The 114,607-nt window shown below is 71.2% G+C and carries 105 protein-coding genes and 1 pseudogene (2 of these 106 only partly in view); 69 read left to right on the forward strand and 37 right to left on the reverse strand.

Annotation, left to right across the window (positions count from 1 at the left end; all coding sequences use genetic code 11):
* Both OG408_RS34360 and OG408_RS34365 read right to left on the reverse strand, forming a co-directional pair.
* Nucleotides 1–113: the beginning of a hypothetical protein gene (locus tag OG408_RS34360; protein ID WP_266785355.1), read on the reverse strand. 334 nt of this gene lie to the left of the window's left edge; the window shows 113 of its 447 coding nt (coding positions 1–113); it begins with the start codon at nt 111–113; its stop codon lies beyond the left edge, outside the window.
* Nucleotides 107–565 (reverse strand): ATP-binding protein, encoded by a 459-nt coding sequence (locus OG408_RS34365; protein WP_266785357.1) that lies wholly within the window; start codon nt 563–565, stop codon nt 107–109. The genes OG408_RS34360 and OG408_RS34365 overlap by 7 nt, the downstream gene beginning before the upstream one ends.
* 205 nt (nt 566–770) lie before the next feature.
* On the opposite strand from OG408_RS34365, the gene OG408_RS34370 reads away from it, so the two are divergent.
* From OG408_RS34370 to OG408_RS34385, 4 genes are all read left to right on the forward strand, one after another.
* Nucleotides 771–1,631: a helix-turn-helix domain-containing protein gene (locus OG408_RS34370; RefSeq protein ID WP_266785359.1), complete on the forward strand. Its 861-nt coding sequence runs from the start codon at nt 771–773 to the stop codon at nt 1,629–1,631.
* Nucleotides 1,631–1,867, forward strand: a complete 237-nt coding sequence (locus OG408_RS34375) for a DUF397 domain-containing protein (protein WP_024490276.1) — start codon at nt 1,631–1,633, stop codon at nt 1,865–1,867. The genes OG408_RS34370 and OG408_RS34375 overlap by 1 nt, the downstream gene beginning before the upstream one ends.
* Before the next feature lie 101 nt (nt 1,868–1,968).
* A complete protein-coding gene (locus tag OG408_RS34380; RefSeq protein WP_266785362.1) occupies nt 1,969–2,775 on the forward strand; it encodes an SAM-dependent methyltransferase in 807 nt (268 codons plus the stop codon).
* Between the two features lie 62 nt (nt 2,776–2,837).
* Entirely contained in the window at nt 2,838–3,278 is a 441-nt protein-coding gene (locus tag OG408_RS34385; protein WP_266785364.1) for a YchJ family protein, read from the forward strand.
* 40 nt (nt 3,279–3,318) lie between these two features.
* On the opposite strand, the gene OG408_RS34390 is transcribed toward OG408_RS34385, so the two are convergent.
* A complete protein-coding gene (locus tag OG408_RS34390; protein ID WP_326673611.1) occupies nt 3,319–5,391 on the reverse strand; it encodes an MDR family MFS transporter in 2,073 nt (690 codons plus the stop codon).
* A gap of 55 nt (nt 5,392–5,446) precedes the next feature.
* A complete protein-coding gene (locus tag OG408_RS34395) occupies nt 5,447–6,274 on the reverse strand; it encodes a hypothetical protein (protein WP_326673612.1) in 828 nt (275 codons plus the stop codon).
* 78 nt (nt 6,275–6,352) lie between these two features.
* On the opposite strand from OG408_RS34395, the gene OG408_RS34400 reads away from it, so the two are divergent.
* Nucleotides 6,353–7,609, forward strand: a complete 1,257-nt coding sequence (locus tag OG408_RS34400; RefSeq protein WP_326673613.1) for a cytochrome P450 — start codon at nt 6,353–6,355, stop codon at nt 7,607–7,609.
* Nucleotides 7,610–7,615: 6 nt separating this feature from the next.
* On the opposite strand, the gene OG408_RS34405 is transcribed toward OG408_RS34400, so the two are convergent.
* From OG408_RS34405 to OG408_RS34420, 4 genes are all read right to left on the reverse strand, one after another.
* Nucleotides 7,616–8,830, reverse strand: a complete 1,215-nt coding sequence (locus OG408_RS34405) for an acyl-CoA dehydrogenase family protein (protein ID WP_326673614.1) — start codon at nt 8,828–8,830, stop codon at nt 7,616–7,618.
* Nucleotides 8,831–8,834: 4 nt separating this feature from the next.
* Entirely contained in the window at nt 8,835–9,308 is a 474-nt protein-coding gene (locus tag OG408_RS34410; RefSeq protein WP_266785374.1) for an SCP2 sterol-binding domain-containing protein, read from the reverse strand.
* 87 nt (nt 9,309–9,395) lie between these two features.
* Complete coding sequence (locus OG408_RS34415; protein WP_266785376.1) at nt 9,396–9,659, reverse strand: hypothetical protein; 264 nt, start codon at nt 9,657–9,659, stop codon at nt 9,396–9,398.
* 217 nt (nt 9,660–9,876) lie between these two features.
* The gene (locus OG408_RS34420) at nt 9,877–11,094 is read right to left on the reverse strand and encodes a helix-turn-helix domain-containing protein (protein WP_326673615.1); all 1,218 of its coding nucleotides are present in this window, start codon (nt 11,092–11,094) and stop codon (nt 9,877–9,879) included.
* Nucleotides 11,095–11,860: 766 nt separating this feature from the next.
* Here OG408_RS34420 and OG408_RS34425 point away from each other — a divergent pair.
* The 17 genes from OG408_RS34425 to OG408_RS34505 all read left to right on the forward strand — a co-directional run bounded on the left by OG408_RS34425 (nt 11,861) and on the right by OG408_RS34505 (nt 29,152).
* Nucleotides 11,861–12,469, forward strand: a complete 609-nt coding sequence (locus OG408_RS34425; protein ID WP_266785380.1) for a hypothetical protein — start codon at nt 11,861–11,863, stop codon at nt 12,467–12,469.
* A 90-nt stretch (nt 12,470–12,559) separates the two neighbouring features.
* Nucleotides 12,560–14,065, forward strand: a complete 1,506-nt coding sequence (locus OG408_RS34430; RefSeq protein ID WP_326673616.1) for a DUF6801 domain-containing protein — start codon at nt 12,560–12,562, stop codon at nt 14,063–14,065.
* Between the two features lie 67 nt (nt 14,066–14,132).
* Entirely contained in the window at nt 14,133–15,083 is a 951-nt protein-coding gene (locus OG408_RS34435; RefSeq protein ID WP_266785384.1) for a hypothetical protein, read from the forward strand.
* A 708-nt stretch (nt 15,084–15,791) separates the two neighbouring features.
* Nucleotides 15,792–16,790, forward strand: a complete 999-nt coding sequence (locus OG408_RS34440) for an ABC transporter ATP-binding protein (protein ID WP_266785386.1) — start codon at nt 15,792–15,794, stop codon at nt 16,788–16,790.
* Complete coding sequence (locus tag OG408_RS34445; RefSeq protein ID WP_266785388.1) at nt 16,787–17,647, forward strand: MlaE family ABC transporter permease; 861 nt, start codon at nt 16,787–16,789, stop codon at nt 17,645–17,647. Before OG408_RS34440 ends, OG408_RS34445 begins: the two co-directional genes overlap by 4 nt.
* 3 nt (nt 17,648–17,650) lie before the next feature.
* The gene (locus OG408_RS34450; protein WP_266785390.1) at nt 17,651–18,454 is read left to right on the forward strand and encodes an MlaE family ABC transporter permease; all 804 of its coding nucleotides are present in this window, start codon (nt 17,651–17,653) and stop codon (nt 18,452–18,454) included.
* Nucleotides 18,454–19,779: an MCE family protein gene (locus tag OG408_RS34455; RefSeq protein WP_326673617.1), complete on the forward strand. Its 1,326-nt coding sequence runs from the start codon at nt 18,454–18,456 to the stop codon at nt 19,777–19,779. The genes OG408_RS34450 and OG408_RS34455 overlap by 1 nt, the downstream gene beginning before the upstream one ends.
* Entirely contained in the window at nt 19,776–20,807 is a 1,032-nt protein-coding gene (locus OG408_RS34460) for an MCE family protein (RefSeq protein ID WP_285564254.1), read from the forward strand. The genes OG408_RS34455 and OG408_RS34460 overlap by 4 nt, the downstream gene beginning before the upstream one ends.
* Nucleotides 20,804–21,823 (forward strand): MCE family protein, encoded by a 1,020-nt coding sequence (locus tag OG408_RS34465; RefSeq protein WP_326673618.1) that lies wholly within the window; start codon nt 20,804–20,806, stop codon nt 21,821–21,823. The genes OG408_RS34460 and OG408_RS34465 overlap by 4 nt, the downstream gene beginning before the upstream one ends.
* 1 nt (nt 21,824) lies before the next feature.
* Nucleotides 21,825–22,946: an MCE family protein gene (locus OG408_RS34470; protein ID WP_326673619.1), complete on the forward strand. Its 1,122-nt coding sequence runs from the start codon at nt 21,825–21,827 to the stop codon at nt 22,944–22,946.
* Nucleotides 22,943–24,124: an MCE family protein gene (locus tag OG408_RS34475; protein ID WP_326673620.1), complete on the forward strand. Its 1,182-nt coding sequence runs from the start codon at nt 22,943–22,945 to the stop codon at nt 24,122–24,124. The genes OG408_RS34470 and OG408_RS34475 overlap by 4 nt, the downstream gene beginning before the upstream one ends.
* A complete protein-coding gene (locus OG408_RS34480; RefSeq protein ID WP_285564251.1) occupies nt 24,121–25,383 on the forward strand; it encodes an MCE family protein in 1,263 nt (420 codons plus the stop codon). The genes OG408_RS34475 and OG408_RS34480 overlap by 4 nt, the downstream gene beginning before the upstream one ends.
* On the forward strand, nt 25,380–25,901 hold the full coding sequence (locus OG408_RS34485; protein ID WP_266785404.1) for a hypothetical protein: 522 nt from the start codon (nt 25,380–25,382) through the stop codon (nt 25,899–25,901). Before OG408_RS34480 ends, OG408_RS34485 begins: the two co-directional genes overlap by 4 nt.
* A complete protein-coding gene (locus tag OG408_RS34490; RefSeq protein ID WP_285564250.1) occupies nt 25,898–26,509 on the forward strand; it encodes a hypothetical protein in 612 nt (203 codons plus the stop codon). Before OG408_RS34485 ends, OG408_RS34490 begins: the two co-directional genes overlap by 4 nt.
* 59 nt (nt 26,510–26,568) lie before the next feature.
* The gene (locus tag OG408_RS34495) at nt 26,569–27,099 is read left to right on the forward strand and encodes a nuclear transport factor 2 family protein (RefSeq protein WP_405406525.1); all 531 of its coding nucleotides are present in this window, start codon (nt 26,569–26,571) and stop codon (nt 27,097–27,099) included.
* A gap of 39 nt (nt 27,100–27,138) precedes the next feature.
* Nucleotides 27,139–27,885: a hypothetical protein gene (locus OG408_RS34500; protein WP_266785406.1), complete on the forward strand. Its 747-nt coding sequence runs from the start codon at nt 27,139–27,141 to the stop codon at nt 27,883–27,885.
* A gap of 22 nt (nt 27,886–27,907) precedes the next feature.
* Nucleotides 27,908–29,152, forward strand: a complete 1,245-nt coding sequence (locus OG408_RS34505; RefSeq protein ID WP_326673621.1) for a lytic transglycosylase domain-containing protein — start codon at nt 27,908–27,910, stop codon at nt 29,150–29,152.
* A gap of 20 nt (nt 29,153–29,172) precedes the next feature.
* On the opposite strand, the gene OG408_RS34510 is transcribed toward OG408_RS34505, so the two are convergent.
* Nucleotides 29,173–30,237: an ATP-dependent DNA ligase gene (locus OG408_RS34510; RefSeq protein WP_266785408.1), complete on the reverse strand. Its 1,065-nt coding sequence runs from the start codon at nt 30,235–30,237 to the stop codon at nt 29,173–29,175.
* A 97-nt stretch (nt 30,238–30,334) separates the two neighbouring features.
* Here OG408_RS34510 and ligD point away from each other — a divergent pair, with 97 nt between their 5' ends.
* Both ligD and OG408_RS34520 read left to right on the forward strand, forming a co-directional pair.
* Nucleotides 30,335–31,351 (forward strand): non-homologous end-joining DNA ligase, encoded by a 1,017-nt coding sequence (gene ligD / locus OG408_RS34515; protein WP_266786603.1) that lies wholly within the window; start codon nt 30,335–30,337, stop codon nt 31,349–31,351.
* Nucleotides 31,348–32,439 carry an ABC transporter permease gene (locus OG408_RS34520; RefSeq protein WP_266785410.1) on the forward strand — a complete coding sequence of 364 codons (1,092 nt, stop codon included), beginning with the start codon at nt 31,348–31,350 and terminating at the stop codon, nt 32,437–32,439. Before ligD ends, OG408_RS34520 begins: the two co-directional genes overlap by 4 nt.
* A 15-nt stretch (nt 32,440–32,454) precedes the next feature.
* Here the strand turns inward: OG408_RS34520 and OG408_RS34525 are convergent, their stop codons facing one another.
* Both OG408_RS34525 and OG408_RS34530 read right to left on the reverse strand, forming a co-directional pair.
* Nucleotides 32,455–34,692 carry an OmpL47-type beta-barrel domain-containing protein gene (locus tag OG408_RS34525; RefSeq protein ID WP_326673622.1) on the reverse strand — a complete coding sequence of 746 codons (2,238 nt, stop codon included), beginning with the start codon at nt 34,690–34,692 and terminating at the stop codon, nt 32,455–32,457.
* Nucleotides 34,689–37,181: a ThuA domain-containing protein gene (locus OG408_RS34530; RefSeq protein WP_405406530.1), complete on the reverse strand. Its 2,493-nt coding sequence runs from the start codon at nt 37,179–37,181 to the stop codon at nt 34,689–34,691. Before OG408_RS34530 ends, OG408_RS34525 begins: the two co-directional genes overlap by 4 nt.
* 199 nt (nt 37,182–37,380) lie before the next feature.
* Here OG408_RS34530 and OG408_RS34535 point away from each other — a divergent pair, with 199 nt between their 5' ends.
* The gene (locus OG408_RS34535; RefSeq protein ID WP_266785414.1) at nt 37,381–38,394 is read left to right on the forward strand and encodes a multicopper oxidase domain-containing protein; all 1,014 of its coding nucleotides are present in this window, start codon (nt 37,381–37,383) and stop codon (nt 38,392–38,394) included.
* Here the strand turns inward: OG408_RS34535 and OG408_RS34540 are convergent.
* Both OG408_RS34540 and OG408_RS34545 read right to left on the reverse strand, forming a co-directional pair.
* Nucleotides 38,388–40,619, reverse strand: a complete 2,232-nt coding sequence (locus tag OG408_RS34540; protein WP_326673623.1) for a DEAD/DEAH box helicase — start codon at nt 40,617–40,619, stop codon at nt 38,388–38,390. The genes OG408_RS34535 and OG408_RS34540 overlap by 7 nt on opposite strands.
* Nucleotides 40,620–40,734: 115 nt before the next feature.
* A complete protein-coding gene (locus OG408_RS34545; RefSeq protein WP_266785418.1) occupies nt 40,735–41,517 on the reverse strand; it encodes an IclR family transcriptional regulator in 783 nt (260 codons plus the stop codon).
* Nucleotides 41,518–41,710: 193 nt separating this feature from the next.
* Here OG408_RS34545 and OG408_RS34550 point away from each other — a divergent pair, with 193 nt between their 5' ends.
* From OG408_RS34550 to OG408_RS34605, 12 genes are all read left to right on the forward strand, one after another.
* Nucleotides 41,711–41,821 carry a putative leader peptide gene (locus OG408_RS34550; RefSeq protein ID WP_323178034.1) on the forward strand — a complete coding sequence of 37 codons (111 nt, stop codon included), beginning with the start codon at nt 41,711–41,713 and terminating at the stop codon, nt 41,819–41,821.
* A gap of 150 nt (nt 41,822–41,971) precedes the next feature.
* Nucleotides 41,972–43,000, forward strand: coding sequence for an ABC transporter substrate-binding protein (locus OG408_RS34555; RefSeq protein WP_326673624.1), 1,029 nt, complete (start codon nt 41,972–41,974; stop codon nt 42,998–43,000).
* Entirely contained in the window at nt 42,997–44,019 is a 1,023-nt protein-coding gene (locus OG408_RS34560) for an NrtA/SsuA/CpmA family ABC transporter substrate-binding protein (RefSeq protein ID WP_326673625.1), read from the forward strand. Before OG408_RS34555 ends, OG408_RS34560 begins: the two co-directional genes overlap by 4 nt.
* Nucleotides 44,016–44,900, forward strand: a complete 885-nt coding sequence (locus OG408_RS34565; RefSeq protein WP_266785424.1) for an ABC transporter permease — start codon at nt 44,016–44,018, stop codon at nt 44,898–44,900. The genes OG408_RS34560 and OG408_RS34565 overlap by 4 nt, the downstream gene beginning before the upstream one ends.
* Nucleotides 44,897–45,655 (forward strand): ABC transporter ATP-binding protein, encoded by a 759-nt coding sequence (locus tag OG408_RS34570; RefSeq protein ID WP_326673626.1) that lies wholly within the window; start codon nt 44,897–44,899, stop codon nt 45,653–45,655. Before OG408_RS34565 ends, OG408_RS34570 begins: the two co-directional genes overlap by 4 nt.
* Complete coding sequence (locus OG408_RS34575; protein ID WP_326673627.1) at nt 45,656–46,543, forward strand: ABC transporter substrate-binding protein; 888 nt, start codon at nt 45,656–45,658, stop codon at nt 46,541–46,543.
* Nucleotides 46,544–46,547: 4 nt separating this feature from the next.
* Nucleotides 46,548–47,621: an LLM class flavin-dependent oxidoreductase gene (locus tag OG408_RS34580; RefSeq protein ID WP_266785430.1), complete on the forward strand. Its 1,074-nt coding sequence runs from the start codon at nt 46,548–46,550 to the stop codon at nt 47,619–47,621.
* An 88-nt stretch (nt 47,622–47,709) separates the two neighbouring features.
* Entirely contained in the window at nt 47,710–48,168 is a 459-nt protein-coding gene (locus OG408_RS34585; protein ID WP_266785432.1) for a MarR family winged helix-turn-helix transcriptional regulator, read from the forward strand.
* Nucleotides 48,165–49,646, forward strand: a complete 1,482-nt coding sequence (locus tag OG408_RS34590) for an MFS transporter (RefSeq protein ID WP_326673628.1) — start codon at nt 48,165–48,167, stop codon at nt 49,644–49,646. Before OG408_RS34585 ends, OG408_RS34590 begins: the two co-directional genes overlap by 4 nt.
* Nucleotides 49,643–50,197: a cysteine hydrolase family protein gene (locus tag OG408_RS34595; protein ID WP_326673629.1), complete on the forward strand. Its 555-nt coding sequence runs from the start codon at nt 49,643–49,645 to the stop codon at nt 50,195–50,197. Before OG408_RS34590 ends, OG408_RS34595 begins: the two co-directional genes overlap by 4 nt.
* 117 nt (nt 50,198–50,314) lie before the next feature.
* A complete protein-coding gene (locus OG408_RS34600) occupies nt 50,315–51,115 on the forward strand; it encodes a VOC family protein (RefSeq protein WP_285564239.1) in 801 nt (266 codons plus the stop codon).
* A gap of 107 nt (nt 51,116–51,222) precedes the next feature.
* On the forward strand, nt 51,223–51,477 hold the full coding sequence (locus OG408_RS34605) for a WhiB family transcriptional regulator (protein WP_219568402.1): 255 nt from the start codon (nt 51,223–51,225) through the stop codon (nt 51,475–51,477).
* A gap of 70 nt (nt 51,478–51,547) precedes the next feature.
* Here OG408_RS34605 and OG408_RS34610 read toward each other — a convergent pair whose 3' ends face one another.
* A complete protein-coding gene (locus OG408_RS34610; RefSeq protein ID WP_326674636.1) occupies nt 51,548–52,459 on the reverse strand; it encodes a chitosanase in 912 nt (303 codons plus the stop codon).
* Between the two features lie 72 nt (nt 52,460–52,531).
* Between OG408_RS34610 and OG408_RS34615 the strand changes: the two genes are divergently transcribed.
* Nucleotides 52,532–55,888, forward strand: a complete 3,357-nt coding sequence (locus OG408_RS34615) for a hypothetical protein (RefSeq protein WP_326673630.1) — start codon at nt 52,532–52,534, stop codon at nt 55,886–55,888.
* Nucleotides 55,889–56,005: 117 nt separating this feature from the next.
* On the opposite strand, the gene OG408_RS34620 is transcribed toward OG408_RS34615, so the two are convergent.
* From OG408_RS34620 to OG408_RS34640, 5 genes are all read right to left on the reverse strand, one after another.
* On the reverse strand, nt 56,006–56,983 hold the full coding sequence (locus OG408_RS34620; protein ID WP_266785444.1) for an acyl-ACP desaturase: 978 nt from the start codon (nt 56,981–56,983) through the stop codon (nt 56,006–56,008).
* Nucleotides 56,984–57,272: 289 nt separating this feature from the next.
* Entirely contained in the window at nt 57,273–57,464 is a 192-nt protein-coding gene (locus tag OG408_RS34625; RefSeq protein WP_326673631.1) for a hypothetical protein, read from the reverse strand.
* Between the two features lie 11 nt (nt 57,465–57,475).
* Nucleotides 57,476–58,327 (reverse strand): Scr1 family TA system antitoxin-like transcriptional regulator, encoded by an 852-nt coding sequence (locus OG408_RS34630; RefSeq protein WP_326673632.1) that lies wholly within the window; start codon nt 58,325–58,327, stop codon nt 57,476–57,478.
* 452 nt (nt 58,328–58,779) lie between these two features.
* The gene (locus OG408_RS34635) at nt 58,780–60,621 is read right to left on the reverse strand and encodes an ABC-F family ATP-binding cassette domain-containing protein (protein WP_326673633.1); all 1,842 of its coding nucleotides are present in this window, start codon (nt 60,619–60,621) and stop codon (nt 58,780–58,782) included.
* 333 nt (nt 60,622–60,954) lie between these two features.
* On the reverse strand, nt 60,955–61,371 hold the full coding sequence (locus tag OG408_RS34640; protein WP_266785454.1) for an SsgA family sporulation/cell division regulator: 417 nt from the start codon (nt 61,369–61,371) through the stop codon (nt 60,955–60,957).
* A gap of 183 nt (nt 61,372–61,554) precedes the next feature.
* Here OG408_RS34640 and OG408_RS34645 point away from each other — a divergent pair, with 183 nt between their 5' ends.
* Nucleotides 61,555–62,658 carry a WD40/YVTN/BNR-like repeat-containing protein gene (locus tag OG408_RS34645; protein ID WP_326673634.1) on the forward strand — a complete coding sequence of 368 codons (1,104 nt, stop codon included), beginning with the start codon at nt 61,555–61,557 and terminating at the stop codon, nt 62,656–62,658.
* A gap of 7 nt (nt 62,659–62,665) precedes the next feature.
* On the opposite strand, the gene OG408_RS34650 is transcribed toward OG408_RS34645, so the two are convergent.
* Nucleotides 62,666–62,959, reverse strand: a complete 294-nt coding sequence (locus OG408_RS34650; RefSeq protein WP_326673635.1) for a YciI family protein — start codon at nt 62,957–62,959, stop codon at nt 62,666–62,668.
* A gap of 73 nt (nt 62,960–63,032) precedes the next feature.
* On the opposite strand from OG408_RS34650, the gene OG408_RS34655 reads away from it, so the two are divergent.
* Both OG408_RS34655 and mmpA read left to right on the forward strand, forming a co-directional pair.
* Nucleotides 63,033–63,710 (forward strand): endonuclease V, encoded by a 678-nt coding sequence (locus OG408_RS34655; protein WP_326673636.1) that lies wholly within the window; start codon nt 63,033–63,035, stop codon nt 63,708–63,710.
* A gap of 82 nt (nt 63,711–63,792) precedes the next feature.
* A complete protein-coding gene (gene mmpA / locus OG408_RS34660) occupies nt 63,793–63,936 on the forward strand; it encodes a morphogenic membrane protein MmpA (protein ID WP_266785462.1) in 144 nt (47 codons plus the stop codon).
* 7 nt (nt 63,937–63,943) lie between these two features.
* Here mmpA and OG408_RS34665 read toward each other — a convergent pair whose 3' ends face one another.
* On the reverse strand, nt 63,944–65,134 hold the full coding sequence (locus tag OG408_RS34665) for a saccharopine dehydrogenase family protein (protein ID WP_326673637.1): 1,191 nt from the start codon (nt 65,132–65,134) through the stop codon (nt 63,944–63,946).
* Between the two features lie 204 nt (nt 65,135–65,338).
* Between OG408_RS34665 and OG408_RS34670 the strand changes: the two genes are divergently transcribed.
* The 4 genes from OG408_RS34670 to OG408_RS34685 are packed head-to-tail and all read left to right on the forward strand — an operon-like array spanning nt 65,339 to nt 71,146.
* Nucleotides 65,339–66,499, forward strand: a complete 1,161-nt coding sequence (locus OG408_RS34670) for a CaiB/BaiF CoA transferase family protein (protein ID WP_266785466.1) — start codon at nt 65,339–65,341, stop codon at nt 66,497–66,499.
* Nucleotides 66,499–67,641, forward strand: a complete 1,143-nt coding sequence (locus tag OG408_RS34675) for an acyl-CoA dehydrogenase family protein (RefSeq protein WP_266785468.1) — start codon at nt 66,499–66,501, stop codon at nt 67,639–67,641. Before OG408_RS34670 ends, OG408_RS34675 begins: the two co-directional genes overlap by 1 nt.
* Nucleotides 67,642–67,692: 51 nt before the next feature.
* A complete protein-coding gene (locus OG408_RS34680; RefSeq protein ID WP_266785470.1) occupies nt 67,693–68,907 on the forward strand; it encodes an acetyl-CoA C-acetyltransferase in 1,215 nt (404 codons plus the stop codon).
* 31 nt (nt 68,908–68,938) lie between these two features.
* Nucleotides 68,939–71,146: a 3-hydroxyacyl-CoA dehydrogenase NAD-binding domain-containing protein gene (locus OG408_RS34685; protein ID WP_285564233.1), complete on the forward strand. Its 2,208-nt coding sequence runs from the start codon at nt 68,939–68,941 to the stop codon at nt 71,144–71,146.
* Between the two features lie 59 nt (nt 71,147–71,205).
* Here the strand turns inward: OG408_RS34685 and OG408_RS34690 are convergent, their stop codons facing one another.
* A complete protein-coding gene (locus OG408_RS34690; protein ID WP_266785474.1) occupies nt 71,206–71,937 on the reverse strand; it encodes a MerR family transcriptional regulator in 732 nt (243 codons plus the stop codon).
* Nucleotides 71,938–72,055: 118 nt separating this feature from the next.
* Here OG408_RS34690 and OG408_RS34695 point away from each other — a divergent pair, with 118 nt between their 5' ends.
* Entirely contained in the window at nt 72,056–72,532 is a 477-nt protein-coding gene (locus tag OG408_RS34695) for a macro domain-containing protein (RefSeq protein WP_266785475.1), read from the forward strand.
* A 118-nt stretch (nt 72,533–72,650) separates the two neighbouring features.
* The gene (locus OG408_RS34700) at nt 72,651–73,283 is read left to right on the forward strand and encodes a TetR/AcrR family transcriptional regulator (protein ID WP_266785476.1); all 633 of its coding nucleotides are present in this window, start codon (nt 72,651–72,653) and stop codon (nt 73,281–73,283) included.
* Here the strand turns inward: OG408_RS34700 and OG408_RS34705 are convergent.
* On the reverse strand, nt 73,201–74,175 hold the full coding sequence (locus OG408_RS34705; RefSeq protein WP_326673638.1) for an oxygenase MpaB family protein: 975 nt from the start codon (nt 74,173–74,175) through the stop codon (nt 73,201–73,203). The genes OG408_RS34700 and OG408_RS34705 overlap by 83 nt on opposite strands.
* Nucleotides 74,176–74,457: 282 nt before the next feature.
* Between OG408_RS34705 and OG408_RS34710 the strand changes: the two genes are divergently transcribed.
* Nucleotides 74,458–75,330, forward strand: coding sequence for an oxygenase MpaB family protein (locus tag OG408_RS34710; protein ID WP_326673639.1), 873 nt, complete (start codon nt 74,458–74,460; stop codon nt 75,328–75,330).
* 39 nt (nt 75,331–75,369) lie between these two features.
* Here the strand turns inward: OG408_RS34710 and OG408_RS34715 are convergent, their stop codons facing one another.
* Nucleotides 75,370–76,482 carry a LacI family DNA-binding transcriptional regulator gene (locus OG408_RS34715; protein ID WP_326673640.1) on the reverse strand — a complete coding sequence of 371 codons (1,113 nt, stop codon included), beginning with the start codon at nt 76,480–76,482 and terminating at the stop codon, nt 75,370–75,372.
* A 142-nt stretch (nt 76,483–76,624) separates the two neighbouring features.
* Here OG408_RS34715 and OG408_RS34720 point away from each other — a divergent pair, with 142 nt between their 5' ends.
* Entirely contained in the window at nt 76,625–77,956 is a 1,332-nt protein-coding gene (locus OG408_RS34720; protein WP_326673641.1) for a M14 family metallopeptidase, read from the forward strand.
* A gap of 74 nt (nt 77,957–78,030) precedes the next feature.
* The gene (locus tag OG408_RS34725; protein WP_266785486.1) at nt 78,031–79,776 is read left to right on the forward strand and encodes a BCCT family transporter; all 1,746 of its coding nucleotides are present in this window, start codon (nt 78,031–78,033) and stop codon (nt 79,774–79,776) included.
* An 85-nt stretch (nt 79,777–79,861) separates the two neighbouring features.
* On the opposite strand, the gene OG408_RS34730 is transcribed toward OG408_RS34725, so the two are convergent.
* Nucleotides 79,862–80,785 carry an FAD-dependent oxidoreductase gene (locus OG408_RS34730; protein ID WP_266785488.1) on the reverse strand — a complete coding sequence of 308 codons (924 nt, stop codon included), beginning with the start codon at nt 80,783–80,785 and terminating at the stop codon, nt 79,862–79,864.
* 106 nt (nt 80,786–80,891) lie between these two features.
* Here OG408_RS34730 and OG408_RS34735 point away from each other — a divergent pair, with 106 nt between their 5' ends.
* The 5 genes from OG408_RS34735 to OG408_RS34755 all read left to right on the forward strand — a co-directional run bounded on the left by OG408_RS34735 (nt 80,892) and on the right by OG408_RS34755 (nt 87,311).
* The gene (locus OG408_RS34735) at nt 80,892–81,938 is read left to right on the forward strand and encodes an oxidoreductase (RefSeq protein WP_326673642.1); all 1,047 of its coding nucleotides are present in this window, start codon (nt 80,892–80,894) and stop codon (nt 81,936–81,938) included.
* A 104-nt stretch (nt 81,939–82,042) separates the two neighbouring features.
* Nucleotides 82,043–83,680, forward strand: a complete 1,638-nt coding sequence (locus OG408_RS34740; protein ID WP_266785492.1) for an ABC-F family ATP-binding cassette domain-containing protein — start codon at nt 82,043–82,045, stop codon at nt 83,678–83,680.
* A gap of 220 nt (nt 83,681–83,900) precedes the next feature.
* A complete protein-coding gene (locus tag OG408_RS34745; protein WP_326673643.1) occupies nt 83,901–85,376 on the forward strand; it encodes a chlorohydrolase family protein in 1,476 nt (491 codons plus the stop codon).
* Nucleotides 85,373–86,041 carry a GntR family transcriptional regulator gene (locus OG408_RS34750; protein ID WP_266785496.1) on the forward strand — a complete coding sequence of 223 codons (669 nt, stop codon included), beginning with the start codon at nt 85,373–85,375 and terminating at the stop codon, nt 86,039–86,041. The genes OG408_RS34745 and OG408_RS34750 overlap by 4 nt, the downstream gene beginning before the upstream one ends.
* Nucleotides 86,042–86,102: 61 nt before the next feature.
* Nucleotides 86,103–87,311: an amidohydrolase gene (locus OG408_RS34755; protein ID WP_285564225.1), complete on the forward strand. Its 1,209-nt coding sequence runs from the start codon at nt 86,103–86,105 to the stop codon at nt 87,309–87,311.
* Between the two features lie 76 nt (nt 87,312–87,387).
* Here OG408_RS34755 and OG408_RS34760 read toward each other — a convergent pair whose 3' ends face one another.
* The 7 genes from OG408_RS34760 to OG408_RS34790 form a co-directional block, all read right to left on the reverse strand.
* Complete coding sequence (locus OG408_RS34760; protein WP_326673644.1) at nt 87,388–88,422, reverse strand: ABC transporter ATP-binding protein; 1,035 nt, start codon at nt 88,420–88,422, stop codon at nt 87,388–87,390.
* The gene (locus OG408_RS34765) at nt 88,419–89,495 is read right to left on the reverse strand and encodes an ABC transporter ATP-binding protein (RefSeq protein WP_326673645.1); all 1,077 of its coding nucleotides are present in this window, start codon (nt 89,493–89,495) and stop codon (nt 88,419–88,421) included. Before OG408_RS34765 ends, OG408_RS34760 begins: the two co-directional genes overlap by 4 nt.
* Nucleotides 89,492–90,400, reverse strand: a complete 909-nt coding sequence (locus tag OG408_RS34770) for an ABC transporter permease (protein WP_266785504.1) — start codon at nt 90,398–90,400, stop codon at nt 89,492–89,494. The genes OG408_RS34765 and OG408_RS34770 overlap by 4 nt, the downstream gene beginning before the upstream one ends.
* Nucleotides 90,397–91,371: an ABC transporter permease gene (locus OG408_RS34775; RefSeq protein WP_266785506.1), complete on the reverse strand. Its 975-nt coding sequence runs from the start codon at nt 91,369–91,371 to the stop codon at nt 90,397–90,399. The genes OG408_RS34770 and OG408_RS34775 overlap by 4 nt, the downstream gene beginning before the upstream one ends.
* A complete protein-coding gene (locus tag OG408_RS34780) occupies nt 91,368–92,978 on the reverse strand; it encodes an ABC transporter substrate-binding protein (RefSeq protein ID WP_285564222.1) in 1,611 nt (536 codons plus the stop codon). The genes OG408_RS34775 and OG408_RS34780 overlap by 4 nt, the downstream gene beginning before the upstream one ends.
* Nucleotides 92,979–93,349: 371 nt before the next feature.
* Nucleotides 93,350–95,776 carry a Tex family protein gene (locus OG408_RS34785; protein ID WP_326673646.1) on the reverse strand — a complete coding sequence of 809 codons (2,427 nt, stop codon included), beginning with the start codon at nt 95,774–95,776 and terminating at the stop codon, nt 93,350–93,352.
* A gap of 155 nt (nt 95,777–95,931) precedes the next feature.
* A complete protein-coding gene (locus OG408_RS34790) occupies nt 95,932–96,789 on the reverse strand; it encodes an SCO6745 family protein (protein WP_326673647.1) in 858 nt (285 codons plus the stop codon).
* Between the two features lie 133 nt (nt 96,790–96,922).
* Here OG408_RS34790 and OG408_RS34795 point away from each other — a divergent pair, with 133 nt between their 5' ends.
* On the forward strand, nt 96,923–97,924 hold the full coding sequence (locus OG408_RS34795) for a GlxA family transcriptional regulator (protein WP_266785514.1): 1,002 nt from the start codon (nt 96,923–96,925) through the stop codon (nt 97,922–97,924).
* A 24-nt stretch (nt 97,925–97,948) separates the two neighbouring features.
* A complete protein-coding gene (locus OG408_RS34800; protein WP_266785516.1) occupies nt 97,949–98,584 on the forward strand; it encodes a DJ-1/PfpI family protein in 636 nt (211 codons plus the stop codon).
* Here OG408_RS34800 and OG408_RS34805 read toward each other — a convergent pair.
* Nucleotides 98,571–99,368: an enoyl-CoA hydratase/isomerase family protein gene (locus tag OG408_RS34805; protein ID WP_266785518.1), complete on the reverse strand. Its 798-nt coding sequence runs from the start codon at nt 99,366–99,368 to the stop codon at nt 98,571–98,573. The genes OG408_RS34800 and OG408_RS34805 overlap by 14 nt on opposite strands.
* An 80-nt stretch (nt 99,369–99,448) precedes the next feature.
* Here OG408_RS34805 and OG408_RS34810 point away from each other — a divergent pair, with 80 nt between their 5' ends.
* On the forward strand, nt 99,449–100,072 hold the full coding sequence (locus tag OG408_RS34810) for an HdeD family acid-resistance protein (RefSeq protein WP_266785520.1): 624 nt from the start codon (nt 99,449–99,451) through the stop codon (nt 100,070–100,072).
* 135 nt (nt 100,073–100,207) lie between these two features.
* Complete coding sequence (locus OG408_RS34815; RefSeq protein WP_266785522.1) at nt 100,208–100,663, forward strand: ATP-binding protein; 456 nt, start codon at nt 100,208–100,210, stop codon at nt 100,661–100,663.
* A gap of 23 nt (nt 100,664–100,686) precedes the next feature.
* Here OG408_RS34815 and idi read toward each other — a convergent pair whose 3' ends face one another.
* From idi to galE, 4 genes and pseudogenes are all read right to left on the reverse strand, one after another.
* Nucleotides 100,687–101,280: an isopentenyl-diphosphate Delta-isomerase gene (gene idi, locus OG408_RS34820; protein WP_326673648.1), complete on the reverse strand. Its 594-nt coding sequence runs from the start codon at nt 101,278–101,280 to the stop codon at nt 100,687–100,689.
* Nucleotides 101,281–101,428: 148 nt separating this feature from the next.
* Nucleotides 101,429–101,929: pseudogene (locus OG408_RS34825) on the reverse strand (GNAT family N-acetyltransferase); the annotation flags it as partial.
* Nucleotides 101,930–102,032: 103 nt separating this feature from the next.
* Nucleotides 102,033–102,974, reverse strand: coding sequence for a cation diffusion facilitator family transporter (locus OG408_RS34830; protein ID WP_266785527.1), 942 nt, complete (start codon nt 102,972–102,974; stop codon nt 102,033–102,035).
* Nucleotides 102,975–103,141: 167 nt separating this feature from the next.
* Nucleotides 103,142–104,125 (reverse strand): UDP-glucose 4-epimerase GalE, encoded by a 984-nt coding sequence (gene galE, locus OG408_RS34835; RefSeq protein ID WP_326673649.1) that lies wholly within the window; start codon nt 104,123–104,125, stop codon nt 103,142–103,144.
* A gap of 285 nt (nt 104,126–104,410) precedes the next feature.
* On the opposite strand from galE, the gene OG408_RS34840 reads away from it, so the two are divergent.
* The 10 genes from OG408_RS34840 to hpnE form a co-directional block, all read left to right on the forward strand.
* The gene (locus tag OG408_RS34840) at nt 104,411–106,186 is read left to right on the forward strand and encodes a DUF5941 domain-containing protein (RefSeq protein WP_442806154.1); all 1,776 of its coding nucleotides are present in this window, start codon (nt 104,411–104,413) and stop codon (nt 106,184–106,186) included.
* The gene (locus tag OG408_RS34845) at nt 106,183–106,920 is read left to right on the forward strand and encodes a phosphocholine cytidylyltransferase family protein (RefSeq protein ID WP_266785530.1); all 738 of its coding nucleotides are present in this window, start codon (nt 106,183–106,185) and stop codon (nt 106,918–106,920) included. Before OG408_RS34840 ends, OG408_RS34845 begins: the two co-directional genes overlap by 4 nt.
* A complete protein-coding gene (locus OG408_RS34850; RefSeq protein WP_266785532.1) occupies nt 106,908–107,969 on the forward strand; it encodes an iron-containing alcohol dehydrogenase family protein in 1,062 nt (353 codons plus the stop codon). The genes OG408_RS34845 and OG408_RS34850 overlap by 13 nt, the downstream gene beginning before the upstream one ends.
* Nucleotides 107,947–108,726: a CDP-alcohol phosphatidyltransferase family protein gene (locus tag OG408_RS34855; protein WP_266785533.1), complete on the forward strand. Its 780-nt coding sequence runs from the start codon at nt 107,947–107,949 to the stop codon at nt 108,724–108,726. The genes OG408_RS34850 and OG408_RS34855 overlap by 23 nt, the downstream gene beginning before the upstream one ends.
* Before the next feature lie 8 nt (nt 108,727–108,734).
* Nucleotides 108,735–109,607 carry a glycosyltransferase family 2 protein gene (locus tag OG408_RS34860; protein ID WP_266786611.1) on the forward strand — a complete coding sequence of 291 codons (873 nt, stop codon included), beginning with the start codon at nt 108,735–108,737 and terminating at the stop codon, nt 109,605–109,607.
* A 108-nt stretch (nt 109,608–109,715) separates the two neighbouring features.
* Nucleotides 109,716–110,645, forward strand: a complete 930-nt coding sequence (locus tag OG408_RS34865) for an ABC transporter permease (protein ID WP_266785535.1) — start codon at nt 109,716–109,718, stop codon at nt 110,643–110,645.
* The gene (locus tag OG408_RS34870; protein ID WP_266785536.1) at nt 110,638–111,423 is read left to right on the forward strand and encodes an ABC transporter ATP-binding protein; all 786 of its coding nucleotides are present in this window, start codon (nt 110,638–110,640) and stop codon (nt 111,421–111,423) included. The genes OG408_RS34865 and OG408_RS34870 overlap by 8 nt, the downstream gene beginning before the upstream one ends.
* A 459-nt stretch (nt 111,424–111,882) precedes the next feature.
* Nucleotides 111,883–112,803, forward strand: a complete 921-nt coding sequence (gene hpnC, locus OG408_RS34875) for a squalene synthase HpnC (RefSeq protein ID WP_326673650.1) — start codon at nt 111,883–111,885, stop codon at nt 112,801–112,803.
* A 29-nt stretch (nt 112,804–112,832) separates the two neighbouring features.
* On the forward strand, nt 112,833–113,753 hold the full coding sequence (hpnD, locus tag OG408_RS34880; protein WP_266785540.1) for a presqualene diphosphate synthase HpnD: 921 nt from the start codon (nt 112,833–112,835) through the stop codon (nt 113,751–113,753).
* A 119-nt stretch (nt 113,754–113,872) separates the two neighbouring features.
* Nucleotides 113,873–114,607: the 5' portion of a hydroxysqualene dehydroxylase HpnE gene (gene hpnE, locus OG408_RS34885; protein WP_285564214.1), read on the forward strand. The gene runs 654 nt beyond the window's last position; the window shows 735 of its 1,389 coding nt (coding positions 1–735); it begins with the start codon at nt 113,873–113,875; its stop codon lies off the right edge, out of view.

The raw sequence follows: 114,607 nt of genomic DNA on the forward strand, positions 1-114,607 counted from the left end.
GCCGAGAGGGCGGCCGGCAGCGCGAGTTGCACCCGTCCGCCGCCGCCCGGGGGACAGCCGGGCTCGCGGGAGCGCCGGGCTCCGAGCAGATGGGACATTGCGTTCTTCAGCATGTGTGCTCCGAGCCGTGCGGCAGTTCTGCCCAGACGATGCGGCCCGAGCCGTTCCCGGCGTCGCGGGACCCCCAGGCGCTGCACATCGCGTCGACGAGCAGCAGACCGCGTCCGTGCTCGTCGTCGGCACCGGCGCACAACTGCGGCCCGCCGGGCTGGTGTCCTTGGTCCTGTACGGCTATCCGCAGCCGGTGATCGAGGCAGCGGAGCTCGCACACGACGCGGTCGCTCGCGGTGTGCACCACCGCGTTGGTGAACAGTTCGGACACGATGAGGACCGCGGCCTCGTGGGCGTCGTCGTCCAGCCGCCACTCGTCCAGCCGGGCCCGCGTCAGCCGCCGGGCGCCGGCGACCGACTCGGGGTGCGCGGGCAGCGCGAAGCAGTACCGGAGCGCTTCGGTCCCGGGGCTGAGGTCCATGAGCCGGGGGATGAGCGCACTGCCAGGTGCCACGACCGAATCCTCACAGTGGGGGCTGTGTCACGCTTCGCGATCTTCCTGGAAGTGCGCGGGCACGACGAGTGAACTGGTTCACTCACCAACTCTCCCCCTGTCGCGAACACTTGGCAAGGGGCACTCTGAAAAATTCAGAGTGGCTGTGTCTTTGACGGCACGCGCATGGCACACTGCTCGCAAACAGCGCATGGGGAGGTCTGAAGTGAGCGAACCGCGGTCCGCCCCGACCGTGGGTCAGGTCGTTCTCGGCAAGCGCCTGCAGGATCTGCGGGAGCGCGTCGGCCTGAGCCGGGACCAGGCTGCCAAGGTGCTGCGCGTCGCACCCGCGACGATACGCAGGATGGAGACGGCAGAGGTCTCTCTCAAGATCCCCTATGTGCAACTGCTGCTGAAGGCCTACGGAATCAGCGAGGAGGAGGCCGACGCCTTCGTCGACCTCGCCGAGGAGGCCAACAAGCCGGGCTGGTGGCAGCGGTTCCACGACGTGCTGCCCGACTGGTTCAGCATGTACGTCAGCCTGGAGGGCGCGGCGAGCCTCCTGCGCATGTACGAGCCGCACTTCGTCCCCGGGCTGCTGCAGACCGAGGACTACGCGCGCTCGGTGATGCGCACCGGAGCGGTCGGCCAGACCAGGCCCGAGGACATCGAGCGCCATGTCGCGCTGCGGATGGAGCGGCAGTCCCTGCTCACCCGGCCGGACGCCCCGCGGCTGTGGGTCGTGATGGACGAGACGGTGCTGCGCCGCCCGGTGGGCAGCCCGGACGCCATGCGCGCCCAGGTCGACCGGCTGCTGGAAGCCACCGCGCTGCCGAACGTGACCCTGCAGATCGCCGAGTTCTCGACCGGCCATCACCCGGGCACCTACGGGCCGTTCGTGCTCTTCCGGTTCGCCGTCCCCGAACTCCCCGACATGGTCTACAGCGAGTACCTCACCGGGGCCGTCTACTTCGACGCGCGCCCCGAGGTGGCCTCCTACCTCGAGGTCATGGACCGCATGGCGGCCCAGGCCGCGACTGCACAACGCACGAAGGAACTCCTCAGGGACTTCCGCAAGGAGCTGTGATGACACCCATATACAACGGCATGCCGGCCGCCGAACTCGGCTCCGAGGGCTGGTACAAGCCGTGGAGCGGTGGCAACGGGGGCAACTGTGTCGAGGCCATGAAGCTGTCCGACGGAAGAATCGCGATGCGTCAGTCCGCGGACCCCGACGGTCCGGCCCTCATCTACACCCACCGCGAGATCGCCGCTTTCATCCAGGGTGCCAAGGCCGGTCAGGCGGACTTCCTCCTGACCTGACCCTGCCTGACCTACCCTGTACCCCACCGCGTGGACGGTTCCCGGTCGCCGCGCACCCCTTCGTCCCCTGTTCGTCCGCCAACGGATCCAAGGAGCGCGCTATGACCGGGCACGAGCCCCCCGTCGAGATCGACACCAGCAAGCCGCATCCGGCGCGGATGTACGACTGGTTCCTCGGCGGCAAGGACAACTATCCGGTCGACGAGCAGATGGCCAAGCAGCTCATGGCGCTGGACTCGCGGGGCCGCGACATGGCGCGGGTCAACCGCGCGTTCATGCACCGTGCCACCCGCTGGCTCGCGGAGAACGGCATCCGGCAGTTCCTCGACATCGGCACCGGCATACCGACCGAGCCCAACCTCCACCAGATCGCCCAGCAGACGGCACCGGACGCGCGCATCGTCTACTGCGACAACGACCCGATCGTCCTCGCCCACGCGGCGGCCCTGCTGCGCTCGACTCCGGAGGGCGCCACCGAGTACATCCAGGCCGACGCCCGCAGGCCCGAAGCCATCCTGGAAGCGGCCGGCAAGGTCCTCGACTTCTCCAGGCCGATCGCCCTGTCGCTGCTGGCCCTGCTGCACTTCCTCGGTGACGAGGACGGCGCCGGCGAACTCGTGGACCGCCTGGTCGACCAGCTCGCGCCCGGCAGCTACCTCGTCCTCTCGCAGACCACCGGCGACTTCAACCCGGAGGGCGCGGCCCAGGCCGCCGCCATGTACAAGGCCCGCGGGATGACGCTGCGCCCCCGCACCCACGCCGAGTTCTCCGCCTTCTTCCACGGCCTGGAGCTCGTCGGCCCGGGCGTCTCGCTCTCCGCCGACTGGCACCCGGAGCTCGGCGAGGTCATCGACGTCCCGGGTGACGAGCCGATCCCGGGGTACGCGGGCGTGGCCCTCAAGGCCTGACCGGCACCCCGGCCCGGCGGCCCGTCGGAGGGGCGGGTGCCGCCGCAGGACACAATGGACCCATGTCCCGACGCACCTCCCGCCCCCGGCGGCCCGCCGCCGCTCCGCTCCCGCAGATCACGGACGCCTCGCCGTGCCCGTGCGGCCTGTCCGCCGCCTACGGCGCGTGCTGCGGCCGGTTCCATGCCGGGACCCCGGCGCCGACGTGCGAGGCGCTGATGCGTTCGCGGTACGCGGCCTTCGTCGTCGGGGACGCCGCCTATCTGCTGCGGACCTGGCACCCGGACCACCGGCCGGCCGTCCTCGACCTCGACCCGGGGCAGCAATGGCAGGGGCTGGAGATCCTGGAGACCACGGAGGGCAGCGCCTTCCACACCACCGGCACGGTCACCTTCCGGGCGCACTACACGGCCGGCGGACACCGCGACTCGCTCCACGAGAAGAGCCGCTTCGTCCGGCACGAGGGCGCCTGGGTCTACGAGTCGGCCGTCTTCGCGGACTGACGCCCCGCGGGTGACGGGGCCGGTCCGGGCCGGGGCGGCCTCAGACCGGTGCGCCGGCCGGGGTCACCGGGGCCAGTTCGTGCGCGAGGTCCTCCGCCAGCAGCCGCTTGGCGATCACATCGACCGCGGACCGCAGCCGGACGTCGTCCGGGCGGCCCCCGTCCTCGCCCAGCTGGTCGTTGAGCCAGGCCGCCCACGCGTCCGTGATCGTCGCCGCTTCCCGGCTGCCCGCCTCGGTGTGCGTGAAGAGGTGGCCGTCGCCGGTCAGATAGCCCTCCTCGATCATCCGGTCGAAGACGGGCACCAGGACCTCCGGCGGAATCCGGTGCCGGGTCGCGATGAGCCGGAGCCCCGCGTGGCCGACCATCCTGGTGAACAGCTCGACCTGCATCACCGCCCAGGCCCCCGCCATGTCGAGCCGGGTGTCGGACGAGGCCACGATCCGCCGGGCCGTGTCCGGGTCGACCCGCCGCAGGACCTTGGCCACCGAGAACTCCAGCAGCCGTGCCGAGTCCCCGGCGCTCGGCGAGGCGAAGCCCTCGCCCATGTCGGTCGAGCCTGCCCGCACCGTGTCCCGCAGTTTCACCTGCTTCAGGAACAGCGCCACGACGAACCCGAGCACCGCGACCGGCACCGTCCACAGGAACACCGTGTGCAGGGTGTCCGCATACGCCTGGGCCAGCGGCGCCGACTGTGCGTCGGGCAGCGCGTGCAGCCCCTCCGGGCTCTGCGAGGCCTTCACCAGCACCGCGGGATCACCGCCCGCCCGTGCTGCCTGCGCCACCCCTTCCTCGAGATTGGGGCCGAGCGCGTTGGCGTAGATCGTGCCGAAGACCGCGGTGCCGAAGGAACTGCCGAGCGTGCGGAAGAAGGTCACGCCCGAGGTCGCCGTGCCCAGGTCCGCGTAGTCGACGGTGTTCTGCACGGCGATCGTCAGCACCTGCATGGACAGCCCGATGCCGAGGCCGAGCACCAGCATGTACAGCGACTCCAGCCACACCCCGCTGTCCGGACCCATCCGGGAGAGCAGGAACAGGCCGACGGCCATGACCAGCGAGCCCACGATGGGGAAGACGCGGTAGCGGCCGGTCTTGCTGACCACGTTGCCGCTGAAGATCGAGGCGGCGAGCAGGCCGACGACCATCGGCAGCGTCCGGACACCCGAGAGCGTGGCCGAGTCCCCGTCCACGTACTGCAGATACGTCGGAAGGAAGATCATCGCGCCGAGCATCGCGAAGCCCACGATGAAGCTGAGGATCGAGCAGACCGTGAAGACCGGATTGCCGAACAGCCGCATCGGCAGCATCGGCTCCTTCGCCCGGAACTCGACGAGGCAGAAGGCGGCCAGTGCGGCCAGACCGAGGACGAACAGGCCGATGATGACCGAGGAGCCCCAGGCGTACTGGTTGCCGCCCCAGCTCGTCGCCAGGATCAGGGCGCTCGCCCCGACCGTGACCATCGCGATGCCCAGGTAGTCGATCACCGGGCGTCCCGCCGCCTTCACGGACGGAATGGTCCGGGCCGCCGCGATGACCACCACGATCGCGATCGGCACATTGACGTAGAACGCCCAGCGCCAGGTCAGATGGTCGGTGAACAGGCCGCCGAGCAGCGGCCCGATGACGGTCGAGACGCCGAAGACCGCGCCGATCGCGCCCTGGTACTTGCCGCGGTCGCGCAGCGGGATCACATCGGCGATCAGCGCCATCGACGTGACCATCAGACCGCCCGCGCCGATGCCCTGCAGACCGCGCCACACGATCAGCAGCGTCATGTTGGTCGCGAGACCGCAGAGGAACGAACCGGTGATGAAGATGATCGCCGAGAGCTGGAAGACGATCTTCCGGCCGAACAGGTCGCCGAACTTGCCGACCAGCACCGTCGCCACGGTCTCCGCCAGGAGATAGGCGGTCACCACCCACGACATATGGGCCGCGCCCCCGAGGTCGGAGACGATCGTCGGCAGCGCGGTCCCCACGATCGTCTGGTCCAGGGCGGCCAGCAGAATGCCCAGCACGATGGTGGCGAAGACGATGTTGCGGCGGCGCGGATCCAGCAGGGGCGGCGCGGCGGCACTCTGCGCGGCGGGGGCGGTCTCGCTGGCAGTGGTCACCTTTGCACCCTCACACCGGCCCCTGTCACCCGCATGCGGGGGGCCGCCGGACGTGTCAGCCCAGCAGATCCCTGAGCGACGCCTTCATCCGGGCCACGAACGCCTCCCGCACCGGCTCACCCACCCGGTCCAGCGAGAGGTACGGATTGAGGTCCTCCAGCTCGACGAGCAGCAGCTCGCCCCCGGCGGTCCGGCACGCGTCGACGCGCTGGATGCCGTGGTCGAGGGTGTTCCAGTCGATGAACGAGCGCGCGAACGCCAGATCCGCCGCACTCGCCGCGTACGGCTCCAGCACCCACCGCCGCTCCGGGTGCGGAGCGTTCAGCGCGTACTGGAAGTCGTGGTCGACGAAGTAGAAGGACACCTCGTAGCGGAAGTCGATCCGCGGCTGGACCAGCTGCGTGCCGTCCGCACCGGGCGGCAGGGACGGGGTGGGCACGAACCGCAGACCGGCCGAGTCCGCACCCAGCTTCGGCTTGATGACGTAGCCCTCCGCCTCGGGCAGCAGCCCCAGGTCCGCCGCCCGGTCCACGGTCGGGATCACCGGATATCCGGCCCGGCTCAGATCGACCAGGTACTGCTTGCCCGCCATGTCACCGCGACCGGTCAGCGGGTTGTAGACCCGGGTGCCCAGCTCCCGGGCCCGGGCGCGGAAGGTGTCGTACGCCTCCTGGTAGTGCAGCACCGGACCGCTGTTGCGCACGACGACCGCGTCGAAACGGTCCAGCAGCGCGGCGGCGTCGCGGGGGTGACAGAGAGCGATGTCGAAGTCCTCCCGCAGCCGTGACGTCAGGTGGATGTCCTCGTCGCAGTAGCGGCGCCCGCGGGCGTCGTAGGCGAGATCGGTGACGAAGAGAACGGACGGGCGCGTGGCGGCGGGCATGGTTCCCCCAGGGGGTTTCAGGTCGGACGGTCACTCAATAACCTTGGCGGCGTTGCCCGTCAACGACCCAGGAGCGTCATGACATCTGCCCCACAAGAGTCACTCGCCTCGCAAGCGCCGCCCGTTCCGGACATTCTCTCGCCCGCCTTCGCGGCCGATCCCTACGGGGCCTACCGGATCATGCGCGAGAGCCACCCGCTGATCCGGCACGAGGCCACGAACAGTTACGTCGTCTCCCGGTACGAGGACGTCGAGCGGGTCTTCAAGGACAAGGCCGGGGAGTTCACGACCGACAACTACGACTGGCAGATCGAGCCGGTCCACGGCAAGACCATCCTCCAGCTCAGCGGACGCGAGCACTCCGTACGACGGGCCCTGGTCGCGCCGGCCTTCCGGGGTGCGGACCTCCAGGAGAAGTTCCTCCCGGTCATCGAACGCAACGCGCGCGAGCTCATCGACACCTTCCGGCACACCGGCGAGGCCGATCTCGTCGAGGCGTTCGCGACCCGCTTCCCCGTCCTCGTCATCGCCGACATGCTCGGCCTGGACAAGGCGGACCACGACCGCTTCCACGGCTGGTACACCAGCGTCATCGCCTTCCTCGCCAATCTCGCGGGCGACCCGGAGGTGGCGGCGGCCGGTGAACGGACCCGGCAGGAATTCGCCGCGTACATGATCCCGATCATCCAGCAGCGGCGGAAGGCACCGGGCGACGACCTGCTCTCCGCGCTCTGCACCGCCGAGGTCGACGGCGTCCGGATGAGCGACGAGGACATCAAGGCGTTCTGCAGCCTGCTGCTCGCCGCCGGCGGCGAGACGACCGACAAGGCCATCGCCTCGATCTTCGCCAACCTGCTCACCCACCCCGAGCAGCTCGCCGCCGTGCGGGCGGACCGCGATCTCATCGACCTCGCGTTCGCCGAGACACTGCGGCTCACCCCGCCGGTCCACATGATCATGCGTCAGGCGGCCACCGACGTAGAGCTCGGCGGCGGCCGGGTGCCCGCGGGCTCGACCGTCACCTGTCTGATCGGCTCCGCCAACCGGGACGCGTCCCGGTACCGCGACCCGGACCGGTTCGATCTCTTCCGCACCGATCTGACCAGCACCACGGCGTTCTCCGCGGCCGCCGACCATCTGGCGTTCGCGCTGGGCCGGCACTTCTGCGTCGGCGCGCTGCTGGCCAGGGCGGAGGTGCGGACCGGGGTGAACATGCTGCTCGACGCGATGCCCGACGTACGGCTCGCGGACGGGTTCACGCCGTCCGAGCAGGGCGTCTTCACCCGGGGACCGCAGTCGCTGCCGGTGCGGTTCACCCCGGTCGCCGGGGCATGACCCACGTCAGCGGATGTGGCGTCCGGAGATCGCGCGGGCGATGACCAGCCGCTGGATCTCGCTGGTCCCCTCGAAGATCGTGTAGATCTTGGCGTCGCGGTACATCCGCTCCACCGGATGTTCCCGGCTGTACCCGGCGCCGCCGAGGATCTGGACGGCCTTCTCCGTCGCGGACACCGCGAGTTCGCCCGCGCGCAGCTTGGACATCGAGCCCTGGCCCGCGTCGAAGGGCCGGTCGTTGCGGGCCATCCACGCGGCCTGCCAGATGAGCAGCCGTACGGACTCGATCTCGGTACGGATGTCGGCCAGCGCGAACGCGATCGACTGGTTCTCGATGATGGGCCGGCCGAACGCCTCGCGCTGTCCGGCGTAGTCCAGCGCGTATTCGTACGCCGCGCGTGCGATGCCGAGCGCCTGGGCGCCGACGGTGGGGCGGCTGACCTCGAAGGTCGCCATCGCCGCCTGCCCCTTGGCGTTGGACCCCTCGCGGGCGCGGGCGAGCCGGGCGTCCAGCTTCTCCTTGCCGCCGAGCAGACAGTGCCCGGGCACGCGTACGTCGTCGAGGAAGACGTCCGCCGTGTGCGAGGCCCGCAGGCCCAGCTTCTTGATGGTGCGGCTCGCCTCCAGGCCCTTCGTCGCGGGCGGCACGATGAACGCGGCCTGCCCGCGCGCGCCGAGCGACGGGTCGACCGAGGCGACGACCACGTGGATCTCGGCGATGCCGCCGTTGGTGATCCACGCCTTCTGGCCGGAGAGCACCCACTCGTCCCTGGCCTCGTCGTAGCGGGCCTTCGTGGCCATCGCGGAGACGTCGGAGCCGGCCTGCGGTTCGGAGACGCAGAACGCCGCCACCTTCGGGTCGTCCTCGTCGCCGTAGCACTGCGGAACCCACTCGGCGAGCTGGTCCGGTGTCCCGGAGGCGAAGATCCCGGCGACGGCGAGGGAGGTGCCGAAGAGCGCCATGCCGATTCCGGCGTCGCCCCAGAACAGCTCCTCGTTGGCTATCTGGAGGGAGAGCCCCGACGGGTCGCCGTACATGTCGGCCAGCGACTCGAATCCGTACAGACCGATCCGGGCCGCCTCCTGGATGACGGGCCAGGGCGTCTCCTCGCGGGCGTCCCATTCGGCGGCCGCCGGGCGCACCACCTGGGCGGCGAAGCCGTGCACCCAGTTGCGCAGGTCCTGCTGTTCCTCGGTGAGGGCGAGGGAGAAGTAGCTCATCGGCTCAGGCCTTCGGGATGTCGAAGTAGCGCGTGAGGCCCGAGGCGAGACCGACGTCGCCGGCCACCTTCAGCTTGCGCATCATGAACATCGTCACGGGATTGCCGTTGCCGGAGACCAGCTTCAGGAACTCCGCGTCGCCCATCACCAGCGTGGTGCGCGGTTCGGCGTCGGAGCGGCCCGCGCTGACGGTGCAGGCGCCGTCCGCGATGGCCGTCTCGTACACCTCGTCGGTGTCACCGGTGATCTTCCAGCGGATCAGGGCCTTGAGCTGTCCGGCCGCCTCCGGGCGGAACTGCTGCCTCATCCGGCCGAAGACCTCGCCGAGCACCCGGGTGCGCAGCTCGCCGTGCATGACCTCGCCGAGCTGCCTGGCGGACAGGCCCTTCACGATCCGCGCGAACTCCGTCGGGGAGACGGCCGCGAAGTCGAGGGCGGTCAGTTCGTCGGTGAGGTTGCCGCTGCTGTTGTCGGCCACGCCAGTTCCTTACTCTGGAGTAAACTTACTTTTGAGTAAGGTAAGCGCCGTCGAGTCCCTCCGCAAGGTGGCGGCGGGGTGCGGCGGTCACCAGGAGCTGCCGGGGCGCACCGCCAGCCGGGGGTGGTGGGCGGAGAGCACCTTGTTGGCGCGGGCCAGCTCGGAGAGGGCCTGTTCGCGGTCGGCCTGGTCCTCGATGCCGAGCCGTGGGCCGCGGAACCTGCGGACCTCGCGTGCGGCGCACTCGGCGTCGAACTCCGCCTCCAGGATGTGCGGCGGGATGCAGGAGCCGATCAGCGCGGCGACGCTGTCCGGGATGGGGACGGGGACGAGCAGATGTGAGGCGGTCATGGGGGGTTCCCTCTCGAATGGTGGCCAGGAGGTCGGGCGCCGCGTCCGCCGGGTGGGCGGACGACTCCTCCATATGTACGGGACGCAGTTCCGGGTTTCTCGTTGAGAACGTCTCCGTGTGGCAACCGTTTGGGAGTGACCGGGTATTTCCCTTTACTCGTAAGTAAGTTGACGCGCAGTGAAGGCCGTGAGTAGGCCCGAAGGCGTTCTGCGTGGACTACTGGGTGGTGGAACTCCGGGTGCGGGCCCGCAGCTGAAGCGCCCGCAGCACCGCCTCGGTGGAGAACCGGCTCTCGGGATCGACCAGTTGCTCACCGAAGATGGACTCCAGGTTGCGCATGCGGTACCGGACGGTCTGGGGATGGACGTCCAGCAGTTCGCCCATGTGGGCGGCTGTTCCCCGGGTGTCCAGCCAGATGCGCAGCGTTTCGACGAGCCGCTCCCGACGGGTCGCGCTGATGCCCGCGATGGGGGCGAGCTCCCGTTGGGCGAGCTGGTCCAGGAGGATCGGATCGGAGAGCAGCCACAGGGTGATGAGGTGGTCCGCGCACAGGATGACCGGTGCGTCGTCGATGACGCCGGCGTCGACGAGTTCGAGGATCCTCCTGGCCCAGCGGATCGAGTCCGCGGCCAGCGCGGTGGGAACGGTCAGCCCGATCGCCGTGCGGGTGCCGAGCAGCGCCTGGTCGAGCATGGTTCTTCGTGCGGCGTCGAGCGGGCCCGGGATGAGTAAATGGGGCTGGGGGTCGCTGAGATCGACCAGGATGTCGCGGTCGGCGCTGACCCGGTCGAGCCCCGCGGGGGCGCGCGCCGCGACGAGGGTGACCTCCTCCGGGAGCGTCCACCCGGTCTGCTCGCACAGTTCGGCGATGGCGGAACGGGGCACGGGGCGTCCGGCCAGGATCAGATGCAGCAGACGCCGGCGCATGGCCTCGGTCTGTTCGCCGCTCTGGGACTGGACTTCGAGGAACCCCTCACGCGAGAGTGCTTCGAGCTCGTCGACGTAGGCGAAGAGCGCGTCGGCGAAACTGAGCATCAGGGTCGGGGAGAAGTGGTAACTCCGGCCGACCTTCTTCGCCCGCCTCAGCGCCACCCGGGCGCCGAGCCGGTACGCGCCCTGGAGCGTCTCCATGGTGCGCCCCTCGTACGCCTCGAACCGGCCGAAACGGCGGCACATGTCGTCGCGCAGCGAGGTCGACGTGGACGGTTCGGCGACCAGATCCACGAACGAGGCGAGGCTCTGCTCGACGCCGATCCGAATGGCCTGGCCGTTCGGGCCGCTGAGCAGGCGGGCGTACTCCGGATAGGCCCGGGTGACCTCGACGCCTATCTCCTTGATCAGGCTGGGCAGTTCGGGTCGCATGATGGCCGCGAACTCCTGGGGAAGCGGTCCCAGCGGGTCCCCTGTGTCCAATGGCGAAATGACTCTCGGCATGGCGTTTCCCCTTGCTCTCCGGCGCCCGGTGGGGGTGAGGCAGTGGGGGAAAGCGCTCCCACGAACCGACAGGTGCGTACCAAGTTCGCGATGAAGATAGACCAAGTCAGTGGCCATGCCCACCACTTGCGCGGGATCGAAGTGCAGGGGCCACACATCTCGGCCGTGTTGTGGTGCTCCGGTGCAGGTAGGGCGGGAGTACTCACTTCCGGACAATATTTTCGGCCGTTCACCCGGAGTGCGGGGAGACGGGCATCGGCGGTTGTCCGCGTGCTCCGGCGGGCGCGCCGCGCATGGGCATTCCGGTTGAGGATGTCCCGGGCCGCGGAGGGGGCCGGGCTCGCGCGGGCTCCGGGTGATCCTTCCTGGCGGGGGCGCTCTCCGCCTCGCCGTTACGGGCAGCCGAGTGGCCCGTAACGGTGTTGCCACGGGGTGACGGCGCCGGCACCGATGTCCGGGGCGCGGGCGTGTCCCCGCCCGTGCCCCGGAGTCCGACTGTGATTTTGCGCAGCAAATGACAAGTCAACTGCGCTGGTTAGTAAGCCGGGTACGAGAAAAGAACTCGCTGAGAGCAATTTCGGCTGGCGGGATTGTGCTCCAAGTTTCCCGCAAGTAACGTCACGGCCTGTCACAGATTGTGTGTGGCCGAGCGTACGCCTTCCCCTCGGAGAAGTGGTTCATAGCCGTGCTTCGTGCCCCTTGGGCAGCCGTGAAGCACGTCCCCGCAAGCAGTGCCACCCGCATTGTCGAATCGGAGGAACTAACTGTGCGTAATACCCTCAAGAAGATCGCCGTCGCAACCGGCGTTGCTTCTGCGGCCGTCGTACTCAGCGCGACCCAGGCGATGGCATTTCCCGCCACCACGTGGACCGTCACGGGCGGGGCATTCACCGCCGTGTCGACGAACACCGTCCTGTCGGTGAACGGCCTCCCGCTGACGTGTCCGACAGCGGGCGCGGGTGGTTCCGCGGCCAGCGCCACGGGCAACCCCGCCACGGTCGGAACCATCACCTCGGCCACCTTCGGGACCACCGCGAGCCCGTGCACCAGCGCACTCGGACCGGTGACGCCCGTCGCCACCACCTCGCCGGCCTGGGAGCTCGTCGCGCAGGACTACACCTCCGGCGTGACGACCGGCTACATCAAGAACATCAAGGCCAAGCTCACCGTCCTCACCTGCACCTTCAACGTGACCGGTGAGGTCAACGCCAAGTTCACCAACAGCACGAAGAAGCTGGCCGTCTCCAACTCCACGCGCCAGCTGACCGTCTCGACCGCTACCGCGGGATGCGCCGGGATCGTGGCCGTCGGTGACCACCCGACGTTCACCGGTGACTACTCCGTCACCGGAATCACGAGCATCATCGGAACCTGACGGACCGCCGGGTGACCGAAAGCTCTGCAGACCGCACGGCGGGACTCCTGCCGTGCGGTCTGCGGCCCCGACAGAAGGGAATCACGAGGGATGACGACGCGCGGGGCAACGGGGCGCAGCCGCGGGCACCTGGCAGCACGGGGCGGAGCAGTCCTGGCCGCGGTCCTCATGGCCGGAATGATTCCGGGCGCTCAGGCGTCGGCCGGTGACCGCGAGGTCCAGGCCGAGCTGACGTACGGCTGTGACTTCCCTTCCGGGTCCCAACAGGTCGCGGTGCGTGTGTCCGCGACGGTTCCGGAGAAGGGCAAGGTCGACCGGCCACTCCAGCTCGCCGACGTGAGCACTGAACTGACCGTGTCCGGGGAGGCGCTGGCCGATCTGTCGGACGGCGGAGCGGCCGGCTACACGGTGGAGACAGAGCTGAGCGTGAATGTGGCCCAGGGCGACCGGTCCGCGGTGGCCACCTGGGCCGGGACGGTCGAGGACCCGGTGGCGGTCCCGGAGTCGGGGGATCTCACGTTCTCCTCCACGGGTGACGTTCCCACGGTGACCGCCGGAGCCTCGGGTGACCTCACCTTCACCGCGGCGAAGCTGACCGCACGGCTCACTCCGCCGAAGCCGGACAGTGCCTCGGTCGAGCCGCTGGCCGTGCAACTGACCTGTGCTCCCGCGCCTGACCAGGACCTGACCCTTGCCTCGGTGCCGGTCGGCGGGGAACCGCAAGGGCCCTCGCCCGAGCCGTCCGAGTCCCAGGAAGGGAAGGCGTCCACCGCGGACGGTACCCGGAGCGCCGGTGCGACGCCCGAGGTGGGCAACACGCCGAAGGCGTCACGCCAGGACGGTGACGCGCCCCGCTGCGTGGGTGACGAGGAGGACCAGTTCAGCCTGAACGCGTATGTCACCGGTTACGCGAACGTCGCCAAACTCAAGAGCGCCACCCTGTTCCCGGTCGCCTGCACGCAGATCCATCAGGGTGCGACGGTGCTCAAGTTCCAGGACGGGCATCTGCATGTGCTCCAGGATTCGACGGCGCTGCTGGACTATCAGGGAAAGACGCAGCTGCCCCCCGCCAGCGGTACGTTCCTGACTTTCGGCTTCACGCCGACGACCGCGACCATGGAGATGACCCAGATCCCGCCGGAAGCCGGCCCCGACGGAAAGCCGTTGCCCAACATCCACTCCGACCTGACGATCCTCAGCCCCGGCAACAGCGTCGGCACGACGACGATCGACCTGATGCTCCAGCTCCGCCTGTACGACGTCGAGGTGAACGGAGTCCCGCTGGACGTCGGGCCCAACTGCCGTACGTCCAAGCCGTTCGCCCTTCCCCTGCAGGGGAAGATGGTTCTGAAGGACGGAGTCCAGACCGGATACACGCTGGTCACGGGCGGTGTCCTCGTCGGCAAGGTGACCCTGCCGCCCTTCTCCGGGTGTGGTGTCGGCGAGGACCTGGACGACCTCTTCACCGCGTCCATCTCCGGAGTCCCCGGTGCCGTGAAACAGGTCCAGGCAGCACCCTGCGCGGCGGCGCAGCACGACCCGAACGTGTGCACGCCGGAGGGCCAGCCGGTGCAGGTCCCCAAGCCGCAGCGCTGAACCCGCCGCTTCCCGAACTGACATGAGTTCAACCCCATTGATCCGCCCACCATGAATTGAGGGAGTAATGAGAGCTGTCCCGAAGAGATGGCGTAACGGACTGATCGCCGCCGCCGCCGCTGCGGTGGTCGCGATCCCGCTGACTCCGCTGTCCGCCTCCGCCGCCGCCGCGAGCCTCAACGGGGACTGGGCGCCCTTCTCCCGCTGTCCCGTCGACGATCCCGCCATGCTCGCGGCGGACGGCCAGGACCTCGTCGCGTCCTGTGTCTCCTCGTACTCGCCCGGCGGTGAGTTCAAGCTGGGCACCACGGAGGCCACCACGGGCGCCAACGACATGCAGTTCGGTGTCATCCAGGACACCGCGGCCGGGACCTTCAAGGTGATTCCGCCCGCGGGCGGTGCGCTCGTGAGCGCACCGACGGAGATTCCCGGCGGGCTGCTGGGGCTCATGTGCCCCAGTGACATACCCGTCGTCAGCGCGGTCTGCGGACAGATCACCAGCGTCAGCCTGAACAGGGTGACGGCGACGGTGGAGTCGGCCGGTGCGCCCACGGAGTTCAACCTTCCGGCCGGCCTGAGCGTCGGTCAGCCGATCGTGAAGCTGCCGGTCCGCATCCACCTGGAGAACTCGCTCCTCGGCTCCAACTGCTACATAGGCAGCACCGGCTCCCCGGTGGTTCTGCGCCCGCAGAACGTCACGGCGCCGGCCGTCGCCATTCAGCGCTTCGACGGTGACGGCACACGCAACGCCACCGGCGGCGCCATGCTGAGGTTCGCCCTGACGGGGAACACCCAGGCGGACACCACCTTCGCCGCGCCGAAGGCCACCGGCTGCGGTCTGGGCGGAATCCTCAGCTGGGCGGTGAACCTCAAGGAGGGGCTGCCGTCCCTCTCGGGTGACAACCACCTCACGCTCAACAACGCCTCGACGTACAGCGCCGCGCTCACCGCACCCGGCCTCGTCCTGCCCAACGCGGGGAAGGTGCTCTCCCAGTACTGGCACTCCGCGGCGAAGTAGCACCGGCCTTACTGAGGGCTGACGCGTCACTCCTTGTCATTCCGTGCGCGTCCTCGGTGCAACGGCCTCCGCCCGCCCCGACCCGGGAAATCTCCTGGTCGGGGCGGGCTTCGGCATGCCGCGCCGCAGACCGGGGCCCGTTCCGCGTGCGGACGGGGAGGCTCATATTCGTATAGTTTCCGCGCGCCGATCAGTCACGTGGTGACAAGAATTCCCTTTCCCGGAAGTGCTGTGCAGAAAGTTCCGGAACCGCTATTGCGAAGAAAGGTTACTGACCCGTAGCGTCCCGGGTGAGCGGCACGGAAACGTGTCCCCAGCTGTTCGTTCGACGCCTGCGGAGTCCAGGTCGAGCCCCCTCGGCCCGAATTCCGCACCGGGAATGCGCCGGCCTCCGAAGCCTCTGTCCTGGGCCGGCGCTCCCACGGTCGGGACCCACGGCTCCAGCCCCTCTGGACTCGGAACCCGATCCGCACGCCGGAGAACTTGCGCAGATTCCGACAAAGCCTGCGAGCGGTTTTGTCACTCGGTGACAAGTGATCCACATCGAGCACATGGTTCGCCGATCTCTGCTGCTCAACGGCTTGTCCTGGCGGTTTCGGCGGACATAACGTGCGCCTCCTGGTGCATGTGTGACGAGCCGCCATTGGATTTCTCAGAGCCGGAGCGCTGACAGATGACATCGTTCACCGAGACGTCGAGGGAGGGCCGATGGGAATCGAAGTAGTCGTGGAAGGCCTGACGAAGTCCTTCGGCAAGCAGAACATCTGGCAGGACGTCAGCCTCACCCTGCCCGCCGGTGAAGTGAGCGTGATGCTCGGTCCTTCCGGCACCGGAAAGACCGTCTTCCTCAAGTCCATCATCGGCCTGCTCAAGCCTGAACGGGGCCGCGTCCTCGTCGATGGCGTCGACATGGTGAACGGTTCCGAGCGGGACATCATGGAGGCCCGAAAGCTTTTCGGCCTCATGTTCCAGGACGGTGCGCTCTTCGGGTCGATGTCGCTCTTCGACAACATCGCGTTCCCGCTCCGGGAGCACACCCGCAAGAAGGAATCCGAGATCCGCCGCATCGTGATGGAGCGGATCGACGTGGTGGGCCTGCTCGGTGCCGAGGACAAGCTGCCCGGCGAGATCTCCGGCGGTATGCGCAAGCGGGCCGGCCTGGCCCGGGCACTCGTCCTGGACCCGCAGATCATTCTCTGCGACGAGCCCGACTCCGGCCTCGACCCGGTCCGCACCGCGTTCATCTCGCAGCTGCTCGTCGACCTGAACGCCCAGATCGACGCGACGATGCTCATCGTCACCCACAACCTCGACATCGCCTCCACGGTCCCGGACAACATGGGGATGCTGTTCTGCCGCAACCTCGTCACCTTCGGTCCGCGAGAGGTGCTGCTGACCAGCGATCTGCCCGTGGTCAACCAGTTCCTCGCCGGGCGCTGCGAAGGCCCCATCGGCATGTCCGAGGAGAAGGACGCCGCCACGCTCGCCGCCGAGGAGCTCAATGGCTACGGCCAGGGCATCAGTTCGGCCAACGCCCCGCGCACCGTCGTCCCGCAGCTGGAGCCCTCGCCGGGCCTGCCGGTGCGCCAGGGCGCCCTGCGCCGCCGGGAGCGGGTCATGTCGATGATGGGCCAGCTTCCCGAGGCGGCCCGTACCGCCATCCTCAACAGCTACAGCCCGGCCGCCGCGGGCGGTGGGCGCCCATGACGGCCCCCATGCCGGTGATACCCCCCGGGCCGCCGGAGGACCGGCCCCCGGCCCCGGCTCCGAATAAGGCGCCCGAGGCCCCGCGCCCCAGCAAGGCCCTCGCCCCGCTGCGCGAGACCGGCCGGCTGTTCGCGCTCGCCGGGACCGTGTGCCGGGAGACCTTCCGAAGGCCTTTCCAGGTGCGGGAGTTCATCGAGCAGTTCTGGTTCGTCGCCAGCGTCACGATCCTGCCCGCCGCCCTCGTCTCCATCCCGTTCGGCGCGGTCATCGCCCTCCAGGTCGGCTCGCTCACCCAGCAGCTCGGCGCCCAGTCCTTCACCGGCGGCGCCAGCGTCCTCGCCGTCATCCAGCAGGCCAGCCCGATCATCGTGGCTCTGCTGGTCTCCGGCGCGGCGGGCTCGGCCATCTGCGCGGACCTCGGATCGCGCAAGATCCGCGAGGAGCTCGACGCGATGGAGGTCATGGGCGTCTCGCCCGTGCAGCGCCTCGTCGTCCCGCGCGTGCTCGCCACCATGCTGGTCGCCGTCCTGCTCAACGGCCTCGTCTCCGTCGTCGGCACCCTCGGCGGCTACTTCTTCAACGTGATCATGCAGGACGGCACCCCGGGCGCCTATCTCTCCAGCTTCTCCGCCCTCGCCCAGCTGCCCGACCTGTACGTCAGCGAGATCAAGGCCCTGATCTTCGGCTTCATCGCCGGCATCGTCGCCGCCTACCGCGGACTCAACCCGCGCGGCGGACCGAAGGGCGTGGGCGACGCGGTCAACCAGTCCGTCGTCATCACCTTCATGCTGCTGTTCTTCGTGAACATGGTCCTCACGGCGATCTACCTCCAGATCGTCCCCGCGAAGGGGAGCTGACCGATGCCGATACTCAGCTGGCTCGACCGGTCGGGTGACCAGCTCACCTTCTACGTACGGGCCCTGGTCTGGATCCCCCGGACGCTGCGCCGCTACCTCAAGGAGGTGCAGCGGCTGCTCGCCGAGGTGGCCTTCGGCAGCGGCGGTCTCGGGGTCGTCGGCGGCACCATCGGCGTGATGATCGCGATGACCCTGGCCACCGGCACCGTCGTCGGACTCCAGGGGTATGCCGCCCTCAACCAGATCGGCACCGCCGCCTTCACCGGCTTCATCTCCGCGTACTTCAACACCCGTGAGATCGCCCCGCTGGTCGCCGGCCTCGCTCTCTCCGCGACCGTCGGCGCCGGCTTCACCGCGCAGCTCGGTGCCATGCGGATCAACGAGGAGATCGACGGCCTGGAGTCGATGGGCGTGCGCTCCATGCCCTACCTCGTCACCACGCGCATCATCGCCGGGGTCGTCGCCATCATCCCGCTGTACGCGATCGGGCTGCTCTCCTCGTACGTCGCCTCCCGCTACGTCACCGTCCTGTTCAACGGGCAGTCCGCGGGCACGTACGACCACTACTTCAACCTCTTCCTCTCCCCGCAGGACGTGCTGCTGTCGGTGCTCAAGGTGCTGATCTTCAGCGTGATGGTGATCCTCGCGCACTGCTACTACGGCTACCACGCCACCGGTGGACCCGCCGGAGTGGGCGTGGCCGTCGGCCGCTCGGTGCGCAACGCGATCGTGCTGATCAGCGTCACCGACTTCTTCCTCTCGCTCGCCATCTGGGGAGCCACGACGACCGTGAAGGTGGCCGGCTGATGTCATCGCGGACCACAAGGGGCAACAGGGCCGCGCGGACCGCCGGCCGCAGAACCGCCGGGGTCGCCTTCTTCCTCGTACCCGCCGTCCTCATCTGGGTGTCGGTCTCCGTGTACGAGAAGGACTTCACGGATGACGCGACCGTCACCGTACGCACGTCGAGCGTCGGCAACGAGATGCACGACAACGCCGACGTGAAGCTGCGCGGCGTCGTCATCGGCCAGGTGCGCGGCATCGCGGCCGACGGCGAGGGCGCCCGCCTCACCCTGGCGATCGACCCGGACAAGCTCGACCGCGTCCCCGCCGACGTCACCGCCCAGATGCTGCCCACCACGCTGTTCGGCGAACGGTTCGTGGCCCTCGTGCCGCCCCCCGTACCGTCACCGCGGGCGCTGCGGGCGGGGGCCGTCATCCCGCAGGACCGCTCCAGCAACGCCCTCGAACTCGAAGAGGTCCTCGACAACGTCCTGCCGCTGCTGACCGCCGTGAAGCCGGAGAAGCTCTCCGCCACCCTCAACGCGGTCTCCCAGGCACTCCAGGGCCGCGGCGAGAAGCTCGGTGACACCCTCGTCACGCTCGACGCGCACCTCCAGAAGTTCAACCCGCAACTCCCCACGCTCAACGCGGACATCAAGGAACTCGTCAAGGTGAGCCGGGTGTACGGGGACGCCGCCCCCGACGTCCTGGACGCGCTCACCGACTTCACCACCACCAGCGGCACCGTCGCCGAACAGCAGGCCGAACTCGCCGACCTGTACGGCTCCACCACCGCGTCCGCCCGGGACCTCACCGCGTTCCTGGAGAAGAACAAGGACAACCTCATCCGGCTCGCGGCCTCCGGCAGGCCGACGCTGGAGACCCTCGCCACGTACTCCTCGGAATTCCCCTGCACGCTCCGCACCATGGCCGGGTTCGTCCCGGCCATGGACAAGGCGCTCGGCAAGGGCACCGACGAGCCCGGGCTCCACGTCACCCTCAAGGCCGTTCCCTCCCAGGGGAAGTACGTGGCGGGCAAGGACACGCCCGTCTACAACGCGACCGGCGGACCGCACTGCTACTCCGTCCCCTACGTCGGCCGGACGGTCCCGACCGCGGACGTCAGGACCGCCAAGGACAACGGGACCGCGGCCGAGCCGGAGACGGACGCCCCCGAAGAGGTCCCGGCCGCCGACGCGTCGCTCGGTCTGCCCAACTCCCCGCAGGAGAGCCGGCTCGTGAACGAACTGGTCGCTCCCTCACTGAAGGTCCGGCCGCAGGCCCTGCCCGAGTGGAGCAGCGTGCTCATCGGTCCGGCCTTCCGCGGTGTGGAGGTGAAGCTCAAGTGAAGCGCCGCTCCCTCGCGGGACCGCTCGCGAAATCGATCGTCTTCATCGTGGTGACGGTGCTCGCCACCACGGTGCTGGGTCTGTCCATCGCCAACACCGGTGTCGGCGACACCCGTTCGTACCGGGCCAGGTTCACGGACGCGACCGGCCTCGTCGTCGGCGACAGCGTCCGGATCGCCGGTGTGAAGGTCGGGCAGGTCGACTCCGTCAAGGTCGCCGACCGGCGGCTCGCCGAGGTCGGCTTCAGTGTCCAGAAGGGCCGCAAGCTGCCGGCGTCGGTGACCGCTTCGATCAAGTACCTCAACATGGTCGGCCAGCGCTACATCGACCTCGACCAGGGCGCAGGACCCGTCGGCGAGAGCTTCGCCGCGGGCGCCACCATCCCGCTGTCCCGGACCACCCCGGCCCTCGACCTCACCCAGCTCTTCAACGGCTTCCAGCCGCTCTTCGAGGGCCTCTCCCCGCCGGACGTCAACCAGCTGGCCGGCTCCATCGTCCAGGTGCTCCAGGGCGAGGGCGGCACCGTCGACAGCATCCTCCAGCACGTTGGCTCGCTGACCGGCACGGTCGCCGCGAAGGACAAGGTGATCGGCGAGGTGATCAAGAACCTGAACACGGTCCTGAAGACGGTCAACGACCGGGAGGCCGGCTTCAACGACCTCGTCGACACGCTCCAGGAACTCGTCACCGGGTTCGCGGGCGACCGCAAACCGCTCGGCGAGGCCGTCACCGCGATGGGCGCGCTCACCACGGTCACCGCGGACCTCTTCCAGGACGGCCGCAAACCCCTGAAGGAGGACATCAAGCAGCTCGGCCGGCTCTCCGACCGGCTCGCCGACAACTCGCCGAAGATCGAGAACTTCCTCCAGAAGACCCCGGCCAAGATGGAGGCGATCAGCCGCCTCGCCTCGTACGGCTCATGGCTCAACCTCTACCTCTGCGAGGCCAAGGTCAGCGGCGTGACGAACAGCGACGGCAGCACCCCGCCGACCGGCATCGAGATCACCCAGCCGAGGTGCCTGTCATGAGAATGAAGCCCATACGCGACCGCAACCCCGTGGCCGTCAGCGTCGTCGGACTCCTCGTACTCGCCCTCATCGGATACGGCGCCTACCGCGCCGACTCGCTGCCCTTCATCGGCGGCGGCACCACCTACAGCGCCGACTTCACCGAGTCCGCCGGGCTCGACGAGGGCGACGAGGTGCGGATCGCCGGAGTGAAGGTCGGCAAGGTCACCGGGGTCTCCCTCGACGGCGCCAAGGTGAAGGTGACCTTCAAGGTCAAGGACGCCTGGATCGGCAACGCGAGCACCGTCGGCATCGCCATCAAGACACTCCTCGGCGACAAGTACCTGGCCGTGGACCCCCTCGGCGAAGCCCGGCAGAACCCCGACGAGCGCATCACGGCGAGCCGCACCACCTCGCCGTACGACGTCACCCAGGCATTCAACGGTCTCGGCGAGACCATCGGCGAGATCGACACCGAGCAGCTGGCCAAGAGCTTCGAGACGATCTCCGCCACCTTCAAGGACTCCCCGCCCGACGTGAAGAGCGCCGCCAAGGGGCTGTCCGCCCTCTCCAAGACCGTCTCCGAGCGCGACGCGCAGCTCGCGACGCTCCTCAAGGGCAGCAAGCAGCTCACCAAGACCCTCGCCACCAAGAAGAGCAGCTTCGAGACCCTCCTGGAGGACGGCAACCTGCTCCTCGGCGAGATCCAGGCACGCCGCGACTCCATCCACCTGCTGCTCACCGGCACCCGTGACCTGGGCACCCAGCTCACCGGACTCGTCGCCGACAACAACAAGCAGCTCAAGCCCACGCTGAAGGCGCTGGGCCGGGTCACCGCCGTCCTGAACAAGAACCGCAAGAGCCTCGACAAGGTCCTCTCGATCGCCGGCTCCTACAACAGGCTCGTCGGCAACACCCTGGGCAGCGGCCGCTGGTTCGACAACTACGTCTGCGGTGTCGTCCCGAAGGACTACCTGCCCGCCAACACGCCCCCGGCGACCGGCTGCATGCCTCCCAAGCAGGAAGGCGGGAGCTGAGATGAGACTCACCCGCATCATTGGCATCGGGGCCGGCCTCGTGGTCGTGGCCGTCGCGGCCACCTCCGGGGTGATGGCCATGGAGGAAGAGGGCACGACGACCGTCACCGCGTACTTCGAGCAGGCGACCGGCGTCTACGCCGGATCCGACCTGCGGATCCTCGGAGTCCGGGTCGGCACCGTCGAATCGGTCGAACCCCGCGGCAAGGACGTCAAGGTCGTCCTGCGGGTCGACAAGGGCGTCCAGGTCCCCAAGGACGTGCACGCCGTCGTCGTCGCCCCCAGCCTCGTCGCCGACCGGTACGTCCAGCTCGCCCCCGTCTACACCGGGGGAGCGGTCCTGGAGGACGACGCCGAACTGCCCGCGTCGAAGAACGCGACACCGGTCGAGGTGGACCAGCTGTACGCGTCCATCACCGAACTCTCCACCGCGCTCGGCCCGGACGGGGCGAACGCGCAGGGAGCCTTCGCCGGACTCCTGGACACCGGCGCGAAGAACCTCAAGGGCAACGGCAAGGACATCGGCGACTCCATCGAGCAGTTCGGCAAGGCGACGAAGACCCTCGACAAGAGCAGCGGGAACCTCTTCGACACCCTGGCCTACCTCCAGACCTTCACCACCATGCTGAAGGACAACGACGGCAACGTGCGCACGGCCGAGAACCAGCTGAACTCGGTCACCGGCTTCCTGGCGGACGACAAGAAGAACCTCGGGGCCGCGCTCAAGGAACTCGGCACCGCCCTCGCCCAGGTCAAGACGTTCATCAAGGACAACCGGGGCGCGCTCAAGGAGAACGTGGACGCGCTGGTGCCGATCACCCAGACCCTCGTCGACCAGCGCGCCTCACTGGCCGAGTCGCTCGACACCCTGCCGCTGGCCGCGGGCAACGTCCTGAACGCGTACGACCCCACCCACCGCACCCTCAACGGCCGGACCGACCTCAACGAGCTCAGCATGGGCGGCCCGCTCATCGATCCTTCCCTCACCGGGCTCACCCCGGTGGACGCCGAACGGCAGGCGGCGCTCCCCGCCCTGCCGCTGCCGGCCGTGGGCACCGTCTACGGCACACCGAAGAACGCCGCGGCGAAGAGCGGCAACGACGAGAAGGGGGCGAACCGATGAGCCGGACCCCGCGCGGACCCGGAGCCCGCGCGACGACGGGCGCCGCCACCCTGATCGCGTTCGGCCTCTGCTGCACCCTCTTCGTCACCGGCTGCCAGGCCCCGCACTTCTCCGGCATCGAGGACGTGCCGCTGCCCGGCGGTGCGGACCTCGGCGACCATCCGTACGAGATCACGGCGGACTTCGGAGACGTGCTCAGCCTCGCCCCGCAGTCCTCGGTGAAGGTCAACGACGTCGCCGTCGGCCGCGTCACCAAGATCTCCCTCGCCCCCGACACCTGGCAGGCCCGGGTCACCATGAAAGTCAACGGGAAGATCAAACTGCCCGCCAACGCCTACGCGCACCTGGAACAGTCGAGCCTCCTGGGCGAGAAGTACATCCAGCTCTCGCCCCCCGCGAGCGGCACCGCCCGCGGCACCCTCGCCTCCGGCGACCGCATCCCGCTCACCCGGACCAACCGGAACCCCGAGGTCGAAGAGGTGTTCGGGGCGCTGTCGATGCTCCTCAACGGCGGCGGCGTCCAGCAGCTGAAGACCATCACCACCGAGCTCAACAAGGCACTGGCCGGACAGGAACCCCAGGTCCGGTCCATGCTCAAGCGCGTCGACACCCTCGTCACCAACCTCGACGACCACCGCGGCGACATCACATCGGCGCTCGACGGCGTCAACCGGCTCGCCGCCACCCTCGCCACCCGCAAACAGGACGTCGGCAAGGTCCTCACCGGGCTCAGCCCCGGCATGAAGGTCCTGGAGAAGCAGCGCGGCTCGCTCCTGACCATGCTGCGCTCCCTGGACACCCTTTCCGACGTCGCCGTCACCACCATCAACAAGAGCAAGGCGGACACGATCGCCGACCTGAAGGCCATCGCCCCCACCCTCCGGGCCCTGGCCGACTCCGGCGACGACCTGCCCGACTCCCTCCAGGTGCTGCTCACCTACCCGTTCACGGACGAGGTGCTGCGCGGTGTGAAGGGCGACTACCTCAACGTGTACCTGGACATGACGGCCGCACCTGGCACCCAGATCATCCCCGCCCTCGAACCGGATCCGGACCCCCCGGCCGCCGGGGCGAAAACGGCAGCCGGCGCCGCACTCCCGCTGCCGCTCCCCGCGACCACCACGCCAGGGACGGCCACTCCCCGGACGGGCCAGGCCACGGAGGGGAGCAACCGATGATCACCCTCGCCATCCGGCTGAAGAACATCGCGTTCCTGATCATCGCGGTGCTGGTGCTCGGCTACCTGGGCGTGCGGTACGCCGACCTCGGCCACTACGTCGGCATGCGCGACTACTACACCGTCAAGATGCAGCTCCCGCGCACCGGTGGCCTGTTCACCCACTCCAACGTCACCTACCGCGGGGTCTCCGTCGGCCGGGTCGGGCCCATCGAGCTCACCGAGGACGGTGTGGAGGCCGAACTGCGCATCGACAAGTCGGCGCCGCCCATCCCCGAGGACCTCAAGGCGGTCGTCGCCAACCTCTCCGCGGTCGGCGAGCAGTACGTCGACCTGCGCCCGGCCCGCACCGACGGCCCCGTCCTCGCCAACGGCTCGGTCATCGACCAGGCCGAGACCACCGTCCCGGCACCGGTGACGAACGTCCTCACCAGCGTCAACGGCCTCGCCTCGTCCGTCGACCTGGAGTCGCTGCGCACGGTGGTCGACGAGTTCGGCACCGCGTTCTCCGGCCGCGGCGACGACCTCCAGGTCCTGCTGGACACCGGCGGCGAGTTCGTCCAGGCCGCCGACGACGCACTGCCCGTCAACACCAGGCTCATGCGGGACGGCGAGACCGTGCTGCGGACCCAGGCCGAACAGGGCGAGGCGCTCAAGGGCTTCGCCTCGGGCGCGAAGGAACTGGCGGCCCAGCTCAAGGGCTCGGACACCGACCTGCGCAAGCTGATCGCCGCCGCACCCGACGCGACCGGGCAGATCAGCGGACTGCTGCGCGATCTCGACCCGAGCTTCGGTGTCGTCGTCGCCAACCTCCTCACCACGTCGGACGTCGCCGTGACCCGGCAGCGCGGACTGGAGGAACTCCTCGTGAAACTCCCGGCCGTCGCGGCGGCGGGGGCCAGCGCGGTCGACGAGGACGGTGCCCGGTTCGGCATGTCGGTCACCTTCTTCGAGCCGCTGCCCTGCACCTCCGGATACGGCGGCACGACGTACCGCAACGGGCTCGACCTCGCACCGGCTCCGGCCGTCAACACCAAGGCCCGCTGCACCTCGTCGCCCGGCACCGGCATCAACGTCCGCGGCAGTGCGAACGCCCCGAAGGGCGGTCCGCTGCCCGCACCCGCCAAGCCCGGCACGCTGCTCCTCGACGACCGCGGCCAGGACCGGCTGCCCGGAGTGCTCGGCGCCGCGACGGACTCCGCGCCCGCGGCCGACGGCATGGCCGGACTGCTGGGCCTGGGGCAGGGAGGCGGCGCATGACCCCCCGTACCCGCAGCATCGGCGGCTGGGCCGTCCTGCTCGTCGCCGCACTGATCTGCGCGCTGGGGGGCTGGTCGTACGCGCAGGCGCGCGGCGACGACGACCTGGCGTACGCGAAGAGCCGGGACGCCGCGCTGGCGGACGGCAAGGTGGACCTGGCCCGGCTCAACAGCCTGGACGGCAAGGACGCCACGAGCGTCGACACCGGTCTCGCCGGCTGGCTCGACGCCTCCACCGGCCCGCTGCACGACCAGCTGAAGCGCACCCGCGCCAAGGACGCCGCCGAGCTCAAGAAGTCCGGCACGACGGCGCGCGGCAAGGTCACCGACGCGGCCCTCACCGAAGTGGACGAGCGTACGGGCACGGCACTGATGATCGCGACCGTCGACATCGAGGTCACCCCGCGCACGGGCAAGGCCGGCACCGAGCGCAAACGCTTCGAGGCGACGCTCGTCCGGACCGGGGACGGCTGGAAGATCAAGGCGCTCACCGCGCTCGGCATAGGGAGCGGCACATGAGGCTGCGCAGTGTGATCGACCCCGACGACGCGGTCCAGGAGGCGTCCGGCAGCGTCCCGCCCGACGACACCGGAGCCGACACGGACACCGACATCGAGGCCGGTCCCGCCAGGCGGTGGCCCCGCGTGCTGGCCGGGGTGCTCGTCGTCGCCCTGATCGCGGCCGGCGGCGCCTTCTTCGTCGCGGGCCGGCAGCTGCGCGACACGCCCGCCACCGCCAACCGGGCGCTGACGGACAGCGCGGTGACCACCCAGGTCGCCGGCGACGTCACCAACGCACTCGGCAAGGTCTTCTCCTACGGCCCCGGCGACACGGCCGCCACCAAGGCGTCCGCGCAGCGGCTCCTGGCGGGCAAGGCGCTCCAGCAGTACGCGGCGCTCTTCGGCCAGGTCGAGAAGCAGGCCGCCGACCAGAAGCTCACCCTCACCACCCACGTCGTGCGTGCCGGGGTGACCCGGCTGACCGGCGACAGCGCCCACCTCCTGGTCTTCCTCGACCAGGTCTACGAGCGCAAGGGCAAGGCCGCGAGCACCGCGGCGGCGCAGCTGTCCGTCACGGCCCAACTCCGGGAAGGGCACTGGACGATCGTGGAGATCAAGGCCAGATAGCGCACCCCACCGCACGACGCACCGGGCGATACCGCACCACACGGCAGGGAGAGGCAGCGATGGCACGGGTACGGATGACGAGGAACCCGCTGGTGGCGGCAGCGATCGTGCTGACGCTCGCGGCGGCCGGTGCCGCGGGCTGGGGCGGCGTGTCCCGGTACCAGGCGGCGCACGACGACTCGGCGGCGTACGCCCAGGCCCGCGACGACGCGCTGGCCGCCGGCGAGCAGGCCGTGCAGAACATGAACACGCTCGACCACGAGCAGCTCGCCAAGGGACTCGACAGTTGGGAGGACTCCACCACCGGGGACCTGCACCAGCAACTCGTCGACGGACGCGACGGGTTCGTGAAGCAGATCCAGGAGGCGAAGACCGTCAGCACCGCCAAGGTGCTGTCCGGCGCGGTCACCGAGCTCGACGACCGGGCCGGGAAGGCGGGCGTGATGGTGGCGCTGCGGGTGACCGTGACCGCGCCCAAGGGCAAGCCCGCGGTGAAGGAGAGCCGGATGCTGGGGCAGCTCACCCGCACCTCCGACGGGTGGAAGCTCAGCGCCCTCGGCCAGGCACCCGTCGGCAACACCGCCGGCTGACGCCACCGACTCCCCACCCGCACCGAGAGGACCCCGGACATGTCGACGACCCGTCACCTCGTCAACCGGCAGCGTCGGCTGGCCACCGTCGCCGCCGAACGCACCGCCGCTCCCGCGCCCGTGAGCAAGCCCGTGGACGCCGAGACCGTCGCGGAGGAACCACAGGACGACGCGGAGGAGCAGAAGGAAGCGAAGAAGGAACCGGAGAAGGAACCGGAGAAGGAATCGGCGCAGGAGGAGGGGAAGGCGTCGAAGTCCGGGCGGTCACCCCGTCTCCGGGTCCGGCTGCCCGCCGTGCTCTGTGTCCTGACCGTGCTCCTCGGCGCCTTCGCCGCCTGGGCGTTCACCTCGGCCGGGAGTCTGCGCGACGACCCGAGCCGGCGGAACACCGCGCTCACCGACATCGGCCGCACCAGCGAGGTGAAGGGTCAGATCACCGAGGCCGTCGGCGCGGTGTTCTCCTACGACTACGCCTCGCCCGCCAAGGCCGACGCCGCGGTGAAGAAGTACCTGACGGGTGCGGCGGTCCAGCAGCACACGGACATGCTCGCCGAGGTACGGGCGCAGGCGCCCAAGCAGAAGCTCGTGCTCACCACGACCGTCACCGAGAGCGGGGTGGAGCTGCTCGACGGCGACCGCGCCCGGCTGATCATCTTCGCCGACCAGAGCAACACCCGTACGGGCAAGTCGGAGGAGACGACGTACGCCGCGGCCATGTTCGCCGTGGACGCCGTGCGCCGCGGCGGCACCTGGCGGATATCCGGCATCGACACGTTCACCCGGTGACCCGGGGGAGAGGAGAGCACGCATGAGGTTCAACGGCACCATGCGCCGCGGACTCGGCGGCACGGCGGCCGCCGTCGCCGCGATGGCAGCGCTCACCGCGTCCCAGGCACCGGGACTCGTCGCGCAGGACAAGCCGCAGAAGCAGAACACGGAGACCGACGAGGTCACGTGGTCGTCGGTGCCCAACGACGACTCGTACCACACCGAACTCCCGCCGCTGAAGAGCCCCGAGCCGCCGAAGCCGGGGGTGAAGCAGAGCCCGGAGGCCGTTCAGTCATGGGCCGAGGCGGGCATCCCGGCCACGGTCCTCGCCGCCTACCGCAAGGCGGAGAGCGCGCTCGGACGCAGCGACCCGGGCTGCCGGCTGCCGTGGCAGTTACTGGCCGCGATCGGCAAGGTCGAGTCCGGGCACGCCGCCGGCGGCCGGGTCGACGCCCACGGCACGACGCTCTCACCGATCCTGGGACCGGTGCTCAACGGCGCCGGGTTCGCGAACATCCCGGACACCGACGGCGGCGGGTACGACGGGGACAAGACCTATGACCGCGCGGTCGGCCCCATGCAGTTCATCCCCTCGACCTGGGCGCACTGGGGCAGGGACGGCAACGGCGACGGGCGCAGGGACCCGGGCAACATCTACGACGCCGCCCTGGCCGCCGGAGCCTATCTCTGCGCCGGTACCCGCGATCTGACGGTGCGCGCCGACCTCGACCGGTCGATCCTGAGCTACAACCACTCGGACACCTATCTGCGCACCGTGCTGTCCTGGCTGGAGTTCTACCGAAACGGCAGCCACGTGGTGCCCGACGGCAAGGGTCCGATCCCGAAGAGCCCCGGCGCCGGCGGTCCGAACGAGCCGAAGAAGCCCGTGGCCGGTCCCGGCACCGGCGGCGGCAAAGACGGAGACGGAGGCGGTATCGAGGTCGGACCGCAGCCGAGCCACTCCGCACATCCGACGGCGCCGGGCTCCACGACCCCCTCACCGGGCGAAACGGACTCCCCGGACCCCGGCGGCTCCACGGACCCGGGCACGCCCGATCCCACCGGCACCGGGTCCGGCAGCCCGGACCCGACCACCACTCCCGACCCGACCACGACCCCCGACCCGGGCACCTCGCCGTCCGGTCCCAAGGACCCCGGCTGCCCGACGGACAGCGCGACGCCGGACCCGACGGACACCGAGACAGCCACCGGGGCGCCGTCACCCGACCCCACGGAGACCGAGGAACCCTGCTCCACGCCCTCGGTGCCGCCGGCCGCCGACTGATCCCGGCCCCGGCCCAGAGCTCAGCCGCCCGCCGACAGCACGGCGGCCAGGTCGTACCGCACCACCTCTTCCAGCTGCGCGTACGTGCAGCCGGCGGGGGTGCGGTCCGGCCGCCACCTGCGGAACTGGGTGGTGTGCCGGAACCGGTCGCCCTCCATGTGGTCGTACGCCACCTCGCAGACCCGCTCGGGACGCAGCGCCACCCAGGACATGTCCTTCTTCCCCGACCAGCGGCTCGGCGCGCCGGGCATCCGGGACGCCTCGTGCGCCTCGGCGTCCGCCCAGGAACCCCACGGGTGCCCGGCCACATCGGTCACCAGGGGTTCGAGTTCGGTGATCAGCTCGGCGCGGCGCTTCATCGGGAAGGCGGCACAGACGCCCACGTGCTGCAGGACGCCCCCTTCGTCGTACAGTCCGAGCAGCAGCGAGCCGACGACCGGGCCGCTCTTGTGGAAGCGGTAGCCCGCCACCACGCAGTCGGCGGTCCGCTCGTGCTTGATCTTGTACATCACCCGGGTGTCCGGCCGGTACGGCAGATCGAGCGGCTTGGCCACGACCCCGTCGAGCCCCGCGCCCTCGTACCGTTCGAACCACTCCTGGGCCACGGCCGGGTCGGTGGTCGACGGGGCGAGGTGGACGGGCGCCGAGGCGTCGGCGAGCGCGGCCTCCAGCACCGCGCGCCGGTCCGACTGCCGGGTCTCCAGGAGCGAGTCGTCGCCCAGTGCGAGCAGGTCGAAGGCGACCAGGCTCGCCGGGGTCTGCTCGGCCAGCAGCCGTACCCGGGAGTCGGCGGGGTGGATGCGCTCGCTGAGCCGGTCGAAGTCCAGCCGCCCCTCGTGCGCGACCACGATCTCGCCGTCGACGACGCAGCGCGGCGGGAGACTGGCCCGGACCGCGGTGACCAGTTCCGGGAAGTAGCGGGTGAGGGGCTTGCCGGTGCGGCTGCCGATCACCACCTCGTCGCCGTCCCGGTGCACGATCGCCCGGAAGCCGTCCCACTTCGCCTCGTACTGCATGCCCGGCGGGATGCGCTTCACGGGCTTGGCGAGCATCGGCTTCACGGGCGGCATCACCGGCAGATCCATGCCCCGATTGTGGACCGTACGGCGACCGGAGTCCTCCGATATGCGGCATATGTGTGCCCGGCCTACCGTGGCCGACATGGCAGCAGCGGGCAAAGCGGTGGAGCTGGAAGCGGCGGGACGGGCCGTACGGCTGTCCAATCCGGACAAGATCTACTTCCCGGAGAAGGGCTGCACGAAGCGGGACGTCGCCGAGTACTTCCTCGCGGTCGGCCCCGGCATCCTGCGCGCCCTGCGCAACCGGCCCACCACCCTCCAGCGGTTCGTCGACGGCGTCGAGGGCGAGTTCTTCTACCAGAAGCGGGCCCCGAAGAACCTCCCCGAATGGATTCCGACCGCCGAGATCGCCTTCCCCAGCGGACGCCCCGCCCGCGAGGTCTGCCCCACCGAGGTGGCCGCCGTCATCTGGGCGGCCAACCTGGGCACCCTCACCTTCCACCCCTGGCCCGTCCGGGGCGGCGACACCGACCACCCCGACGAGCTGCGCATCGACCTCGACCCGCAGCCCGGCACCGACTACGCCGACGCGGTCCGGGCCGCCCACGAGCTGCGCTCCGTCCTGGACGACCACGGGCTGCGCGGCTGGCCCAAGACCTCCGGCGGACGCGGCATCCACGTCTTCGTCCCCATCGAGGCCCGGTGGACGTTCACCGAGGTCCGCCGGGCGACCATCGCGGCGGGGCGCGAGCTGGAGCGCCGGATGCCCGACCGGGTCACCACCGCCTGGTGGAAGGAGGAGCGCGGCGAGCGGATCTTCGTCGACTTCAACCAGACCGCCCGGGACCGGACGATCGCCTCGGCCTACTCCGTGCGCCCCTTCCCGCACGCCCCGGTCTCGGCGCCCCTGCGCTGGGACGAGATCGACGACGCGCGGCCGCACGACTTCGACATCCGGACCATGCCGGTGCGCTACGCCGAACTGGGCGACGTGCACGCGGACATGGACCAGGAGGCCTTCCGGATCGACGCGCTGCTGGAGCTGGCCGACCGCGACGAGAAGGAGCGCGGCCTCGGCGACATGCCCTACCCGCCGGAGTACCCCAAGATGCCGGGCGAACCGAAACGCGTTCAGCCGAGCCGCGCCCGCCATGACGACGACGCCGGCGGCGACGCATGAGCGAGCCCGGTCCGGAGACCGGTCCCGAGTCCGGGCCGCACCACGGTGTGCACAGCCGGCCGCCGACCCGGGGCGAGAAATGGGCGGCGTACAAGGAGTCGCCCTACTTCCCGGCCACGGTCCTGCTGTTCATCCTGGCGGCCGCCGCCGGACTCTTCGCCGGCTCCTACACGTACGCCATGGCCAATCCGACCCCGCACCGGATCCCGGCCGCGGTGGTCAGCCAGCCGGACACGGCCCGCGGCAAGGAGTTCGTCGCCGCGATGGACAAGGCGCTGGACGCCTCGCTCGTCATCCATGTCTTCCGGACGCCCGCCGAGGCCCGCGAGGCGCTGGAGGAGCAGGAGGTCTTCGCGATCGTGCGGTCCGGCAGCCGCGGGGTGGCGCTCGACGTGGCCAGTGCCTCCGGGGCGGCCGTCGCCCAGCTGCTGGGGGAGTCGGCCGTAAAAGTGGGGGACACGCTCGGTATCCCGGTCGCCGTCATGGACGTCAAACCCCTCCAGAAGGGCGACCCGCGCGGACTCGCGCTGTTCTACATCTCGCTCGCCGCCGTGATCGTCGGCTTCGTCGGCTCCATCCAGCTGAGCGTGCACGCCAGGGGCCTGATCCCGCTGGAACGGATCGCGTTCACGGTCGCCTACTCGATGCTCGGCGCGTTCTCCATCGCCGCGGTGGTGGACTGGCTGCTGGGCGCGGTCGATCTGCCCTTCGCCGAGTCCTGGGCGATCCTGGCGTTCACCATGTTCACCTCGGGCATGGTCTTCACCATGTTCAACACCCTGATGGGGCGCTGGGCCATGCTCCCGACCTGGGGCGTGATGGTGCTCCTGGGGAACCCGTCCTCCGGCGGAGCCGTGTCCTGGCCGCTGCTGCCGTCGCTGCTCGGGCACATCGGGCGCTGGCTGCCGCCGGGCGCCTCCGTCAACGCCCAGCACACCGCCGTCTACTACCAGGGGCATCAGCGGCTCTTCCCGTTCCTGGTGCTCGCGGGCTGGTCCCTGGTCTCCTGCACGGTCTTCTGGGTGTGGCGCCACCGGCACCCGGGAGGCCGCGACCACATGCCTCAGCATGCGGCCGCGGCCACCTGATGCGGAACGACGCGGTTACAGCTCCTTGATCCGGATGTCCCGGTAGGAGATCACGTCCGAGGTGCTGTGGACCTGGAGTCCGATGTAGCCGGAGGCGTACCGCCGGCCGTCGGTACCCGGGTCGTCACCCCGCGGCGGCTCGAAGACCTGACCGCCGTTGTTGTCGAACTCGTTGAGCAGGACACCGTTGCGGTAGATCGAGTAGTGCTGGTCCACCACCCGGATCTCGTAGTCGTTCCAGGTGCCCTTGGGGGTGACGCCGGCGCCGGCGAGCCCCACCCGGTCGAATCCGTACACCGAACCGGTCTTGTACATGTCGCCGTCCGGCCGGTCGTTGACCTGGATCTCATGGCCGTACTTGATGGCGACCCACTCCGGATTCGGCTCCTCCGGGTTGTCGTGGACGTTCGGGAAGCGGACGAAGACACCGCCGTTGGCGTTGCCCGTGCCCGGGGCGTCGTCCCGCCACTGGAGCTTCAGCGAGAAGTCCCCGTACTGGCGGCCCGGGAACCACAGCATGCCCATGCCGTCCACCGTGGTGGAGCTGGTGATCGCGCTGTCCGCCTCGTTGAGCGCGAACTGCCCGCCACCCACCTGCTGCCACTTGGCGAGCGAGGCGGCCGTGCCGTCGAAGAGCTTGCGGTAGCCCTCGTCCTGGCCCGGCTTGCCGATGCCCGACTGCTTCGCCGCCTTGTAGATCTTCTTGTGCTCGCGGGCGTCGATCACCCCGGCGGTGAGCAGCTTGTCGAGGACCTTGTCGACGTGCTTGAGGAACAGCGCGTGCGACGACCAGTCCTTCTCGTCCTCGATCAGCTCGTTGATCGTGCAGCGGTTGCCGGTGATCCGGTTGGGGACACCGGTGTCGACGGTGCCCACGATGACGGTGAGGCGTTCGTCGAACTCCGGGCAGTTCGGCGCCGGAACGCCGCCGCTCTGCGCGACGGTGAACGACGTCTGCTTCGCCTCGGAGGTGTTGCCCGCCTTGTCCGTGGCCCGGTGGGCAACCGTGTGGTAGCCGATCCGGTCGACGATGACCGTGGCCGTGTAGGCCAGGTACGGGCCGCCGTCCAGGGAGTACTCGACCTTGTCCACCCCGCTGTCGGCGTCGGTCGCGGTGACCGTCACCTTGGCACTGGTGAGGTAGGCGCCGTCCGAGTTCTTGTCGCCCTCGACCTTCGCGGACGTCTCCGGCGGCGTCGTGTCCTCGGTCGGCGGCTCGACGACGGTGAACTCCACCGTCTTCTCCGCCGCCGCGTTGCCCGCCTTGTCGGTGGCGCGGTAGCGGACCTTCTGCGCCCCCACCTCGTGCACCATCACGGGACCGTCGTACGCCTGCCAGGCGCCGTCCGCCCCGACCGCGTACTCGATGGTGTTGACGCCCGACCCGGTGTCGGACGCGGTGACGGTGACCGTCGCCATGCCCAGGTACTGCCCCTGGTCGTCCTTCTCGCCGGACACGGTCGCCGACGTCTCGGGAGCCGTCGTGTCGTCCGTCGGCGGAGCGGCGACCGTGAACTCGGCCGTCTTCTCCGCGGCCGCGTTGCCCGCCTTGTCGGTGGCGCGGTACCGGATGGCGTGCGCGCCGACCTCGTTCACGACGACCGGCACGGTGTACGGCTGCCAGGCGCCGTCCGCCCCGACCGCGTACTCGACGGTGTCGACGCCCGAACCCTCGTCGGTGGCGGCGAGGGTGACCGTCGCCTGGCCGATGTACGCGCCGTCGGCGTTCTTGTCGCCGTCGACCTTCGCGGAGGTCTCGGGCGCGGTGGTGTCCTCACCACCGCCACCGTCGGTGACGGTCAGGATGCCCTGCATCGCCTCGTGCCCCGGCATCGTGCAGTGGTAGAAGTACCGGCCGGGGGTGAGCGTGACCTCCGCCGTCTGCTTGCCGCCCTGGTCGTCGCCCGGGTTGGCGAGCAGGTTCAGCGGGACGTCGTTGTTGAACTCGGGGTCCGACACGCTGAACGTCAGCGTGTGCGGCATCCCCGAGGTGTTCCCGGTCGCCTCACTGTTCTCGAAGACGATGGTCGCCTTGCCGGCCACCGCCGTCTTCGGCGCGGAGAGGTAGTGGTCGATGGCGTTTCCCGCCGTCCAGGTCAGCACCTGGTCGGCCGCCGCGTCCGCCGGGGCCGCCGTACGGCCGTAGGCCGCCGTGGAGGTCAGCCCCAGCACCATCAGGAACGAGCCCAGCAGCGCGAGCCACAGCCGCGCGGGCCGGGACCGCCTTCGGAAGAGGATCGAACGGTGTCTCACTGCACTGCCGCCTTCCTGGCCAGGTCCTTGACGGCCGGGGTGGGTGCGCCGCCCTTGTAGGTCACGCGCCACAGCGCGGACTTGGAGTCGGAGGTGAAGAAGCCGCGCCCGTAGTCGAGGACGTACAGCGAACCGTCCGGGGCGAACTTCCAGTCCATCAGGTTGCGGATGCCGTCCGCGCCCACCGGGATGATCTCCTTCAACGACTCGGCGTGCGTGGGCAGACCGCCCTTGCCGACCGTCTTCGGATCGGTGAGAACGGCGTGCCGCGGCTGGGTGTCGTCGTAGAAGTCACCGACGAACCACTTGCCGTCCCAGTACGAGGGCCACTTGTCGGCGCTCGTGCTCGCCGCGTCGTACCGGTAGACCGGGCCGTTCATCGTGGCCTGGCCACCGCCCTTGAGCCAGGGCAGGAGTTCCTTCTGGTCCTCCACCTTGTAGCTCGGGATGCCGTTCTCGTCGCGCGGGTAGTCCACGCCACCGCCCTGCGGCGAGTACCAGATGGTGTTGGAGGTGATCGGCGGCAGGTTCACGAGACCGTCGTTGTTCGGCGACTCGTTCTTGGGGTGGTCGCAGTCGTACCAGCCGAGCGGCTTGCTCGGGTCCGGCAGATTGCGGTCCCGGTAGGGCTGCTTGTTGCCCATGCAGTACGGCCAGCCGTGGTTGCCCGCCTTGGTGATCGCGGCGAACGTGTCGTACTTGGCCGGGCCCCAGGTGGTGCTCGGGGCGCCCGCGTCGGGGCCGACCCAGCCCGCGTACAGCGTGTCGGTCGACTTGTCGACGGCGATCCGGGCCGGGTTGCGCACGCCCATCACATAGATCTCGCCGCGGGTCTTGCCGCCGCCCTCGTCGGTCTCCTTGCCGGTGAAGAGGTTGCCCTCCGGCAGGGTGTAGGTGCCGTCGTCCTCGGGGTGGATCCGCAGGATCTTCCCGTTGAGGTTGTTCGTGTTGCCCGCGGTGCGCCGGGCATCGGCGAACGAGACGCCCTTGTAGTTCGGCTCCGGGTTGTTGCCGGAGTAACCGTCGCTGAAGCCGGAGGAGTTGTTGTCACCGGCCGCGATGTACAGGTTGCCCTTGGAGTCCCAGGCCATGCCGCCGCCCGCGTGGCAGCAGCTGTGGATCTGGACCGGCCAGTGCAGCAGCACCTTCTCGGAGGACAGATCCAGCTTGTTCGTCGCCAGGTCGAGGGTGAAGCGGGAGACCTGACGGACCGCCATCTGCTTGTCGCGGTCGATCTTGTCGTGGGGTGTGTAGTGCAGGTACACCCACCCGTTCTTCTCGAAGTCCGGGTCGAGCTCGATGCCGAGCAGACCCTCCTCGACCTTGACCAGTTCGTCGCCGCCGCCCTTGTTGCCGAAGATCGTCAGCTCACCGGCGAGGGTGACCTTCCTGGTCTTCGGGTCGTAGACGTGGATCTGGCCCAGACCCTTGCCGACGTTCGGGTCGGCCCAGTCGGTGACGACCGGCACGCTGCTGTCCGCGCCGCCGCGACCGATGTACAGGACGCGCCCGTCGGGGGCGGTCACCAGGCCGTGCGGCTCGCCGATCTGGTCGTTCTTGCCGGGCTGGTTGGGCTGGGTGACCCGCTCCGCCTTGTAGTTGGAGGTGATCGTCGCCTTGCAGTCGGCCTGCGAGATCCGGGTCGTCCAGTCCAGCGCGCCGCGCAGGTGGTCACGGAAGTCGGCCTCGGCGAAGCTGTCGACCGTACCGCCCATAGCGGTGTAGAAGGACCGGCCGCCGTCGTAGTCACGGCACCAGGAGACCGGGTGGTCCCAGCCGTTGGCACTCGTGCCGGGCTTGTACGTGATCTCCCGGACCCGTGCCACGGTGTGCACGTCGCCGGACGGGTTGTCCTTCCAGTTCAGCCACTTGTCCGGACGCTTCCACTCCAGCGGCAGGTTCTTCGTCGCCGGGTGCTGCCGGTCGCCGATCTCCACCGTCGCACGCTGGACGGCGGTGGGACTGCCCGCCGCCGGACGTGCGCCGACCAGGCCGGTGAACCAGTCCGAGTACGGTTCGGTCCGCGCCGCGTCATGGATGCCGAGGAAGCCGCCGCCGGCCTCCATGTAGGCCTCCAGGCCCGCCTCCTGCTCCGGGTCCAGGACATCGCCGCCGCCCGTCAGGAAGACGACCGCGTTGTACTTGCCGAGCTGCTTGCCGTTGGTGAAGACGGCCGGGTCGTCGGACGCCACGGTCCTGAACCGGCCCGCCTCCGGGCCGGTGAGCCCGATCTTCTCGATCGCCGCGATCCCGGCGTCGACCGTCGGCGACTCCTCGGTGGCCGAGCCATGGAAGACGAGCACCTTCACGTTGGCGCCGCCCGGTGGCGACGGCAGGGACAACGTTGTCGCCATGGACCCCGGCGCTCCGGGATCCGGCCTGGCACTGGCGGCGTTGCCGCCGAGCAGGGAAGCGGTCAGTGCGCCGGCCGCCAGGGCCGCCGCAACACCGCGTCGCGATCTGGACCTGTGATGTGGTGTGCGCTGCATGTGGTCACCCACCCCTCTCTGGTCACTGCAACAGCTTTGGGCACTGCAACAGCGCATGAAGCTAGACCTCTTTTCGCGACTCGCCAATAGCTATGGCAGCAATGAAACGAACTTTGTCCTTAGTGTGGATAAACGAAGTGCTCCGGGCTACGGTATGGCCCGTCCTCCGCAACATCCGTCTCGCAGTGGGGAGTTCGACATGGACCGCAGGAGCTTCAACCGGCGGATTCTGATGGGCGGCGGGGTGGCCGCGGCGACCGGCGTGACATCGTTGTCGCTCGGAGCGATCGAGGCGACCTCCGCGGAGAACCCGCCCCGCACGGCGCCCGCGGGCGGCGAGGTCCGCCATCTCAAGCTGTACGCGGAGAAGCTGGCGGACGGCTCGATGGGGTACGGGTTCGAGAAGGGCAAGGCGTCGGTCCCCGGCCCGCTCATCGAGATCAACGAGGGCGACACCCTGCACATCGAGTTCGAGAACACGATGGACGTGGCGGCCAGCCTCCACGCGCACGGCGTCGACTACGACATCGCGAGCGACGGCACCCGGATGAACAAGAGCATCGTCGAGCCGGGCGAGACACGCACGTACACCTGGCGCACCCACGCCCCGGGCCGGCGCAAGGACGGCACCTGGCAGCCGGGCAGTGCGGGCTACTGGCACTACCACGACCACGTCGTCGGCACGGACCACGGCACCGGCGGCATCCGCAAGGGGCTGTACGGGCCGGTGATCGTCCGGCGCAAGGGCGACATCCTGCCCGACAAGACGATCACCATCGTCTTCAACGACATGACCATCAACAACAAGCCGGCCGACCAGAGCCCGGACTTCGAGGCCACCGTGGGGGACCGGCTCGAGGTCGTCATGATCACGCACGGCGAGTACTACCACACGTTCCACGTCCACGGTCACCGCTGGGCGGACAACCGCACGGGCCTGCTGACCGGGCCCGACGACCCCAGCCGGGTCATCGACACGAAGATCGTCGGCCCCGCCGACTCCTTCGGCTTCCAGGTCATCGCGGGCGAACACGTGGGAGCCGGTGCCTGGATGTACCACTGCCATGTGCAGAGCCACTCCGACATGGGCATGGCCGGAATGCTGCTCGTCGCCAAGGCGGACGGGACGGTCCCGGGGCACGAGGGGCACACCATGGCGTCACCCCCGAAGGCGAAGGCCTCCGGGGCGGCTTCGGCGCACGAGGGTCACTGACCCGCCGCGTCCGCCGCCGGCTCCTCTGCCCCGGCCGCGACGGAGGAGCGAGCGGCCAGGCGCTGCTGTTCCTCCTCGACGATGCGGCGGGCCAGCGATCCGTCCGACACGTCCACGGCGTCCGGCGTCGTCTCGGCGACGTCGCTGCGCCGTGCGTACGCGTCGAACAGCCGCTCCTTGCGGGCCAGGATGTCCAGCATTCGCTGGTCGACGCTGTCCGCCGCGAGGAGCCGGTGCACCTGGACCGTGCGTATCTGTCCCATCCGGTGCGCGCGGGCCACGGCCTGGTGCTCCATCGTCGGCTTGATCTGCGGCTCGCACAGAATGACGACGGACGCGGCCTGCATGTTCAGCCCGACCCCGCCGGCCTGGATCTGGCTCAGCAGGACCGTATGGCCGTCCGCCGCGGAGAAGCCGTCGATCAACTCCTGCCGCCGGGCCGCCGGGACGCTCCCGGAGAGCGGGCCGAACACCTCGTCCCCCAGGGCCGCCCGGACCGTCTCCAGCACGTCGCGGAAGTAGGAGAAGACGACGACCTTCAGCCCGTTCCCGGCCGCCTCCGCGACCAGTTCCCGCAGCCGGTTCAGCTTGGCGGACGTCGCCGGGTGGGCGTACGCAGCCCGGCGCATCCGCATGAAGTGCCCGGCGCCCACCGCCTCGCGGTAGGCCCGGAGATCGGCCTCGCTGAACTCCTCCCACTCGTCGACCTGTACCAGTGCGGGGAGTTCGCTGAGCACGTCCTGCTGGTTGCGGCGCAGATAGGCGGGGGCGACGGCCCGGCGGAACGCCTGCGAACCGGCCACGCCGTGCGTGGTGCTGATGGCCGGCGCCAGTGCGGGCTGGAGGTGCCGGACGAGGCTGCGGAACTCCTCCACCCGGTTCTCCATCGGGGTGCCGGTCAGGAAGAGCACCCGCTCGGTCCGCTCCGACCACCCCGATACCGCGCGGGAGCGGCGGGTGACCGGATTCTTGACGTAGTGCGCCTCGTCGACCACGAGCATGCCGGGCCGTACGCCGCTGTCGGCCGCGGGCGGCAGGCTGTGCAGGGCGTCGAAGGTGGTGAGTGCGACCCCGCCGCTCTCGCGCCACTCGGCGAACGCCTCCTGCCGCTCCGGCCCGTGCACCGGCAGGGCGCGCAGGGTGGAGCGGGCGCGGATCTCCCGCGTCCAGTTGATCAGCACACTGGCCGGGCAGACCACCAGGAAGTGCGTCTCCCCGCGCGCCGCGAGATGGGCGAGGGCGGCGATGGCCTGCACGGTCTTGCCGAGCCCCATCTCGTCGCCGAGGATCACCCGCTTCTGGGCGAGCGCGAAGCGCGCGCCGAACGACTGGTACCCGCGCAGCGAGACCCGCAGCCGGGCGTCGTCCAGCCGCAGTCCACGGACCCGGTCGGCGATCCCCGACGGCAGGAACCCCTCGGCCGCGTCCCGGTCGGGACCGCTGCCTGACATCTCCGCCAGCAGGCTGTAGTACTCCGCCGACCGCAGCTCGAAGTCGACCCAGGCCGCGACGTCGGACCCCGGATCCCGCAGCAGGTCCACCGACACCTGCCCGAACAGCAGGGGGAGTTCGCGCTCCACGGCGTCCGCCACGGCGGCCCGCACGGCGGCGACGGCCTCCAGCGCCCGGGCCCTGACCTGCCGCCGGGCGAAGACCATCCGCAGCCGGCCCCGCGCCGGACCGGCCGCGGCCAGCAGCGGCTCGAGAACCTCGGCGAGCCGGCGGGCCCCGTCCACCGCCCGCCGCACGTCCGGCCCGGCCTCGACCAGCCGGTACAACGCGGTGACCAGGGCGGTCGTGGCGTCGTCAGGGGCGTCGACGTCTATCCGCAGCGCGACCGTGTCCCGCACCGCGTCCGCGATCCGGCCCGCGGCGGCCAGCGTCTGGTCGGCCGTCTGCGCACCGACACCGGGGATCTGGCGGAGCTCGTAGCGATTGGCCCCGTACACCTGCCCCACCGTCGTGAAGCCAGCCTGCTCGACCGCGCCCAGGCGCAGCCGGCCCTCGGTGACGTCCTTGAGCCGGGACACCGGGATGGACGACAGATCCGCCCGTACGAGGGAGTCGAGGAGCGGGTCCAGGGCGGTGCGCACGGCGGTGACGGCGTGGGTGTGGTCCGCGAGGACCCCGCGCGCCGCGTCGAGCAGCGTGTCGGCCCGCGCGAGCAGTTCCCGGGCCGCCCGCCCGGTCGGCGCCCCGCCCTCCGTGGACCCGGCCTCAGTCATGTACGTCCTTCTGTCCCGCAGTCCCCGCGCCCCTGGCGCCGCTCCGCCCGGCATCCGCCCGGAGCGACTCATATCGTCCCATGCGCGACTGACAGCCGGGCCCGGCGGGCGGGGCTCAGGGCGCGGGCGGCCGCCGCTCGGCCGGGGACAGCAGCAGCACCTCCAGGGCGCGCGCGCAGGAACGGGCCTGCGTCAGGAACCAGTCGGTGCGCGCCTGGGTGATCACGGCCGGGGTGGCCCGTACGGCCAGGGCGAAACGGGCGTGTCCGGCGCCGTCCAGCACCGGCACCGCCAGGGTCCGCACCCCGTGGGCCGACTCGCCGTCGTTGACGGCGTACGCCTCCGACCGCACCCGGGCCAGCTCCGCCTCCAGGGCGGCCGGTTCGATGATCGTGCGGTCCGTGAAGGCGGGCAGCGGCGGCAGCGAGAAGGGCCCGCCCTCACCGGGCCTCGCCCAGGCCAGCAGCACCTTGCCCAGCGCGGTCGAGTGCAGCGGCCGGCGCAGCCCCACCTTGGGCGTCACCGAACCGCCCGCGACGATCACCGCGTGCGGCCCGCTGCGCAGCGCCAGGTCGGCGGTGGCGCCCGTGCGTTCGGCGAGATCGGCCAGCTCGGGAGCGGCCAGATGCAGACCGCGCTGATGGTAGGAGAGGCGGCCCAGCTCGGTCACGGCGGGCCCGAGCCGGTAGCGGGACGTCCGCGCGTCCTGCTCCAGGAATCCGGCGCCCAGCAGGGTGCGGGCCAGTCGGTGGGCCGTGGAGACCGAGAGTGTCAGGCGGCGGGCGAGATCGGATGCGCTGAGGTCGGGGCCGTTGTCGTGGAAACAGTGCAGGACGTCCAGCGCACGCTGTACCGCCTGCGCTCCGCCGGGAGCGCGTACTGCGGCGGCCTCGGTCATGGGGTTTCACTCTCCGCTCGTGGGGATGCGGCTTGCGACGTTGCCACATTACGGGAGCCGTACCCGGCGGAGAGCCGCTGATGAAACACTGCGTTCACACTCAATCCCACATCATGGGAAGCGAGTTGTGGGCGGGTGCGAGGCCGTGGCAGGCTGCAGCCGTCACCACCGACGAGCTGAAGGGAGCACCGCCATGGCCGGCCGCCGCACCGCGACCCCCGCCCGCACCGCTCCGGTCCTGCTCGCCCTCACGCTGCGCCGTCACATCGACCTGGCCCGCGTGTCCAGCGCCGCCTGTCGCTGACCCCCGCACCACCCCTTTTCTCTTTCCCCTCTCTCCGCGCCCCGCGCCCCGCCGCGCCGCAGCCCCGTGCCGTGCGCGCCCTCCGCACGGGGACACCCCGCCGCGCGCCCCGCCGGCTTCCGCCGCTTCGCCGATCCTCGGGAAGACTCCATGACGCCTGCCGTCCTGCCCCGGACCCTCTGGTTCACCCGCTGTCCCGTCCCCACCGCCACCGGCATCGCCGCCGACCGGCAGTGGCTCACCGACGAGTTCGCCGCCGACGGCATCTCCGTACGCTCCCTCCAGGAGGCCGCCCCGGACGCCGACCGCGCCGCGCACTACACCCACGCCCTGCCCGGCCTCTTCCGCGAGGGCGGCAACGTCCCCGCCCTGTGGGCCCGTTCACGGGGCGAGCACACCCGACTGATCGGACTCACCTGGATCGAGGAGCGGCAGACCGTCCTGGTGGCACCCGGATCCGGCATCCGGGGCGCCGAAGCGCTGCGCGGGCTGCGGCTCGCCGTGCCGAAGCACGACATCGCCATCGACTTCTGGCGCGCCATGGCGCTGCGCGGCTTCGAGGGGGCGCTCGCCTCCGCCGGACTCGCCCTGGACGACGCCTCGCTCGTCGACGTGCCCGCCGACGGGCACGAGGGCCAGTGGGCGGCCGAACTGGCCGCGCTGCGCCGCGGCGACGTCGACGCCGTGTACGTCAAGGGCGCGCTGGCCGTCGAGGCGGCGCGCCGGGCCGGAGCCGAGGTGGCCGTCGAACTCGACGACCTGCCCGACCGGCGGTTCCGCGTCAACAACGGCACCCCGCGCCCCATCACCGTCCACCAGCGGCTCCTCGACGACCGCCCCGACCTCGTCGACCGCTTCCTCGGCGTGCTGCTGCGGGCGGCCGACTGGGCCGCGGGACAGCCCGGCGAGGTCGCCCGCATCCTCGGCGCCGAGACCGGGGCGGGCGCCGACGGAGTCGCCGGCGCCTACCGGCCCGGCACCCATCTGACCCTCCACCCCGACCTGTCCGCCGACCGTCTCGCCCTGCTCGCGGCACAGGAGGCCGGGCTGCGCGCCCACGGCTTCCTGCCCGAGCCCGTCGACGTCGCGGCCTGGGCCGACCCCGAGCCGCTGCGCCGCGCAGCCGCACTGGCCCGCCGAACCTCCGCCCCTCCGAGTCCAGAGGAACCCGCATCATGAACCTCCCCCGACCACTGCGTACGACAGCCGTTCCGGCGCTCCTCACGGTCACCGCGCTCGTCGCCCTCACCGCCTGCGGCACGTCCGAGGCCGACAGCGGCGCAGCGGGCTCCGGCGGCAAGGGCACCGTGACCGTCCGCATCCCCGACCCCGGCAACTCCGGGGTGCTCGCCCTCGGCAAGAAGGACGGCAGCCTCGACAAGGCCCTGTCCAAGGCCGGGGCCAAGGTGGCGTGGACCGGCAGCGCCGGACCGTTCGCCCCGGCCGCCCAGGCGATGAACGCGGACCAGCTGGACATCGCCACGGGCTCCATCACCTCCGGCATCACCTCGCTCGCCCAGCGCCCCGGCTTCAAGTTCTTCACCGCGGTCGACCCGGACGCCGCGGGCGAGGGCATCCTCGTCAGGAACGGCTCGGGGATCGGCTCGGTGGCCGATCTGGTCGGGAAGAAGGTCGCCGTCAACCAGGGCGGCACCGGTGAGTACCTGCTGCTCAAGGCCCTCGCCAAGGCCGGCATCCCGGCCGACAAGGTCACCCGGGTCTATCTGCGACCCGACCAGACAGCGGCGGTCTTCAACGCCGGCAAGGTCGACGCCTGGGCCGTCTGGGCGACGTACGCCGTCGCCGAGATCGGCAGCGGCAAGGCGCACTTCGTCGCCGACGGCGCCGCGATCGGCTCCGACAACTACAGCCTCAACGCCGTCCGGACGAAGTTCGCCGAGCAGCACCCGAAGGTCGTGAAGGCCCTCTACCAGTACCTCCACGAGGCCAGCGCCAAGGAGAAGCAGAACCCGGCCGCGTACCTCAACGTGTTCACGGACGTCGGCCCGACCGCTGTGACCGGAAAGGCCAAGGAGGTCCAGACGGAGTTCACCGCCAAGGGCGGCACCGTGGACCCCGTGGGTCCCGAGGACATCGAACGCTTCAAGGCGGTCGCCGCGTTCTACGCCGAGCAGAAGGTCACCAAGGACCGGGTCGACGTCACCGCCCACCTGCTCGACGTCGGGAAACTGACATGAGCGACACCGCCGCGGCCCCCGGCAGGGTCCGCCGGGGCGGCCCCGGGACCGGTGACACCACCGCCCCGCCCGCCGGGCTCGTCCGCCCCCGACCCCAGCTCCGCAGGGCCCGCGGCCGGGGCTACGCGCTGACCGTCCGCACGATCGGCCCGGTCGCCCTGCTCGCCCTGTGGTGGGCGGCCTCGGCCACCGGACTCCTCACCCCCGACGTCCTGGCATCGCCCGCCGAAGTGGGCCGCGCGGTAGGGGAGCTGTGGGGGAACGGGCAGCTGCCCGACGCCCTGACCACCTCCCTCACGCGCTCCGGTCTGGGCCTCCTGATCGGACTCGCCGCCGGACTCACCCTCGGCATCACCACCGGATTCACCCGCCTCGGGGACGAACTCCTCGACTCCTCGCTCCAGACCCTGCGCACTATCCCCTTCCTCTCCCTGGTGCCGCTGTTCATGGTCTGGTTCGGGATCAACGAGACGGCGAAGATCCTCCTCATCGCCGTCGCCACCACCTTCCCGATGTACGTGTCCACATCGAGCGGCGTACGCAACACCGACCCGAAACTCGTCGAGGCCATGCGGAGCTTCGGCATGGGGCGACTCGCCCTCGTACGCGAAGTGGTCCTGCCCGGCGCGCTGCCGTCCCTGCTCGCCGGACTGCGCCTGTCGATGACACTCAGCGTCATCGCCCTGATCGCCGCCGAGGAGATCAACGCCACCGCCGGCATCGGCTATCTGATGTCCCAGGCCCAGAGCTACGCCCGCACCGACATCCTCGCCGTCTGCATCCTCGTCTACGGGCTCCTCGGACTGACCGCCGACATCCTCGTGCGGCTCCTGGAGCGTCTGCTGATGCCGTGGCGCAACCACCGCGGAGCCGCCCGATGACCGCTACGACCTCCACGCCCGCTGTACAAGTACGCGGACTGCGAAGGGTGTTCGGCGAGCGTGCCGTCCTCGACGGTCTGCGGCTCGACATCGCCCGGGGCGAGTTCGTCGCCCTGCTCGGCGCCAGCGGCAGCGGGAAGACCACGCTGCTGCGCATCCTCGGAGCGCTCGACGGCGCCGACGGGGGAGAGGTGCTGGTCCCCGAGGCCCGCACCATCGTCTTCCAGGAGCCCCGGCTCGTCCCCTCGAAGAAGGTCCTCGCCAACGTCACGGTCGCGCTGCCCCGCAGCCGCTCGGCACACGGGCTGCGGGCCCTGGCCGAAGTCGGCCTGGAGCGGCACGCCGAGGCCTGGCCCGCCACCCTCTCGGGAGGCGAGGCCCAGCGCGTCGCACTCGCCAGGGCGCTGGTCCGGGAACCCGAACTCCTCCTGCTCGACGAGCCGTTCGCCGCACTCGACGCCCTGACCCGGCTGAAAATGCAGGACCTGGTCGGCGAGCTGTGCCGCCGCCACCGGCCCGCCGTCCTGCTGGTCACCCATGACGTCGACGAGGCCGTACGGCTGGCCGACCGGGTCGCCGTCCTGCGTGACGGCTGGCTCGTCACCGACGAGACCGTCGAGGTCGCACGGCCGCGCGATCCCGGTGACCCCGCCTTCGCCGCACTGCGCCGGCGCCTCCTCGCCGATCTCGGCGTCGAAACCCCTCCCGCACCCTCCCGTCCGTCCCCCGACCGAGCCGAAGCCGGAGTGATCTGAATGACCCTCACCATCGGTGTCCACAGCAGCAACCCGTCCCTCTACCACCTGTACCACCTCTCCCGGCTGGGCTTCGCCCAGGAGGAGCTGGCCCCGCTCGGCGAGACCGTCGTCTTCCACCCGTACACCAACGGGGTGGGCACCGGAGAGCTCCTGACCCGGGGCGTCATCGACTTCGGCGGCACCGGGTCCACCCCGCCCGTCACCGCCCAGGCGGCCGGGCACGACATCGTCTACACCGCGGTCTCCGCCCCGCGCCCCGAGCACGGCGCCCTCCTCGTCGCCGAGGACAGTCCCGTGCGTACGGTCGCCGGACTCAAGGGCTCGACCGTGCACCTGGCGATCGGTTCCTGGCAGACCCACCTGATCGCCAAGGCGCTCGACGACGCCGGGCTGTCCTACGCCGAGGACATCACCGCCGTCCGCTCCACCGCGGACAGCGAACAGCTGCTGCGCACCGGCGAGATCGCCGCCTGGGTCGCCCAGGGCGCCGAACTGGCGGCCGCCCGGCGCACCGGCGGACTGCGGACCCTGGTTCGTACCGGCGACGTCATCAGCGACCGCTCCGTCTTCTTCGCCCGCCGCGACCTCGCCGAATCCCGGCCCGAGGTGATCGAGGCGCTGACCCGGGCGCTGCGCCGGGCCGACGAGTGGGCCGCGGCCCACCCCCGGCAGGCGGCCGAGATCGCCGCCGCCGACCTCGGCGGCTCGGCCGACGACTGGGAGACCGCGCTCGCCTCGCTGCCGTGGACGATCGAGCCCGTCACCGACGCGTTCATCGCCGAGCAGCAGGAGGCCGCCGACATCTTCCACCGCACCGGGTTCATCGACCGGCCGGTCACCGTGGCCCACGCCCGTGCGCGTACCGCTGCCGACAAGGCGGCATGACGACATGGCGACCGAAGTCCTCTGGTACATCATTCCGCGCGAGGGCGCCTACCCCTGGGAGCCCGCGGGCCGGCGCCCCGTCGACCTCGGTTATCTCGCGCAGCTGGCCGGAACGGTCGAACGGCTCGGCTACAGCGGCGCGCTCCTCGCCACCGACCTGTACGACGTCTGGCCGCTGGGCAGCGCGCTGGCCGCCTCGACGAGTACCCGTTTCAAGCCCCTGCTCGCCGTCCACCCGGGGCTCATCGCACCGACGCTGCTCGCCAAGATGGCGCTCAGTTTCGACACCCTCTTCGGCGGCCGGCTGCGCTTCAACGTGGTCAACGGCTCCACGAAGTCGCTCCAGGAGTACGGACTCCACGTGGAGCACGACGAACGGTACGAGCTGAGCGCGGAGTACTGGTCGATCGTGAAGCGGCTGACGGCCGGCGAGGTCTTCGACCACAAGGGCCGCTTCTACGACCTGAAGAACGCCGGGGCCTCCTTCCGCGAGCTGAAGCCGGTCCAGGACGGGCACATCCCGCTCTGGTTCGGCGGCTCGTCCGACCCCGGCATCGAGATGGCGGCCGAGCACGTCGACGTCTTCCTGACCTGGGGCGAGCCGCCGCACCTGCTGAAGGAGAAGCTGGAGAAGGTCCGGGCGAGGGCCGCCGCGTACGGCCGCACGCTCCGGATCGGACTGCGGCTGCACCTGATCGTCCGGGACACCGAGGACGAGGCCTGGGCGGCGGCGGACCGGCTGCTCGACGTCACCAGCGACGCGACGTACGCCCGCCGGCTCGGCGACCGGGCGGGCGAGGACGGGGTCGGCTGGCAGCGGCAGTTCCGCCAGCACGGCGGAAAGGTCCCCGCGCACGCCCGTGAGCTGGAGGTCCACCCCAACATGTGGCCGGGCATGAGCCTCTTCCGGCCGGGCCCCGGCACCGCGGTGGTGGGATCGACGGCTCAGGTCGTCGAGCGGCTCAAGGAGTTCGAGGACCTGGGCGTCGACACCTTCATCCTCTCAGGGAACCCGCTGCTGGAGGAGGCGTACCGGGTGGCGGAGACCGTGCTGCCGGCCCTGGGGGTCACGCGCTGAGGGGTCGCGCGGTCACAGGTGGCAGTGCACAGGCTGTGTTGCGCACCATGAATTGCGCAGTCTGGACTGCGCAAGTTAATCTGCGTACATGGATGAGGAGACCAGCACCCCCGACGGCGTGTCCGAGTCGGCTGTCCGCGCGGCGCACGATGTCCGCGTGGTCTACAGCCGGCTCAGGCGGCGCATGCGCGAGACGTACGACCCCGGCGACCTCACCCCGACCCAGACGTCGGTCCTCAGCCGGCTGGACAAGGACGGCGAGGCGTCGGTCACGGACCTGGCGGCCGCCGAACGCGTCCGGCACCAGTCGGTGGCCGCCACCGTCGGCATCCTGGTGGAACGCGGCCTGGTGGCCCGCCGCCCCGACCCCGAGGACGGCCGCCGTCAACTGGTCTTCGTGACCGACAGCGGCCACGTGTTCCTGGAGGACCGGCGGCGGGCCGGGGAGGGCTGGCTCACCCGCGCCCTCCAGGACGGGTGCACGGAGGAGGAGCGCCGCCTCCTGATCGAGGCGGCGGCCCTGCTGGAACGGGTCGTCCGCTCGTGAGCGGAAGCCCGGTCCGCGTTCTGCGCCGGCTGCGCCCCGGCGGGGCCAAGGGGGCGGCGGGCGGCTTCGACCGGCGGCTGCTGGCCCCGATGATGCTGGGGGCGGTGCTCAACCCGGTCAACTCCTCCATCATCTCGGTCTCGCTGGTGCCGATCGGCGCGGCCTTCGGCGCCCCGCCCTCCGAAACGGCGTGGCTCATCTCCTCCCTCTACCTGGCCACCTCCATAGGGCAGCCGGTCGTGGGACGGCTGATCGACCTCTTCGGGCCCCGCCGGCTGTTCCTGGCCGGCACCGCGCTGACCGGCATAGCCGGGGTCGTCGGCATGCTCGCCCCGAACCTGGGCGTGCTCGTCGCCGCGCGCGTCCTCCTCGGCTTCGGCACCTGCTCCGGCTATCCGGCGGCGATGTACCTCATCCGCAGCGAGTCGAAGCGCACCGGGGAGAAGAGCCCCGCCGGGGTACTCACCGCCCTCGCCGTCACCACCCAGACCATCGCCGTCATCGGCCCCGGCCTCGGCGGGCTCCTGATCGGAGCCAGCGGCTGGCGCGCGACCCTGGCCGTCAACATCCCGCTCGCCCTGGCCGGTCTGTACCTCGGGACCCGCCGCATCCCCGCGACCCCCGCCACCCGCCGGGACGACGGCCACCACCCCGTGAGCGACCTGGACCTGCCGGGCATGGGGCTGTTCGCCTCGGCGCTGGTCTGCCTGCTGCTGTTCCTCATGAACCCCGGCGGCGGCGACTGGTACCTGCTGGTCCTGACCGCCGCCGCGGGGGCGGGCTTCACCTGGCGCGAGCTGCGTGCACGGCAGCCCTTCATCGACGTACGCGTGCTGGGCGGCAATCTGCCGCTCCTCGCCACGTACACCAGGACGCTGCTCTGCTACGTCGTCACCTACGCCTTCCTGTACGGCTACACGCAGTGGACGGAGGAGGGGCGCGGCCTCTCCCCGTCCCAGGCCGGGCTGGTGCAGCTCCCGCTGTTCGCCACCGCGATCGTCGTGTCCACCCTCACCGGTCGGCGCCAGGCGGTCCGCGGCAAGCTCCTGGTCGGCGCCACCGGCCAGATCATCGCCTGCGCCCTGCTGTTCCTCCTGAACGACCACAGCCCCCTGTGGATGCTCCTGATGGTCGTGATCGTCCTGGGTGTCCCGCAGGGGCTCAACAACCTCGCTCTGCAGAACTCCGTCTTCCACCAGGCCGACGGCGAACGCATGGGATCCTCCGCCGGGCTGCTGCGCACCTTCGGCTACCTGGGCGCCATCATCGCCTCCGCCGCCAGTGGCAGCTTCTTCGGCGAGCGCGCCGACACCGGTGGTCTGCACCACCTCGCCGCCTTCATGATCGCCGTCAGCGTGCTGTTCCTCGTGGTGACCCTCGCCGACCGCTCGCTGCGCCGCATCGGCGACGCCGCCCCGGACGAGACCCCGGCGGCAACCCGAACCGACCCTCCCTCCGCAACCAAGGACGAACGATGACCAACTCCGCCCTGCTCGTGATGGACGTCCAGAAGTCGATCACCGGGCGCCTCCCCGGCGACGTCGCCGGGTTCACGCCGCGCCTCGCCCGCGCCGTCGCCGCGGCCCGGTCGGCCGGCGTCCCCGTGGTGTTCGTCGTCGTCGGCCTGCGCCCCGGCCACCCGGAGACGAAGTCCAGCCCGCGCTTCAGCGCCCTGCCCGACGGGGCCTTCACCGCCGGCGACCCCGGGGCCGCCATCGACCCCGCCGTCGAGCCCCTTCCCGGCGAGTGCGTCGTCACCAAGAAGCGCGTGAGCGCCTTCACGGGCAGCGACCTGGAGCTCGTGCTGCGCGGCGCGGCCGTCGACCACCTGGTCCTCACCGGCATCGCCACCAGCGGTGTCGTCCTGTCCACCCTGCGCCAGGCCGCCGACCTCGACTACCGGCTCACCGTCCTGGCCGACGGCTGCGCCGACGCCGATCCCGAGGTCCACCGGGTCCTGACGGAGAAGGTCTTTCCGCGCCAGGCCGATGTCACCACCGTCGACGACTGGATCGCGGGCCTGGGCTGACCCGCGCACACTCGGCGGCGCGGGTCAGCAGGCACTGCGGTTGTCAGTGCCCGGTGCGAGACTCGAAGGGTCAGGAAGGCCTGCCGGCCGGGAACGGGACCACCGAAGGAGCGCACGATGCTCACCACCCGTTTTGTTGACGGAGCCCCCAACTGGATGGATCTCGGCACCCCGGATCTCGAAGGGGCCACGGCCTTCTACACCGCGCTTCTCGGCTGGGACTACGAGGCCGGCGGCCCCGAGACCGGCGGCTACGGGATGTTCATGCTGGACGGGAAGACGGTCGGCGGCGCGATGACGGTCACCGAGGAGCAGGCGAAGCCGTCCTGGTCGGTGTACTTCCGGTCGGCGGACGTCGACGCCACCGCGCAGGCCGTGGAGAAGGCGGGCGGTGCGGCACCGTTCGCACCGATGGACGTCCTGGACTACGGCCGGATGGGCGGATTCACCGACCGGGCCGGGGCGTATTTCGGCGTCTGGCAGCCCAGGCAGAATCCGGGGCTCGGCGTCGTGACCGCCCCGGGCAGTCTCTGCTGGGCCGAGCTCTACACCCCGGACGTGCCGGCCGCGGCCGCGTTCTACGACATGGTCTTCGGCTGGGAGACCGCCCAGATGCCCTATCCGGGCGGCGGCGGCGCGTACACGATCATCAGGACCGCGGGCGGCGGTGAGGACGCCTCCTTCGGCGGCCTCGTCCCGCTCGACGCCGTGCCCGTCCGGGCCGCCGCCGGGACCCACTGGCTGCCGTACATCGAGGTGGACGACTGCGATGCCACGGTGGCGGCGGTCGAGCGGCTGGGCGGCAAGCTGACGCTGGAACCGCTGGAGATGGAGGGCGTGGGCACCTTCGCCAACGTCGCGGATCCCTACGGTGCCGCCTTCGCCGTGATCAAGAGCGCGCAGGCGCCGGCCGGCTGATCTCGGGCCGCGCGTCAGGCCGATCCCGAAGCCGCCCGTCCGGCCTCGCCCAGCGGATTGATGAATCGTTGATCAGTCGTTTATCGCGGCAGGGCACTGTGTGCCGCATGCTGATCAACACCGCGACCGACCCCGCTCTCGCCTGGCAGGAGACAGCGCTGTGCGCACAGACGGGGCCCGAGTTCTTCTTCCCCGCCCCGGGCAGCTCCACGCGTGAGGCCAAGCAACTGTGCAACGCCTGCGAGGGCCGGCTGGCCTGCCTGGAGTACGCGCTCGACAACGACGAGCGCTTCGGTGTGTGGGGAGGCCTCTCCGAGAAGGAGCGCGACCGGCTCCGCAGAGTCGACCGCGACCGGGCCTGAGCCTCCTGCCCACTCCCGCTGAATCCCGGCAACTCCCACTGGTTCCCGCCGGCTCCCGCGCGAGCGGGAGTCAGGACGGGATGGTGAACGTGTCGCCGTACATCTTCCAGGTCAGCGGCGGTTCCAGGCCCAGGTTCGCGTGCTCCAGGAAGTACCGCTGGGCGGTGTCGATGCGCGAGGTGTCCTGCTGGTTCTTCTTCGACTTCATCACTTCGCGGGCGGCGTCCAGGAAGACGTTCAGATACGCCGACTCGTTGCCGCCCCCCGTGACCGTGTCCGCCCGGGCCATGGCCACCTTCCGGATGCCGTAGAAGCCGTCCTCCTCGGCCCCCGGCCCCTGGAGCACCATGGCGTCGAAGTAGACGAACTGGCCGAGCGTGCCCAGGCCGTCCAGCTTCGCCTGCCGGACCGCGGGTTCGAAGTACTGCTGGTCCCGGACCCGGTCCTGGGCCGCGCGGAACGCCGGATCCTCGGCCGACTTCTTCCAGGCGGCCGTGAAACCGGGGTCCAGCCCCTCGTGCGACGCCGATCCGTCGACCTTGCGCAGCGCCGGGACGAACGGTGCCAGCGGACTGTCCGGATGAGCGCCGGTGAACGACTCGACGAACGCGAGCATGTCGTGCGTCCCGGAGCAGAAGCCGATGATCCCGGCGTTGTACCCGGTGCCGTCGCCGTTGTCCTCGATGGAGGCGTACTGGCTGCGCCAGTCAAGGGTCGAACCCTCGGCGCTGGCCAGCAGCTTCCAGGCGACCTCGCGCATCTTCGGCGCGGCCAGCCCCGGCGGCATCGCCGCGACCCGGGCGTCCTCCTCCGCGCGTTCCGCGTCGTCCGCCCCTTCCGCCTCGTCGCCGGAGGCGGAGTCGTCGGACGCCGTGGCCGCTGCCGTGGGTGAGCTCTTGGGCAGCGCGGAGTTGCCGCCGCCGTTGAAGAGCAGGGCAGCGGCGATCGCTATCGGCGCGCCGATCAGAACAACACGGGTCACAGGTTTCACCGGCACAGAGTACGGTCCGCACATCTCTGGGGAGGGATCGCCCCCGCACGGCACAATCGCCCCATGACCGATGCCCTGCTGAACGCCCTCGACCCCCTTCCGTATCCGCAGCGCATGCGTGAACTCGCGTCACAGGCGCGCGCTTTGTCCGCATCGGGGCGACTGCGTGACGTTCTGGACGATCTGGACGAGGGCGATGCCTACGAGCGGGGGACCGCCGTCGTGGCGGCGGCCGTCGGGGGCGACCGGGAGTGGATCGGCGCCCACCTCGCCGACCCGGACCCCTTCGTGCAGGGGCACGCGCTGCGGGTCGCGCGCAGCCTCGGCGTCCCGGACGAGGCGTACGCCGCCTCCCTGGACGATGTGCCGCGCGGGGCACGCCGCCGGCTGCTCCGGGCCGTCGTCTCCGACGGGCGGACCGCGCTCGCGGACCGGCTCGCCGACGAGGTCCGGGCGAGCTGGGGCGACGCGGACGTCACCGTGCTGCTGCCGGGGTGCTCGGCGGCGACCGCGGCCCGGCTGCTGCCCGAGCTCCTGTACGCGGTGCACGGCTGGGGCGGACTCGGCAGCCGGCACCCCGGGCTCCTCCTCGACGCCTTCGAGGGGCAGCTGGCGGAGCTGTCCGCACCGCACCGGGCCGAGTGGTGGCGGCGCTACGCCCCCGGTGTCGCCGCCACCGCCGACGCCCTCCCCGACCGGGTGCTCGACCTGCTCGACCGCTTCGCTCCGGCCGACCTGCCGGCACCGCTGGCCGACCGGCTCGGAACGCTCGCCGCCGCCGGCCCCGCCCGGGTCGTCCGGCTCCTGCTGCGCCCGGAGGCCCGGCCGGTGCTGCGGGGCGCGGCGCTGAGCAGAAGCCTCCTGTACCGGCTGGCCCGCACCGCCCCCGAGGGACTCGTCGTGGAGCTCGGGCGGGCCATGGCGGGGGACTCCGCGGGGCTCTCCCGGCTGCTCGCCGCACTCCCGCCGGGCCGACGCGGCTCCTTCCACACATCCGTCACGGCCGGACGCGGACCGGGGCGGCGCGTCACCGTGGACGCCGTGATCCTCGACGCGCTGCCGCGCAGTTGCGTCGCCGACGAGGCACGGCGCATGGCGGAACGCGCGGCCGGGCACGGCGCCGACTGGAGCACCGTGCTGCTCGCGGAGTCGTATCTGCCGGTCCCCGAGGTACGCGAACGGCTGCTGGCCGCCACCCGCAGGCCCGCGGCCGAGGACCGGGCGCGGGCGTGGCCGCTGCTGATCCGCAACGCCGGGCGGGCCGGCACCGCGGACGCGGTCGCGGAGGTGCTCACCGACATGGAGCGCCTGCGCAACGAACAGGACCCGGTCCGCTCGGCCGCCCTCCACGCCCTGGCGGCCCTCCCGGCGGCCCTCTTCACCGACGCCGCGGAACCCGCCCTGGAGCGGATCACCGCCGACGCCGTCGAGGCCCGGGACTCCTCGCACGCCACCCGGCAGGCCCTGACCACCCTCGCGCTGCGCCTGCTCCGCGAGCACGCCGCCACGGGACAGCGCGCCCTGGTCAACCGGGCCCTGCGCACCCTGGTCCGGATCTCGGGGAACACCGGCGGAGCGGACTTCGGACGGCTCGACCGCTCCCTGCGGCGGGGCCAGGAGACCGAGGTGTTCGAGGCGCTGCGGCCCTGGCTGGAGGCGGGGGCCGACAAGGCCGACTACGGGCTCGTGTTCGCACTGACCAGGGCGCTCGGCCGCCGTGCGGCCGGCCTGCCCGAGCTGCAGGACCTCCTGTGGCAGGCGGTCTGCTACGGCGAGAACCACGCCGCACGGACCGCGGTCGCCCTGTGGCTGGAGCCGGTCGGCGGGCGGAGCGGGCGGGTGGAACGGATTCTGGCCGTCGACCCCTCCGCCGGAGCCCTGCCCGAGGTGCTGCGGGTGCTCACCGGCTGCCGCACCGACCTGCTGGACCCGTACCTCGGCGATCCGCCGCCGTACGGCCGGTTCCTCCCGCACGGCACGGCGTGGCATGTCGCACCCGGACGCGAGGTCCGCCGCTGGGTGCCGCGTCAGCGGCGTGCGGCACTGCGGGCGCTGGAGCGGACGGCCCGGGACGGGAAGCTCCCGCTGTACACCCGCGCCGCGGCGATCGCGGACATGGCCCGCATCCCCTCGGCCGGTGCCCGGGCGGTGCTCGGCTGGACCGGCTCGGAGGACGTCGTGCTCGCGGAGGCCGCCCTCACGGCCCTCGGCGGGACGGACCGGGCACCGGACGTCCTGGCGGAGCTGCTCGCGTACAGCGGGGGCGACCGGGCCCGGGTCGCGGTCTTCGCCGCCGGCCGCGCCTCGCAGGACGTCCGCCCCTCGGCGCTCGGCCCCCTGCTGAGGGAACGTCTCGCCCCCGGCACCGGCAAGGTGACCGGCCGCAAGGAAGCGGTGCGGCTCGCCGCGACCCGGCTGCCCCGGCCGCAGGCCGCCGAGCTGGTGGCCGAGGCGTACGCGATGCCCGACCAGCACCCCGACGTGCGGGCCGTGTGCGTGGCCTGCGGCATCGGGCTGCTCGGCGACGAGCGGATGTGGGAGATGATGAGCGACGCGGCCACGGGAGCCACGGTGCTGCGCACCGCCGTCCTGCGGGTGCGGCCCATCGACCTGCCCGCGCCGCACCGGCCCCGCTACGGACGGCTGGTGCGTGAGGTGTGCGGGACGCACGACGAGGAGCTCGCCGCGGCGGCCCACGCCGTGGTGGCCCACTGGGTGCCGTGGGCGCCGGGCGCCTGCGATGCGCTGGTGGCCGCGACGACGGACCTCGCCCGCCGCCGCTCCTGGCGGTCGGCCGCCGACGCACTGGTCACCGCCGCGCCCGCCACCGCGGAGGCCGCGCAGGCCCTCATGCGGGCGCTGCGCACCCTCGCCGACGCCGTGGCGATGGACGACGCGGGCAGCGAACGCGACCGGCCGGGCCGGCAGCGGGTCGTCCACCTCGCGCACCGGCTCGCCGCGGCGGCCGGGGCACGGGCCGGTGACGCGCTGCGGCCCGTCCTGGTCACCGCGGGCGAACTGCTGGCCCGGCACCGGGACCACGTACCGCAGGCAGCGGAGCTGCTGGTCAGGGCCGTCGATCCGGAGGAGGGGGCCGAGGCGCTGTACGCCGCGCTGGACCGGCTCGCCCGGCTGCATGACGGCCGGCCGGTGCTCGCCGCCCGCACGGCGGGCGTGCTCGGCACGCGGATCCGGCCCTCGCAGCACGAGGACGGCGCGGGGACCCTGCTGGCGGTCGTGGTCCGGCTCGCCGAGCACGGGGGCCCCGGTCACGGTCACCTGGCCGTGCAGCTCACCGCGGTGGCCGGCGGGCAGGCGGGCTGGAGCGGGGAGTGGCGGACCCAGCTCAGACTGCTGCGCCGCCACCCGGACGCGGATGTGCGCGATGCCGCCTACGCGGAGGTGACGGTGCGCGAATGACCGCCGCGCGGGCCGGACGCAGGGCCGCGGCGGGGTGCGGAACGGGGACGTACGCGGAACGGGGGCGGACCGATGGGGTCCGCCCCCCCTCCGGGGTCGTGTGGGCCGCGCCTGCCGTCAGGCCTGGGCGGCGCGGGCGGCCATGCGCGACTTGCGCGCGGCGAGCTTCTCGTCGAACTTCGACGCCTCGCTGTCCAGCCCGTTCATGTACAGACCGAGCTCCTCCTGCGCCTGGAGGCCCTCCGGGCCCAGACCGTCGATGTCCAGCACCTTCAGGTAGCGCAGCACCGGCTGGATGACGTCGTCGTGGTGGATCCGCATGTTGTAGATCTCGCCGATCGCCATCTGGGCGGCGGCCCGCTCGAACCCGGGCATGCCGTGGCCGGGCATCCGGAAGTTCACGACGACATCGCGCACGGACTGCATCGTCAGGTCAGGGGCGAGCTCGAAGGCCGCGCCCAGGAGGTTGCGGTAGAACACCATGTGCAGGTTCTCGTCGGTCGCGATCCGCGCCAGCATGCGGTCGCAGACCGGGTCGCCCGACTGGTGCCCCGTGTTGCGGTGCGAGACCCGGGTGGCCAGCTCCTGGAACGCCACGTAGGCGACGGAGTGCAGCATCGAGTGGCGGTTGTCGGACTCGAAGCCCTCCGCCATGTGCGCCATCCGGAACTGCTCCAGCTTGTCCGGGTCCACGGCGCGCGAGGTCAGGAGGTAGTCGCGCATCACGATGCCGTGGCGGCCCTCCTCCGCCGTCCAGCGATGCACCCAGGTGCCCCAGGCGCCGTCGCGGCCGAAGAGCGAGGCGATCTCGTGGTGGTAGCTGGGGAGGTTGTCCTCGGTCAGCAGGTTCACCACGAGGGCGATCTTGCCGATGTCCGTGACCTTGGACTGCTCGGCCTCCCAGGCCTGGCCGTCCTCGAAGATGCCGGGGAAGTTCCGGCCGTCGGAGAACGGCACGTACTCGTGGGGCATCCAGTCCTTGGCGACCTTGAGATGGCGGTTGAGTTCCTTCTCCACCACCTCTTCCAGCGCGTACAGCAGTTGGGCGTCGGTCCACGCCTGTGAACTGCCGAGGTGGGGAGAGGTGATCGTCACGGGGGCTCCTGGGGACGGGAGAATTACCTACGGCTTCGTAGGTTACGAGACCGTAGGTTAAGGCGGAGGTAAGGCCGCCGCCAAGCCCGTCCGGGCGACTATCGCTCACGTAGTGTCATAAGTCCAGGTCAGGCGTGTATACGGAGGGTCAGCCCGGTGGGATCGAGGGGGTCGCAGAGGCTCGAAAATCGAGCTGTCGGCCGGGCCGGGCCCCTGGTGGCGATGGGCTCTGAACAGTCGGCGTACTCGGAGCTCAGGGCGCACGAGGGGCGCGGTCGCGGGGGCCGGATCAGAGCAGGTGGTCCGCCGCGCCGGACTTCACCGCGAAGATGAGTGCCCGCAGTGCCTCCATGGAGTCACTGACGTAGGTGGCGGTGTCGGTCGTCGAGCCGATGTAGGCGCGGCCCTGTTCGTCGAGTCCGAAACGGAAGCAGTTCGCACCCTCACTGCAGAAGGCCTCGTCCCAGCAGATTTCTTTCATGGTCTCTCTCCTCAGAGGTCCTGGGCTATGCATCGGATGAAGTCGCGCGATTCCTCGACGGGCAGCGCGAGCGTGCGCAGGCGCTCCAACAGGCCCCGGTAGCGGCGCAGTTGCATGTCCGCGTCGAGCAGCATCGAACCGTGCGAGGAATCGAGCTGCACCGTATCGAGCTGGGGGACCGCCGCGCCGGCATAGGTGAACGACTGCCCGGCGCCGGGGAAACCACCGGCCGAGAACGGGATGACCCGGACCGTGATCCGGGAGCGCTCCGACTGGTCGAGGATGTGGTCCAGCTGTGCCCGGCTCACCTTGGGGCCGCCGAACTGCATCCGCAGCGCGGCCTCGTGGACCACCGCCTCGTACAGCGGCGGCCGGTCGCGCACCAGCACCTCCTGGCGGCGCAGCCGCAGTGAGAGCCTGGCCATCAGGTCGGGGCCCGGGAGCTGAGGGTCGGCGGTGTCGAAGACCGCCCGCGCGTGTTCCTCGGTCTGCAGCAGGCCGGGGATGTGCGTGGTGGTGGCGGTGACCAACTCGACCGCGTGGAACTCGAGTTCGGCGATGTCCAGCAGGCTCGGCAGCAGCAGTCCGCGGTGCTCCTCCCACCACCCCCTGGCCCGCTCCTGCGCCATGCCGGCCAGCAGGTCCACCAGGCCCGTGTCGGGGCAGCCGTAGTTGAAGGCCAGGGTCCGGACCCGCTCGGCGCTGATGCCGAACCGGCCGGACTCGATGTTGGGGATGCGGGTGCGGTCGACGCCGAGCAGCGCCGCGGCCTGCTGTGCCGTCATCCCCGACTGTTCGCGCAGTTTGCGCAGTTCGTACCCGAGACGCTGTTGCCGTGCGGTCGGGGTGCTCCTGGGCGGCACGGTGCACGTCCTTCCGGGGTGGGGGATTGGCGAAATGACCGGAACCACACAAGTAGTAGCACTGTGCTCCGGTCGTGCGCTACGGTCGGTAGTGCAAGTCTCACACGGGGCGACCACGCCTCTGTGTGTGATCGTCACCACACATATGAGAAATGTGAGCAGCACTTGATGAAGGGCGCACTGCGTTGTCTTCCGGCCCTCGCACCCGCCGGACCGTGCCCGCCCGAGGCGGACAACCTCAGCTATTCGTTCGCCCTGCCGGGCGGCGCGTTCTGTGCGGGCCTGGCCCGCCGCGCCGTGGGCGAACTGCTCACCCGGCACGGACTCGCGGAACTCCGCGACACGGCGGTCCTCGCCGCATCGGAACTCGTCGCCGCCGCCTACCGCTTCACCCCGGACCGGGAGATGCTCCTGCGGGTCCACTGGCAGTTCGACGCGCTGCGGATCATCCTCTACGACCAGCATCCGGCCCATGAGTCGCCCGAGAAGTCCGAGGCGTGCCGCGAACACCGCAGCGCCAGCATGTGGCTGCTGGCCGCCGCGGTGGACGCACACGGCGGGGACTGGGGACTGGCTCCCGCGCTGACAGCCTCCGGCGGCTCCAAGGCCTGGGCCTTACTCCACCGTTGACCCCTCGCAGGACAGTTCCCCCGTCCCCGGACGTCACAGCCGGTGCGCACCTCCTCGGCCGTCGTGTCCCGGAGTCCGCCGTCGAGCAACAGCCAGCGTGTGATCCCGATCGATTCGAGGAACGGCACGTCGTGGCTCGCCACGATCAGCGCCCCCTCGTACGAATCGAGTGCCGCCGTCAGCCGGCGCACGCTCGCCATGTCGAGGTTGTTCGTCGGCTCGTCCAGCATCAGCAGCTGAGGCGCCGGCTCGGCCAGCAGCAGCGCGGCCAGAGCAGCACGGAACCGTTCGCCGCCCGACAGGGTCCCGGCGGGCCGGTCGGCCCGTGCCCCCCTGAACAGGAAATGAGCCAGCCGCGCCCTGACGCGGTTGTCCGTGGCGTCCGGTGCGAACCGCGCCACGTTCTCCACCACGCTCAGCTCGTCGTCGAGCACATCCAGCCGCTGCGGCAGAAAACGCATCGGCACCTCCACCGACGCCTCACCGGACACCGGTGCCAGCTCGCCGGCCAGGGTCCGCAGCAGAGTGGTCTTGCCCGCTCCGTTACGTCCCACCAGCGCGATGCGCTCCGGACCGCGCACCTCGAACGAGCCCTGTACCCGAGCCCCGTAGGCCAGTTCCAGACCGCTCAGCAGCAGCACGCCGCGGCCCGGATGGACCTTGGTGTGCGGCAGTTCGACCCTGATCTCGTCGTCGTCCCGCACCGCCTCGACAGCGTCGTCGAGGCGCTCCTTCGCCTCGGCCAGCTTCCCCGCGTGCATGATGCGGTGCTTGCCCGCCGACTCCTGGGCGGAGCGCTTGCGGGCGCCCATGACGATCTTCGGTTCGCGTTTGCTCTCCTGCATCTTCTGCCCGTAGCGCTTGCGCCGGGCCAGCTTGACCTGGGCCTCGGCGAGTTCGCGCTTCTGCCGGTGCACATCGGCCTCGGCGACCCGCACCATGCGCTCGGCGGCCTCCTGCTCCACCGCGAGCGCCTCCTCGTACGCCGAGAGGTTTCCGCCGTACCAGGCGACCGAGGAGTCCCGCAGGTCGGCGATCTGGTCGACCCGCTCCAGGAGTTCGCGGTCGTGGCTGACGACGACGAGGACGCCGTGCCACGCGTCGACAGCCGCGTAGAGGCGGCCGCGTGCGTACAGGTCCAGGTTGTTCGTCGGCTCGTCCAGCAGCAGGACGTCGGGCCGGGCCAGCAGCAGGGCGGCCAGCCGCAGCAGCACGCACTCGCCGCCCGACATCTCGCCGATCGTGCGGTCGAGCCCGATGTGACCGAGACCGAGCTGGTCGAGCGTGGCGAGCGCCCGCTCCTCCACGTCCCAGTCGTCACCGACGGCGGCGAACCGCTCCTCGCCGACATCGCCCGCCTCGATGGCGTGCAGTGCCGCACGGGTCCCGTCGATGCCCAGTGCCTCATCGACGCGCAACGCGGTGTCCAGGACCAGGTTCTGCGGCAGATAGCCGATCTCGCCCGCCGTCCTGATGTGGCCTTCCGAGGGGGTGAGTTCACCGGCGATCAGCCGCAGCAGGGTCGACTTGCCCGAGCCGTTCAGCCCGATGAGCCCGGTACGGCCGGGTCCCACCGTCAGATGGAAGTCGTCGAACACCGGGCTGCCGTCGGGCCAGGAGAAGGACAGCGACGAGCAGGTGATGTGTGTGAGCGGGGTTGACATAAGGAAATCTCCCGGTTGCGAGGAAGGACAGGGGCAACGGGGCGAGACACCGGCCACTGGCGTTCCACGCAAGGAATCCGGAAGTACGGAAGGAATCCGGAAGCGGAGAAGGAAGGCCCTGGTCGCGGAGGACGGCTCGGAGAGCTGAGGTCACACTCGGGCACGCGGACATGTGCGGACATGGCACTGCGTGCGACACGGTGTCTCAAGACCTCAGACGAGCAACGTCCTACTCCTATCGGCGACGACAAGGACAACAACGAAGGTACGGCCGGCCCCGCAGCGGGGCAAGCCGTTTTTGACGCGCCACGGCCCCGTCGGCGGGGCCCCGGGTCAGCAGGAACCGTCGAGCAGGTCCGTCAGACTCCGGTCGAGCCCCAGGAAGCGCCGCTCGTCGCCGGAAGGCACCAGCTCCTGCGCGCGCCGCAGGAAACGGCGCAGCTCGGCCGTCCGCACATGCACCATCGCGATGCCCTCGGCGGCGTGGAACTCCAACACCGTGCGGTCGTACCCGAAGGGCCTGATCCGTACGTCCCCGACCCCCGCAGGTCCGTCCATCCCCGCCGCCAGCAGCTCCCGGGAGAACGCCCAGGACACCTCGGTGCCCTCCAGGGTCGCCGGTGCGGGGAATGCCATGCGGACGGCGAAGGGATCCGTGCGGTCGTAGCTCAGGACGGCGGGAAGGGTCTCCATCTGCGGTGCGGATGCGACCATGCGGGCCTGCACGGACTGTTCGATAACGATGGACAAGACCTGCTCCCTCTCGCGACGGGACGGACGGTTCCCGGCACTCATGGAGACGACGGAACGCGCCGATCCGTGCACCGGGGCACGGCGTGAGCTGCGTCACCGCACACCGCTGCGTGATCACCTGCCCCCTTCCGGACGACGCACCCTGGACGGGGCGCGGTCCGTGGGTTAGCTTCCAGCGCCATGAGGGCCAAGGGGAAGATGCGACGACTGATGTCTCCGGCGCTGTGCGGGGCGGCGCTGGCCGCCGCACTGGCCGCACCGGCGGCCCACGCGGCACCCGTCGAGGGGCACGGGCCCGCCCGCCTGCCGGCGTGGACGTCCACCGACACCGGAACCGACGCCCGCTTCCGCGGCCTCGCGGCCGTCAGCAGCCGCACGGCCTGGCTCGCCGGATCCCTGGGCACGGTGCTGCGCACCACCGACGGCGGCAGGCACTGGCGCGACGTGTCGCCGCCCGGCGCGGCCCAGGAGGAGCTGGAGTTCCGCGACATCGAGGCCTTCGACGCCCGGCGGGCGGTGGCCCTGGCCATCGGCGAGGGCGAGGCGTCCCGGGTGTTCCGCACCGACGACGGCGGGGCCACCTGGACCGAGTCCTTCCGCAACACCGACGCACACGCCTTCTACGACTGCCTCACCTTCTTCGACAGCCGGCACGGACTGGCCATGAGCGACCCGGTGGACGGGCGGTTCCGCATCCTGTCCACCGCCGACGGCGGGCGCAGCTGGAAGGTGCTGCCCGGTGCGGGCATGCCGCAGGCCCAGGCCGGCGAGGCGGGGTTCGCCGCCAGTGGCCAGTGCCTGGTCAGCTCCGGTCCCAGGGACGTCTGGCTGGCGACCGGCGGGGCGGCCACCGCCCGCGTCCTGCACTCGCGCGACCGCGGACTGACCTGGACGGCGACGGAGTCGCCGGTCCCGGCCGGGGTCCCGGCCGGGGGCGTCTTCGGCCTCGCCTTCCGGGACCGTACCCACGGCATCGCGGTCGGCGGCGACTACCGCGCCGACCAGCCCTCGCCCAGGGCCTCCGCCACCACATCCGACGGCGGCCGCAGCTGGCGGCCGTCACCCGCCGCGCCCACCGCCTACCGCTCGGGAGTCGCCTGGCTGCCGCACAGCCGGTCGGCTGCGCTGGCCGTCGGCCCGACCGGCACCGACCTCACCACGGACGGCGGACGCACCTGGCGCACGGTCGATACCGGCTCCTACGACACGGTGGACTGCACCGCGGACGGCGCCTGCTGGGCGGCCGGCGAACAGGGACGGGCGGCGCGCGCGGTGGTCCGCTGAGAAGCGGCTACGGCTGCTGGCGGTACGGGGCGAGCGCGTCCGACGTCTTCGTCGCGATGAACTCCGTGACGCGGTAGGCGCAGACGCCCGCCACGACGAAGGGGTCGGACTCCGTGAGCCGGGTGATCGCGGCCCGGTCGTCCCCGACGGCGAGAATCACCCCGCCCTCGCGGGGGTTCTTGCGCCCGGAGGCGATGATCACTCCTGCCGCGTACTGCCTGTCGAGCCAGGCGACATGATCCTTCATCACGGCGTCGACGCGGTCCAGCGGGGCGGTGTAGGAAAGATCCAGTACGAACATGATCCTCAGGCTACGGGAGCGGGACCCCGGACCGGCCGGCGACGGTCCCCGTCCCCCTAAACTGGACGGCACCATGACAACACTCCGGACGCCCGCCGACGAGGCCGAGGCCCGCGCCCTCCAGGACACCCTGCGCACCCGGGTGGTGCTCGACGAGCCGGGGCCGCCGCCGGGCACCGGCCGGGTGACGGGCGTCGACGTCGCCTACGACGACGAGCGCGATGTCGTGGCGGCGGCGGCCGTCGTGCTCGACGCTGCCACGCTGGAGGTGGTGGCGGAGTCCACCGCCGTCGGCACGATCACCTTCCCGTACGTCCCCGGCCTCCTGGCCTTCCGGGAGATCCCCACCGTGCTGGCCGCACTGGAGTCGCTGACCGTCGACCCCGGGCTCGTCGTCTGCGACGGCTACGGACGGGCTCACCCGCGCCGTTTCGGCCTCGCCAGCCACCTGGGCGTCCTCACCGGGCTCCCGGTCATCGGCGTCGCGAAGAACCCGTTCACCTTCTCGTACGAACAGCCCGGCCCCCGCCGCGGGGACAGCTCGCCGCTGCTCGACGGGGACGAGGAGGTGGGGCGGGCGCTGCGCACCCAGGACGGCATCAAACCGGTGTACGTCTCCGTCGGGCACCGCACCGGCCTGGACAACGCGTGCGCGCACACTCTGCTGTTGGCCCGGGACTTCCGGCAGCCGGAGACCACCCGCAGGGCCGACGCGCTGTGCAGGAGTGCGCTGCGCGAGGCGACCGCCTGAGCGGCGGTGCCGTGCCGGTGGCCGGGGTGCCTGAGTATCCGTACGGATAGCGCCCGGCGATCATGGTCGGCAGTCTGGACACATGAACGCAACTCGCTCGGACGTCCGGACCGCACCCCTTCACCCCGCTCAGCGCCGTGTGGCGGCGGGCCTGCTGATCGGGGGTGCGGTCGGGTTCGTCTGGGCCGGGGCGATGCTCTACACCCTGGCGTCCTGGATCCTCTAGCGGTACGTCAGCGCGCGGCCGCCACCCGGAAGCGCAGACCGGCCCCGCGCAGACGCGCCAGCAGCGCATCCCCCATCGCGACGGCCGTGGTGACCTGCCCCGAGGTCCGCGGGAGCTCGTCCAGCGCCAGGCACAGCGCCGACTCCGCCAGCATCTTCGCCGTCTCGTCGTAGCCCGGGTCGCCGCCCGACACCTCCGTGAAGACCCGGCGGCCCCCGCCCTCGCCGACGAAGCGGACCGTGAACCAGCTCCGCCGGCGGCGCTCCTCGTCCGGGCCGTCGCCCGGCTCGTAGCGGTCCATCAGCCACGACCGGGCGGGCGGCAGCTGCGCGGCACCCAGCAGGGCGCCCAGCGCCGCCGTACCCCCCAGGGCCACCGGCAGATGCTTCACCGAGGCGTAGTGGCGGTAGCGGAAGTCGGGGCCGTAGCGCGGCAGCGCCCGGGCCGAGCGCTCCACGATCTGCGCGTCGAGCGTGGGCAGCGGAAGCGCCCAGGTGCCGGTCTCCGCGCTGAAGCGCGGCGCGCCGAGCGGGGCGCGGGCGCGGCGGCCGACCAGCCGCGGCTCGTGGAGCCGGCGCTCCTTCGCGGCGCGCAGCATCTGCGGGCCGCGGCCCATGGCGGTGAGCGCGGAGGCGAACGTGCCGCCCGAGAAGACGGCGTTGGAGCGGACGAACCCGTCGATGCGCAGCGGTACGTCCTCGGGCAGCTGCCCGACGGTGAAGTACACCCCGAGGTCGTGCGGCACGGAGTCGAATCCGCAGGCGTGCACGATCCGGGCCCCGGTCTCGCGGGCCCTCGCGTCGTGCTCCAGATACATCCGGTCGGCGAACTCCGGCTCGCCCGAGAGGTCCGCGTAGTCCGTCCCCGCCTCGGCGCAGGCCGCGACCAGCCGCTCCCCGTACCAGACGTACGGGCCGACGGTCGTGGCCACCACATGGGTGGACTCGGCCAGTTCGCGCAGCGCGTCCGGGTCGTCGGCGTCCGCGTGCAGCAGCGGGACGTCCGCGCAGCGCGGATCGAGGGCGGTGAGACGGTTGCGCAACTGCTCCAGCTTGGCGCGGTTGCGGCCGGCCAGGGCCCAGCGGCAGCCGTCCGGGGCATGGGCCGCCAGATACTCGGCCGTCAGCACGCCCACGAAGCCGGTGGCGCCGAAGAGGACCACGTCATAGGGGCGTTGTGCCCCGTTCTGCCTGTTCACGAGTGCCTCCGCAGGGGCCGGCGCCGATGTAGCAGGCAGAGGGTAGCGGAGCCGGCCGTGGCGCTGTGCGGCCGGGGAGGCTTCGTGAGGGAGGATCCCGGGGAAAGAGCTAAGCGCTTGCTCGCCCCAAAGGGTTGTGCGGAGCGCGGTGCGTTCTTAGCATCATCGATGTTACATCGGTTGTGTCATACCGCTGGGGGCTCGATGGCAACGACAGGGAACGGCTCACACGGTCCGCGGGGCCCGCTGGCCGGGGTGCGCGTGGTCGAGCTGGCCGGCATCGGCCCCGGCCCGTTCGCCGCGATGCTGCTGGCCGATCTCGGAGCCGACGTGGTGCGCGTCGACCGGCCCGGCGGTGCGGGGCTCGGCATCGACCCCGCCCACGACCTCACCAACCGCAACAAACGCTCCGTCCTCGTCGACCTCAAGGCCCCCGACGGCCCGGCCACGGTCCTGGACCTGGTGGAACGCGCCGACATCCTGATCGAGGGCTACCGGCCCGGTGTCGCCGAGCGCCTGGGCGTCGGTCCCGAAGCCTGCCTGGAACGCAATCCGCAGCTCGTCTACGGCCGGATGACCGGCTGGGGCCAGGACGGGCCACTTGCCGACCGGGCCGGACACGACATCGCCTACATCGCCCTCACCGGCACCCTCTCCATGATCGGCAAGCCGGGGGAGCCGCCCACCGTCCCGGCCAACCTGCTCGGCGACTACGCCGGCGGCTCGCTCTACCTCGTCGTCGGCGTCCTCGCGGCCCTCCAGCACGCCCGGACCCCCGGCGGGGCGGGCCAGGTCGTCGACGCGGCGATCGTCGACGGCGCCTCCCACCTCGCCATGATGATCCACGGCATGCTCGCGGCCGGCGGCTGGCAGGACCGGCGCGGCTCCAATCTGCTGGACGGCGGCTGCCCGTTCTACGGCTCCTACGAGACCGCCGACGGCGAGTACATGGCGGTCGGCCCGCTGGAGCAGCGGTTCTACGCGGAGTTCACCGAGCTCCTCGGCCTCGGCGACACCGCGCCGGACCGGGGCGACCCGGCACGCTGGGACGAGCTGCGCGCGGCCGTCGCCGCCCGGTTCCGCACCCGCACCCGCGCCGAGTGGACCGAGGTCTTCGACGGCTCGGACGCCTGTGTGGCACCCGTCCTCTCGCTGCGCGAGGCCCCGCACCACCCACACCTCGCGGCCCGCTCCACCTTCGTCGAACACAGCGGACTCACCCAGCCGGCGCCCGCGCCCCGGTTCTCGGCCACACCCTCCTCGGTGTACGGCGGACCGGCGCTGCCGGGCGCGGACACCGAGGCCGTCGCCGCCGACTGGGGCGTACCGGCCCTGCGGACCAACCGGAAGGACACGACCGACTGATGCAGCGGCAGATCTTCACCGAGGAGCACGACGCGTTCCGCGAGACGGTCCGCACCTTCCTGACCAAGGAGGTGCTCCCGCACTACGAGCAGTGGGAGAAGGACGGCATCGTCTCGCGCGAGGCCTGGCGCGCGGCCGGACGGCAGGGGCTCCTCGGCCTCGCCGTCCCCGAGGAGTACGGCGGCGGCGGCAACGCCGACTTCCGCTACAGCGCAGTCCTGGCCGAGGAGTTCACCCGGGCGGGCGCCCCCGGCCTCGCGCTCGGGCTGCACAACGACATCATCGGCCCCTACCTCACCGGTCTCGGCACCGAGGAGCAGAAGCGGCGCTGGCTGCCGGGCTTCTGCAGCGGCGAGATCATCACCGCCATCGCCATGACCGAACCCGGCGCGGGCTCCGACCTCCAGGGCATCCGCACCACCGCCGAGGACCGGGGCGACCACTGGCTGCTCAACGGCTCCAAGACGTTCATCTCCAACGGCATCCTCGCCGACCTGGTGGTCGTCGTCGCGAAGACCACGCCCGAGGGCGGAGCGAAGGGGCTCTCGCTGATCGTCGTCGAGCGCGGCGCCGAGGGCTTCGAACGCGGCCGCAACCTCGACAAGATCGGCCAGAAGTCCCAGGACACCGCCGAGCTGTTCTTCCACGACGTGCGCGTCCCCAAGGAGAACCTCCTCGGGGAGCCCGACGGGGCCTTCATCCACCTGATGACGAACCTCGCCCAGGAACGCATGGGCATAGCCGTCGCCGGGATCGCCGCGGCCGAGCACCTCCTGGAGATCACCACCGCGTACGTCAAGGAGCGCGAGGCCTTCGGCCGGCCGCTCTCCAAGCTCCAGCACATCCGCTTCGAGATCGCGGAGATGGCCACCGAGTGCGCCGTCACCCGCTCCTTCCTCGACCGCTGCATCGTCGACCACTCGGAGGGCACCCTCGACGCCGTGCACGCCTCGATGGCGAAGTGGTGGGCGACCGAGCTGCAGAAGCGCGTCGCCGACCGCTGCCTCCAACTGCACGGCGGCTACGGCTACATGGCGGAGTACCCGGTGGCCAGGGCGTTCACCGACGGCCGCATCCAGACCATCTACGGCGGCACGACCGAGATCATGAAGGAGATCATCGGCCGCTCGCTGCTCGCCTGACCCCCGATCGCCGGACCACGCCCGCGCCACCACCCTCGAAAGGCAGCTGTCTTGAGTACCGAAGCATTCGTCTACGACGCGATCCGCACCCCGCGCGGACGCGGCAAGGCCAACGGGGCCCTGCACGGCACCAAGCCGATCGACCTCGTCGTCGGACTGATCCACGAGCTCCGCGACCGCTTCCCGGGCCTGGACCCGGCGGCCGTCGACGACATCGTGCTCGGGGTCGTCAGCCCGCTCGGCGACCAGGGCTCCGACATCGCGCGCATCGCCGCCATCGCGGCCGGCCTCCCCGACACCGTCGCCGGTGTCCAGGAGAACCGCTTCTGTGCCTCGGGCCTGGAAGCCGTCAACATGGCCGCCGCGAAGATCCGTTCGGGCTGGGAGGACCTCATCCTCGCGGGCGGCGTCGAGTCGATGTCCCGCGTCCCGATGGGCTCCGACGGCGGTGCCTGGGCGATGGACCCGATGACGAACTACGAGACCGGCTTCGCGCCCCAGGGGGTCGGCGCCGACCTCATCGCGACCATCGAGGGCTTCTCGCGCCGAGACGTCGACGAGTTCGCCGCCCTCTCGCAGGAGCGGGCCGCCGAGGCGTGGAAGGACAACCGCTTCGCGCGCTCCGTCGTTCCCGTCAAGGACCGCAACGGTCTCGTCGTCCTCGACCACGACGAGCACATGCGCCCCGGCACCACCGCCGACTCCCTCGCCTCGCTCAAGCCGTCGTTCGCGACGATCGGCGAGATGGGCGGCTTCGACGCCGTCGCCCTGCAGAAGTACCACTGGGTGGAGAAGATCGACCACGTCCACCACGCGGGCAACTCCTCCGGCATCGTCGACGGCGCCGCCCTCGTCGCGATCGGCTCGAAGGAGATCGGCGAGCGCTACGGCCTCACCCCGCGCGCCCGGATCGTCTCCGCCGCCGTCTCCGGCTCCGAGCCCACCATCATGCTCACCGGCCCCGCCCCCGCCACCCGCAAGGCGCTCGCCAAGGCCGGACTGACCATCGACGACATCGACCTGGTCGAGATCAACGAGGCCTTCGCCGGCGTCGTCCTGCGCTTCGCCCGCGACATGGGGCTCTCCCTCGACAAGATCAACGTCAACGGCGGCGCCATCGCGCTCGGCCACCCGCTCGGCGCCACCGGCGCGATGATCCTCGGCACGCTCATCGACGAACTGGAGCGCCAGGACAAGCGCTACGGCCTCGCCACCCTCTGCGTGGGCGGCGGCATGGGCATCGCCACCGTCATCGAGCGTCTCTGACCGTCCCCCTTCCTACGGAGAAGACAGACACATGACCGAGAGCACGACCATCCGCTGGGAACAGGACGAGACCGGCGTCGTCACCCTCGTACTCGACGACCCCGCCCAGTCCGCCAACACGATGAACCAGGCGTTCAAGGACTCCATCGCGGCGACCGCCGACCGCGCCGAGGCCGAGAAGGACTCCATCCGCGGGATCATCTACACCTCCGCGAAGAAGACGTTCTTCGCCGGCGGCGACCTCAAGGACATGATCAAGGTCGGCCCCGAGAACGCCCAGCAGGCGTTCGACACCGGCACCGCCATCAAGAGGTCACTGCGCCGGATCGAGACCCTCGGCAAGCCGGTCGTCGCCGCCATCAACGGCGCCGCTCTCGGCGGCGGTTACGAGATCGCGCTCGCCTCCCACCACCGCGTCGCCCTCGACGCCCCCGGCTCCCGCATCGGACTGCCCGAGGTCACCCTCGGCCTGCTGCCCGCCGGCGGCGGCGTCACCCGCACCGTACGCCTCATGGGCATCGCCGACGCGCTGCTCAAGGTCCTCCTCCAGGGCACCCAGTACACCCCGCAGCGGGCCCTGGAGAACGGTCTGGTCCACGAGGTCGCCGCGACCCGCGAGGAGATGCTGGCGAAGGCCCGCGCCTTCATCGACGCGAACCCGGAATCCCAGCAGCCCTGGGACGTCAAGGGCTACCGGATCCCCGGCGGCACCCCGTCGAACCCCAAGTTCGCCGCGAACCTGCCGGCGTTCCCGTCCAACCTGAAGAAGCAGCTGAACGGCGCCCCCATGCCCGCGCCGCGCAACATCCTGGCCGCGGCCGTCGAGGGCTCGCAGGTCGACTTCGAGACCGCGCTGACCATCGAGGCCCGGTACTTCACCGAGCTCGTCACCGGCCAGGTCTCGAAGAACATGATCCAGGCGTTCTTCTTCGACCTCCAGGCCGTCAACTCCGGTGCCAGCCGCCCCAAGGGCGTCGAGGAGCGCCAGGTCCGCAAGGTCGCCGTCCTCGGCGCCGGGATGATGGGCGCGGGCATCGCGTACTCCTGCGCCCGGGCCGGTATCGACGTCGTCCTCAAGGACGTCTCCACGGAGGCCGCCGCCAAGGGCAAGGCGTACAGCGAGAAGCTGCTCGCCAAGGCGCTCTCCCGGGGCCGTACGACCGAGGCGAAGCGCGACGAGCTGCTGGCCCGCATCACGCCGACCGGGGACCCGGCCGACCTCGCGGGCTGCGACGCCGTCATCGAGGCCGTCTTCGAGGACACCGCGCTCAAGCACAAGGTGTTCCAGGAGATCCAGGACATCATCGAGCCCGACGCCCTGCTCTGCTCCAACACCTCCACGCTGCCCATCACGGCCCTGGCCGAAGGGGTCGAGCGCCCCGCCGACTTCATCGGGCTGCACTTCTTCTCGCCCGTCGACAAGATGCCGCTCGTCGAGATCATCAAGGGCGAGAAGACCGGGGACGAGGCGCTGGCCCGCGCCTTCGACCTGGTCCGCCGGATCAAGAAGACGCCGATCGTCGTCAACGACTCGCGCGGCTTCTTCACCTCGCGCGTCATCGGCCAGTTCATCAACGAGGGCGTCGCGATGGTCGGCGAGGGCATCGAGCCCGCGTCCGTCGAGCAGGCCGCGGCCCAGGCCGGCTACCCGGCCAAGGTGCTCTCCCTGATGGACGAGCTGACCCTCACCCTGCCGCGCAAGATCCGCAACGAGACCAGGCGGGCCGTCGAGGAGGCGGGCGGCAGCTGGGCCGGCCACCCGTCGGACGCGGTCATCGACCGCATGGTCGACGAGTTCGGCCGCCCCGGCCGCAGCGGCGGCGCGGGCTTCTACGAGTACGACGAGAACGGCAAGCGCACCCGCCTCTGGCCCGGCCTGCGCGAGCACTTCGGGCGTTCCGGGGACCGCTCCCCGGGCGGGCACAGCACGAAGGCGGACACGGACGTCTCGTTCACCGACATGCAGGAGCGGATGCTCTTCTCCGAGGCGCTGGACAGTGTCCGCTGCCTGGAGGAGAACGTCCTGATCACCGTCGCCGACGCCAACATCGGCTCCATCATGGGCATCGGCTTCCCGCCGTGGACCGGCGGCGTGCTCCAGTACATCAACGGGTACGAGGGCGGCCTGCCCGGCTTCGTCGCCCGCGCCCGGGAACTCGCCGAGCGGTACGGCGACCGCTTCCTGCCGCCCGCACTGCTCGTCGAGAAGGCGGAGAAGGGCGAGACCTTCCACGACTGACGCCGCCACGGCTGTCGACGCCACGACGGGCCGCACCACCGGTGCGGCCCGTCAGGCCGCTACTCGGCCGCGAAGGCGGCCCGCAACTCCTCCTTGAGGGAGCGCTGGAACGCGGTCACCAGCGCCTGCAGCACGATCGGCTGCATGTGAGCCGAGAGCGACTTCATCGCCTTGAGGTGCTCGGGGTCCGACTCCCGCTCCCGGTACGGATTCCACACCTCGTCCCGGAACAGCCGGGTCAGCTCGTGCGCGGCCGAGCGGGTGTGCTCCAGCAGGACGGTGCGCGCGGCGAGGATCGTCTCGTGCGCGATCGGCACGTCGAGCAGTTCCACCCCGAGCCGCAGCAGCCCCGGATCCACCCGGTACACACCGTCCCCCGGATCGGCCCGCTCCAGCACCCCCATCGCGGCCAGCCGGTCGATGTCCTGCTGCGCCAGCGGCCGCCCCGCCCGCCGCTCCAGCTCCGCCCGCGTCGCGTCCTCCGCCGAATCGGGGGCCCAAGAGGCCACGAGCGCACGGTGGATGGCCAGATCGTGGGCGCTCAGATCGGGCGGCAGCTGCTCCAGATAGCGTTCGATCGCGGCGAGCGTCATGCCCTGGTGCTGGAGCTCCTCGATGAGCGCCAGCCGGGACAGGTGCTCGTGCCCGTAGTGCCCCACCCGGCGCGGCCCGATGACCGGCGGCGGCAACAGACCCCGGGTGCTGTAGAACCGCACGGTGCGCACGGTGACTCCGGCGCGCGCCGCCAGCTCGTCCACCGTGAGCGTCGGCTCGTCGGTCCCGGTCGCCATCTCTGCTCCTCGTGTCGGACAGCATCGGTGTCTCACCACTGCTGTGAAAGTGTCCGCCACCGCGGCTGCGCCGTCCACCCCGGCCCCCGTTGTCAGTGGGCGCCCATACGGTGGGTTCATGCCGGAGATCACTTATGTACGGGGGGACGCCACGGCCCCGCAGGGCAAGGGCGTCAAGCTGATCGTCCATGTCTGCAACGACCTCGGAGGCTGGGGCAAGGGTTTCGTCCTGGCCCTCTCGCGCCGCTGGCCCGAGCCCGAGGCGGCCTACCGCCGATGGCACCGCGAGCGCTCGGGCAACGACTTCGCCCTCGGCGCCGTGCAGTTCGTGCAGGTGAGCCCGTACATCTGGGTGGCGAACGCGGTGGGCCAGCGCGGGATGCGCAGGGGGAGCAACGGGGTCCCGGTGCGGTACGAGGCGATCGACACGGCGCTGGGAGCGGTGGCGGACCGGGCGGCCGGGCTGGGGGCCTCGGTGCACATGCCCCGGATCGGCTGCGGGCTGGCGGGCGGGAAGTGGTCGCGGATCGAGCCGCTGATAGCGAAACGGCTGACCGGACGGGGTCTGCCGGTGACGGTGTACGACTTCGACTGACGGAAGGCGCCCCCACTGCCGTCAACGGCCGGCCGGGGCGCGTTACAGGAATACGGGGCACGTCACTCCGTATCGGCTCCTATGGTGGGAGAGGAAGCCGCACAACGGGGGAGGGTCCATGACGGCACGGAGCACCGACGGGACGGCGCCGGTCCTGGCGCTCGACGCGGCACCTCCCTCCGACGCGCTGAGCGAGCAGATCCTGGACGCCGCACGCGAGCAGTTCATGACCTTCGGGCTGCGACGCTCCACCGTCGACGACGTCGCCAAGCGCGCCAAGGTCTCCCGGGTGACCGTCTACCGGCGGATCGGCAACAAGGACAGCCTCGTCTCCGCCTGTCTGCTGCGCGAGTACCACCGCTTCGTCGTGGAGGTGGACGAGGCCGTGGCCGCGCTGCCCACGACGGAGGACCGGCTCGTCGAGGGCTTCACCGCCGTGCTCCGGCACATCCGCGAGCACCCGCTCATCGGCGGTCTGCTGAGGCTGGAACCCGAGACCATGCTGCCCTTCCTGACCCTGGAGAGCGGCCCGGCCTTCCTCGCCATCCGCGCCTACCTGGCCGACCGGCTGCGGGAGGCCCGGTGGGCGGAGGGCAGGCCGGCGGGTGATCCCACCCCCGTCGCCGAGCTGATGGTGCGGATCACCGTCTCCTTCCTCCTCAATCCCGTCAGCTGTTTCGAGCTGGACGACGACACCCAGGTGCGGGAGTTCGCCCGCCGCTGTCTGGTGCCGCTGCTCGCTGCCGGTTAGAGCCGTCGGGGGTCCCGCCGGCCTCGTCGGGCAGCGGCTCCAGGGGGCGGTTGCGGGCCCAGTGCGGTCCGAGGTCGTCGAGCCGCCAGCCGAAGGGGTACGAACGGGGCTGCGGGCGCGAGGGGAAGCGGCGCGGCCGGGCCGGCAGCCGGCGTACGCACCGGGCGCGCAGGCGCAGGGCTGCCGAGGCCGAGGCCTGCGCCCACTGCGGTTGCGGCCGGAAGCCCAGCGCCCTGAGCAGCGGCTCGTCGAGCAGGGCGAGCGAGAATCTGGCCACCAGGGGCCGTAACGGACGCGGATACCAGCCGGCCATGACCCGGAAGGAGGCGTTCGCGACCCGCCGGTTGGCCGGGTCGTACGCGAACATCTGCTCCTCGTAGGAGTCGAGGAGCCGCTCGAACCCCTCGTATGTGTCGGGCACATCCGCGATGCCCATGACCGAGGCCATCTTGCGGCCGACCTCGACCAGCGCCTGCACCTCCTGGTCGCACAGGGGGCGCCAGCCGAACCGGTCGATCCAGCGCTTCGGCCCCACGACCGTGGTCGCCAGGACGTAGCGGAAGTCCTCGTTCGGGATGCGGTACTTGCCGTGGATCCGGTTGAGATGGCGTGCGGCGGCCCGTCCGCGCTCCGAGTCGAAGCCGTCGGCGGCCATCTCGTACCCGAGCAGCACCGTGTCGTCGTACCGCTTCTGCCCGGCCCGTTCGAACTCCTGGGTCCGGTCCAGGAGCACGGAGATCCGCGGGACGCCGTAGTCCCGGAGGAAGGCGATGCTCACCCCCTGCCGGTAGTCCCAGGGGAACTCGTACTGCGAGATCAGCCGAAGGATCTCGGCGTAGTCGCGTGCCGGATCCATCCGGCGTATCTCGTGCAGGCGGCTGTATCGGCCCATGGTGCGCCCTCCTGTCCGTGTACCGACTCCCTGCGAGGCCACCGACGGGTCAACTCACATGAGATGCAAGGGATATGACTGGCCGTCCGGTGCGAGAGTCAAAGTTACAAATACTATCGACTTGTTTCACGGGGTCCGTCAACACTGCCGGCGCCATCGAGGGAGCGGCGTGCGAGCCCGTGCCGCGGGGGCGGCTGCGCGCGGCGCGCGAAGCGCTCGCATACTGGATCACGCAGGGGCCGGGCGCCGATCCGTACGCCCGCCGAATGTCGGGAGCACCGTATGAGCAGCAGCGAGCCGGCCAGGGGTGACGACCCCGTACCGCCCCCTCCCGGGGGTGTGCTGTGGAGTCTGTCCGGGGACGTCCGGGCCCTGCTGATGCTGCCCGCCGCCCTCACCCTCCAGGTCGCCCACCCCGCGGTCGGTGCGGGCGTCGACGAGCACTCCGTGTTCCGTACGGACCCGTGGGGGCGCGGGGAACGCTCCCTGAGCTCGCTCCAGCTCTGGGTGTACGGGGGTGCGGAAGCCGCCGAGGAGGGGCGCAGGCTCCGCCGGCTGCACCGCACCATCCGGGGCACGGACACCCGGGGCCGCCCGTACCACGCACTGTCACCGGCGAACTACGCATGGGTGCACGCCACCGGATTCCCCGTGTACCAGCACGCGGCCCGGTACCTGATCCGCCCGCTCGGCGCGGCGCAGGAGCGGGCGCTGTACCGGGAGTGGCTCCAGGTGGGCCGGGTGCTCGGGATCCACGACCGGGACATGCCGCAGACGATCGAGGAGTTCTGGCCCTACTACCGCGGCATGCTCGCCACCGAGGTGGAGCGGACGGTCGTCGTCGACGAACTCGTCGCCACCGCCACCCCCGTACCGCCGCCCGACCGCGGCCCCCTGGCCCTGCGGCTGCTGCTGAGGGCGCTGTGGCCGGTTCTCCTGCCGCCCCTGACCCGGTTCCGCGGGTTCCTCACGGTCGGACTGATGCCGCCGGACGCGCGCGAGGCGATCGGTCTGGAGTGGACACAGGGGCAGGAGCGCGCACTGCGGAGGTTCTGCGCCGTGCTGCGGGTGGTGGTGCCGGTGCTGCCGGAGCGTCTGCGGTATCTGCCGCGGGCGCGTCGGGCGAGGGCGGCCCACCGGAAGGCGCGGTGCTGACCGGGCTTCTCCGCGGCGACCGGCCTCGCACGGCGACGGTCACGCCGATGCGCGGCGGATCAGCTGCGTCGGCATGATGACGGAATCGGTGTCCCCGGAGCCGGAGCCGGAACGGGCGGGTCCGGAGAGGGCCTCGGCACCCGCGCCTCTGCCCTTGCCGGCGCCTTCACCCTCGTTGAGCCGTTCCATCAGCAGCCTGACCATCAACCTGCCCATGCCCACCACGTCCTGACGGACCGTCGTCAGCGGTGGATCGGTCGTCTCGGCGACCGACTCCAGGTCGTCGAAGCCGACCAGGGCGACGTCCTGCGGTACGCGCAGGCCACGGTCGCGCAGCACCCGCAGGGCGCCGGACGCCATGAGGTCGTTGGCGGCGAAGACGGCGTCGAGGTCAGGCCGTCGCTCCAGCAGGCGCGTCATTGCCCGGGCGCCGCCATCGGCGGTGAAGTCGCCGTCCGTGATGAGGGCGGGATCGCCGTCGGGCAGTACGTCGGTGTAGCCGTCGATCCGGTCGAGCGCCGACGTCTGGTCGCGCGGACCCGCGATGTGGGCGATGTTGCGGCGGCCGAGCGAGACCAGATGCCGCACGGCCTCGCGGGCGCCGCCGCGGTTGTCGCAGTCCACATAGGGGAACGCGAGCTCGGACGCGGCACCCGGCCGCCCGGGACGGCCGCCGTAGACGGTCGGCACCCGGAACCGCCTGATGACCTCGGGGAGTTCGTCGTCGGTGTGCAGCGAGAAGGCCAGCACCCCGTCCACATGGCCGCCGGCCAGATACCGGGTGACCCGTTCGAAGTCGCCGCTGCCCTCGACCAGGAGCAGGACCAGCTGGGCGTCGTGAACGCTGAGTTCACGGCTGATGCCGCGGATGTGCTGGGAGAAGAAGGGGTCGGAGAAGATCCGGGCCTCGGGCTCGTCGATGAGCACGGCGACCGCCCCGTTGCGCCGGGTGACCAGGGTCCGGGCGGCGTGGTTCGGTATGTAGCCGAGCTCCTCGACCGCCTTGCGGACCTGGTCCACGAGCGGCTGCCGCACCCCCGCACCGCCGTTCACCACCCGGGAGGCCGTTGCCCGGGAGACACCGGCGCGGGCCGCCACCGCCTCCAGGGTGGGGCGCGCGTCACGCTGGGCATCGGGGGTCGGACCGGGCAAGGGACGCTCCTCGGGGGCACGGACGATGCAGGAAACGGCCGGGCCCGGCCGATCAGCGCGAACCTCATCACCCTAAGGGCTGTCCCGCGATTCCTGGCGGGCGCACCTGTTGCGCGGGCTGCGGCCGGGGTACCTTCCCGCCATGCCGACACGTGTGCGGGGTTCCGCGAACGGCCCCGGCCGGGGCTCCGGCCCGCACCGCGTGCGCAACCTCGCGCTCACGGCCGTCGCCGCCGCGCTCGCCGTCCCGCTCGTCACCGTCCCCTCGGAGGCCGCGCACCTGCGGCCGCGTACCGGCTTCGAGTCCGCCGAGGGTGCGCGGTGGACCGGCCAGGACGAGGAGCGGTCCCTGCTCGCCGCCGTCGACCGCCACAGCGGCCTGGTCTCCGTCGAACGGATCGGCACGACGAAGGAGGGGCGGCCGCTGCGCCTCGTCCGGATCGGCAGTGAACGTCCGGCCGCGCCGGCCGTCCTGCTGGTCTGCAGCCAGCACGGCGACGAACCCGCCGGCCGCGAGGCGTGCCTGACGCTGATCCGTGACCTCGGCTACGCCACCGACCCGGCGACCCGCGCCCTGCTCTCCCGTACCAGCGTCCTGGTCCTGCCCACGGCCAACCCCGACGGCCTGGCCGCCGGGACCCGGGGCAACGCCGACGGCCTGGACATCAACCGCGACCACCTCGCGCTGCGCACCGCCGAGGCCCGCGCGCTGGCCGCCGTCATCCGGGACCGGACGCCCGAGGTGATCGACGACCTGCACGAGTACGGCGCGACCCCGCCGTACTACGACAAGGACCTCTACGTCCTGTGGCCCCGCAACCTCAACGCCGACGAGCGGGTGCACGACGAGTCGGCGCTGCTGGCCGAGCGCCATGTGCGTACGGCCGCGGTGGACGCCGGATTCAGCAGCGGCCGGTACGGCGTGTGGACCGACCCGGTGACGGGCGACCCGGTCAGGCAGACCGCGGGCGACGGACAGGAACGCATCCTGCGCAACACCGCGGCCCTCAAACACGCGGTCGGCCTGCTCGTCGAGTCCCGCATGGACGCGCTCTCGGCCGCCGAGCGGGCCGACCCCGCACTTGGCAACCGTCGCCGCGTCACCTCCCAACTCGCCGCTCTCAAGGGGCTGTTCTCCTATCTCGAAGAGCGGCATGACGCGGTCATGGAGGTCACGGTCCGGTCCCGGGCGGCGGGGCGGACCGACCGGGGGCCCGTGTACCTCGGGGGAGCGGACAACGAGGCGGCGCGGCCCGACGAGGTCCTGCGCCACCCGCCCTGCGGCTACCGGCTCACGGCGGAACAGTTCGGCGACGTGGGGGACGAACTGGCTCTGCACGGCGTCACGTCCCGGCCCGATGGTGACGGTGTGTACGTGCCCCTGCGGCAGCCGGCCCGGAAGCTGATTCCGCTCCTCCTGGACCGGAGGGCGACATATCGCCTCACAAACGGTCAAGCTGATACCGCTTGTTGATCCCGTGAGATGCACACGGTGTGTGGTACTGCCTACGGAGAGCGATTTTCCAGCTTCCGCGAAAGGTGCCATTCGTGTCGCAGGACGATGAGAGAACGGGCGGCAGGGGGGATCTGTCGGTGACGGCGGATCTGCCCGTCGATCCGACGCAGGGCCGGCGCCCTACGACCGACCGGGTGGTGTTCGGGGTCGCCGCGGTCCTCACCCTCGCCTTCGTGGTCTGGGGGGCCACGGCCACCGACTCGCTGGAGGACGTGTCCGACACCCTGCTCAACGGGCTCCTCCACAACGGTGGTTGGGCCTTCATGCTGGCAGCCACCGGGTTCGTGGTCTTCGCCCTGTGGCTCGCCATCAGCCGGTACGGAAAGATCACCCTCGGCCAGGAGGGCGAGGAGCCGGAATTCAGGACCGTGTCCTGGGTCGCGATGATGTTCAGCGCCGGCATGGGAATCGGTCTGATGTTCTACGGGGTCAGTGAGCCCCTGGCGCACTTCACCGACCCGCCGCCCGGAACCCACCCCGCGGACGCCGCCGAGGCGCTGCAGACGGCGATGGCCACCACCCTCTTCCACTGGACGCTCCACCCCTGGGCGATCTACGCGGTGGTCGGGCTGGCCATCGCCTACAGCACCTTCCGGCGCCGCAGGCGGCAGACGATCAGCGCGGTGTTCGAACCGCTCATCGGCGCCCGCCACGCCCACGGCGGCTTCGGCCGCCTGATCGACATCCTCGCCATCTTCGCCACGCTCTTCGGCTCGGCGGCCTCACTGGGCCTGGGTGCCCTCCAGATCGGCAGCGGATTCCAGGAGCTGAACTGGCAGGAGAAGACGGGCACCGGCCTCCTGGTCCTGATCATCGCCGTGCTCACCGTCGCCTTCGTCGCCTCGGCGGTCTCCGGCGTGGAGAAGGGCATTCAGTGGCTCTCCAACATCAACATGGTGCTCGCCCTGATCCTCGCCGTCTTCGTGTTCATCGCGGGCCCCACGATCATCGTGCTGGACCTGCTGCCCACCTCGCTCGGCGCCTACCTCGGTGACCTGCCGCAGCTCATCGGACGCACCGAGGCGACCGGCGAGGGCAAGGTGGCCACCTGGCTGGGCAGCTGGACCGTCTTCTACTGGGCCTGGTGGATCTCCTGGACGCCCTTCGTGGGCATGTTCATCGCACGGATCAGCCGGGGCCGGACCATCCGCCAGTTCATCGGCGGGGTCATCCTCGTCCCGAGCACCGTCAGCCTCGTCTGGTTCGCGATCTTCGGCGGAACCGCGATCAAGCTCCAGGAGGCGGGCCGGCTGAGCGGGGCGGACACCCCGGAGGCCCAGCTCTTCGGCGTCCTCGCGGAGTTCCCGATCGCCACCGTGATGAGCGTGCTGGTGATGGTTCTGGTCGGCATCTTCTTCGTCTCGGGCGCGGACGCCGCCTCCATCGTGATGGGCACCCTCTCGCAGAAGGGCATCCTCGAACCCGCCAAGTGGGTCGTCATCTTCTGGGGCGTCGTCACCGGCGCCGTGGCCGCGATCATGCTGCTGATCGGGAACGGCAAGGGCAATGCGCTGGAGGGCCTGCAGAACCTGACCATTCTGGTGGCGGCGCCGTTCACCCTCGTGATGATCGGCATGTGCGTTTCCCTGATGCGCGACCTGCGGGAGGACCCGCTGATCGTGCGGCGCGAGTTCGGTGTCGAAGCCGTCGAGTCCGCGGTCATCGAGGGCCACGCCAAGTACGACGGCGACTTCGAGATCCGGATCGGCCCCGGCGGCAGCCAGGTCACCACGGAACGCCACGACGGGCCCGGCGGCTCGACCGCGGCTGACACCTAGGGCCTTCGTCCGGATCAGGCCGGACCCCGCGAGCCCGGCATGATCCAAACGAGAGGCCCTGGGTTCCGCCGGCGGACACGGCGGCTCAGCCCACCAGCTGGGCCGCCGCCTCGGCGCAGCCCAGGGCCACCGTCACGCCCGCGCCCCCGTGCCCGTAGTTGTGCACCAGCCGCCCGCCGCCCGGCAGCGCCTCCGCCTCGATCCGCACCCCGGCCTCCCGGGCCGGCCGCAGCCCCACCCGGTGTCCGATGACCCGCGCCCGGGCGATCTCCGGCCGGATCCGGGCGCAGCGGGCCACGATCTCCTGTGCGGTACGGGGATTGGGCACCGTGCTCCAGTCGTCGGCGCCGGCCGTGCCGCCGAGCACCAGCCTGCCGGGCTGGGGGAAGAAGTACGTCGTCTCGCTCGACGACGGGTCCGCCTCGGTGAACCACTCGTCGATCCCCGGATTCTCGACCAGCACCAACTGCCCGCGCACCGAACGCATCCCGGCGTCCGGGACCAGGGCCCGGGCACCGAGCCCCGTGCAGTTGACCACCGTCGCCGCCTCCGCGGCCGCCTCGTCGAACGAGTTGACCTTGCGCCGCTCCACCGAACCCCCGGCGGCCCTGACCCGGTTCTCCAGCCATTCCAGATGGGCCGGCATGTCGAGCAGCGGCAGCCGGCACCGCAGCCCCTCGGCGGTCTCCACGACATCCGTGAGCTGTGCGGCCCACGGCCCGAGCGCGGCGAGCCGCTCGCCCCGGTGCACCCCGGCGACCAGCCGTACACCGGTCTCGTGCGGACGGCCGGCCAGTTCCTCGTACCACCGCAGCGAGGTCAGCGACCAGTCGCCGACCCGGTCCCGCGGCTCGATCCGGTAGGGCCACCACAGGGCGCCCGCGACCGCCGACGTCGTGGTCGCGGCCGGTTCCCTGGACCAGACCCGCACGCGATGGCCGCGCTCCGCCAGGACCGTCGCCGTGGTGAGACCACTGACCCCACCGCCCACCACAATCACTTCCGACACTGCCGCCCCGCCGTATCCGTTCGACTGTTCCTCGTTCAGGTGGCGACGCTAACGGAAATCCGCCACGGCGTGCTCACAACGGGCTCCGGACGGGAATACTCGGGTCATGTCTGCCCCGTACGCGACCTTCGGTCTGGCACCCGCCATGCGGGCCGGCGGTGTCCTGGCCAACGGTGACCACCAGGTGCACCGGGACTTCATGGACTTCCTCGTCGACGGCCGCCCGCTGCTCTTCCGCCTGTCCGACCTCGACGCCGTCTCCCCGCTCGCCTCCGACGTACCGCCCGCGATCTTCACCACCCATGTGCGCCGGCTGCTGCTGGAGGCCGAGGCGCCGCTCGCGGGCGGACGCTATGTGATCTACGGCTGCCCCGAGTGCGAGAGTCTCGAATGCGGGGCGGTCACCGCCGTCATCGAACGCGACGGCACGGACATCGTGTGGCGAGACTTCGCCTGGCAGACGTACGAGTCCGTCGACCTGGAGGAGGGCGGCTACCGGGACATAGGGCCGTACCGCTTCGACGGCGAGCAGTACCGCCGCGAGCTGGAACGGCTCCTGCCGGCCGCCGACGAGGCCGCCCCGCAGGCACAGGCTCCCGCCGGCCGCCGCGTCCTGCTCATCGGCGCCCGGGTCGCCGGCCTGGCCCGGCTCGCCGCCGCCCTGCGCACCATCGGCATCGGCGCCGACATCACCGCGGACGCCGCACAGGTGCCCGGCGAGGAACTGCGCGCCTACCGCGCCGTCCTCTTCGGGCGCGCGGTCGGCGACCCGGAGCGCACCGCCGTGCGCGAGGCGTTCGGCCGGGCCGGCACGGACGTCGCGTACGTCGACGGGCTCGCCCCGGTCGTCCCCGTCCTCGTCGCCCAGATCGAGCACGCCCTGGACCGCGGCGCCCCCGCCCAGCACCGGCTGGTCCGGCTGGACGCGGCGGGCGGCACGGCCGCGGTGAAGGTCACCTCGCCCTGCCGGGTGACCCTGGTCGCCTACCGCCTCGACCTGCTGTCCCGCACCCGCGCCCACGAGCTGTTCAACGGCTTCCTGGAACCGGGCGAACACCGCATCCCGCTGGACGCGGGGGCCGTGAAGGGCCGCTCCTTCCTGGTGGCCCGCACGACGGGAAGCGTGCTGGCCGCCCCTGTGGTGCACCGCTGAACAGCCCGTCGGCGCAGGCCGCGGACCACCCGCCGACGGCAGGGCCGCCCGGGCCGCCCTGAGCGTCCGGAGCGGCCCGGCGGCCGATTAGGATCGGCACCCTGATGACTGCCACTCTCGTCGCCAAGGACCTCGCCGCCGGACACGGCGACCGCACTCTCTTCGCCGAGCTCGACCTCGTGGTCGCGCCCGGTGACGTGATCGGTCTCGTCGGAGTCAACGGGGCCGGAAAATCGTCGCTCCTCCGGCTTCTCGCCGGTCTCGACCAGCCGGAGGAGGGCGAGCTGCGGCTCTCCCCGCCCACCGCCACGGTCGGCCACCTGCCGCAGGAACCGGACCGCCGCCCCGGCGAGACCGTGCGGGAGTTCCTGGCCCGGCGCACCGGCGTCGCCGAGGCCCAGGCGACGATGGACACCGCCACCCAGGCCCTCGTCGACGGCGCCCCCGGCGCCGACGACGCGTACTCCGAGTCCCTGGAGCGCTGGCTCGCCCTCGGCGGCGCCGACCTGGACGAGCGGGCCGAGGAGATCGCGGCCGACCTCGGCCTCACCGTCGGGCTCGACCTGCCGATGACCGCACTCTCCGGCGGCCAGGCGGCCCGTGCCGGACTCGCCTCGCTGCTGCTGTCGCGCTACGACGTCTTCCTGCTCGACGAGCCCACCAACGACCTCGACCTGGACGGTCTGGAACGGCTGGAGCGGTACGTCTCCGGGCTGCGCGCCGGCACCGTCGTCATCAGCCACGACCGTGAGTTCCTGATGCGCACGGTCACCAAGGTGCTCGAACTGGACCTCGCCCAGCAGCAGATCAACCTCTACGGCGGCGGCTACGCGGCCTACCTGGAGGAGCGCGAGCGGGCCCGCAGGCACGCCCGTGAGGAGTTCGAGGAGTACTCCGACAAGCGCTCGGCGCTCGAAGGCCGCGCGCTCATGCAGCGCTCCTGGATGGACAAGGGCGTCAGGAACGCGCGCCGCAAGGCCTCCGACTCCGACAAGATGGCCCGCAAGTTCCGCAGCGAGTCCAGCGAGAAGCAGGCCGCGAAGGCCCGGCAGACCCAGCGCATGATCGAGCGCCTCGACGTCGTGGACGAGCCGCGCAAGGAGTGGGAGCTGCGGATGGAGATCGCCTCCGCGCCCCGCTCCGGCTCCGTCGTCGCCACGCTGCGCGAGGCCGAGGTGGTGCTCGGCGACTTCGCGTTCGGGCCGGCCTCGCTCCAGATCGACTGGGCGGACCGGGTCGCCATCACGGGCGCCAACGGAGCCGGCAAGTCAACCCTCCTCGCGGCCCTGCTCGGCCGCCTCCCGCTGGACTCGGGGCACGCGAGCCTCGGCTCCGGCGTGGTCGTCGGCGAGGTCGACCAGGCTCGGAAGCTGTTCCACGGCTCGGAGTCGCTCCTGGAGGCCTTCTGCGCGGCCGTCCCCGAGACGGAACCCGCCGAGGTCCGCACGCTGCTCGCCAAGTTCGGCCTGCGCGCCGACCATGTGATGCGCCCGGCGACCACGCTCTCCCCGGGCGAGCGCACCCGGGCGGGGCTCGCGCTCCTCCAGGGCCGCGGCGTGAATCTCCTCGTGCTGGACGAGCCGACCAACCACCTGGACCTGCCCGCTATCGAACAGCTGGAATCGGCGCTCGACTCCTACACGGGGACGCTGCTGCTCGTCACGCACGACCGCCGGATGCTGGAGGCGGTCCGTACGACGCGCCGCGTCGAGGTGACGGCCGGCCGGCTCACGGAGAGCTGACGCGTGTGACCGGTCTCCCGGACCGGTCACACGCTGGTATGCCAAGAGGTCTCACGCACTCCCTCCTCACGCATCCATTCAGGGAAGAATTCCGACTTACTCCGCATAACTCCTGAAGGCGCGATCACTTGGTATGCCAAGTGTTACTGTCGCCTTGCTCCGGCGCGAGGACTGCCGTCCGGCCGGAGCGGTCCGGTACCCCGCACCCGCAGGAGGCCCCGTGCGAACCCGCTGGCGCGCCACCCACGTCCTCGCCCACCGGAACGGCGGGCACGCGCTGCTGCGCGACGGCGAGATCGTGTGGGAGGACGACACGATCGCGTACGTCGGCACGGGGTACGACGGCCCGGTGGACGAGGAACTGGACCTCGGCGAGGCCCTGGTGATGCCCGGGCTCATCGACCTGGACGCGCTCACCGACATCGACCACCTCGTCCTGGACTCCTGGGCGCCCCGTGAACGCGCCGCCGGACTCCAGTGGTCCCAGGACTACTTCGACCACCGCCGCCGCCCCGTCCTCACCCCCGCGGAACGGGCCACCGTCCGCGAGTACGCGCTCGTCCAGCTGGCCCTGCACGGCATCACCACCTACATGCCGATCGCCTCGGAGATCCACAGCGACTGGGCGGAGCCGTACGACGAACTCGTCGCGATGGCGCGGACCTCCCGCCGCATCGGCCTGCGCGGCTACCTGGGCCCCGCCTACCGCTCCGGCGTCAACGTCGCACGGCCCGACGGCGGCCGCGGCGTCGCCTTCGACGAGGAACGCGGCCGCGCGGGGCTGCGCGACGCCGTCCGCTTCCTCGACCACACCGAGGCCCTCGGCGACCCGCTGGTCAACGGGGTCCTCCTGCCGTGCCGCATCGAGACGCTCACCGAGGACCTCCTGCGCGAGACCGCCGCGACCGCCCGGCAGCGCGACGTCCTCGTACGGCTGCACTGCCTCCAGGGCCTGACCGAACGCGATCTCGTACGGGAACTGCACGGCACCACACCCCTGGAACTGCTCGCCCGCACCGGGCTGCTGGACACCCGGCTCCTCGTGCCGCACGGCATCGTGACCGACCGCCACCCCGACGTCCACGGCGAGGACCGCGGCGACCTGGCCGCCCTCGCGGCGGCGGACGTCTCCGTCGTCCACTGCCCGCAGACCTCCCTGCGCTACGGCCAGGTGCTGCACTCCTTCGACGCCTACCGGCGGGCCGGGATCAACCTGTGCCTGGGCACCGACTCCTTCCCGCCGGACCTGATCCGGGGCATGGACGTGGGCGTCCACCTCGCGAAGGTCGTCGACGGACGCGCGGACGCCGCACCCGCCGAGCACTACGTCGAGGCGGCCACGCTCGGCGGCGCCCGCGCCCTGGGACGCACCGACCTCGGACGGCTGGAGCCGGGCGCGCAGGCGGACCTGGTGGCGTTCCGGCTGGACGACATCCGCGACGGAGTCCAGGACGACCCCGTCCGTACGCTCCTGCTCAACGGCACCGCCCGGCAGGCCACCCACTCCGTCGTCGCGGGACGCCCCGTCATGACCGACGGCCGGATACCGGGCATCGACCAGGCGAACCTGCGGCGCCGGGCCCAGTCCCTGTTCGAGACAATGCGCGCGGCCTACGGCGAGCGCGACCTGCACCGCCGAGGTGCCGGCGAACTGTTCCCGCCGACGTTCCCGCCGTACGAGGAGACCTCACGATGACCGATGCGCCCGAGTCCGGTGCCTCCCATGTCGATCACGCCGAACGGACCATCCGCGCCCGCATCCTGTCCGGCGAGTACCCGCCCGGCGGGCGCCTGCGCGAACGCGAGCTCTCCGAGGCGCTTGGCTTCTCGCGCATCCCCGTCCGGGAGGCGCTGACCCGGCTCACGGGGGAGGGGCTCGTGGTGATCTCCCCGCGGCGCGGCGCGTCCGTGCGCAACCTCTCGCTGCGCGATGTGGCCGAGCTCTTCGACCTCCGGCTGAGCCTTGAGGTGTTCGCCGCCCGCAGGGCCGCGGAGGCCTGCGCCGGCGGCCGCGGCGGCGAGCGGCTGCGCGAACTCATGGAGGCGGCCGAGGACGCCACCCGGCGCGGCGACGCCCACGGGATCCCCGCCGCCAACACCGCGCTGCACGCCGAGATCGTCGCGATGACCGGGAACCGGCTGCTCCAGGACGCGCTGCAGCCCTCGCTCGGCCTGGTCCAGTGGCTGTTCACGCTCACCGGCGGCCTCGACCCGCGCGTCCAGTGCACCGAGCACCAGGACATCTGCGCGGCGATCTACGCGGGCAAGCCCGATCTGGCCGACGCCCTCGCCTACGCGCACATCGAGCGGGGCCGTGGCCCCTCGCTGGCGGCCCTGGCCGAGGTGCTTCCGGCGGAATGACCCACACCTGCATGCCGCGCGACACCTACCTCCCGCGCGACCGAACAAGGAAAGGCACCACATGCTCGTCACGAACGTCCGTCCCTGGGGCGGCGAGCCCTGCGACATCGATATCAAGGACGGCGTGATAGCCGCGATCACCCCGCACGACCCGAGCCGCGCCGCCACCGACACCGTGGCCGGACGGGGACGGCTCGCGCTGCCGTCGTTCTCCGATGTCCACTGCCACCTCGACTCCACCCGCATGGGACTGCCCTTCCGCCCGCACACCGGCGCCCCGGGCGTCTGGGGCATGACGATGAACGACCGCGCGCACTGGCGCGAGGACGAGTGGAGCGTCGCCGAGCGCGCCACGTACACCCTCGGCCGCATGATCGAGCGCGGCACCACCCGGGTGCGCAGCTACGCCCAGATCGACGCGGACTGCGGTCTGGAGCGGCTGGAGGGTGTCCTCGCGGCCAAGGAGGCGCACGCCGGCCGGTGCGAGGTCGAGATCATGGCCTTCCCGCAGGCCGGTCTGCTCAAGGAGAAGGGCGTGCCGGAGCTGATGGACCAGGCGATGTCCGCGGGCGCCGCCGTCGTCGGTGGCATCGACCCGTGCACCCTGGACCGCGACCCGGTGCGCCACCTCGACATCGTCTTCGACCTCGCCGAGCGCCACCAGGCACCTGTCGACATCCACCTCCACGAGCCCGGCGCCCTCGGCGTGTTCAGCGTCGACCTGATCCTGGAGCGGGTGCGCGCCCTGGACATGGCCGGTCAGGTGACGCTCTCGCACGCCTACGAGCTGGGCACCGTCGACGAGGCGACCACCCGGCGCCTCATCGAGGAGTTCGCCGAGCTGGACATCGCGATGGCGACGATCGCACCCGCCCAGCAGCAGAACGCCCTGCCGATGGCGCAGCTGACCGCCGCCGGTGTGCGGATCGGTCTGGGCGAGGACGGCCAGCGCGACTTCTGGTCGCCCTACGGCAACGGCGACATGCTGGACCGCACCTGGCAGCTCGCCTTCACCAACCGCTACCGGGCCGACGAGCTGATCGAGCACTGCGTCGCCGTCGCGAGCCGCGGCGGTGCCTCGATCCTGCACCCGGACCTGCCCCGCCTGTCGTCCGTCGCCGACCGCCCGGGCCTCGCCGTCGGCGACGCCGCCGATCTGCTGCTGGTCGAGGGCGAGACGGTGGCGTCCGCGGTCATGGACCGCAGCGACGACCGCACCGTCCTGCACGCCGGCCGGGTCGTCGCCGACGGCCTGCAGCTCGTCGGCTGACCCGCCGCACACACGCCGGAGCCCGTCCACCGACTGGTGGACGGGCTCCGGCGTTTCCGGCGGACGGCCGCTGCGGTCAGACCGCCGCCGCCACCGCCTTCGCGGCATCCGGCACACTGCCGTCGTCCGCGACGAGATGGCAGGCCACCTCCCTGGGCGCGCCCCCGGCGGACAGGGTGCGCAGCACGGGCGCCTCGGTCCTGCACCGTTCGGTGGCCAGCGGGCAGCGGGTGTGGAAGTGACAGCCCGGCGGCGGGTCCAGTGGGCTGGGCAGGTCGCCGCCGAGCACGATCCGGCGGCGGCCGCGCTGCTCGGCTGGGTCGGGCACGGGCGCCGCGGACAGCAGCGCCTGGGTGTACGGGTGCTTGGGCGCGGCGAACAGCTCGGCGGCCGGGGCCTGTTCGACGATCCGCCCCAGGTACATCACCGCGATGCGGTCCGCCAGGTACTCCACGGCCGCCAGGTCGTGCGTGATGAAGAGGCAGCCGAATCCCCGGTCGCGCTGGAGGTCCGCGAGCAGGTTGAGGACGGAGGCCTGGACGGACACGTCCAGGGCCGAGGTCGGCTCGTCGGCCACCAGGAGCGCCGGATCGACCGCCAGCGCCCGCGCGATGGAGACGCGCTGGCGCTGACCGCCGGAGAGCTCGTGCGGGTTGCGGTCGGCCAGTTCGGGCCGCAGGCCCACCTGGGCGAGGAGTTCGTCCACCCGCCGCGAGGCCTCGGCGCGTGTCGCCATGCCGTGCAGCCGCAGCGGCTCGGCGATGATCTGACGGATGGTCATCCTCGGGTTGAGCGAGGACGACGGGTCCTGGAACACCAGGTGGAAGTCCTTGCGCAACGGCCTGAGCGCACGCGCCGAAAGGGCGGTGACATCCGTGCCGTTGATCTCCACGCTGCCGTCGGTCGGCCGGTCGAGGCGGACCACGCAGCGCCCCACGGTGGACTTGCCGCTGCCCGACTCACCGACGAGGCCCACGACTTCGCCGGGAAGGATGGTCAACGACACCCCGTCGACCGCCTTCACCGTGCCGCCGGACCCGTCGAAGTGCCGCTTCAGGTCGCGTACGGCCAGCACGGGGGTGACGGTCGGTGGGTCGATGGCGGCGCTCATCGGACGGCTCCCTTGCTCGCGTCGGGTGGGGACTGGTCGGACCCGGCCGCGTCGGCCGGGTGGAAACAGGCGATCAGATGGGTGCCAGCGGCCTTCTCCAGCGGCGGCCTGCCCGTCAGGCAGCCGTCGTCGGCCGAGGCGCAACGCGGTGCGAAACTGCACCCCTTGGGCTGCTCGCGCAGGTCGGGCACGAGGCCGGGGATCTCGTTCAGCCGCGCCCGTCCGCCCGCGCCCCGGCTGCCGGGGCGCAGGACGGCACCGAGCAGACCACGGGTGTACGGATGCCGGGGCGAGTCGAACAGCTCGTCCACCGAGGCCTGTTCGACCGGACGGCCCGCGTACATCACGAGGACCCGGTCCGCGGTGTCCGCGACCACCCCGAGGTCGTGGGTGATCAGGACGATGGCGGTGCCGAGCCGGTCCCGCAGCGAGCGGAGCACATCGAGGATGCCGGCCTGGACCGTCACGTCGAGCGCGGTCGTCGGCTCGTCCGCGATCAGCACCGCGGGGTCGCACGCCACCGCGATGGCGATCATCACCCGCTGCCGCATCCCGCCGGACAGCTGGTGCGGGTACTCGTCGACCCGCTTGCGCGGAGCCGGGATACCGACGATGTCGAGCAGCTCGACGGCCCGCTCCCTGGCCGCGCGGCGGCTCAGGCCCTGGTGGCGGATGAGGACCTCGGTGATCTGCCGCCCCACGGTGAGGACCGGGTTGAGCGAGGTCATCGGCTCCTGGAAGATCATCGAGAGGCGGCGGCCGCGGAGCGACCGCAGCTGCTTCTCGGGGGCGCCGACCAGTTCCTGACCGTCCAGCCGGATGGACCCGCCGATCCGGGCGGTCGGCGGAAGCAGCCCCATCACGGCCATGGAGGTGACGGACTTCCCGCAGCCGGACTCGCCGACCACGGCCAGCACCTCGCCGGGCGCCAGATCGTAGGAGACGCCGTCCACGGCGTGCACGGTCCGCTCCGCCCCGTGGAAGGAGACGGTGAGGTCGCGGACCCGGAGCACCGGTTCGACGTCACCGGCCGGGGCGGGCCGGGGCACGGTGGTCGTTTCGACTTCGGTCACCGGGAACCTCCGCGGGGGTCGAGGATGTCGCGTACGCCGTCACCGAGCAGGTTGAACGCCAGGGTGGCGAGCACGATGACCAGTCCGGGGAAGACCGCCATCCAGGGCGCGTCCGCGATGAAGGGCTGGGCGCTGGAGAGCATCACGCCGAGCGAGGGGGAGGGCGGCTGCACCCCGAGGCCGAGGAAGCTGAGCACGGCCTCGCCGATGATGGCGGACGGGATGCCGACGGTGGCCTGCACGATCAGTGTCGAGGTGGCGTTCGGCAGGATGTGCCGGAACAGGATCACTCCGTCACCGCCGCCGTTGGCCACGGCGGCGCCCACGTAGTCCAGGTGCTTGAGCCGCAGCGTCTCGGCCCGGGTGACGCGGACGATCCCGGGGATCTGGGAGATGCCGATCGCGATGGTCGCGTTCTCCAGCGAGGGGCCCATGACGGCGGCGAGACCCACCGCGAGCACCAGGAAGGGGAACGCCAGCATGGTGTCGGTCAGCCGGGAGACGACCGTGTCGGCGAACCGGCCGTAGTAGCCGGCCACCAGTCCGAGCGGTACGGCGACGACGAAGGCCAGCAGCACGGCGAGCACGCCCACCTGCATGGACGCGGTGACGCCCACCAGCACCCGGGAGAGCTGGTCGCGGCCCAGGTCGTCCGTGCCGAGCCAGTGCGACCAGCTCGGCTCCATGAGCGCCGCGTCGAAGTCCGGCCGGGCCGGGTCGTACGGGGCGAGCAGCGGTGCCAGCAGCGCGACGAGCACGAACACCGCCGAGAGAACCGCACCCACCAGCGCCAGCCGGTTGCGCCGCAGCCGGCGCAGCGAGGTGGCCAGCCGTGCGACGCGGGCGGACGGCCGGGCCGCGGTGACCGGGGCGGCGGGCGGCGCCGTGGTCGGGGCGAGGGTCATCGGGAACCTCCGAGCCGGATGCGCGGGTCGACCACCGAGTACAGGAAGTCGACCAGCAGGTTGATCAGGATGTAGGCGGCCGAGGTGAACAGGACGACGCCCTGGACCATCGCGTAGTCACGGGTGAAGACCGCGTCGATGGTGAGCTTGCCGAAGCCCGGCAGGACGAAGACCTGCTCGGTGACGACGGCGCCGGAGATCAGGTGGCCGAGCTGGAGGCCCAGCACGGTGATCACGGTGACGAGCGAGTTGCGCAGCCCGTGCCGGCCGATGACGGCCGCCGGGGCCAGTCCCTTGGCCCGCGCGGTCCGCACGTAGTCCGAGGACATCGCGTCGATCATCGCGGCTCTCGTCTGGCGCATCACGACCGCGGCGAGACCGGAGCCGAGCACGACGGCGGGCAGCACCAGACGCCGCAGGTTCTCCAGCGGATCGGTGCTGAAGGGCACGAATCCGGAGGCGGCGAACACCGGCATGGCGATGGCGAAGACCAGCACCAGCACGATGCCGAGCCAGAACGAGGGGACGGACATGCCCAGCAGCGCGATGCCGTTGGCCAGCCACTCCTCGGGCTTGCCGCGCCGCACGGCGGCCATGACCCCGGCCCCGATGCCGACGACCACGGCCATCAGCAGGGACAGCGCGGCGAGTTCGAGGGTGATGGGCAGGGCCTGGGTGATGGAGTCGAGCACCGGGAGCCCGGTACGGGCCGAGGTGCCGAAGTCGCCCGTGACGGCGTTGCTGACGTAACGCCAGTATTGGACGGCGATGTTGTCGTCGAGCCCGTACTCGGAGCGGATCGCGGCCAGCACCTCGGGGGAGGTCTGTTCACCGGCCAGTGCCTGGGCGGTGTCGCCGGGCATCGCACGGACCCCGAGGAACACGGTGATGCTGACCAGCACCATGGTCACCAGCGACATGCCGATCCGGCGGCTCACATAGGAGCTGAGAAGTTGGCGGAGGGTCTTCACCGGCTCCCCTTCGTGTATCCGGCTTCCTTGACCCTGATCAGGCCGTCACCGGAGAGCTTGATGCCGCTGACGTCCTGCGAGGCGGAGACGTAGTTGATGTTGCGGTAGAGGTAGATGACCCCGTGCTGCTTGTTGATCGCGACGGTGAGCCTGCGGTAGATCTCGCGGCGCTCGGCGACGTCCGATGTACTGCGGCCCTCGACGATCAGCCGGTCGATCTCGGGGTCCGAGAGCTTGCCCTGGTTGTTGCTGCCGGTCGTGCCGACGAGGCTGTCGATGTTGCCGGCGGGGTCGGGCTGGCCGCCCCAGCCGCCGGTCCGCGCCTGGAAGTCGCCGGCGAGGGTCCGGGTCAGGCCGGTGGCGAACTCGGTGGGCCGCAGCCGTACGTCGAAGCCGGCGTCGGCGGCCATGGCCTGCACGACCTGTCCGAGGCGGCTGTCCTCCGGAGTCGTGTTGATCATCAGCTCCAGCGGCACGGGCGTCTTCACGCCGGCGGCCTTCAGCAGCCGCTCGGCCTTGGCCACGTCCCGCTTCGGGCACGTGACCGGGGTGCTGAGCGGGGTCCCCGGGGGAACGGGGCCGCAGGCCGGCTCGTACATGCCCTGGAAGACCAGCTTGTTGATCAGCGCGCGGTCCAGCGACAGGTCGAAGGCCTCACGGACCCGCACATCGCGCCCGAAGGGGCTGTCGACGGGGCTGGGCGCCTTGTCGATGCCGTGCGAGTTGCCGACGTTGAGGGTGAGCGCCATGTAGCCGAGGGACGGGGTGTTGAGGAGCTGGAGGTCCTTCTCGCCCATGGAGTTGCGCACCTCGACCGGACCCATCTGGTCGCCGATCTGGACGTCGCCGGAGCGTATGTTGGCCATCCGGATGTTGCCGTCGGTGATCGTCTTGTAGATGACGTGGTCGAGGTGGACCTTGTCCGCGTCGTAGTACAGCGGGTCCTTCGCCAGCTCGATCCGGTCACCGACGACCCGCTTCTCGTACTTGAACGGGCCGACGCACGAGGGATGCGTCGCGAAATCGGCCCCGTACGTCTTCAGCGCCTTCGGCGACATGATCAGCCCGGCGGTGTTGGCGAGCCGGCCGAGCAGCGGTACGTCGGGGTGGCTCAGCGAGAGCCGCACGGTGTACGGGCCGACGGCCGTCACCTTCTGCACCGAGTCGATCTCGGAGGCGCGGCCGGAGCCGCGCAGGTGCAGATGCCGGTCGAGCGAGGTCTTCACCGCCCGGGCGTCGAGGCGGGCGCCGTCGCTGAACCTCGCGTCCTTGCGGACGTCGAAGGTGAAGGTCCGGCCGCCGTCGGTGATCTTCGGCAGGGAGGCGGCCAGCTGCGGCACGAACTTGTTCTGCTGGTCCACGTCGTAGAGCTGTTCGCACATGGACGTGAACACGGTGCGCGCGACGAGCGTCGTCGTGAGGCTCGGGTCCAGCCTGTCGGGATCGGACTTCAGCCCGATGGTGACCGTGCCGCCGTCGCGGACGGGACGCAGGTCGGTGAGCCGCGCCTGGGCGGTGGTCTCCTTGCCTGGCGGGGAGAGCGAACTGCATGCGGTGGTGATCGCCAGCAGTGCGGCCACCGACAGAGCGGCCGGAATTCGACGCATGGGATCAAGCCTCCTTGAGGACGGCAGGGCGGCAGGACGGCGGGACGAGTACCGACTCGGGTACACGTTGAGGCGTAACGGTATACCAAGCGCTTCGGCGCCAAGCCGGGGTCAAACGGCCTTGTTTGCCGTTTTTGCAGCGTATGTGGCGGAGCAAAAAGGACGGATGCGGCGACGGTTCGGCGGCAGATTCACGACTTGAGACCGACTTGGTATACCGAACACTTTCAGCCCCTCCTGCGCTCGGGGAGCGGGAGGCCGGGGCGGAGCCCCGGATACGCGAAGGGGCGGGGTGGGGAACAGGCCCGCCGCAGGCGAACCTCTCCCCACTCCGCCCCTTCCGGACCGGGCTGGTCACTACCGACTACTGATTACCGCTTCCTGCCGCCCTGCTTGGGATCCAGCAGCCCCGCCCGGCGCAGCGCATCGGCCATCGCCCCGTTGGCCGGAGCCTGACGCCCCCCGCCGCCACCGTTACCGCCACCGCGCCGGTCACGCCCCTGGCCGCCCTGGCCCTGGCCCTGCCGCTGCCGAGGCGGACGCCCGCCCCGCTCGCCGCCGGCACCCCCGGCGCTCGCACCCGAAGCCGATCCGGCAGCATTCCCGCCGCCCGCACCCGCCTCGTCGTCCAGCCGCAGCGTCAGCGAGATCCGCTTCCGCGGGATGTCGACCTCCATCACCTTCACCCGGACGATGTCACCCGGCTTCACGACATCGCGGGGGTCCTTCACGAACGTCCTCGACATCGCCGACACATGCACCAGGCCGTCCTGGTGCACCCCGACGTCGACGAACGCGCCGAACGCCGCGACGTTCGTCACGACGCCCTCCAGCACCATGCCGGACGCCAGGTCGCCGATCTTCTCGACACCCTCCTTGAAGGTGGCCGTCTTGAAGGCCGGACGCGGGTCGCGCCCCGGCTTCTCCAGCTCCTTGATGATGTCGGTGACCGTCGGCAGACCGAACTTCTCGTCCACGAAGTCGTCGGCCCGCAGCGACCGCAGCACGCCCGAGTTGCCGATCAGCGAGGCGACGTCACCGCCCGTCCGCTTGACCATCGCGCGGACCACCGGGTACGCCTCCGGGTGCACGCTGGACGCGTCCAGCGGGTCGTCGCCCCGGATCCGCAGGAAGCCCGCGCACTGCTCGTACGCCTTCGGTCCCAGCCGGGCCACGTCCTTGAGCCCCTTGCGGGAGCGGAACGGGCCGTTGGCGTCACGGTGTGCCACGATGTTCTCCGCGAGCCCCGACCCGATGCCGGAGACCCGTGAAAGCAGCGGTGCGGAAGCGGTGTTGACGTCGACCCCGACGCCGTTCACACAGTCCTCGACCACCGTGTCCAGCGACCGCGACAGCTTCACCTCGGACAGGTCGTGCTGGTACTGCCCGACGCCGATCGACTTCGGGTCGATCTTCACCAGCTCGGCGAGGGGGTCCTGGAGGCGGCGGGCGATCGACACGGCACCGCGCAACGACACGTCCATGTCCGGGAGTTCCTGCGAGGCGAAGGCGGAGGCCGAGTACACGGACGCGCCGGCCTCCGACACCATCACCTTGGTGAGCTTCAACTCCGGGTGCTTGTTGCACAGTTCACCGGCGAGCTTGTCCGTCTCGCGGGACGCCGTGCCGTTGCCGATCGCGATCAGGTCGACATCGTGCGCCTTCGCCAGCTGCTCCAGCTTCGCCAGCGACTGGTCCCACTTGTTGGCCGGCACGTGCGGGTAGATGACATCGGTCGCGACGACCTTGCCGGTCGCGTCGACGACGGCGACCTTGACCCCGGTACGGAAGCCGGGGTCAAGACCCAGCGTGGCCCGGGTCCCGGCCGGTGCGGCGAGCAGCAGATCGCGCAGGTTGGACGCGAAGACGCGTACCGCCTCGTCCTCCGCCGCCGTACGCAGCCGCAGCCGCAGGTCGATGCCGAGGTGCACCAGGATCCGGGTCCGCCAGGCCCAGCGCACCGTGTCGCCCAGCCACTTGTCGCCGGGGCGCCCGCGGTCGTTCACCCCGAAGCGGCGCGCCACCATGTTCTCGTAACCGGACGGACCGGGAGCCCTGGACGGGTCCTCCGGCTCCTCCGGCTCCAGGACCAGGTCGAGGACGTCCTCCTTCTCGCCCCGGAGCATCGCCAGCACCCGGTGCGAGGGCAGCGCGGTGAACGGCTCCGCGAAGTCGAAGTAGTCCGCGAACTTGGCGCCCGCCTCCTCCTTGCCGTCCCGCACCCTGGCCACCAGCCGCCCGCGCGACCACATGCGCTCACGCAGCTCACCGATCAGGTCGGCGTCCTCCGAGAAGCGTTCGGTGAGGACGGCACGCGCGCCCTCCAGGGCCGCCGCGGCGTCCGCCACCCCCTTGCCGGCGTCCACGTAGGCCGCGGCCGCGGCGAGCGGATCGGCCGACGGGTCGTCCAGCAGCGCCGAGGCGAGCGGTTCGAGACCTGCCTCCCGGGCGATCTGGGCCTTCGTCCGCCGCTTCGGCTTGAACGGCAGATAGATGTCCTCGAGGCGCGCCTTGGTGTCGGCGGCCCGGATCCGGGCCTCCAGCGTCTCGTCGAGCTTGCCCTGCTCCCGTACGGATTCGAGGATCGCCGTGCGGCGCTCCTCCAGCTCCCGCAGATAGCGCAGCCGCTCCTCGAGCGTGCGCAGCTGCGCGTCGTCGAGCATCTCGGTCGCTTCCTTGCGGTAGCGCGCGATGAACGGCACGGTCGATCCGCCGTCGAGCAGCTCGACGGCCGCCTTCACCTGTCGCTCCCGTACGCCGAGCTCCTCGGCGATCCTGCCTTCGATGGACGTCGTCACGGTTCTACCGACTCGCCTTCTCCTGCTGGCTGTGCTGGTCGGGCCCGGGGCCGGCCGTTCGGACCGGCCCGGAGCCACTCGCCTGCATTGTGCCGGGTGGCCGGGCGCCGTGTCGCCCGGCCACCCCACAATCCGGCCGTCGGTTCCGCCGCCGGTCAGCCGGTCGCGTCCGCCGGGAACGCGCCTGCGGCGAACGCCGTTGCGAGGAAACCGCGGCCCAGCTCGGTCAGCCGGGCCGCTCCGGCGCCGCCCAGGTGCTCGTACGGGGCGAGGTCCATCCGGTCCGTCGACTCCTCGACGCCGGCCCGCAGCGCGGTGCCCTCCTCCGTCAACTCGCCCTCGGCGGTGAGCAGTCCGCGCTCGCGCAGCCGCACGGACGCATCCTCCCAGTCGGTGCGCCGCCAGCCGCGGGTGGCCAGGATCCAGCGCGGTGCCATGCCCTTGCCGGTGGCGGTGTGGCTGACCAGGGCCTCCAGCGGGTCGAGGCCCGCGGCGACCAGGGCGGCGAGGTGGGCGTCGCCGCGGTGCTCCCGCAGCAGCGTCGCGGCGTGCCAGTACGCCAGGTGCGGCTGCTCCGGCACCGGGAGATCGGCGTGGGCGGCGTAGAGCGGCCGGGCGTGTCGCGTGCAGCCCTCGGTGGCGCGCAGGGCGAGCTGCGCGGCCTCCGCCATCTCGGGCGAGGCGATGATCTCCTCGCCGAGCAGCCTGCGCAGCGTCGAGTCGGCGGCGCGCAGCCGGGCCGCGAGGACCTCGCCGGGTGAGGCGATGTCCCAGACGGCGGGCACGTGCCGGGCGACGAGCTCGTGGTTGAAGTTGTAGAAGGTCGCGGTGACCGTGCCCGGGCCGACCGCGCCCAGGGCGGCCGCGCGGGCGGCGAAGTAGGCGGCGGCGGGATCGTCGATCCCGATGCCACCGAGCTCCTTGCCCAGGTCGGGGGAGAAGTAGAGCGCGGAGTGCAGGGGGTTGAGGGCGTTGTGGCAGCGGCGTCCGGCGCGGGGCGGGAGAGTACTCATACCCGCACGTTACCGACTGGTCGGTACGGTCCGGAACCCCGGGGAGCCCGTGATGTCCGCCGCAGGGCAGAGGGCAGGAAAGGTGGGGTTCTCGTCATTGCGGCCATCCGCGGGGCCGCCGAGGATGGCGGGCATGAAGCAGCGATCCGTACTCGTCGTCCTCTTCGACGGCATCCAGAGCCTCGATGTGACCGGCCCCATGGAGGTCTTCGCCGGCGCCTCCCGGTTCCCGGAGGTCTCGTACGAGCTGCGCACCGCCTCGCTGGACGGCGCCCCGGTCCGCACGTCCAGCGGCCTCACCCTGGTCCCCGACGGCACCCTGGCCGACGCCGGTCGACCGCACACCCTCCTCGTCCCCGGCGGACAGGGCACCCGCGCCCCGGACTCCGCCCTCGTCGACTGGCTCCGGACGCACGGGCCGGACCCCGAACGGCTCGTCTCCGTGTGCAGCGGTGCGCTGCTGCTCGCCGCGGCCGGACAGCTGGACGGGCACCGGGCGACCACCCACTGGAACGTCTGCGACCACCTGGCCCGCAGTTACCCGGCCGTCGAGGTCGACCCCGAGCCGATCTTCGTGCGCGACGGCAGGATCGCCACCTCGGCCGGAGTCACCGCGGGCATCGATCTCGCCCTCGCACTCGTCGAGGAGGACCATGGCCGGGACGTGGCCCTCACGGTCGCCCGTCATCTCGTGGTCTTCCTGCGCAGACCCGGCAACCAGGCCCAGTTCAGCGCCCAGCTCACCGCCCAGACGGCCCGCCGCGAACCGCTGCGTGCCGTCCAGCACTGGATCACCGAGCACCCGGGCGAGGACCTGTCCGTGGACGCGCTCGCCGCCCGCGCCCGGCTCTCCCCGCGCCACTTCGCCCGCGCCTTCCAGACCGAGACCGGCATGACGCCCGGCCGGTACGTCGACCGCGTCCGCCTGGAACAGGCCCGCCGGCTCCTGGAGGACACCACCGACGGTGTCGCCGGGATCGCGCGGGCCTGCGGCTACGGCACACCGGAGGCGATGCGGCGGGCGTTCGTCAAGGCCCTGGACGCCGCGCCGGCCGAGTACCGGCGGCGCTTCACCTCACGCCCGGCGGGCGAGCCGTCCGTCCGGCCCGGCACCACCGACTCCCTCGGTCACTGACCGAAAGAAAGGCAGACCGTCACCATGCAGATCGCCATCGTCCTCTTCGACCGCTTCACCGCGCTGGACGCCGTCGGAACGTACGAGATCCTGTCGCGCGCACCCGGCGCCGAGACCGTGTTCGTCGCCGAGTCGGCCGGCGGGGTGCGCAACGACAGCGGCAGTCTGACCCTGGTCGCCGACCGGACGTTCGACGACGTCCCGGCGCCCGACCTGGTCATCGTCCCCGGCGGCCCCGGCCAGAGCGCCCAGATGGACAACGAGAGGCTCCTCGGCTGGCTGCGCCGGGCCGATGCCACCAGCACCTGGACGACCTCCGTCTGCACCGGCTCCCTGCTGCTCGCGGCCGCCGGGCTCCTGGACGGACGGCGCGCCACCTCGCACTGGCTCGCCCTGGAGACCCTGAAGGAGTACGGCGCCGAGCCGACCGGCGAACGCGTGGTCACCGACGGCAAGTACGTCACCGCCGCGGGCGTCTCCTCGGGCATCGACATGGGCCTCACCCTGCTCGGCCGCATCGCCGGCGACCGGCACGCCCAGGCCGTTCAGCTGCTGACGGAGTACGACCCGCAGCCGCCCTACGACGCGGGATCCCCGGAGAAGGCCCCGGCCGAGATCGTGGAGGAGTGGCGCGCCAGGAGCCGCTTCATCCTTCGGTAGCGGCGGCGGGCCGTTCGGTGGGGGTGCCCACGTCGTCCGGCCAGCTGAAGCGCGGTGTGCGGCGCTCCAGGAAGGCGGCGACCCCTTCCGCGGTGTCGCCGCTGCGGCGCGCCTGGTCCGCCCAGTGGGCGTCCCGGTCCTCGCGCCCCGCCGCGAACTCCTTGGCCGCGGCCTGGGTCAGCCGGGACCGGGACACCAGGGTGCGTACGTACGCGCCGACCCGCTCCGCCAGCTCACCGGCGGGCAGCACCTCGTCCACCAGACCGGTCCGCAGTGCCCGCTCCGTCCCGATCAGCTCGCCGGAGAACAGCAGGTGCTTGGCCGTCGCCGGGCCCGTCAGTGCGACGAGCCGGCGGGTCGACGACGCGGCGTAGACGATCCCGAGCTTCGCCGGGGTGACGCCGAACGACGCGCCCTCCTCCGCGAACCGCAGATCGCAGGCGGCCGCCAACTGGCTGCCCCCGCCCACGCAGTAGCCGCGCACCGCGGCGAGCGTGGGCCGGGGGAAGGCGGCCAGGGCCTCCTCGGCCGCCACGGCGAGCCCCTGCGGGGAGCCCGAGGCGTCCCGGAGCGAGGAGATGTCCGCACCCGCGCAGAAGGTGTCGCCGGCGCCGGTCAGCACGAGGGCGCGCACCGACGGGTCGGCGGCCAGTCCTTCGAGCAGCACGGGCAGCGACTGCCACATGGCGGCCGTCATCGCGTTGCGCTTGGCGGGATTGCTGATGACGACGGTGGCGACGCCGTCCGCGACGGTGTGCACGAGGGCGGGCTCCGTACGGTCCATACGCCGGATGCTATCCATGCTGTTCGAACCTATGATCAAGGAGGGGTCGCGAAGCAGGAACGCACCCTGAGGAGTACGTGGTGGCCGATCCCGTGAAAGAGGGCAGGAAGCTCAACCGCAGTTTCAGCGGTCTGGCACTGCTCGGCATCGTGCTCGTCGTCGCCGGCCTGGTCGGTCTCGTGTACACGGGCGTCGCCACGCTCACCTCGATGATCCTCTTCGGTTGGCTGCTGCTGATCGGCGGCCTGGTCGGGCTGCTCCACGCGGTCCAGTCGCGCGGCACCAGCTACTTCTGGCTGGGCGTGGTGGTCGCCGCGCTGAACATCGCCGCCGGAGTCGTCGTGATCCGCCACCCCCACGGCACCGCCGAGGCGCTGACCATGTTCGCCGCGCTGCTCTTCCTGACGGGCGGGGTGTTCCGCCTCGTCGGGAGTGTCGTGGTGCGGGGTCCCCAGTTCGGCTGGACGCTGCTGCAGGGCGCCTTCGGGCTGCTCCTGGGGCTGCTCGTCCTCTTCGACTGGCCGCACAGCAGTCTCTACGTGCTCGGCTGCTTCTTCTCGCTCGCCCTGCTCTTCGACGGGCTGGGGCTCATCGCGATCGGCGTCGGCGGCCGCCGGATCGTCTCCATGGTCTCGGACAGGATGGTGCCCGAGGAGGAGACGGACCCACTCCCGGAAGAAGACCAGAAGCGGTCCGAAAGCTGACGCAGTCACACCAACTCGGTCAAGTTCCGTCGATAGGAGTCGACTTCTGTTCAGTGGTACGGACCGGACCGATTACGCCCCGCACCCTGTACTCGACGTGCAGTCACCATTCGAGTGGAGAGCGGGTACCGGACTATGGAGAGCCGCGGGAGTGTCCCCGCCCGGCCCGTGTCGTACGAGGGGGTCTGGCGGTTCACCGCCCCGGCCACGGACGTCTCCGTACCCCAGGCCAGGCACGCCGTACGCGATCTGCTGCACCGCCAGGGCGTGCCCCTGGACGAGGACATCGCCCAGGGTCTGCTGCTCATCGTCTCCGAGCTGGTGACCAACGCCGTGAAGCACGCCGCGCTGCTCTCGCCCGAGCTCGCCGTCGAGGTCGCGGTGGGCGCCGAATGGATCAGGGTGTCCGTCGAGGACAACCACCCCTACCGTCCGACGGCACTGGAGACGGACTACGCGCAGACCGGCGGGCGGGGACTGCTGCTGGTGCGCGAGATCACCCGGGAAGCCGGCGGCAGCTGCGACGTGGAGCACACCGCGGGCGGCGGAAAGGTCATCTGGGCGGCGCTGCCGCTCACCACCGCCCTCTGACCCTTCCGCACCGGCGTCCGCCGCTACCAGCCGGCGGCCGGCCCGGTCAGCTCCCGGATCGCGGGACGCGCGGCGTCCAGCACGGTCATGAACCAGGCGGAGAACGGCGCCTCGGCGTGACGCTCGGCGAGCTCACCCGCCGTCACGAAAGCCGTCTCGCCGACTTCCTCCGGATCGGGCCGCAGCCGCTCCTGCGCCATCCCCACGAAGAGGTGGTTGAACTCCTGCTCCACCAGGCCCGACGCGGGGTCCGGGTGGTTGTAGCGGACCGTGCCCGCCTCGGCGAGCAGCGAGGGCGAGACGCCCAGCTCCTCGTACGTCCGCCGGGCGGCGGCGGCGAAGGGCGCCTCGCCCGGGTACGGGTGACCGCAGCAGGTGTTGGACCAGACACCGGGGGAGTGGTACTTGCCGAGCGCGCGACGCTGCAGCAGCAGCCGCCCCTGCTCGTCGAACAGGAACACGGAGAACGCCCGGTGCAGTTGACCGGGCGCCTGGTGAGCGGCGAGCTTCTCCGCCGTGCCGATGGTGGTGCCGTTCTCGTCGACCAGTTCGAGCATGATCGCTTCTGCTGTGCCGTTCGACGAGCTGTTCGCCGCGGTGGCTGGTGTGGTCGGCATACCCATCCTTCGCTATGGTCCCGGCCCCGTGCGCCGGTCCCGTCGAGTCTGCTCAAGTCTGCCGTACAAAAGCGGCTTGTCCGCACTTCGGGTCCTGGCATGTCCGGTCCCGCAGCACAGCCCGGGCGCGGCGGGACCGGACGGCGCGTCAGACCCCGAAAGCGGCCGGATACTCAATCGTGCCCTGCGGAACGGGCGCGGAATCATCGAGGACCAGAGCCATCATCGCCTCGTCCGGAACCTCGAAACCCGGCCGGATTCCGTACCGCGACGCGGGCACGAAGCCGAACTTCGGGTAGTACTCGGGATGACCGAGCACCAGGACGAGTGACTCCCCGCGCATCCGTGCGGCATCGAGCAGGGCCCGCACCACGGCTTGCCCCGCGCCCTTGCGCTGATGCTCCGGGGCGGTGGCCACCGGGGCCAGTGCCAGGGCGGGGGCTTCCCCGACCCGGCAGCGGGTGAGCAGGGCGTACGCGGCGAGTGAGCCGTCAGGGGCCTCGGCGACGTACGAGAGACCGGGCAGCCAGGCCGACGGGTCCGCGCGCAGGGCGTCGACCAGACCGGCCTCCGCCTCCGTCGGGAACGCCGCGGCGTTGACCGCGTGCACGGCGGCGAGGTCCGCGGCCGTCTCGGGACGGGCCGGCCAGCCGGCGGCGCCGGTGTCGTGGGGGAAGAGAGTGCGATCGGTCAACGTGGGAAACCCTTGGGGGATGGAGGTCGTACACCTCTGCGAAAACCTACACCCCGGGTCAGTGGCAGAGCTTCGCCTCGTGCTCGGCATGGCCGCTCGGCTCCAGCTGGAAGGTGCAGTGCTCGACGTCGAAGTGGTCCCCGAGACAGCCCTGGAGTTCATGGAGGAGCTTCTCGTGCCCGATCGAGTCGAGCAGTTCCTGGTGCACCACCACGTGGGCGGAGAGGACCGGCATGCCCGAGGTGATCGTCCAGGCGTGCAGGTCATGGACGTCCAGCACTCCGGGCAGGGCCGTGATGTGGTCGCGCACCTCGCCCATGTCGACGCCCGGGGGCGCCGACTCCAGGAGCACGTTCAGCGTCTCCCGGAGCAGCTTCACCGTGCGCGGCACGATCATGAGGCCGATGACCAGCGAGGCCGCCGGGTCCGCGGCCTGCCAGCCGGTCGCCATGATGATGCCCGCCGAGACCAGGACAGTCACCGAACCCAGGGTGTCGGCGAGCACCTCCAGATAGGCGCCGCGCACATTGAGGCTGTCCTTCTGTCCGCGTACCAGCAGCGACAGCGACACCATGTTCGCGACCAGGCCGACCAGGGCGAAAGCGATCGTCAGCCCGCCCCGGGTCTCGGCCGGGGTGATGAAGCGGTCCACCGCCTCGAAGAGCAGATAGCCGCCCACCCCCAGCAGCAGCACACAGTTGGCCAGCGCGGCGAGGATCTCGGCGCGGGCGTAGCCGAAGGTGCGGTTGGGGCCGGCCGGCTTGTTGGCGAAGTGGATCGCCAGCAGCGCCATGCCCAGCCCGAGGGAGTCGGTCGCCATGTGCGCCGCGTCGGCGATCAGCGCGAGAGAGCCCGACAGCACACCGCCGACGACCTCCATGACGGTGACCGCGAGCGTGATCCCCAGGGCGATCCGCAGCCGTCCGCGGTACGCGGCGGCCGCGGTGCCGGTGGGCGGCGGCCCGCCGTGCGCATGTCCGTGATCGTGCCCTGCCCCCATGGGGACGCCTCCCGGTCGTCTGCGGATCCGGACGCGAACGGCCCGGACACTGCCAGTGAACTACGGGTGGGGGGTATCGGGCAACACGGCACTGAACACCGTTGTCAACTGCTCTGACCTGCGGAAATGCTCGCAGGTCAGAGCGGCGGGCCGACCCCCGTGGCCGGCTAGGGCGCCACCGGCTCCGGGTGGTGCAGCAGCCAGCCCCGCCAGGCCGACTCGACCATCTCGCGGACCCCGTGCCGGGCGGTCCAGCCCAGCTCGCCGGAGATCCGGTCGCACGAGGCGACCGCCTTCGCGGCGTCCCCGGGGCGGCGCGGCTCGGTCTCCGGCTTCAGGCCGCGGCCGGTGACCTCCGCCACCAGGTCGGCCAGCTCCCGCACCGAGACGCCCTCGCCGCGGCCGATGTTCACCGTCAGGTCCCCGGGCACGTCCTGCCCGGCCAGCCGGCGGGCGACCGCCAGGTGCGCGTCGGCCAGATCGGCCACGTGGATGTAGTCGCGGATGCCCGTGCCGTCGGGGGTGGGGTAGTCGTCACCGAAGATCCGCGGTGCCTCGCCGCGGGTCAGCCGGTCGAAGAACATCGGGATCACGTTGAAGACACCCGTGTCCGACAGCCGGGGCTCGGCGGCGCCCGCCACGTTGAAGTAGCGCAGACAGCCGGTGGACAGCCCGTGCGCCCGCCCGGCCGCCCGCACCAGCCACTCGCCGGCGAGCTTCGTCTCGCCGTACGGATTGATGGGGGCGCAGGGAGCCTCCTCGGTGATCAGCTCCGCCTCCGGTACGCCGTAGACCGCGGCCGACGACGAGAACAGGAAGCTCCGCACCCCGGCGGCCGCGACGGCCTCCAGCAGGACGTTCAGCCCGCCGAGGTTCTCCCGGTAGTACAGCAGCGGCTCCTCGACGGACTCACCGACCTGCTTCTTCGCTGCGAGATGCACCACACCGGTCACCTCGTGCTCCGCCAGCACCCGGTCCAGCAGCGCACGGTCGGCCACCGGGCCCCGGATCAGCGGGACGTCGTCCGCGAGCCGCTCCGGATTGCCGGTCGACAGGTCGTCGAGCACGACCACCCGCTCCCGGGCCGCCGTCATCGCCCGCACCACGTGTGCCCCGATATATCCCGCTCCGCCTGTGATCAGCCATGTCATGCGGGTCAGACTAGGGGCTTTCCGGCGGCGTTTTGTCAGGCGAGGCGGCCATCGACGATGATGATCGCGGACGGCGCCGCATGATGCCGGTCCGCCCGGAACGGAGCACAAACGGGCAGTGAACTCCCGCTTCCGTTCATCCGATAGCCTCTGCCGACATGCCGCCGGCCGCATTCATGGCCGCACTGTCGCGCGCCGACCCGTGTCAGCACCAAGGAGTGAGTTCGTCTGTCGACCGCCATTCTCACAGGTGCTCCGGTACCCGGATCTCCCCTCGAGGACGATCTGAGGTCACTGGGCTTCGACGTCCGGGCCGCCGCCGATGTCACCGAGGCCGCGAAGCTGCTGTCCGCGGTGCCGGCCGACAGCCGCGTCGCCCTCGTCGACCCCCGTTTCGTCGGCCACGTCCACGCCCTGCGGCTCGGACTGACCGACCCCCGCTTCCCCGCGGCCACCGTGCCCGGAGCGCTCACCGCGCAGCCCGAGGCCCGCTCGGCCCTGGTCCGTGCCCTGCGCACCACCACCGAGGCGGTCGGCGCGGGCGTCCCCGCCGGCCCGCCCGGCAGCACCCTCGAAGTGACCGACCGCACCGTGCCGGGGCGGCTCGCCGCCACCATGGACGCCGAGGGCACCGCGGTCCAGCGTCCGGAGCTCGGCTCGCTCGTCGCCGCAGTCCCCGCGGACGAGGCCGCAAGGGCCGCCGCGCGGTCCGGTACCGAGGCGGTCGACGAGGAAGCGGTGCGGCTGCGCAGCGCGGTGAAGGCCCGCGACGGCTTCTTCACCACGTACTGCATCAGCCCGTACTCCCGCTACCTCGCCCGCTGGTGCGCACGCCGCGGCTTCACCCCGAACCAGGTCACCACCGCGTCCCTGCTCACCGCGCTGGTCGCGGCGGGCTGCGCGGCGACCGGCACCCGCGGCGGATACGTCGCCGCCGGGCTGCTCCTCCTCTTCTCCTTCGTGCTGGACTGCACCGACGGGCAGCTCGCCCGCTACTCGCTGCAGTACTCCACGATGGGCGCCTGGCTGGACGCCACCTTCGACCGGGCCAAGGAGTACGCCTACTACGCCGGCCTCGCACTGGGCGCCGCCCGCGGCGGCGACGACGTCTGGGCGCTGGCGCTCGGCGCGATGGTGCTCCAGTCCTGCCGCCACGTCATCGACTTCTCGTTCAACGAGGCGAACCACGACGCGGTCGCGAACTCCAGCCCCACCGCCGCCCTCTCCGACAAGCTCGACAGCGTCGGCTGGACGGTCTGGCTGCGCCGCATGATCGTCCTCCCGATCGGTGAGCGCTGGGCGATGATCGCGGTGCTGACCGCGGTGACCACCCCGCGGATCGTCTTCTACGCCCTGCTCGTCGGCTGCGCCTTCGCCGCCTGCTACACCACCGCGGGCCGGCTCCTGCGCTCGCTGACCCGCAAGGCCCGCCGCACCGACCGGGCCGCCCAGGCCCTCGCGGACCTCGCCGACTCCGGCCCGCTCGCCCAGTTCGTCGCGGCCCGCGGCCCCCGCATCCCCGGCGCCTGGAGCGCCCCGGTGGTGGCCGTCGTCGGCACCGGTGCGCTGATCGCCGCCGCTCTGCAGCAGCCGTTCGGCAGCCGCCAGATGATCGCCGCCGCGGTGTTCTATGCGATCTGCTCCGGCATAGCCGTGGCCCGCCCCCTCAAGGGCGCACTCGACTGGCTCGTGCCCCCGGTCTTCCGGGCGGCGGAGTACTGCACGATCCTCATCCTGGCCGCGCGGAGCGATATCGACGGAGCGCTTCCCGCGGCCTTCGGCCTGGTTTCGGCGGTCGCCTACCATCACTACGACACGGTGTACCGCATTCGGGGCGGCACCGGCGCCCCGCCCCAGTGGCTGGTCCGCACGATCGGCGGGCACGAGGGCCGGACCCTGGTGGTGGCCGTGTTCGCCGCCGTCCTGACGGGGCCCTCCGACTTCACCGTGGCTCTCACCGCCCTCGCGGTGGCCGTGGCCCTGGTCGTCCTGGTGGAGTCCATCCGCTTCTGGGTGTCCTCCGGGGCACCCGCCGTTCACGACGAAGGAGAACCCGCATGATCGGCCTCGTACTGGCAGCCGGCGCAGGACGGCGACTGCGCCCCTACACCGACACGCTCCCCAAGGCCCTCGTGCCGGTGGACGGCGAGAAGACCGTCCTCGACCTCACGCTCGCCAACTTCGCCGAGATCGGGCTCACCGAGGTCGCGATCGTCGTCGGCTACCGCAAGGAAGCCGTCTACGACCGCAAGGAGGAGCTGGAGGCGAAGTACGGCCTCAAGCTCACCCTCGTCGACAACGACAAGGCCGAGGAGTGGAACAACGCCTACTCCCTGTGGTGCGCCCGTGAGGTCCTCAAGCGCGGTGTGATCCTCGCCAACGGCGACACCGTGCACCCCGTCTCCGTCGAGCGGACCCTGCTGGACGCCCGCGGCAAGGGCCAGAAGATCATCCTCGCCCTCGACACGGTGAAGAGCCTCGCCGACGAGGAGATGAAGGTCATCACCGACGGCGACAAGGGTGTGCGGCGGATCACGAAGCTGATGGACCCGGCCACCGCAACCGGCGAGTACATCGGCGTCACCCTCATCGAGGCCGAGGCCGCCGAGGAGCTCGCCGACGCACTCAGGGCGACCTTCGAGCGCGACCCGGACCTCTACTACGAGGACGGCTACCAGGAGCTCGTCAACCGCGGCTTCACCGTCGACGTGGCCCCCATCGGCGAGGTGACCTGGGTCGAGATCGACAACCACGACGACCTCGCGAAGGGCAGGGAGATCGCGTGCCAGTACTGACCCGGCTCATCCCCTCCCCGGTCTTCGTCGACATCAGCCGGGGCGCCATGGACGACCTGGCCGGCCTCCTCGCCGACCAGCGGATCTCCGCCTCCGGCAAGCTCGCGATCGCGATCAGCGGCGGCTCGGGCCAGGCCCTGCGCGAGAAGCTCGCACCGGCCCTGCCGGGCGCCGACTGGTACTGCGTCGCCGGCGGCAACATCGACGCCGCCGTGAAGCTGGCCGACGACATCAAGGGCAAGCGGTACGACGCCGTGGTCGGCCTCGGCGGCGGCAAGATCATCGACGTCGCGAAGTACGCCGCGGCCCGGGTGGGCCTCCCGCTCGTGTCGGTCGCCACGAACCTCGCCCACGACGGCCTCTGCTCGCCGGTCGCCACCCTGGACAACGACAACGGCCGGGGCTCCTACGGTGTCCCGATGCCGATCGCCATGGTCATCGACCTCGCGGTGATCCGCGAGGCCCCGGACCGCTTCGTGCGCTCCGGCATCGGTGACGCGATCTCCAACATCTCGGCGATCGCCGACTGGGAGCTCTCGCACCAGGTCAACAACGAGCAGATCGACGGACTGGCCGCCGCCATGGCCCGTACCGCGGGCGAAGCCGTCCTGCGCCACCCCGGCACCGTCGCCGACGACGAGTTCCTCACCGTCCTCGCCGAGTCGCTGGTTCTTTCCGGCATCGCCATCTCGATCAGCGGCGACACCCGCCCGTCGTCCGGCGCGTGCCACGAGATCAGCCACGCCTTCGACCTGCTCTTCCCCAAGCGGGCCGCCAGCCACGGCGAGCAGGTCGGCCTCGGCGCCGCCTTCGCCATGCACCTGCGCGGCGCCCACGACGACTCCGGGCTCTTCGCCGACGTGCTCCGCCGGCACGGACTGCCGGTCCTGCCCGAGGAGATCGGCTTCACCGTCGACGAGTTCGTGCAGGCCGTCGCGTACGCCCCGCAGACCCGTCCGGGACGCTTCACGGTCCTGGAGCACCTCAACCTGTCCACCGACCAGATCAGGGACGCGTACGCCGACTATGCCAAGACCATCAGTAGCTGAACTCCGCCCTGTCGTTCACCCCCCGGGCGTCAAGGACCGGCGCAGCGGCGAACACTGGGCGGGCCGGATCTACATGCGCGAGGTCTCGCTGCGTGTGGACCGGTATCTGGTGAACACCAAGGTGACGCCCAACCAGCTCACCTACCTGATGACCGTCGCCGGTGTGCTCGCCGCCCCGGCCCTGCTCGTGCCCGGCATCCCCGGCGCGCTGCTCGGCGTCCTCATGGTCCAGCTCTATCTGCTGCTCGACTGCGTCGACGGCGAGCTCGCCCGCTGGAAGAAGCAGTTCTCGCTCGGCGGGGTCTACCTGGACCGGGTCGGCGCCTACCTCTGTGACGCGGCCGTGCTGGTCGGCTTCGGCCTGCGCGCCGCCGACCTGTGGGGCACCGGACGGATCGACTGGCTGTGGGCCTTCCTGGGCACGCTCGCCGCGCTGGGCGCCATCCTGATCAAGGCCGAGACCGACCTGGTCGGGGTCGCCCGCCACCAGGGCGGGCTGCCGCCGGTCAAGGAGGCGGCGTCCGAGCCGCGCTCCTCCGGCATGGCGTTCGCCCGCCGGGCCGCCGGTGCGCTCAAGTTCCACCGGCTGATCCTGTGTGTCGAGGCCTCGCTGGTGATCCTGGTCGCGGCCGTCCTGGACGCCGTCCGGGACGACCTGTACTTCAGCCGCCTCGCGGTCGCGGTACTGGCCGGCATCGCCCTGCTGCAGACCCTCCTCCACCTCGTGTCGGTCCTGGCATCGAGCAGGCTGAAGTGAGCACCCCCATGAAACTCGGCGCGGTCATCATCACGATGGGCAACCGCCCGGCCGAGCTGCGCGCCCTGCTCGATTCGGTCGCCGGACAGGACGGCGACCGGATCGAGGTGGTCGTCGTCGGCAACGGCTCGCCCGTCCCGGACGTCCCCCCGGGCGTCCGGACCGTCGAGCTGCCCGAGAACCTGGGCATCCCGGGCGGCCGCAACGTGGGCATCGAGGCCTTCGGGCCCTCCGGCGCCGACGTCGACGCGCTGCTCTTCCTCGACGACGACGGCCATCTGCCGCTCACCGACACCGCGGAGCTGTGCCGGCAGGCGTTCGAGGCCGATCCCAAGCTCGGCATCATCAGCTTCCGGATCGCCGACCCGGACACCGGCGAGACCCAGCGACGCCACGTGCCGAGGCTGCGGGCCGCCGACCCGCTGCGCTCGTCGCGCGTGACGACGTTCCTCGGCGGTGCCAACGCCGTACGCACCCGCGTCATCGCCGAGGTCGGCCCGCTGCCGGGCGACTTCTTCTACGCGCACGAGGAGACCGACCTCGCGTGGCGGGCGCTGGACGCCGGCTGGCTGATCGACTACCGCGCGGACATGGTCCTCAACCACCCCACCACGGCCCCGTCCCGGCACGCCGTCTACCACCGCATGGTGGCGCGGAACCGGGTCTGGCTGGCCCGCCGCAACCTGCCCGCGCCGCTGGTCCCGGTGTACCTCGGGGTGTGGCTGCTGCTGACGCTGCTGCGCAGGCCGTCGGGCCCGGCCCTGAAGGCGTGGTTCGGCGGCTTCCGGGAAGGCTGGTCGACACCCTGCGGACCGCGCCGTCCCATGAAGTGGCGTACGGTGTGGCGGCTGACCAGACTAGGCCGCCCTCCGGTGATCTGAGAGGGTCCGCCTCTGGGAGCATGAGGCGTAAATTTTCTTGACGGGACCTGTCCGCCCTGAGCCGCGCCCGCGACTGGCTGCGCGTTTTGAATACGAGAGTTTCATCTGGTGAGTGACACAACCCATGAAGGTGCTGTTGCGTTGAGCACCCCGCCCTCGGCCGACGCCGGCCTGAGCCCTGCCGATCTGGCCGCCAAGTACGGCCTGACGGTCAGCGGTGCGCGGCCCGGACTCTTCGAGTACGTGCGCCAGCTCCGCGGGCGACGCCACTTCATCATGGCGTTCTCCCGGGCGAAGCTGACCGCTCAGTACAGCCAGGCCAAGCTCGGCCAGCTGTGGCAGGTGGCGACCCCGCTCCTGAACGCGGCGGTGTACTTCGTCATCTTCGGCCTGATCCTCGGGACGAAGAGGGGGATGGGGTCCGAGGTCTTCATCCCGTTCCTGGTGACCGGGGTCTTCGTCTTCACCTTCACCCAGAGCTCGGTGATGGCCGGGGTCCGCTCGATCTCCGGCAACCTGGGGCTGGTGCGGGCGCTGCACTTCCCGCGTGCCTCGCTGCCCATCTCGTTCTCGCTCCAGCAGCTCCAGCAGCTGCTGTACTCGATGATCGTGCTGGTCGCCGTGACCGTGGGATTCGGCAGCTATCCGAAGCTGTCCTGGCTGCTGGTGATCCCCGCGCTGGCGCTTCAGTTCCTCTTCAACACCGGACTGGCGCTGATCATGGCGAGGCTCGGGTCCAAGACCCCCGACCTGGCTCAGCTGATGCCGTTCATCATGCGGACCTGGATGTACGCCTCCGGAGTCATGTTCTCCATCAAGGAGATGCTCGCCGACAAGCCGGCCTGGATCACCGACGTGCTGCAGTTCAACCCCGCGGCCATCTACATGGACCTGATCCGGTTCGCGATGATCGACGGATACGGCTCCGAGAACCTGCCGGCGCACGTCTGGGTGGCGGCTCTCGGCTGGGCGCTCGTGGTGGGCGCGGCCGGCTTCGTGTACTTCTGGAAGGCAGAGGAGCGGTACGGCCGTGGCTGACGACAACACCGCGGGGCGCGTCCCCACCGTGATCGCCGACGATGTGCACATCGTGTACCGAGTCAACGGCGGCGGCGGTGGCAAGGGCGGCGCCACCGCGGCACTGAGCCGGATACTGCGCCGCGGCAAGGGCGAGGAGCGCGGGGTCCGCAAGGTGCACGCCGTGCGCGGCGTCTCCTTCACCTCCTACCGGGGCGAGGCCATCGGTCTCATCGGGACCAACGGCTCCGGCAAGTCCACCCTGCTGCGGGCCATCGCCGGACTGCTGCCGACCGAGCAGGGGAAGGTGTACACGGACGGCCAGCCGTCGCTGCTCGGGGTGAACGCGGCCCTGATGAGCGATCTGACCGGCGAGCGCAACGTCGTGCTCGGCGGCCTCGCGATGGGCATGAGCCGCGAGGAGATCCGCCAGCGGTACCAGGGCATCGTCGACTTCTCCGGCATCAACGAGAAGGGTGACTTCATCACCCTGCCGATGCGGACGTACTCCTCCGGTATGGCCGCCCGGCTGCGGTTCTCCATCGCCGCCGCCAAGAACCACGACGTCCTCATGATCGACGAGGCGCTGGCCACCGGTGACCGCAAGTTCCAGATCCGCTCCGAGGCGCGCATCCGGGAGCTCCGCAAGGAGGCCGGCACCGTCTTCCTGGTCAGCCACAGCAACAAGTCGATCAGGGACACCTGCGACCGGGTGCTGTGGCTGGAGAAGGGCGAGCTGCTGATGGACGGCCCGACCGACGAGGTCCTCAAGGCGTACGAGCGGGAGACCGGCAAGTAGCGCGTCCCTTCCGGGCACGCACAGCGGCGGCCCCTGCCGGACTCTTCCGGCGGGGGCCGTTCGTATGTCCGTCACCTGCGACGGACGACGGCCGACGGGTTTCGGACATGCACGGCTCGTCGTACGGCGCCCGGCAAGATCTCCTCCCGCCGGATGACGTCAATTTCCTTGCGCAAGGGGAAAGTTGACCGAGCGAGGCGCGCACTTGCTGCGCGCCCCACACCCCGGCGTATGGATGAGCGTTGTACAACGTAAGCTGTACCGGTGCTGATTCGTTGCAAGTGGGGCGATACCGCCTGGGTGGACGGCCCGTAGCCGTCCTCCGCACTCGGGAGAGCGGGCGGCGTGTCCGGAATGGGATGTTTTGGGTCAGCAGTGTAGAACGGGAGATGTGACGGCTATGACGGAAGATCTCCAGCTCCGAGGTGCTCACGCCGTCCCCGCGCAGGGCGGTCCGCAGTGACCCGTACCCGGCAGGCGCGGCTTGATTCCGCCGTACCCGGAACTCTTGACAAGGCCGCCGACGAGAACTTTCCGGTGGCACCCTTCTTCCTGCCCCGCGCCTGGCGCGACGACCTGATGGCGGTCTACGGCTTCGCCCGCCTCGTCGACGACATCGGTGACGGCGACCTCGCCCCCGGCGGCGCCGACGCACGGCACCTCGGTCTCGACCCGGCCGAGGGCGAGGACCGTCTCGCGATGCTCGACGCGCTGGAGACGGACCTGCGAAGGATCTTCGCCACCACCGGCGGGACCCCGCACCACCCCCTCCTGCAGGCACTGCGCCCCACCGTGCGGCGCCGCGCCCTCACCCCCGAACCCTTCCTCGGTCTCATCGAGGCCAACCGGCAGGACCAGAAGATCCGCCGCTACGGGACGTACGAGGAGCTCCTCGCCTACTGCGAGCTCTCCGCGAACCCCGTCGGCCGGCTGGTCCTCCAGCTGACCGGAACCGCCAGCCCCGAACGCGTCCGCCGTTCCGACGCCGTCTGCACCGCGCTGCAGATCGTCGAGCACCTGCAGGACGTCGCCGAGGACCTCGGCCGTGACCGGATCTATCTGCCGGCCGACGACATGGCCAGGTTCCACGTCACCGAATCCGACCTGGCGGCGCCCTCCGGGAACGCGTCGGTGCGGTCGCTGGTCGCGTACGAAGCGGAACGCGCCCGAGATCTGCTGAATGAAGGCACCCCTCTGGTGGGTAGCGTCCACGGCAGGCTCAAGCTGCTTCTCGCCGGATTCGTGGGAGGGGGGCGTGCCGCCCTCACCGCGATCGCGGCCGCCGGGTTCGACGTACTGCCCGGACCGCCCAAACCCACCAAGCCCAGCCTGCTGCGCGAGGTGGGAGTTGTCTTGCGAAGAGCGCGTAGAGAGGGGTGAGCCGGACCGTGGAGGGACAGACGACGTATATGTCGGCACCGGTACAGGCCGCATACAGTTACTGCGAGGCGGTCACCGGACAGCAGGCGCGTAACTTCGCGTACGGCATCCGGCTGTTGCCCCTGGAGAAGCGACAGGCCATGTCGGCGCTGTACGCCTTCTCCCGCCGGGTCGACGACATCGGTGACGGAGAGCTGGAGCCGGAGACCAAGCGGGTCCGCCTGGAGGGCACCCGCACACTCCTGGACCGGATCCGCGACGGCGCGGTCGACGAGGACGACACCGACCCGGTGGCCGTCGCGCTCGCCGACGCCGCCCGCCGCTTCCCGCTGCCGCTCGAAGGGCTCGACGAGCTCATCGACGGTGTGCTGATGGACGTGCGCGGCGCGACGTACGAGACCTGGGACGACCTCAAGATCTACTGCCGCTGCGTCGCGGGCGCCATCGGCCGCCTCAGCCTGGGCGTCTTCGGTACGGAACCCGGCGCGCCGGGCGCCGAGCGCGCCTCGGAGTACGCCGACACGCTCGGCCTCGCGCTCCAGCTGACGAACATCCTGCGCGACGTGCGCGAGGACGCGGGCAACGGGCGCACCTATCTGCCCGCCGACGACCTCGCCAAGTTCGGCTGTTCCGCGGGCTTCCACCGCGCCACCCCGCCGCCCGGCTCGGACTTCGCGGGCCTGGTCCACTTCGAGGTGCGGCGCGCCCGTGCCCTGTTCGCCGAGGGCTACCGGCTGCTGCCCATGCTCGACCGGCGCAGCGGCGCCTGCGTGGCGGCCATGGCCGGCATCTACCGCAGGCTCCTGGACCGGATCGAGCGCGACCCCGAGGCAGTACTGCGCGGCCGGGTCTCGCTCCCGGGCCATGAGAAGGCGTACGTGGCGGTGCGCGGCCTGTCGGGTCTCGACGCACGCCACATTTCGCGGCGCACCACCAGGGGGCGTGTCTGAATGCGCCACACGGACATCTCACGCACCATGTGCATCATGGATGATCACTCCGTACGGCGGGCAACCTCGCGCCGCACGGTTGCGTCCCTGACTGAAAAGACCTGGCGAGAGGGGGACGCATGACCGACGACGCGCCGCGTTCCTCCCGCGCGGTCGTGATCGGCGGCGGCCTCGCCGGCATCACGGCGGCGCTCCGCCTCGCCGACGCCGGGCTTGACGTGACCCTGCTCGAAGGCCGGCCCCGGCTCGGCGGTCTCGCCTTCTCCTTCCGGCGCGGCGAACTGACCGTCGACAACGGCCAGCACGTCTATCTGCGCTGCTGCACTGCCTACCGCTGGTTCCTCGACCGGGTCGACGGCACCCGCCTCGCACCGCTGCAGAACCGTCTCGACGTGCCGGTTCTCGATGTCGGACGGCCCTCGGGCCCGCGCCTGGGACGGCTGCGCCGCAACGCGCTCCCGGTGCCGTTCCACCTCGCCGCCGGACTCGCCGGATATCCGCACCTCTCGCTCGTCGAGCGGGCGAGCGTCGGACGCGCCGCGCTGGCCCTCGGCCGGCTGGATCCGGACGACCCCGCACTCGACGACATCGACTTCGGCAGCTGGCTGGCCCGGCACGGCCAGTCGCCCCGCACCGTCGAGGCCCTCTGGGACCTGGTCGGCGTGGCCACGCTCAACGCCACCGCGCCGAACTCCTCCCTCGCGCTCGCCGCGAAGGTCTTCAAGACCGGACTCCTCTCCGAGCCCGGCGCCGCCGACATCGGCTGGGCGTCCGTGCCGCTCGGGGACGTCCACGACACACTGAGCCGCAAGGCCCTGGACTCCGCCGGTGTCCGCACCGAACTGCGGACGAAG

Origin of the sequence: Streptomyces sp. NBC_01257 (genome assembly GCF_035917255.1) — a bacterium.
Lineage (GTDB): Bacteria > Actinomycetota > Actinomycetes > Streptomycetales > Streptomycetaceae > Streptomyces.

Bases quoted from the DNA above. Each gene is read 5' to 3' on its own strand.
- OG408_RS34420 (WP_326673615.1), bottom strand. From the start codon at position 11,094: ATGCCGAGAGTCATTTCGCCATTGGACACAGGGGACCCGCTGGGACCG.
- OG408_RS34735 (WP_326673642.1), top strand. From the start codon at position 80,892: ATGTCTGCCCCGTACGCGACCTTCGGTCTGGCACCCGCCATGCGGGCC.
- OG408_RS34760 (WP_326673644.1), bottom strand. From the start codon at position 88,422: ATGAGCGCCGCCATCGACCCACCGACCGTCACCCCCGTGCTGGCCGTA.
- OG408_RS34375 (WP_024490276.1), top strand. From the start codon at position 1,631: ATGACACCCATATACAACGGCATGCCGGCCGCCGAACTCGGCTCCGAG.
- OG408_RS34655 (WP_326673636.1), top strand. From the start codon at position 63,033: ATGACAACACTCCGGACGCCCGCCGACGAGGCCGAGGCCCGCGCCCTC.
- OG408_RS34700 (WP_266785476.1), top strand. From the start codon at position 72,651: ATGACGGCACGGAGCACCGACGGGACGGCGCCGGTCCTGGCGCTCGAC.
- OG408_RS34445 (WP_266785388.1), top strand. From the start codon at position 16,787: ATGACGGCCCCCATGCCGGTGATACCCCCCGGGCCGCCGGAGGACCGG.
- OG408_RS34710 (WP_326673639.1), top strand. From the start codon at position 74,458: ATGAGCAGCAGCGAGCCGGCCAGGGGTGACGACCCCGTACCGCCCCCT.
- OG408_RS34705 (WP_326673638.1), bottom strand. From the start codon at position 74,175: ATGGGCCGATACAGCCGCCTGCACGAGATACGCCGGATGGATCCGGCA.
- OG408_RS34595 (WP_326673629.1), top strand. From the start codon at position 49,643: ATGACCAACTCCGCCCTGCTCGTGATGGACGTCCAGAAGTCGATCACC.
- OG408_RS34520 (WP_266785410.1), top strand. From the start codon at position 31,348: ATGAGCGAGCCCGGTCCGGAGACCGGTCCCGAGTCCGGGCCGCACCAC.
- OG408_RS34565 (WP_266785424.1), top strand. From the start codon at position 44,016: ATGAGCGACACCGCCGCGGCCCCCGGCAGGGTCCGCCGGGGCGGCCCC.
- OG408_RS34540 (WP_326673623.1), bottom strand. From the start codon at position 40,619: ATGACTGAGGCCGGGTCCACGGAGGGCGGGGCGCCGACCGGGCGGGCG.
- OG408_RS34480 (WP_285564251.1), top strand. From the start codon at position 24,121: ATGATCACCCTCGCCATCCGGCTGAAGAACATCGCGTTCCTGATCATC.
- OG408_RS34535 (WP_266785414.1), top strand. From the start codon at position 37,381: ATGGACCGCAGGAGCTTCAACCGGCGGATTCTGATGGGCGGCGGGGTG.
- OG408_RS34675 (WP_266785468.1), top strand. From the start codon at position 66,499: ATGCAGCGGCAGATCTTCACCGAGGAGCACGACGCGTTCCGCGAGACG.
- idi (WP_326673648.1), bottom strand. From the start codon at position 101,280: ATGCCGACCACACCAGCCACCGCGGCGAACAGCTCGTCGAACGGCACA.
- OG408_RS34805 (WP_266785518.1), bottom strand. From the start codon at position 99,368: ATGGACCGTACGGAGCCCGCCCTCGTGCACACCGTCGCGGACGGCGTC.
- OG408_RS34490 (WP_285564250.1), top strand. From the start codon at position 25,898: ATGAGGCTGCGCAGTGTGATCGACCCCGACGACGCGGTCCAGGAGGCG.
- OG408_RS34485 (WP_266785404.1), top strand. From the start codon at position 25,380: ATGACCCCCCGTACCCGCAGCATCGGCGGCTGGGCCGTCCTGCTCGTC.
- OG408_RS34380 (WP_266785362.1), top strand. From the start codon at position 1,969: ATGACCGGGCACGAGCCCCCCGTCGAGATCGACACCAGCAAGCCGCAT.
- OG408_RS34400 (WP_326673613.1), top strand. From the start codon at position 6,353: ATGACATCTGCCCCACAAGAGTCACTCGCCTCGCAAGCGCCGCCCGTT.
- OG408_RS34395 (WP_326673612.1), bottom strand. From the start codon at position 6,274: ATGCCCGCCGCCACGCGCCCGTCCGTTCTCTTCGTCACCGATCTCGCC.
- OG408_RS34470 (WP_326673619.1), top strand. From the start codon at position 21,825: ATGAGACTCACCCGCATCATTGGCATCGGGGCCGGCCTCGTGGTCGTG.
- OG408_RS34670 (WP_266785466.1), top strand. From the start codon at position 65,339: ATGGCAACGACAGGGAACGGCTCACACGGTCCGCGGGGCCCGCTGGCC.
- OG408_RS34500 (WP_266785406.1), top strand. From the start codon at position 27,139: ATGTCGACGACCCGTCACCTCGTCAACCGGCAGCGTCGGCTGGCCACC.
- OG408_RS34530 (WP_405406530.1), bottom strand. From the start codon at position 37,181: ATGCAGCGCACACCACATCACAGGTCCAGATCGCGACGCGGTGTTGCG.
- OG408_RS34755 (WP_285564225.1), top strand. From the start codon at position 86,103: ATGCTCGTCACGAACGTCCGTCCCTGGGGCGGCGAGCCCTGCGACATC.
- OG408_RS34385 (WP_266785364.1), top strand. From the start codon at position 2,838: ATGTCCCGACGCACCTCCCGCCCCCGGCGGCCCGCCGCCGCTCCGCTC.
- OG408_RS34505 (WP_326673621.1), top strand. From the start codon at position 27,908: ATGAGGTTCAACGGCACCATGCGCCGCGGACTCGGCGGCACGGCGGCC.
- OG408_RS34615 (WP_326673630.1), top strand. From the start codon at position 52,532: ATGACCGATGCCCTGCTGAACGCCCTCGACCCCCTTCCGTATCCGCAG.
- OG408_RS34560 (WP_326673625.1), top strand. From the start codon at position 42,997: ATGAACCTCCCCCGACCACTGCGTACGACAGCCGTTCCGGCGCTCCTC.
- OG408_RS34575 (WP_326673627.1), top strand. From the start codon at position 45,656: ATGACCCTCACCATCGGTGTCCACAGCAGCAACCCGTCCCTCTACCAC.
- OG408_RS34475 (WP_326673620.1), top strand. From the start codon at position 22,943: ATGAGCCGGACCCCGCGCGGACCCGGAGCCCGCGCGACGACGGGCGCC.
- OG408_RS34780 (WP_285564222.1), bottom strand. From the start codon at position 92,978: ATGCGTCGAATTCCGGCCGCTCTGTCGGTGGCCGCACTGCTGGCGATC.
- OG408_RS34605 (WP_219568402.1), top strand. From the start codon at position 51,223: ATGCTGATCAACACCGCGACCGACCCCGCTCTCGCCTGGCAGGAGACA.
- hpnD (WP_266785540.1), top strand. From the start codon at position 112,833: ATGTCGGCACCGGTACAGGCCGCATACAGTTACTGCGAGGCGGTCACC.
- OG408_RS34430 (WP_326673616.1), top strand. From the start codon at position 12,560: ATGACGACGCGCGGGGCAACGGGGCGCAGCCGCGGGCACCTGGCAGCA.
- OG408_RS34845 (WP_266785530.1), top strand. From the start codon at position 106,183: ATGATCGGCCTCGTACTGGCAGCCGGCGCAGGACGGCGACTGCGCCCC.
- OG408_RS34495 (WP_405406525.1), top strand. From the start codon at position 26,569: ATGGCACGGGTACGGATGACGAGGAACCCGCTGGTGGCGGCAGCGATC.
- OG408_RS34855 (WP_266785533.1), top strand. From the start codon at position 107,947: ATGCCAAGACCATCAGTAGCTGAACTCCGCCCTGTCGTTCACCCCCCG.
- mmpA (WP_266785462.1), top strand. From the start codon at position 63,793: ATGAACGCAACTCGCTCGGACGTCCGGACCGCACCCCTTCACCCCGCT.
- OG408_RS34450 (WP_266785390.1), top strand. From the start codon at position 17,651: ATGCCGATACTCAGCTGGCTCGACCGGTCGGGTGACCAGCTCACCTTC.
- OG408_RS34600 (WP_285564239.1), top strand. From the start codon at position 50,315: ATGCTCACCACCCGTTTTGTTGACGGAGCCCCCAACTGGATGGATCTC.
- OG408_RS34435 (WP_266785384.1), top strand. From the start codon at position 14,133: ATGAGAGCTGTCCCGAAGAGATGGCGTAACGGACTGATCGCCGCCGCC.
- OG408_RS34720 (WP_326673641.1), top strand. From the start codon at position 76,625: ATGCCGACACGTGTGCGGGGTTCCGCGAACGGCCCCGGCCGGGGCTCC.
- OG408_RS34550 (WP_323178034.1), top strand. From the start codon at position 41,711: ATGGCCGGCCGCCGCACCGCGACCCCCGCCCGCACCGCTCCGGTCCTG.
- galE (WP_326673649.1), bottom strand. From the start codon at position 104,125: ATGACATGGCTGATCACAGGCGGAGCGGGATATATCGGGGCACACGTG.
- OG408_RS34545 (WP_266785418.1), bottom strand. From the start codon at position 41,517: ATGACCGAGGCCGCCGCAGTACGCGCTCCCGGCGGAGCGCAGGCGGTA.
- OG408_RS34510 (WP_266785408.1), bottom strand. From the start codon at position 30,237: ATGGATCTGCCGGTGATGCCGCCCGTGAAGCCGATGCTCGCCAAGCCC.
- OG408_RS34800 (WP_266785516.1), top strand. From the start codon at position 97,949: ATGCAGATCGCCATCGTCCTCTTCGACCGCTTCACCGCGCTGGACGCC.
- OG408_RS34580 (WP_266785430.1), top strand. From the start codon at position 46,548: ATGGCGACCGAAGTCCTCTGGTACATCATTCCGCGCGAGGGCGCCTAC.
- OG408_RS34465 (WP_326673618.1), top strand. From the start codon at position 20,804: ATGAGAATGAAGCCCATACGCGACCGCAACCCCGTGGCCGTCAGCGTC.
- OG408_RS34455 (WP_326673617.1), top strand. From the start codon at position 18,454: ATGTCATCGCGGACCACAAGGGGCAACAGGGCCGCGCGGACCGCCGGC.
- OG408_RS34740 (WP_266785492.1), top strand. From the start codon at position 82,043: ATGACTGCCACTCTCGTCGCCAAGGACCTCGCCGCCGGACACGGCGAC.
- OG408_RS34635 (WP_326673633.1), bottom strand. From the start codon at position 60,621: ATGTCAACCCCGCTCACACACATCACCTGCTCGTCGCTGTCCTTCTCC.
- OG408_RS34570 (WP_326673626.1), top strand. From the start codon at position 44,897: ATGACCGCTACGACCTCCACGCCCGCTGTACAAGTACGCGGACTGCGA.
- OG408_RS34685 (WP_285564233.1), top strand. From the start codon at position 68,939: ATGACCGAGAGCACGACCATCCGCTGGGAACAGGACGAGACCGGCGTC.
- OG408_RS34815 (WP_266785522.1), top strand. From the start codon at position 100,208: ATGGAGAGCCGCGGGAGTGTCCCCGCCCGGCCCGTGTCGTACGAGGGG.
- OG408_RS34830 (WP_266785527.1), bottom strand. From the start codon at position 102,974: ATGGGGGCAGGGCACGATCACGGACATGCGCACGGCGGGCCGCCGCCC.
- OG408_RS34625 (WP_326673631.1), bottom strand. From the start codon at position 57,464: ATGAAAGAAATCTGCTGGGACGAGGCCTTCTGCAGTGAGGGTGCGAAC.
- OG408_RS34650 (WP_326673635.1), bottom strand. From the start codon at position 62,959: ATGTTCGTACTGGATCTTTCCTACACCGCCCCGCTGGACCGCGTCGAC.
- OG408_RS34690 (WP_266785474.1), bottom strand. From the start codon at position 71,937: ATGGCGACCGGGACCGACGAGCCGACGCTCACGGTGGACGAGCTGGCG.
- OG408_RS34405 (WP_326673614.1), bottom strand. From the start codon at position 8,830: ATGAGCTACTTCTCCCTCGCCCTCACCGAGGAACAGCAGGACCTGCGC.
- OG408_RS34555 (WP_326673624.1), top strand. From the start codon at position 41,972: ATGACGCCTGCCGTCCTGCCCCGGACCCTCTGGTTCACCCGCTGTCCC.
- OG408_RS34645 (WP_326673634.1), top strand. From the start codon at position 61,555: ATGAGGGCCAAGGGGAAGATGCGACGACTGATGTCTCCGGCGCTGTGC.
- OG408_RS34585 (WP_266785432.1), top strand. From the start codon at position 47,710: ATGGATGAGGAGACCAGCACCCCCGACGGCGTGTCCGAGTCGGCTGTC.
- OG408_RS34695 (WP_266785475.1), top strand. From the start codon at position 72,056: ATGCCGGAGATCACTTATGTACGGGGGGACGCCACGGCCCCGCAGGGC.
- OG408_RS34790 (WP_326673647.1), bottom strand. From the start codon at position 96,789: ATGAGTACTCTCCCGCCCCGCGCCGGACGCCGCTGCCACAACGCCCTC.
- OG408_RS34795 (WP_266785514.1), top strand. From the start codon at position 96,923: ATGAAGCAGCGATCCGTACTCGTCGTCCTCTTCGACGGCATCCAGAGC.
- OG408_RS34750 (WP_266785496.1), top strand. From the start codon at position 85,373: ATGACCGATGCGCCCGAGTCCGGTGCCTCCCATGTCGATCACGCCGAA.
- OG408_RS34770 (WP_266785504.1), bottom strand. From the start codon at position 90,400: ATGACCCTCGCCCCGACCACGGCGCCGCCCGCCGCCCCGGTCACCGCG.
- OG408_RS34415 (WP_266785376.1), bottom strand. From the start codon at position 9,659: ATGACCGCCTCACATCTGCTCGTCCCCGTCCCCATCCCGGACAGCGTC.
- OG408_RS34860 (WP_266786611.1), top strand. From the start codon at position 108,735: ATGAAACTCGGCGCGGTCATCATCACGATGGGCAACCGCCCGGCCGAG.
- OG408_RS34440 (WP_266785386.1), top strand. From the start codon at position 15,792: ATGGGAATCGAAGTAGTCGTGGAAGGCCTGACGAAGTCCTTCGGCAAG.